The sequence below is a fragment of the Kitasatospora sp. NPDC058063 genome (assembly GCF_042885395.1).
Lineage (GTDB): Bacteria > Actinomycetota > Actinomycetes > Streptomycetales > Streptomycetaceae > Kitasatospora > Kitasatospora lactacystinica.
In genome coordinates, this window is the sequence record NZ_JBHVSD010000013.1 from 1 (window position 1) to 81,903 (window position 81,903).

An 81,903-nucleotide genomic window follows, 5' to 3' on the forward strand; every position below is an offset into this window, starting at 1 on the left:
GGGCGAGGTTGTGCATATGGGCGACGGCCTGCACCACGTGGTGCAGGCCGTCGCCCTTCTGTCGACAGTCGCGGAGAATCTTGTAGACCTTCATGCGGGCGAAGGTGTGCTCGACGCGGGCGCGCACCCGGCGGTGTTCGGCGTTGTCCTCCTTCTGGGCCCGCTGGAGGGGACGGTCGGAACGTCTGCGAGGAGGGACGACGAGGCCGGTGTTCGGGTCGGCGCCGTCGGCGAGCACGGTTGCGTCCGCACACGTGGCGGGCACCACAGCCGCGCACCACCGGGCCCATTGCCACCCCGGCTCGCGGCACCACCCGCTCCCCTCGAACTGCCGCACCCGCAGACCCGTGAACGTCTCCACCAACACCGGCTCAGCCCGCAGCACCCCACCCATACGGGAGAAATGACCAGTCTCGGACCTTCCGTAACAAGCTTCAGAGCGCGCCGCCGAGGAGGACGCGGTAGACGATCGTGGCGCCGTCGGTGCTCACCTCGGTGCAGAGTTCACGGCGGTCGATCAGCCAGCCGTTCGCCTCGCACCGCTGCCGGGGCCGGAGCCCGTCGGCGGCCTGCGCCGTCGGCACGTCGGGCGGGCCCGCCAGGTAGAACGTGCGCCAGCAAGTGGCGCTGTGGCCGTTGCCGCAGCCCTGGCCGGTGCCGATGGTGGTGTAGCCGGGCGGCGGCTGCGGCACGGCCTTCGCGGACGGGACGTCCGCCTCGTGGAAGAACACGAGCGCCAGCAACGGGGTCGCGGTGAGGACAAGGGCCAGCTGGCCGTGGAAGGCGATGCCCACCGCCCGGGACCAGCCGACCGGGCGCCCGGCACGCGAGCCGGCGATCCCGCGCTCCAGCCACAGGCCGACCAGTACGGCCAGTTCGGCGAGCGGCGTGTACAGCAGGTACAGCTCGGCCTCGCTCCGCACCTGCAGCAGGTCGGACGCCACCGCGAGCACCAGCGCCAGCCAGAGCAGCAGCACGGCGGCAACGGGCACCCGCAGGGGCGTCGACCGGGCGCGCAGCACCCAGTGGACGAGCGGCAGCAGCGCGAACAACACCCCGACAACGGCCCACACCACGATCCGAACCCCTCCCCGTAGCGGGCGACGGCGCCCTGGAAAACCGGACGCCTGGCTACCGGCCCTCGGTTCCGGCACGCAGAAGGCCGCCGGACAGGTGGCGGAGGCCAGGAGCGGCAGCGCCGGCACGTCGTGCGGCAGGGTCTGACGGGCGGGCAGGCCCGGCTGGGCGGGGCCGTGATGGGCCGTGGCACGACGGGGGACGGGTGTGCATGGGTTGTGGGCATCCTTCGGTCATCGCTGCAGGGGAGCGGTCACGCCCGGGCTGCCGAAGACATCACCGACACGGCCCGCAGCGAGGCCTCCCACGTGGGCCGGGTGACTGCCGAACGCTATATATCGATGCTCGATATATGCTCGCGGGTGTGACGAGACAAAAGCCGCTCTTGACGGAACCTCAGTACTTCATCCTTGCCGCGCTCGTGGACGGGCCCCTGTACGGCTACGGCGTCATCAAAGCCGTCGAGCAGACCTCAGGCGGCCGGCTCAGGCTCGCTGTCGGCACGCTCTACGGTGCGCTGGAGCGGATGGAGCGGTCCGGGCTGGTGGCCACCGACCGCGAGGAGATCGTGGACGGCCGGGCACGGCGGTACTACCGGCTCACCGAGGACGGTGCCGACACGCTCCGGCGGGAGGCGCTGCGCATGGAGCAGGCAGCGGCCGTCGTCATCGGGCGCTCGCGGACAGCAGGGATCACCAGGGCATGAACCGTCTGCTGCTTGCCGCCTACCCCAGGGCATACCGCTCCCGGCAGGGGGAGGAACTGCTGGCCACGCTGGCAGAGGCGCACCCCGGCCGTTCCTGGCCCCCGCTGCGGGAGGCGGCCGCGCTGGTGCGCGGAGGGGTGCAGACCCGTGCCCGTGCCGCCGCCGACGACCCGGCCCGTCCGTGGTGGCTGGACGGCGCCCATCTGGCCGCCCTCGCACTCGCCGCCCTGGCGCTTGTGCCGTACCTGCAGGATGTGTGGGACTGGGCACTGCGCATCGATCCCGGCGGGCACGCCATCGGCTTCCGCTTCGCCGGCTGGTATCCGTGGGCGCAAGGCCCCGGCACGCAGACACGGATGCTGCCCTACGGCCTGCTCCCGCTGGCCTGCGTGGTCGCCCTGCTGCGCGGCAACCCGTGGATCGCGCTGCCGGCGTCGGCGGCAATGATCTACGCCGGTGCCACGGTCGGCAGCTCAACGATCTTCGGTGACGAGGGCCGGGTGGGCCCGGGCTACTACGGGCTGGCCGCCCCGATCCGGGCCCACGACCTGGCGCTCTCTGGAGCCCTGCTCCTGACATGCGCAGTCCTGACGGTCTGCCGTCCCGGCCGGCTGCGCCGCCGCTCGTACGGCTGGCTCGTACCGGTGGCGCTCGCCATGGCCGTCGCCGGAGGCCTGCACATCACTTCAGGCGATCCGTGGTTCCAGCGCGGCCAGCTCGCCGTCGAAGTCGCTGCGCTGGCCGTCGCGTGGGTAGCCACAGCCGCCACGGGTGACTACCGGTGGCTGATCCCCGTCGCCGCGTTCGCCATCGTCCGCACGCAGGCGATCGTCGTCCACCCGGACTGGCTCATGGAGTCCACGCCGAGCCTGGTCGTCCTCCTCGGCCTGATCATGCCCCTCCCAGCCCTGGCAATCGCCGCACAGAGCCGGCACAGCGGCACGCCCCACGGATGACAACGGCTTCCGCAGCCGGACGGCCCCAGGCAGTCCGGGGAGAAGACACGCGGCCGGACCGTTGTCCCACGGAAAGAGAAAGCATTGACTCAGCAAGATCGCCCGAGTCTGTCGACAATCCGGCCGGACGCCCCTGGACGGGCCCCTGGCCCTTCCCGGACGATACGGCCGTTTCTGACCAGCCGGGCTCAAGCGCTGCTGTTCCTCCTCGGGTTCACGGCGGTCTACCTGATCGCTGTCGCCACCCAGTTCGGGCAACTGGCGGAGAACTCGCTGATCAAGGGATATGCCGATAGCGCGTGGGTCTTCCAGTGGACCGGTCCATCTGACGGATGGGGCCCGCCGCTGCTGGTGCACAACTCGGCCATGCCGACCCTAGCCGCGGGCACAGTCCTGATCGTGGCCGTCGCCCTGGTGCGGCGGTGCTGGTGGCACGGCTGCGCGGCGATCAGCGTTGTGGTGGCCACGGTCGGAGGCACAGAGGCGTTCCGGGCCGTCCTGCCCCGTCCAGACCTGACAGGAGCTACGGAAGGACTCACCGGGACGAGCTTCCCCAGTGGTCACGTGGCCATCGCTGCCGGCCTGACCCTCGGCGCCGTACTCGTCGCCTCTCCGCGTGTGCGTCCCTACGTCGCCGCTGCCGGAATGCTGTGGCTCGCCTTCACCGCTGCCGCCGTCCAAGCCCTCTACTGGCACCGGCCCAGCGACGCGCTGGGAGCCACGCTCCTGGCCTGCGCCTGCTACAGCCTCGCGGCCCGACTGCTGCCAACCACCGCCGCGGCGGGCCCCAAGCGACGCCCTCGTGCACTGCCGGCCACCGCCCTCACCCTGTCAGCGGCCGGCGCGCTCGCCGCCAGCGCGCGGGAGGACTCCACCACACGCCCGCTGGCCTTCGCCACAGCGGCACTCCTGTGCTCGGCCCTGGTCTGGATCGCCGTAGCGGACCGCGGTCAACGGCGCGCAGCGTGACCGGCGCCCTCGGGCGGCGCTGCGGCCTGGTTGCGCCCGGCCCGCGCCGGCCGACCGGCGGTCAGGTGCCCACTGGCGGGGCGCGTTCGCGCTGGGCTCCGGTTCACACAGAGCGCTGTCGCGCTTGAACGCGCAGATCAGCAGGGCGTCGGGGTTGTCGAACAGGACGATGCCGTCGCGGGTGAGGTAGGCGCGGGCCTTGTTGACGAAGGTGCGGGGGCCGATGCGGCCTTCGAAGCGGGGCACGTGGGCGGCTGCAGTCAGAGCCCGCTGAGTGGCGGGCCGGAGATGTGCTCGCCTGCGGCGAGCCGGTCGCGCAGACGGGCGGCGGTGTCGGGGGCGGCGAGCGCGGTTTCGACGTCGAGGACGGTGTGGAAGCCACCGCGGCTTCGGGTGCCGTAGCGGCTGGAGGTGCGGACGTCCAGGACGGTGCGCATGTGGCCGTACCGGATGGCGAGGGCGACCAGGCCGACCTCGCCGTCGTCGAGGCAGCAGCACAGCCGCAGGCCAACGGCGTCCGTACCCGCTGTCCGACTGAGCACGTCGGCAGGGCCGGCGAGCGGGTCGCCGACGTGCCCGGCGGCGGGCGAGGGCTGTGCCCGGCTCAGCGCGACCAGTAGGTGTCCTCGATGTCCGGTCGCAGGGGCGACAGCGGACGGGCCCGGTCCGGGGCGTACGCGACGTCGCCGCCGCTGACGGACATGGTGAGGGTGACCGTCCGGTCCGGTTCCGGCGAGAGCGCGACCCAGACGGCGATTCCCTCCGAGGTTTCGGCGCTGAGGTAGTCCGGGCCCTCGTCCGGGGCGCTCGGGGTCCAGGCCGACGGTTTCTGCCGGAGGCCGCGCAGCCGCCACTCGGCCTCGATGCCGTCCCGCAGCTCCTGCCGATGGGACGCGTTGATCCTGGTACGGGCGGTGAACCGACGGTCGACGGTGGACAGCTTGCTCGGTGTGCCGTCCGGACGCGGCTCGTACTGGTTGACGGTACAGCCCCTGTCGCTCAGCACGAGGCCAGGGCTCAGGCCCCCCAACGTGTCACGGACGGTTCGCTCGCTGAGCGCCTGGAACTGCTCCGGGGTGTGGCGGACGATCTCGGGTCCGGGCTTGGACGCGTAGTCGTCGGCGCCGATGAACCACCATGCGGCGATCTGGAACGCGAACGTCACCCCGATCACGGCGACAATGATCGCCGCCACCACCAGAGCCGCCTTCACCAACGACTTGCCGAACAACCCCAACCCCCTGCCGTGCGTCGTACGGCCACCGTATGCGCGCGACCCGGTGCGGCTCCTGAGCATCCGTACTCAGAAAGGCCACCCGGTGCTGCCCGCCCTCAGCCGTAGTGGTGGAGCGGCCGGTGGCCGGCGGCCGGCGGCCGCTCCGAGCGGGACCGATGGGGGGAGTGGGCAGCGCGCGCTGGTGTACTCCTGGAGGTGTGGCGCTTCCGTTCCCTCTTCGTCTTCGTCTCCGTCTCCGTTGCCGCTCGCCGCGGCCCGCCGGTGTCGGGCGGCGATGTCCGGGTCGACTTCGACGCCGGTGATGTTGCCCTCGCCGAGGCGGTCGGTGCGGGCACGATCCTCACCGTGCATGTGCCCGCGCGGAAGCCAGGCTGCGAGGTGGCGGCCCGTCAGGACCTCGGGCCGGCAACCCGGTCGGGCGCCGCGTCAGGCCAAGGTATGGTCACCGCGAGGGGGTGATACCCCTGTGTGCGAAACAATGCATTCAGCTACGAACCCACGGGGGTCCTTGTGTCCATGGTTCGATCCACCGTCAGGATTCCGCTCGCGGTGGGCGCGGTCGCGATGGCCGCGGCCGTCGTCACGGGGTGCTCCTCCGGAACGTTGACCGCATCCGGCAAGCCGGCGGCCGTCACCGCCACCTCTGCCACGTCCCCGGGCACCGCCCCGGTGGATGTGCCGACGCTCCCTGCGTCCGGCGCCCCGGCGTTCGGCACTCCCAGCAGCACGCCGACCGGCCCTCCGCTCCTCACCGGGGTGGACCTGCGCGCGTCCCTGCCGACCGCCGCGGTGCTGCCCGCCGGGTGGACGATCAAGGGCAACGGCAACCAGGTCGACACCGGCACCACCATCAACGAGTACCGGGCCGACCCGCCGCAGATCGCGGAACCGTGCAACCAGATGCGTCTCGCCGGGACCATCTTCTCCCAGGGCTACAAGGTCTCGGGCGCGATGAACGAGGTCTACGACGGGGAGCACATGGTCCAGGTCTACCTGGCCGCCTACCGCCCCGGCGACGCCGCCAAACTGCTCAGCGACCTGAGGGCGTACGCGGAGCGCTGCAAGACCTTCACCGGGAAGAGCGTGGACGGTGCCCCGATCCCGATGACCGTGACGTTGCAGCCCGTGCCGGGGCTCGGTGCCGAGGCCTTCGACATGAAGCGGGTCCCCACCGGCCCGTACAGCACTTCGGAGATCGTGATGACCCGGATCGGCGACCGGGTGCTGTTCCTCAGCGGCGACGACATCCTGGGCCGACTGCCGAACATCATGCAGCTGGCGGTGCCGCTGGTGAAGACCATCAAGTAGGAGTCCCGGCCCCGCCCGCGCCACGGTGGCGGGGCGGGGACCCGCCACCACCCGGTGTTCGACCGGCCGCCCGCCGACCACCTCGATGACGGCCGTGAACCGTCTTCCAGCTGCCGAAGCGGGATGGCGGGGCCCGCCAGGGGAGGCCGGTCCACTGCCGGAACAGCATCCCGTTGGCCGGGCAAGAGCGACGCTCGACCTCGCCGTCCGGGGTTGCGAGGCCTTCACGGCAGCTGACGCGGCCGGTGATGATTCTTGGCACATGGGGCCACATGGATTCAGCCGCCGTCACATGGCGGATGTGGTGCCTGGTACTCAGGGATGGTGCGGTCGGACCGGTCGCCGGGCTTGAGGCCGCCGGCCGGCAGCGGCTGCGGCCCCCGGCGCCTGGTCCGGTACGCCGAAGAATCTTCACTCATCTGTCCGCTTTCGTCGCGGTCCACCCCGGGAACGATCGCATGCGCACTCAGCGGCGTGCCGAGTCGCACTGATGTGTCGCACTCGACCCCGGAGCTTCGTCGTGGACCTCCTCCACGTGGACCGGACCTGCCCGCCGCTTCCGCCGAACGAACGGGAACCGCCATGACCACCTTCGCCACCAAACCGATGTTGATCGCCGAACTGATGGAGATCCCAGCGGCCGATCACGACCTGAAGTGGATCAAGGACAGTCTGCAGTCCGCCATCGCTCTGGAGTTGTCGACCCTGCCGCCCTACCTGTGCGGTATGTGGTCCGTCAAGACCAAGGGCTCCGAGGCCGAGGCGCTGATCAAGGGCGTCGTCCACGACGAGATGTACCACATGGGGATGGCGTGCAACATGCTGTCGGCGATCGGTGGGACGCCGCACATCCTCGCTGCGGCCCCAACGTATCCGGGCAAGCTGCCGGGCAATGTGCGGCCGACGATCGATGTGTACCTCCAAGGGCTGACCCAGACGTACGTCCGGGAGGTCTTCATGGAGATCGAGATGCCCGAGAACCCGCTCGCACCCCTGCACGAGGAGTGGATCACGATCGGCAAGTTCTACGACGCGCTGCGGGACGCGTTCGACAACGTCGAACCATCCATCGGGCCGGGCCATCAGATGGAGACACAGATCGGCAGGAACAAGCTGGAGAAGTTCACCTCGGTCGACCGGATCACGAAGGCGATCGACGTGATCAAGGAGCAGGGAGAGGGCACCAGCCACCTCCCCGACGACCCCACCACCGACGGACGGCTGGCCCACTACTACGGCTTCGGCCAGATCTGGAAGGGGCACAGGCTGGTACCCACGCCCACCGGCCCCACACCGTACGACTGGGTCGGGGACCCGGTCCCCTTCCCCGAGACGTACCCCATGGGCAGGCTCACGGCGGAGTGCTGGCCCAACCCCCCGGAGAAGGTGCAGGGACTCCTCACCGCCTTCAACGGCAAGTACACCGAGATGCTCAGCCTCCTGGAGAAGGCATGGCGGGACGGAGACAACGCCGCGCTGGGCCAGTCGATCGTCGCGATGTTCGCGCTGAAACCGGCCGCGCAGGAGTTGATGGCCGAACCCCTGCGGGATGACAGCACGCATGTGTACGGGCCCGAGTTCCTCGTCCACCCCACCGACCCCGGCCACCCCAAGCACGGCTGACGGACGGGGGCGCCGGCTGGGCAACCCGATCGCCGCCCGGCCGACGGCCGCGGTCGCGGCCGTGGCGGAACCGGCGGAGGCGCCGCGCCGGGCCGCGGGGGAAGCGGAGTACGTCAAGGTGCGGTAGTCGTCACGGACGGCACACTGCGCCGGGTGTCGGCCGCCGTACGCGTTCCCCGCGTACGGCGGCCGACGGCGTTCCGGAGCGGTCGCGGGTGGCTGGACCTCGGGCGGGGCGTGGGGCGGGGCTGTCAGGGCGCCGGGCTCTCCGCGCCCTCGACGTCGGCGAGCAGTTTGCGCAGGAGCCCGTCCAGGGTGGCCCGTTCCTCGCCCGAGAGGGCGGAGAGCAGCGCGGTCTCGTTGGCCGCGTGGTCGGTGAAGGCGGCGTCCACGAGGGCGCGTCCGGCCGCGGTGAGGGCGATGCGGACGCTGCGCCGGTCCGCCGGGTCGGTACTGCGTTCCACCAGGCCCGCCGATTCCAGCCGGTCGATCCGGCTGGTCATGCCGGCCCGCGACATCAGCAGCAGCGCGGCGAGTTCGGAGGGCATCAGTTCGTACGGCGCGCCGGAGCGGCGCAGGGTGGCGAGGACGTCGAACTCGCCGCGCTGGAGGCCGTGTTGCTTGAACACCTCTTCGACGACCCGGCCCGCGAGCAGCGCGAGGCGGCCGAGGCGGCCGACGGTGCCGACCGCCGCCAGGTCGAGGTCCGGGCGCTCCCGGCTCCACTGGTCGAGCATGACGTCCACGTGATCCATGGGGGCATATTATTCGATGGGAGATAGTTAGACGTAGTACTATCAGCCATGGAACTATCGGAACGCTCGCTGTGGGGAGAGGCCAATGACGTTGATCGGACCGGAAGCCGTGGTGGTGCGGGGCGACGAAGCCGAGACCGTCGGAATGCTCGGCGGCAAGGGGCGGCTGCTGGCGGACTCCAGCGCCACCGGCGGCGCCCTGAGCACCCTGCGCGTCACGCTGGGGCGCGGCAAGGACGGCGCCACTCCGCACTACCACGGGGGCTCCTCGGAGCTGTTCTTCGTCGTCGACGGCTCGGCCCAGGTGCTGGTCGGGAACGAGGTGGTCACCGCCCGCAGCGGCGACCTCGTGGTGGTGCCGCCCCATCTGCCGCACGCCTTCGCGGCGGCGCCGGACTCCGGGGCCGACCTGCTGATCGTGATAACCCCCGGGGTGGAGCGCTTCGACTACTTCCGCCTGCTGGAGCGCATCCGCGCGGGCGAGGCGACGGTCGAGGAACTGCTCGCCAAGCAGGACCTCTTCGACAACCACTTCCTGGAGTCGCCGAGTTGGCGCGACGCCCGGGAGGAAGCCGCCCGGTCCGAGCCGTAGACCGCCCGGCACCGAGCCCGGCCCGACACCAGGGAAGGAACCCCATGACCGACACCCGCACCATCACCAACCCGCCCGGCCTGCACGACCCGACGCCGTTCGGCTACAGCCACGCCGCCTCCGCACCCGGCGAACCGGTGTTCATCGGCGGCCAGTACGCCTCCGACGCCACCGGCCAGGTCGTGCCCGGTGACTTCGCCGCCCAGGTGGAGCTCGCCCTCGCCAACCTGCGCATCGCGCTCGCCGGGGTCGGCCTCGGCTTCGAGCACGTCGTCCGGCTCGGCTCGTACATCGTCGACCACGACCCGGAGAAGCTGGCCGTCCTCGGCAAGGCCCTGGCCGGGGCCTGGGGCGACCGGCTGCCCGCGCAGACGCTCAGCGGGGTCGCCTCGCTCGCCCTGCCGGGGATGCTCTTCGAGATCGACGCGGTCGCCGTCCGGCCGACGGCGGGGGCGGCGGGCTGACCCACCCACGCGCAGGGGTCCCACCGGCCGGTGGGACCCCTCGCCGTACCGCGGCCCTTCGAGCCGGCGCGGACCGCTCGCACGGCCCGGGTCGCCGCGCACAGCCGTCGCTCCACGGTGTCGGGCCGTCGCCGAGGAACAGCACCCGCAGGAACGGGCCCTCGTCGGTGGCGGCCGTGTCGAGGATCTGGAGCAGGGCCGTCAGCCCGCGGACCGGCTCGTCGACGAGCACGGCCTCGGCCCCGCCCACCAGAATCGGCAGCCCGGCCGGATCCGGCCGCCGGGGCGGGTGGCGGGCGTCGGTGAAGCATCCCTCGAAGGCGTCCCGGTTGTGCCCGCCCACCTAGCGCAGGGCGCGCTCCGCTTCCGCCGCCACCGCCGCGGCGACAGCTGCCAGTGCGGGCGAGTCGAGGCGCCACTGCTGCCAGTAGAGCGGAAGCTCGACGGTGCGGCCCGGAAGGAACTGGACCAGCGCGCCTCCGTGCAGCCGGGGCTCGGCCTGACCGTGCGGGACCAGGCCCCAGCCGAGGCCGGCGGCCACGGCATCGGCGAAGCCCTCACTGGACGGGACGTAGTGCCGCCGGCAGCTCGCTCCCCGACCACCCGTCAGTTCGCGGGCGAAAACGTCCTGCAGCTCGTCACGGCGGTCAAAGCAGACCACCGGGGCGTCCGGAAGCAGCAGGGCCGCGTCGCCGTCGAGCCAGCGGGCGGCGAACTGCGGCGTGGCCACCGGGAGGTAGACCATCGCGCCGAGCCGCCGCACCGAGCAGCCGGCCACCGGCTGCGGTGAGGAGGTGACCGCCGCCATCACCTCGCCCGCGCGCAGCAGGGTGGTCGTGTGCGCCTCGTCCTCGCGGCGCAGGTCGACGTGGATCCGAGCGTCCTGCGCGAGGGAGGTCAGCGCGGGAACGAACCAGGTCGCCAGCGAGTCCGCGTTGACCGCGATCGGAAGCCAGGAGGGGCCCGACGGCCCGGCACCCTCTTCGCCCCCGGGCATCCCGAGCGCCTCGCGCGCGTCCCCCTCCAGGCGGGCGAGCTGACGGGCGTAGCGCACCACGACCTGCCCGGACTCGGTCGGCCTCACCGGCCGGGAACGGGTCAGCAGTACCCGCCCGGTGCGCTGCTCCAGCGCCTTGATCCGCTGGCTCACCGCCGAAGGCGTCACGTGCAGGGCCGCCGCGGCGGCGTCGAAGGTGCCCTCGTCGACCACCGCGAGCAGGGTCCGGACCAGGTCGTGGGGCAGCTCAGCCTTCATGGCTGCTAAGGATACGTAAAAATCTTTAGCTGGTCTTGTGTCGCGCCGCCTGCCTACCGTTGCGGCCATGGGAAGCACGCTCACCGCCACCGCCACCGCCGCCGGCTTCGGGGCCGGCCTGTCACTCATCGTCGCGATCGGGGCGCAGAACGCCTTCGTCCTACGCCAGGGCGTCCGCCGAGAAGCCGTCGTGCCGGTGGTCGCGATCTGCGCGGCCTCCGACGCGGCACTCATCGCCTGCGGCGTGGGCGGGCTCGGCGCACTGATCACGGCATGGCCGACGGCACTGACGGCGGTGCGCGCGATCGGCGCGGCCTTCCTCCTCTGCTACGCCGTGATCGCCGCGCGCCGCGTCTTCCGAGCCTCCAGCCTGGAAGGCGGCGGACCAACGGTCCACTCCGGCCGCCGCGCGGTACTCAGCTGCCTCGCGATGACCTGGCTCAACCCCCACGTCTACCTCGACACGGTGCTCCTGCTCGGCGCCATCGCGGCCACCCACGGCACGCTGCGCTGGCAGTTCGCGCTCGGCGCCGCGCTGGCCAGCCTGTGCTGGTTCGCCGCACTGGGGTTCGGCGCCCGCCTGCTCACCGGATTCTTCCGCCGCCCCTCGTCCTGGCGCGTCCTGGACGCCCTGGTCGCAACGACGATGCTGTTCACCGGCCTGTCCCTGGCCGCGGGTGCCTGACCGGTTCGAATCCGGAGCCCTGCGCGCGCGGGGCGATGTACCCGGCCCTGGCCGGTTGCCGAAGCAGCCGGTCGGAGTCGCTGGCGTGGCGCTGGGCAATGGCGGGGAGCGCGGCGATGACCAGCCTTTTGATCACGACCTGGCGGTCCTCTTCGGTGGCGGCCCACCTCACGACTCCCACACGTCGGGATCCGCGCCGTAGCTCACGAGGTGTCTGTTGGCGGCGCGGGTGCACGCGCTGGTGTGCGGCGAGCTCGTGCACAGCGTGCCGGAGGGTCGGGAAGTCCTCTGCCCGTCGCTCCGGGGTCGGGGCCGTGGTGCGGGACTGGAGCCATGCGGTCCACCGATCGCTTCAACGGCGCGGATCCGCGCCGTCTGCCGCCGAGGCGTCGGCCCGGCCGGCCAGCAGCTCCACCCTGTCGAGTGCGGCCTGCGTGGACTCGATCAGCTCGCGGTCCCCCTTGGTGATCCGCAGCCGCATGGCTTCTTGCAGATGCCTCCGGGCGTCCGCGAGGTCGCCGCGCTCCATCAGGTGCTTGCCGGTGTGCTGGAGCGCGAAGTCCAGGAGTTCCGGGTGCCGGCTTCGTGCGCTGGTCAGCGCGCTGCGGTAGAGCGCGTCCGCGGTCTGCACGTCGCCGGCGTAGCGGTGCGCGTCGGCGAGGTTGAGTGCGGTGGCGACGACGGCCCGGGTGTTGCCCATCACTGCGGCAAGGTCGAGCGACTGCCGGAGGCTCGTCCGGGCTTCCTCGTGGTCGCCCAGGCACATCCGGCCGATGCCGATCCACCTGGTCAGGAGGCGGACACGAGCGGGGTCGGTCTCCTCGGGCAGGGCCCGCAGTTCCTCGTGGAGCCGGCCGACCGCGCTGGTCAGCTCGTCGCGGTCGGTGGGGACCATCCGCAGGTCGGCGTCGTGGGTGATGAGGTGATCCAGCATTGGCCCTCCGTCGTTCGGTTCTGCGCGTCTTGGCTACAGCTGGTCGGTCTGATGGTGCACAGGCCGGCCAGCAACTCCACGCCGTGGGGGGGAGAAGTGCTCACGCAGGAGTTCGAGTTCGCGCATGAGGCGGCACACGGCGGGCAGGCCCTCGTCGTAGGCGCTTCGGACGCTCGCGCGCACGTCGGGCGATCAGCGGTGCGACCGGGTGTGGCACCCCCCGACGAAGGGTCAGGGCCTCAGCGCCACCGAGGCCGAGAAGACTGCGCTGAACGAGATGCTCGACACCTGGGCGTAGCCGTCGAGCGGGCCTGCCGGGAGCCTAGGCCCTCTCTTTCGGATCACGCCAGGCGGTCGCCGCCGGAGCACGCACCTCGCCGGCTTGTCGTCGGTCGCCGATGCTCCGCATGGACTCCCTCCTCCGCACCGCCGATGCACGCACTCCAACGACGCCCACCGGTCCGACGTGATCCGAAAGAGAGGGCCTAGGGGCAGGCGGCAGGCCCGGTTGAGTTCCGGCGTCGTCAGGGGCGGGGCGCCTTCACGCCGTGGACGGCGGCGTACTCGGCGGCGAGCCAGGGGCCGAAGTCGTCGACGAGCACGGTGAGGGCGGCCCGGTCGGCGGTGGTGGCGGCGGCGCGGGCGACGGTGACGGCCAGGCGCGCCTGGGCGGCCCGCTCGGGGTAGTAGCCGGCGAAGACCTCGGCGGAGGCGGCGAGGTCGCTGGTCCAGCCGCCCCAGCGGGGCATGACCAGGGTGAGGCAGGTGCGGACGAGATGGCGGGAGACGGCGCGGGCGAGGCGGCGCAGTTCGGCCTCGGGGTCGGCGGCGGTGTCGGCGGCGGCCAGGCGTTCGCGCCAGCGCGGCAGGAACAGGGCGAGGTCGCCGTTGGTCTCCCGGGCGAGAAGCGGGGTGGGGCGGTAGCGGGGGAGCCGGGCGGCGAGGTCCTCGCCGAGCAGCGGGGTGCAGAGGCAGGCGACGAACCAGCCGAGGTCGTGGCGTTCGAGCTCGCTCAGCAGGGTGTCCGTGCCGGCGAGCACCACGCCGACCCCGTTCACCTGCGCGAACTCGCCGTCGAGCGCGGCTTCGAGGGCGTCCGCCCCGGCCCGGTCCGCGGCGGTGGGCTCGTGGTGCAGGGCGAGCAGCAGGTCGAGGTCGGAGACGCCGGGGGTCGCGGTGCCGCGCGGGACACTGCCGTAGAGGTAGGCGCTGTGCAGCCGGTCGGGGCCGAAGGCCGCGGCGATCCGCTCGCGGGCGGCGGAGACCACCGGCGCGAACGCGGGCGGCACGCGGTCCAGCGAGCCCTCCCGTGCGATGCAGCCGTCCCGGTCCAGTCCCTGAGTGGTGGTCATGGGGGTACCCTGCCCCACTCCCACCCGTGGTGACCAGCGATTATTCGGCGGCCCGGCGGATTGTCAGTGGGGCGTGCAAGCATGCGACGCACACGAACACGAGAGGTGTGAGGGGATCGGCATGGGCACCTGGGACATCGGGCACTTCGACAACGACTCGGCGGCGGACTTCGGCGGCGGTCTGGACGACGCGGCGCCGGGCGAGCGCGAGGCGCTGCTCCGGTCCGCGCTGCTGTGCGCCGTCGGGGCGGAGGAGTTCCTGGATTCCGACGAGGCGGTGGAGGCGGTCGCCGCCGCCGCGCTGGTGGCGGCGCAGTGCCCGGGCGGGGCGGCGGTGACCACGGCCTACTGGCCGAAGGAGCCGATACCGCCGCTCGCCGCCGAGCTGCGCCCGCTCGCGGTGGCGGCGCTCGACCGGGCGGTGGCGGAGGAGTCGGAGCTCGCGGAGCTGTGGGACGAGACGGAGAGCAGTCCGGCCTGGCGCGAGGGCATCCGGGAGCTGCGGGCGGTCCTGGCCGCGGCGTCGTCGGAGGACGCGCCGGTGGCCGGGAGCTGAGCGGGCCCGGGGCGATCGGCCGTCACGTGCGGGCCGCCGTCCACCAGTAGCCGAGCGCGGCGAGGCTGGTGGCGGCGCCGAGCAGGCAGACGGCCGTCCAGCCGCCGTGGTCGTAGACGACGGTGGACAGGATCGCGCCCGCGCCGCACCCGGCGGAGTAGAGCAGCATGTAGCCGGCGGTCAGGCGGCTCCGCGCCTCGGGGCGGAGCTGGTAGAGCAGGTGCTGGTTGGCGACGTGGAGGGACTGCAGGCCGTAGTCGATCACCACCATGGCGAGCACCAGCCACCAGACCGAGTGCGGCAGCAGTGCGGCCGGGAGCCAGCCGACCAGCATGGCCACCAGGCCGATTCCGGCGGTGCGTTCGGCCCGGCCGCGGTCGGCCTGACGGCCGGCGTACCCGGCTCCGAGTGCTCCGGCGGCGCCGGCGAGGCCGAAGAGCCCGATCTGGGTGTGGCTGAGGTTGAACGGCGGTGCGGCGAGCGGGAGCACCATCGGGGTGAGCAGCACGGTGACGGAGGTGAAGCCGAGCAGGGCGAGGACGGCCCGGGTGCGGAGCACGCGCTCCTGGGCGAAGAGCGCGAACACCGAGCCGACCAGGCGCGGGTAGCCGATCCGCTCGGTCGTGCGGTGCCGTTCGGAGGGGACGGCGGCCGCGACGGCGAGGGCCATGGCGGCGGTCGCGACGGCGGAGACGAGGTAGACGGCCCGCCAGCCGGCCAGGTCGCCGATGGTTCCGGCGACGGTTCGGGCGAGCAGGATGCCGATCACGATGCCGCTGGTCACGGTGCCGACCACCCGGCCCTGGTCGGCCGGAGCGGCGAGTTGGGCGGAGTGGGCGACGACCACCTGGGCGACGACCGCGAGGACGCCGACGGCGGCCATCGCGGCGAGCAGCAGCGGAGCGGAGGGGGCGAGTGCGACGGCGAGGAGGGCGAGGACGGACAGGCCGAGCTGGGAGGTGATCAGGGTGCGGCGGTTGACGAGGTCGCCGAGCGGAACGAGCAGCAGCAGGCCCAGGGCGTAGCCCGTCTGGGTGAGGGTGCCGACCAGGCCGATGGTCGCCGGGTCGATGCCGTAGTCCCGGGCGATCAGGTCGAGCAGTGGCTGCGAGTAGTAGACGTTGGCCACGGCGAGGCCGCAGGCGACGGAGAGCAGCCAGGCGACGGCGGGTGACAGGCCGCGCGACGGGGCTCCGCCGGGGATGCCTGGCGTGGCGGCAGTGTCGGCCGCGGCAGCCATGTCGGCCGGGGTGGAGGCGGTTGTGCGGGCGGGCGAGGTCATGGGCGGGGCTCCCTCGGACGGCACGGTGGTTTCAAAGTGCTACCGCGACACCATGGCATAGCCTGGTTTTAATAAGCAACCACGTCCTGGTCGGTAGGCTGGGCGCCGACCGGTGAGGGCTGAGAGGTGGGAGAAGTGCCGAAACGCACCACGCACGAGGAATCGGCCTGTCCGGTCGCTCGTCCGCTCGACGTCGTCGGCGACGGCTGGACGCTGCTGATCGTCCGTGACGCCTTCGACGGGCTGAGCCGCTTCGGGCAGTTCCAGCGGAACCTCGGCCTGGCCAAGAACATCCTGTCGACCCGCCTGGCCAACCTGGTCGCCAACGGCGTGTTCGACCTCGCGCCGGCCGCCGACGGCAGCCCGTACCAGGAGTACGTGCTCACGGAAAAGGGCCGCGCGCTGTTCCCGGTGATCACGGCGCTGCGCCAGTGGGGCGACCAGTGGTTCTTCGAGCAGGGCGAGCCCCGGGCGCGACTGGTGGACCGTGATTCCGGCGCGCCCGTCGCGCCGGTCGAGGTGCACGCGGCGGACGGTCGGGTGCTGGGCCCCGAGGACACAAGGGTGCTGCTGCCCTGACGTGCGCGGCCGTCATCGGACGGGCGGCGGCCAGAGGAGGGGATTGGGCGGGCGCCGGGTCGGCTCGCCGTTTCGCGGGCGGCCGGGCCGGGCGCGTTCGGCTCGGCGGGCCCTGTCGTTGGCCTCCGGCCGCTCCCGCTGCCCCGTTCGCCGCTCCCGCTGTCCCGTGCGCCACGCCCGCCGCCCCGTCCGTCGCAACAGCAGGTGTGCGGAGCGTCGCCGAGCGTGCCCACCGGTCGTCGGTCACCCTGGAAACCTCACCGGGCGTCGGCCGGGCGCCGGCCGGGAGTTCGATCGGGCCGATCGAGCCCAGGCCCGCCCCGGGCCCCGGAGCGGCCCGCGAGCGACGAGGAGGCGACATGCAGCAGCCCACCACCCGGGTCGCGGGCCCGCCCGGCGCCGTACGCGGCTGGCTGGAGGCGCTCGCCGTAGTGCTGGCCGGACTCGCCGCGATGGCCGCGGTGGCCGCGCTCGGCCTCTGGCTGGCCGGCGCCGACGACCTCCCGGACGGCGGCTTCCCCGCCGTGCTGGCCGCGACGCTCGCGCTCGCGGTCGGGGGAACCGTCCGACTCGACGGCGGCGCGGGAGACTTCGCGGCCGTCGGGGCCGGGATCAGCGCGATGCCGCTGAGTGTTTCGGTGGCCGGAGCGGTCGCGATGGCCGAGGTGTTCCTGCGCGGGCTGCGCTTCCGTGCGGTCGCGAGCGGCGGTGAACTGCTCGGGCGGATCGGCCGGACGGCGCTGCTCTGGGCGCTCGCCCTGGTGCTGCTGACCCTCGGCGCCCGGCACAGCTTCGTCGTCCCGCTCGGCGGTGACCTGGCGGAGTCGATCGGCGGAGCGCTCGGGCTGACCCCGGAGGTCGGCTTCCACGCGGACGGCCCGACCACCGTCGGCATCGGGCTGGCCTGGCTGCTGCTGGTGCTCGCGCTCACCTTCGCGGTGTCCCGGCGGGCCCCGCTGCCGCCCGCGCTGGTGCGCCACCAACTCGCCGTCCGCCCGGCCGCCTCGGCGCTCTGGCTGGTCCTGCTGGCGTACCTGGCGATCGGTGCGGTGGCCGGGGTGCTGACCGCGATCGTGCACGGCGACGCCCGGCAGACCCTGGCCGTGGTGCTGCTCGCGCTGCCGAACCTGGCCTGGCCGGCCTTCGGTCTGGGGCTCGGGGCCGAGTGGCACGGTCGGCTGGTCGGCACGCTCGGCCTGCCCGTCCCCAAGGCGCTCAGCGCCGTGCTGCGCGCCCCCGAAGGCGGGCAGGCGACCGTCGACCTCGGCACCCTCGCCGAGCAGGGTGCCGCCAGCTGGTGGCTGCTGCCGCTGGCCGCCGTCCTGCTGCTCGCGGCCGCCTTCCTGGCGGCCCGCCGTGCGCCGCGCACCGTCCGGCTCCGACAGCACGCCGTCCGGTTCGCGCTCGCCACCGCCGTCACCATGCTGCTGGTGGGTCTGTGGAGCCGGGTGGACGCCGCCTACGGGCTCTCCGTGCTCGGCGTCGGCCTCGGCCAGGGTGGTCTGGGCGACCTGCTGGGCGCCGTGCTCGGCGCCGACAACCCGCTGGCCGCGTTGGGTGGCGGCAGCCTCACCCTGCGCCCGGTGCTGTGGACGGCGGTGCCGCTCGCGGCGGGCTGGGGTCTGCTGACCGGTGCGCTCGGCGCCCTGCTCGCCACCAGGGTGCGACACCGCGGCGAGCTGCCGGCGGATCCGCGGTGAGAGGCGCCGGGCGAGGAGCGCGGAAGCGAGGGACGGCGATCTCGGCGGCGAGGGGGCGCAGGGTGAGGTGAGGAGGCGCGGGGTGAGGGGTGAGGGGCTGCGCGGACCGGCTCAGAACAGCCGGTGGCCCTGCACCCACATGGTCTTCCGCCCGTCGGTCCGGATCAGCCGCAGCTTCTTGATGCCGTCGTGCACGCTCGCGCTGAACAGCAGCGAGGGGCCGACGATCACGCCCGCGGCGGCCAGGGCGAAGAGCATGCCGATGTTGTCGACCGCCTGGTCGTCGCCCTCCTCGACGGTTTGGCCGCCCAGCTGGATCAGCAGGGGGACGGTGACCAGCAGCGAGAGCACCAGCAGCCAGCCCAGCGCCTGGTGGACCCGCCGCTTGACCCGCGCCCTGGTGGCGGTCTCCACCCGGACGGAGAAGGAGCGCCGGCAGCGCGGGCAGATGACGCCGATCTCCCGGCCGCCGCCGGTGGGCCGGGGCGAGCCGCCCTCCGGCAGGTGGGCGATGCTCCAGTTGACCCTCGTCACGGCGGACTGGTGCTCGACGCTCACCCGGCAGCCGAGGCTGACGACGTACCGGTCGCTGATCGGGATCCTGACCACTGCTGCCACCCCCAGCCTCCGCGACCGTCGCGGGGTAGGCGGATCGTAGCCCTTCCGGAGGGCCTCGAAACCACTGATGAGGCGTCAGAAAGCCTCGGCCAGAAGGATGATGGCCGCCGGGACGGCCTGACCGAGTGCGCCGCGCCACAGCTTCGGTTCCGAGGCGAACAGGGTGATCCCGCCCGCGACCATGAACGCGGCGACGTAGAGCACCACCGGTCGCCCGGCCCCCGGGTGCCCGGCGTGCAGCAGGACCAGTCCGGCGACCAGGCCGAGTGCCAGGAACAGGTTGTAGAAGCCCACGTTGACGCGCCAGAGCCGGACCTCCGGGGCGTCCGCCGTGCTGCCGGTCAGTACGCGGCGCACCCGTGGGTGCCCGTACAGGAAGCTCTCCAGCGGCCACACGATCAGGTGGATCGCCGCGGCGACCACGGCGAAGACCTGGCTCACGGCGTTCATGGCGGGCGGCTCCCTCCTGGCGGGGCGGCGGAGGCGGGTGGGCGGTGACGGTGGCTGGACGGTGACGCCGGGCAGCCGGAATGGCCGGAGCGGCCGGATCGGCCCGGACGGGCGGCCGCGGCACCGTGGGCGGGCCGTTGCTCGCGCAGCGCCGGCGGCGGGTCGTCGAGGTGGGCCCGGGCCGGTCCGATCGGGGGCGATCCGGTGCCGGTGACCCGTGCGAGGGGCGGTGCGGCGGGTGCGCCGGGTGCGCCGGGTGCGCCGGGTGCGCCGGGGCGCTTTCCCATGGTGCGCATTCTATCGCCGGTGCGGTCGCCGCGGCGGTCGAAGAGCCGTTCCGGAGTGCGGGATTGGACTGGACCACTGCCTCCGCGCACCACTATCGTTCGGCGTGCCCGCGGATCGCGCGCCGCCGGAACGCATCGCGCGTCGCCGGAAGTCGTCGAGTGCTTCGGAATGGAACCCATGAGCATCTGGCCCCAGTTGCGAAGATCCAGGACCGTCCGGGCCGGGCAGGCCACCGGCCGGGTGCTGCGCTGCGGCCTGATGGACACCATGCTCGCCGACCTCGCCGTCTCGGTCGCGCTCTGCTTCGAGCACCCGCTGGACGACGACCGGCTCGCCGCCGGGCTGGCCCGTGCGCTGGAGCGGGTGCCGGTCTTCGCCGGACGCCTGCGCACCGTCGAGGGCGTCCTGGAGGCGGTCTGCGACGACACCGGCGTGCCGTTCGAGGTCTACACCGTGGAGGGCACGCTCGCCGAGGCGATGGGCCGGGTGACGGCGCCCGGCTCCGAACTGGTCGCCCCGCTGGACGCCCGCGCCGCGCGCGACGGCGGCGTCCCGCTGCTCACCGTACGGGTGACCCGCACGGCCGACGGCGGCACGGTGCTCGGCTGCTCCTGGCACCACGCGATCGGCGACCTGCACAGCTTCATGCTGCTGCTGCGGGCCTGGTCCGCTGCGGTCGAGGGGGAGCCGCTGCCCGAGGCCGAACTCGTCGACGACCAGGACGAGTTGCTGGCCGAGGTGCTCCCCGTCGAGGACTGCGGCCGGCCCGGCTTCCGACTGCCCTCGGCGGAGGAGGCGGAGCTGCTGGCCCGCGAGGTGGCGGCCGGGCCGCGCGCCAACCGGCTCGTCCAGATCGCCTTCACCGATGCCGAACTGGCGCGGATGTGCGAGGAGTTCGGTGCGGCGGCCGGGCGCCGGCTCTCCTCCGGGGACGTGCTCTGCGCCCACCTGCTGAGCACCCTGCGGGAGCTGGACGGGGACGAGGCCGAACGGATGCTGACGGTGCCGGTCAACGTGCGCCGCTGGCTGGGTCTGTCGCCCGCGCTGATGGGCAACCTGCTGAGCGAGGTCCATCTGCCGCACCGTCCCGAGGACGGGCCTGCGGTGCTGGCGGGCGCGCTGCGCACGGCGCTGGAGGAGTTCCCCGCCGCGCACCTCAACCTCCGCGCCAACCTGTGGTTCCTGGCGACCCTCGGCCGCGCGCGGCTGCGCGACTGCGTGCCGCTGGGCTTCGACCCGGCGGCACGCCGCTTCAGCTTCTCCAACTGGAGCGGCTTCGGCGCCTATGCGGTGGGCTTCCAGGGGAGGCGCCCGGTGCTCTTCAGTCCGGCCGCCAACTATCCGATTCCCTGGGTCTGCTGGACGGTGGAGGGGTTCCGCGGCGAGGGCCGGCTGGCCACCGTGGTGCTGCCGGCCCGGCTCGCCGCCCGGGTACGCGGGGCGGAGGGCCGGGCGGCGTTGCACCGCTACCGGCGGGCGGAGGATCGGCCGCCCGCGTCGGCGGCCGTCCTGCCCAAGGTGATCTAGGTGACCCAGGTGATCCGGGGTCTGTCCTGAAGGACTACTGGAAGGACTGCTCGATCGCCGTCCACAGGCCGAGCCGGGCGCGCAGCGCGGTGCGGACCGTCTCGGCGCAGGAGTCCCACTTGTCCTGGTCGTCGCCGCACAGGTCGATCAGCATCTGCATCGCCATCGGGGTGTGCTGCTCGCCGTCGACCTCGATGTGACGGGCCAGGTAGTCCTTGAAGACGGTGAGCGCGCCCTCGGGGTCGTCGATCCGGATGACCTGGGCGAACATGTCCGGGATCAGGTCCTCGCGGCCGAAGGCGAAGGCGGCGGCCCGGCAGTGCACCGGCGCGTTCTCCACGATCGACCAGGTGGTGGAGGTGAAGTCGAGGGCGGCCTGCGGAACTTCGGCCTTCTTCAGGGCCTCCGGAACGGTGCTGCCGGCGCCCAGCAGGGCCAGGAACTCCTCGATCGGGCGCGGGTCGGCACCGGCCAGCCGCATGCCCTCCACGTACAGCTCGAAGTGGCTGGTGTAGCCCTCGCCGAGCTCGTCGCTCTCCTCGACCAGGACGATCTCGTTGATCAGCCGGCGGCTGGCGGTCGGCCCGTTCGGGACCCACGGCACGTCCACACAGGTGAGGTCGCGCTGGAGGCTCTTGAGCAGCGACATGAAGTCCCAGACGGCGAAGACGTGGCTGCCGAGGAAGGTGCGGACGCGCTCGATGCCGGTGAGCGAGCGGTACACCGTGTGCTCGACGACCTCGCGGCGCAGCGGGTCGATGGCCTGCTGAAGGCTGCTCAGGCCGGGGTGCGAACGGTCCCAGTGGTAGCGGTTCGTGGACAATGCGACTCCTTGGTGGGCTCGTTGGGCAGTCAACGGGTCTACGGGGGTCTTGCGCGATCATCGTACGGTTTCTGGCGCGTACTCGTCAGTGATCTTTGTGAATCGATGCCGAACAGTTCGTGGGCGGGTGCGGTCAGCGGTGCTTCAGCACGAGGCCGAGCGCGTGCCGCAGCTGCTCGCGACCGGGCTGGACGGCGCGGTCCAGGGCCGGGGCGAAGGGCAGCACGGCGCCGTCCGGGCGGGTGATCCGGCGGGGCGGGGCGATCAGGCGCATCTCCTCGGCGGCGGTGGCCAGCACCTCGGCGCCGAAGCCGCAGCTGCGGTTGGAGTCGTCCAGGACGACCAGACGCCCGGTGCGCTCCAGCGAGTCGGCGAGCGCCTGCCAGTCGAAGGGGTACACCGTGCGCGGGTCGAGGACCTCCACCGAGACGTCCGGCGCCAGCTCCTCGGCGACCGCGAGGGCGTCGTACACCAGGTGCCCGAGGGCGACCACGGTGACGTCGGTGCCCGGCCGGTGGATCCGGGCCCGGCCGAGCGGGACGGGCACGAGGTCCCAGGTGACGGTCTCGCGCACCGGCATCGCGGCGGCGGGCGCGAACACCACGACCGGGTCCGGGTCGCGGATCGCCGAGCGCAGCAGCCCGTAGGCGTCGGTCGGGGTGGCGGGCACCACGGTCTTCACCCCGGCGTGCGCGAACAGGCTGTACGGATGGTCGGAGTGCTGCCCGGCCCAGCCGTCCCGGGAGCCCGAGCCGGGCACCAGGCAGGTCAGCGGGACGGCCGCCTGACCACCCGTCATCAGCGAGAACTTGTGGGCCTGGTTCACGAGTTGCTCGAAGACCAGGAACAGCAGGGACGGGATCTGGAACTCCAGCACCGGACGCCGGCCGGCCAGCGCGGCGCCGACCGCCATCGAGGTGAAGGCCTGTTCGGACAGCGGGGTGTCGACGATCCGCCCCGGCCCGAAGCGGTCCAGCAGGCCGAGGGTCGGCCCGGCCAGACCGGCGCCGATGTCCTCGCCGAAGACGCAGACCGCCGGATCGGCGGCGAGTTCGTCGGCCAGTGCCCGGTTGAGCGCCTTGGTGTACGAGAGCCTGGTCACGCGGTCACCCCCGCCCGGGGCCGCAGCCCGTCGGCGTACAGGTGGTCCAGCGCCCCCGCCGGGTCCGGGTGCGCCGAGGCGAGCGCGAACTCCTCGGCGGCGGAGAGCTGTTCGGCCACCGCGCGGTCCAGGTCGGCGACCGTCGCGGGGTCGAGCAGGGCGGCGGCCCGGGGGAGCGGGTCGCGCTCGCGCCAGGCCCCGACCTCCTCCGGGGAGCGGTAGCGCAGTTTCATCCGGCGTTCCATGGTGTGGTGGCCCTCGTAGCGGTAGGTGCGGCAGGCCAGGAAGCCGGGGCCGCGGCCGGTGCGGGCCCGTTCGACGGCGCGCAGCGCGGCGGTGCGAACGGCCTCGGTGTCCATGCCGTCCACCTCCTCGGCGGGGATGCCGAAGGCGGCCGCCCGGCCGGTGGCGCTGCCCGCGACGGCGGTGGCGGCGGGCAGGGTGGTGGCGTAGCCGTTGTCCTCGCAGACGAACAGCACCGGCAGGCGCCACATCGCGGCGAGGTTGAGCGACTCCAGCAGGACGCCCTGGTTGAGCGCGCCGTCGCCGAAGAAGGCCACCGCGACCGGGGTCCGGCCCGAATCGGGCCGCCCGGCGACGGGACCGTCGGCTGTCACCCGTTCGGCCGCCGACCGTTCGGGGGAGGAAGCGGCCAGGGCAGCCCAGGCGGCGCCGACGGCGATCGGGGCGCCGGCGCCCACCATGCCGTTGGCGCCGAGGATGCCCAGCGAGAAGTCGGCGGCGTGCATGGAGCCGCCCCGGCCGCCGTTCGATCCGTCGACCCGCCCGAGGAGCTCGGCGAGCAGCCGGTGCGGGGCGGTGCCCCTGGCGAGCACGTGGCCGTGGCCGCGATGGGTGCTGGCGAGCCGGTCGTCGGGGCCGAGCGCCGAACAGACGCCCACCGCGACGGCCTCCTGCCCGATGTACGGGTGGATGCCGCCGGGGATCGCGCCGGATTTCACCAGGCCGAGCGCCAGCTCCTCGAAGCCGCGGATCAGCCGCAGCATCCGGTAGCGCTCGGCGGGGGTGTCCAGCGGGGCGGGGCCGGCCTGCGCACCGGGGCCGGCCTGCACATCGGAGCCGGCGTGCGCACCGGGGCGGGCCTGTGCGCCGAGGCCTTCCGGCGGCCCGGCGCCCTCGTCGGTCGTGCGTGCGGGAGCGGTCACGGCCGTCCCCGCCAGACCGCCGGGCAGAACCGCGGGTCCGCGTAGTCCGGCCGGTCGTCGTCCGTGCGGCGCACCAGCACGTCGTGGTTGTACACCACCGGCTCGCCGTCCGGCCGGTCGTGCCGGCGGTACTCGTTGGCGCTGTCCTGGAGGTGCAGCGAGATCGCCCGGCGCGGGTGGGAGGCCAGGTTGGGGCCGCTGCCGTGGTAGGTGCGGCAGTGGTGGAAGGACATGTGGCCACGCGGGATCAGCATCGGCACCTTCCGCACCCGCTGCCCGTTGTGGGCGGCGTTGGCGGCCAGGATGTCCTCCAGCTCGGAGCCGTCGCGGTCGGCGAAGTGCCGGGTGGAGTCCTCGCCGGAGGGCAGCTCCTGCCAGCGGTGGCTGCCGTCGATCATGGTGATGGTGCCGTTCTCCTCGCGGCAGTCGTGGAACGGGATGAAGGCGGTGAGCATCTCGTCCGAGGTGCAGGTCTGCCAGTAGTGCTTGTCGAAGTGCCACGGCACCCTGTTGCTGGGCTCCTCGGGCACCGGGGGCTTGTAGATGAGCGTCGACTGGAAGATCCGGATCTCCTCGGTTCCGGCGAGCAGCGCGGCCACCGCGCCGATCAGCGGCTTGCGCAGGATCGCGCCGATCGCGTCGCTCTCGTAGTGCACGTAGTCGTTGTGCCGCTGGACCGGCCCGTCCTCGGGTCGCCAGGAGGCCAGCCGGGGCGGCCGGGCGGGCAGCTCGCGGTCGCGGTGGCCGGCGTAGTACAGCTCGGTGGCGGCCTGGAGGGTGTCCAGTTCCTCGTCACTGAACAGCCTGCGGGAGAGGTACCAGCCGTGCTCGCGGTAGTGCGCCACCTCGTCGGGGGTGGGCAGCAGGGCGAGCTCGGCCTCGGTGAGCCGGAACTCGGAGGCTGCGGCCATCGGGAGGGCCTCCTTCGGATGTGCGGGGGAGGGCCGGTCGTCGGCGATGGGCCGGGCGACGGCTGCGGGCCGGTCGTCGGCGGTGGGACTGTGCCGTTCGACGGCCTCGTAGAGGGCCTTGATGTTCGCGGTGCCGAAGGTACCCGCTCCCTGCCGCTCGATCAGTTCGAGGAAAAAGGTGCGCCGGGGGTGTGTCGAACGGGCGAAGATCTGGAACAGCTGGCCGCCGTGGTCCTGGTCGACCAGGACGTGCAGGTCGCGCAGGGTCGCCACCGGGATGGCCGTCCCGCCGAAGCGCTCGGTCAGGGCGTCGAAGTAGGCGTCCGGGGTGCTCAGGAACTCCACGCCGCGCTCCCGGGCGGTCCGGACGGCGCCGGTGATGTCGCGGGTGCTGAAGGCGAGGTGCTGGACGCCGGCCCCGCCGTGGGCAACGAGGAACTCGTCGATCTGGCCGGGGCGGCGGGTGGTGTCGGGCTCGATCAGGGTGAAGGTGACGCCGCCGGAGGCGCTCTGCACCACCTTGGAGTCCATCGCCTGCTCGCCGACCTCGATGTACTCCTCGAAGATCGTGCGGAAGCCCAGGGCCGTCTCGCAGAACCGTACGGCGTCCGCGAGCGTGCCGGCCGGCAGGCAGATCGCGACGTGGTCGAGGTCCTCCAGCAGGCGGGGCTCCGGGGTGGGCCCGGCGTCCGGCAGCGCCACCAGGCGCAGTGCGGTGTCGCCGAAGCCCTCGATCAGGGCGCCGGCCCGGTCGAGCACCCGGGCGCCGTGCCGCTCGGCCCGTTCCAGCGCGGCCGCCGGGTCGGCGCAGCCGAGCGCGAGGACGGCGACGCCGTCCCCGTGCCGGGCGACGTACTCGGCCACCGGGTGCTCCGGGTCGGGGGCGGAGGTCAGCCGCAGCCGGATGGTGCCCTGGTGCAGCCCGATGGTGCGGGCGCCGTCGGGCGCGGTGGCCGGGGCGTCGACGGTGAAGCCGTGGTCGGCGCGGAGTCCGGCCGCGGTCTTGTCGGCGTCCGCGCAGTGGAACTCGACGTGGGTGATGGTCTGGATGGACAACGGGATCTCCCCCCGGAGGGAACGGTGGATCGGGGATCGGCGCGCGGGCCGCCGCGCGGCGGTGGGCGGCGGGAGGGCGCCGACGGGCGGCGGCATCCGGCCGGCGGCGCTCGGGCCACCGCCGGCGGGCGGCCACTGTCGGGCGGCCACTGTCGGGCGACCGTTACTGGGCGACCGCTATCGGGCTGCCCGAGTGGAGGCCGGGCCGAGGATCAGGCTGAGGTTGTGGCCGCCGAAGGCGAAGGCGTTGCTCAGCGCGGCGCGCACCGGGGCGGATCGGGCGGCGCCCCGGACGTGGTCCAGGTCGCAGGCCGGGTCGGGGTCGGTCAGGTTGAGCGTCGGCGGCAGCGTCCCCCGCGCCACCGCCAGGGCGGTCACCGCCGCCTCCAGCGCGCCCGCGGCGCCGAGGAGGTGGCCGGTGGCGCCCTTGGTGGAGCTGACCGCGGGCGGCTGCGCGCCGAAGACGGCGCGCAGCGCGGCGGTCTCGGCCACGTCACCGAGCTTGGTGCCGGTGCCGTGGGCGTTCACGTAGTCGATGTCGCCCGGGGCCAGGCCCGCGTTGGCGAGCGCGGCGCGCATCGCGTCGGCGGCGCCGGTGCCGTCGGGGCGGGGCATGGTCGGGTGGTGGGCGTCGGTGGAGGCGCCCCAGCCGAGGACGTCCGCGTACCCGGCGGCACCTCGGGCCTCGGCGTGCTCGGCCCGCTCCAGGACCAGGACGGCGCTGCCCTCGCCCAGTACGAAGCCGTTGCGGCGGGTGTCGAAGGGCCGGCTGGCCTGCTCCGGCTCGTCCCAACCCTGCGCCAGGGCACGGGCGTTGGTGAAGGCGGCGGCGATGGTCGGGTGCAGCGAGGACTCGGTGCCGCCGCACACCACCACGTCGGCGTCCCCGGCCCGGATCAGCCGCAGCCCCTCGGCGATCGCCTGGGCGCCGGCCGCGCAGGCCGTCACCACGGCGGAGCTGTAGCCCCGGATGCCGTGCTTGATGGCGATCCGGGCGGCGGCCATGTTGGAGAGCATCCCGGGCAGCAGGTACGGGCTGACGCCGGGCCGGCCGCGTTCCAGCCGGCGGTGCGACTGCTGCTCGAAGGTCTCCAGTCCGCCGCCGCCGGTGGCCAGGACCACGGCGGTGCGGTGCGGGTCGGAGTCCCGGCCGACGGTCAGGCCGGCGTCGGCGAGCGCGTCGTCGGCGGCGGCCAGGGCGAGCAGCACGAAGCGGTCCACACAGCGGGTCTCGGTGGGCGGCAGCACCTCCCGGCCGTCGACGGCGGGAGCGATCCCGGCGGCGGGCAGCCAGCCGTGCGCGGGGTGGTCCTCGGGGACGGCCCGCAGGCCGGAGCGGCCGGTGACCAGCGCCTCGAACACCTCGGCGGGTCGGCGGCCGAGCGGGGAGACCAGGCCGATGCCGGTGACGACGGCACCGGGACGCGGGCTCATGCGCGGACCTCGTTCCGCTCGGCGGTCGCCCCGTGCGACGCGCACCCCTCGACGACGCGTTCGCTCTGCTCGCTCATGCGCCCACCGCCGCGAGGTGGATCTCCCGCAGCAGGACCTTGCGGACCTTGCCGGTCGGGCCGAGCGGGATGTCGTCGGGGGAGACCACCAGCACCTTGCGGACGGTCGTGGCGGCGGCCTCGTCCAGGGCGCCGACGACCGCGGAGGTGCGGTCGGCGGCCGGGTCGGCGTCAGCGGCGAGGAGCAGCAGCACGTCGGTGACCACGCGCTCGCCGTCCCGTACCGCGACCACCGTGCAGTCCAGCACGTCCGGGCAGGCGGCCAGCACCCGCTCCTCCGACATGGCGGTGAACAGCCGCTTGCCGCCGCCGAGTTCGACCGAGTCGACGGCCCGGTCCACGTGGTAGTAGTAGCCCTCCTCGTCCCGGTACATCAGGTCCCCGGTGAGGAAGCGGCCGCGCAGCCGGGTGCGGAAGGTGGTGGCCGAGTCGTTCCAGTAGCCGAGCGCCAAGGTGGGTGAGGCGGTGGCGAGTTCACCGACCTCGCCGGGGCCGAGCGGCTCGCCGTCCGGGCCGACCACCTCGCAGTCGACGAAGGCGTGCGGGCGGCCGACGCAGCGGCCGTAGCGATCGGTGCCGGGGCCGTGGGTGATGAAGAAGTGCGAGTGGCCCATCTCGGTGGAGCCGAGGCCGTCCACGAACAGCGAGCCGGGTAGCCGGGTGCGGCCGGCCCGGGTGACGGTCTCCCGGCTGCCGGTGGCGATCAGGCGGCGGATGTGCACCTCGTGGGCGCAGTCGCCGGTGTTCCACCAGAGCGCGACGGAGCTCAGGTCGCGGGCGGCGAGGTCGTGCCGGGCGAGGTCGGCCCAGGTGGCGGCGAAGCCGATCACTCCGGTGGGCCGCCACCGCTCGACGGCCTCCAGCACGCCGTCGCCGGACTGTTGGGAGAGCACGGCGAGTTCGGTGTGCGAGCTGAGCGCGAGGTTGAGGGCGATCAGGGTGGCGGCGTGCGGGGCGGGCAGTGCGCTGAGCATCCGGTCCTGGCCCTGGGGGCGGGGCAGCCGCAGCCGGTGGCGGATCGCGGCGTACAGGCTCGCGTGCGAGTGGACGACGGCCTTGGGCATTCCGGTGGTGCCGGAGGAGTGGGTGATCGCCACCGGGTCGCCGGACCAGTGCCGGTACGGCTCGGGGGCGGCGTCCGGGTCGCCGGCGCCGAGGGTGGAGATCTCCGGCAGCAGCGGCGCGCCGGGGTCGTGGCCGGCCAGTGCGGCCAGGTGGGCGGGGTCGGCGAGGACGCCGGCCGCGCCGAGGCGGGCGATGTAGCGGGCGGCGCGCTCGCCGTCCAGGTTGGGGTTGAGCAGGGCCGGGACGGCGCCGAGCCGGGCCAGGGCGAGGAAGGAGAGCACGTGGTCGGCGGCGTCGCTGGCGTACACCACGACGGGGTCGCGCCGGGTGATGCCCAGCGCGTGCAGCGCGGCGGCGCGGGCCCGGACCGCGCGGTCCAGCTCACGCAGGGTGAAGGGCTGCCAGGCGGGGTGGTCGTCCACCGGGGTGTCGAAGCTGAGCAACGGCACGTCCAGGTCGAGCCCGAGGGCGATCCGGGCGGTCAGGACGTTGCCGGCGCCCACGTCGGGGTCGTCCGCGAGCTGGGTGCGGAGGCTGCGGATGGTCACGGGGGTGGATCCCTCCCTCGGGGCCGGTGGACGGCCCGGGCGGCTGATCGGGTGACAGTGGTCGGCCGCACGGGCGGCGGGTGCGGTCGGCCGCGCGTCGTCGGGCGGCGGATGTCGGGAGTGAGGCGGGGGCGGGCGGGGGCGCTGGTGTGCCGGGTGCGGCTGCGTCAGGCGCCGGGCCTCGATGATTGCTACGGCCGGGGGCGGGCGGCGGGTTCAGTTCGTTCGGGTTCAGTTCATTCGGGTTCAGTTCGTTCGGTTTCGGCGGGTTCGGTTTCGGCCGGTCCGGATTCCGTGGCCGGACCGGCGAGCAGGACGGCCGCCGCCAGGTCCCCGTCGGGCGTTTGCTCGGCGGCCACGGCCAGTACTCGGTCGGCGTCGCCGTCCTGGAGCAGCAGTGCGGCGAGTTCGAACGCCTCGGCGGGGACACGGCCGGGTTCGGCCTCGGCCGGGCAGATTGCCACGACAGGGCCGGTCAGGCCCCAGCGCGCGGCGATGTGTCCGAGGACGGCGTTGGGGTTGGACTGGAAGAACAGCAGCGGGCCGGTCCGCTGCCCGGGTTCGGCGCTGCGCTCGATGGCCCGCGCGGTTTCGAGGTCGCCGCTCGCGCTGGCGAGCAGCAGGGCGGTCCGCCCGGGTGCGGGCGGCTCGCCGTGATGGGCGCGCAGGCAGCGTTCGGCGGTGTCGGCGACCAGCGGATTGAAGCCGGAGGCGGAGAAGCCGGGCAGTGGTGGCGGTGGCGGTGGCCCGTCCGGGCCCGGTGCGGGGTGGCGGGCCTCGGCGAGGATCCGCAGTCCGTGGGTGTGGTCGGCAGGGGTGGTCATGGCGGTGGCTGTCATCCCGGGGCCAGCAGCAGCGCGGTGTTGGCGCCGCCGAAGGCGGAGTTGAGGCTGAGGGCGTACGGGGGGCGGGCGGCGTGCGGGCCGTCCAGGACGAGGTCCAGTGCGACGTCCGGGTCCGGGCCGAGCCAGCCGGCGTTGACCGGGAGCAGTCCGGTGCCCAACGCGCCGATGGTGGCAGCGAGTTCGAGCAGTGCGGAGGCCTCCAGGGCGTGCCCGTGCACGGATTTGCTGGAGCTGACCGGCAGGCGGTCGGTGTGCGGGCCGAACACCCGCCGCAGGGCGTGGGCCTCGGCCCGGTCGGCGAGGGCGGACCCGGTGCCGTTGGCGTTGACGTAGCCGACCTCCGCCGGGTCGGCGCCCGCGCGGGTGAGCGCGGCCCCGATCGCCCGGACCGCCCCGCCGCCCTCCGGTTCCGGGCGGCAGACGTGGTGGGCGTCCCCGGCCCGGCCCCAGCCGGCCAGCCGGGCGAGGGCGGGCGCGCCGCGGCGTTCGGCGGCCGGGGCGGACTCGACCAGGACGGCCGCGGCCGCGTCGGCGAGCAGGGTGCCGGTGCGGCCGGCGCTGAACGGGCGCGCCTCGCCGTCCCGGGCCAGCGCCCGTCCGGCGTCGAAGACCGCGAAGACGCCCGGTTCGACCAGGTGTCCGGCGGCGACCAGGATCCGCTCGTGCCGTCCGGCGGCCACCAGGGCGCCCGCGTCGGCGACGGCGGTCGCGGCGGCCACGCAGGCGCCGTTGTACACCCGGGTGACGCCCGGCGCGCCCCAGTCGGCGCGGACCCCGGCGGCCACCGCGGCGGCGGTCGCGCGGGTGCGCTCGTCGCTGTGCAGCGCGAGCAGCACGGGCAGTCCGGCGCCCTCGGCGGCGGTCAGTCCGGCCTGCCGGCAGGCCTGGCCGATCGCGTCGAGCACGGCCCTGGCCAGCGGAAAGGTGCAGGCCAGCGGCACGGTGGCGGGGAACAGCGCGGCCCGGGTGGTGCGGCGGGCGCTCACATCGAAGCGGGTGACCGGGCCGAACAGGGACTTGCCGTGGGTGGCGGCCTCGGTGAGCGGGGCGAGTCCGCGCCCGGCGGCGCTGAGCACCCCGACACCGGTGACCACCGGGTGGCCGGCCGTCCGGCCCGGTGGTCCGGTGCCCGTCCCGGCGGCGATCACGGCTGTGCGCCCGCGCGGTCGGCGAGGACGGCCTCGCGCAGCAGTCCGGCCGCGTCGTCGACGGTGCGCACCGCGCCGAAGCGGTCGTCGTCCAGGTCCAGTTGGAGCCCGTACCGCTGCTCGAACTCGGCGACGAGCCAGGTGAGTTCGAGCGACCCGAGGTCCTCCGGCACGGCGTCGACGGCGCGCTGCCCGAACGCCGCCAGCATGGTGAGGACCTCGGTCCGGTCCGGCAGGGTGTCGGGGAGCGGGGAGTCGGTCATGCGGCGCTGCCGGAGGTGGTGGCGAGGGCGTCGACCCGGCGGGTGACGTCGGCGGTGAACTCGTCGAGCGTCATCAGCGCGGTGGTCTCCATCTCGTCCAGGTCGAACTTGATCCCGAACTCGTCCTCGACCTGCACCGACAGGTCGGCGAGGGCGAGCGATTCGAGGTCCAGTCCGGCCGGGCCGAGGTCGGTGTCCCCGGTGACCTCGGAGACGTCGTACTGCATCTCGGCGAGTGCCGCCAGGACGAAGGCGCGGATGCGGTCCTGCATGGTGGTGGGCTCCTTGTCGGGGTGGTGGTGCGAAGGGATCGGGGTGCGGCCGGGTGCGGCCGGCCCGGTGGCGGGCGGGGTCAGCCTGCGGCGGGCCGGCCGGCGGCCGCGCTCTCGCGCAGGGCGGCCGGGTCGCGCAGCAGCTTTCCGGTGGCGGTGCGGGGGAGCCGGTCCAGCCGGGCGAGCCGGCGCGGCCGCTTGTAGGCGGCCAGGCGGCGGGCCAGCCCGTCCTGGACGGAGGCGAGGTCGGTCCCGGGTTCGGTGGCCAGGTAGGCCTCGATCGCGCCGCCGTCGAAGACCACCACGGCCTCGCGGACCTCGGGCAGCGCGGCGAGCGTCTGCTCGACCTCGGTGAGGTCGACCTTCAGGCCGCCGATCGAGACCTGGGAGTCCAGTCGGCCGAGCACGGTGACCAGGCCGTCGGCGGTCAGCTCGGCGGCGTCCCGGGTGTGCAGCCAGCCGTCCGACCAGGGGGTCGGATCGTCCAGCCCGGGGTACGGGGAGGCCGCCGCGCCGATCTGCAACTCGCCCTTCACCAGGCGCAGTTCCATGCCGTGCACGGGCCGCTTGGCGGGGTGGAGCGTGCCGGAGAGGTCGGTGGCGATCACCCCGGTCTCGGTCATGCCGTACATGGTGCCGAGCGGGACGCCGTAGCGTTCGGTGAACAGCGCGGGCAGTCCCGGGCGGACGAGCTCGCCCGCCACGACCATCCGCCGCAGCCGGGGCAGCGGCGGGGGAGCGACCGTCCCCGCCAGCAGCTCGGCGTGGAAGGGTACCCCGATCACGGTGGTCGGCCGGTCGCTCGCGGCGACCTCGGCGAGGATGCCCGCCGCCGTCATCCGCTCCGGCACGGTGAGCGCGACCCGGGCGTGCAGGCTGTTGAGCAGCCCGCCGACCAGGCCGAGCACGTGCACCACCGAGGAGAGCAGGACGACCCGCTCGCCCTCACCGGGGAACTCCACCAGCCTTCGGTAACAGTCGAGTTCGCGTAGTAGATCGGCCGCCGTGCGGGCGATGACCTTGGCCGGACCGGTGGATCCGGAGCTGAGCTGGATCAACGCGTGCCCGGTGCGGGCCGGGTGTCCGTCCGTCAACGGGACGGCCACCGGCTCGACTTCGGAGAAGCCGCGCAGGGCCGCCGCGGACCGATGGGCGGAGCCTACCAGCACCTGCGGGGCCAGCCGCGCCACCGCCGCGTCGATCTCGTGGTCGGTCAACCGGTGGTCGAGCAGTGCGACTTGGGCGCCCAGACGCCAGCATGCCAGCAGCACCGCGACGAAGGCCACCGAGGGCGGCAGCCGCAGCGCCGCCGTCCCGCCGGGGCCGAGCCCGGCGGCCGCCAGTCGGTCGGTCTGCTCCTCGACCAGGCCGCGCAGGGTGTCCCGGTCGAGCGGTGCGCCGAGGCGCAGGCACTCCTCGGTGCCGGGGCCGGCCAGCAGCAGCCGGTCGACCCAGGAGTCCGGGGCGTCGGAGTGCGGCAGGAAGGCAGCCGGAAGTACGGAGGGGAAAAAGCCGGTCAACGCGGCTCCACACAAGTGAGGGGATTTGACATGAACGCCGTTAACAAGTCAGAACGGCCAATTCCGTGGCCAGACCATGGCACAGACGTTTGGTCAAATCAAGGTCTATACCAATGTGGTCGTTGCTCCTACGCTGCCCAACCAGGACCGGCCCGCGCGTGGCCGTCCTGGAACGAGGAATGCCCGTGAGAGTTCTCACGTCGGCCGGGATCGAGCGTGCGGCGCGCGACCGACTCCCAACGGAAATCTGGGATTTCATCGAAGGCGGCAGCGATGCGGAACGCACCCTGGCGGCCAACCGGGAGATGTTCGGACGCCATGCGCTGCGTCCGCGCACACTGGTCGACGTCTCCGCCTGCGACCCGGCCCTGACCCTGCTCGGCGCACCGCTGCGCCTCCCGCTCGGGATCGCCCCGATGGCCTACCACCGGCTGGTCGACCCGGAGGGCGAGACCGCCACCGCGCGCGCCGCCGGCCGGGCCGGAGCCCTGCTGGTCGCCGCGATGTTCGCCAGCCGCACCCTGGAGGAGATCGCCGCGGCCGCCACCGGCCCGCTCTGGCTCCAGCTGTACTGGCTGCGCGAACGCGCCGCCCTCGCAGCCCTGGTGGAGCGCGCCGAGGCGGCCGGCTACCGCGCACTGGTGCTGACCGTGGACGCCCCCAGGATCGGCCGCCGACTGCGCGACCTGCGCAACGGCTTCGCCGTCCCGCCCACCGTCCGGGCAGTCAACCTGGACCGGTCCCTGATGTCCGCCAGCCACCGCGCCGCCGACGGCGGTTCGGGCATCGCCGAGCACGCCCGTGAGCAGTTCGACCCCACCCTGAGCTGGACCGATCTGGCCTGGCTGCGCGAACGCACCCGGCTGCCGCTGGTCCTCAAGGGCGTCCTCACCGCCGAGGACGCCCGGCTGGCCGTCGAGCACGGCGTCGACGCCCTCCTGGTCTCCAACCACGGCGGACGCCAACTCGACGGGGCGATACCGGCCCTGGCGGCGCTCCCGGAAGTGGTCGAGGCGGTGCCCGCCGACCTGCCGGTGCTGTTCGACGGCGGCGTGCGCAGCGGCACCGACCTCGCGATCGCCCTCGCCCTCGGCGCCCGCGCCGTGCTGATCGGCCGCCCCGCGCTCTGGGGCCTGGCCGTCGGCGGCGAGGCCGGGGTGCACCGGGTGCTCGACCTGCTGCGCGAGGAACTGGAGCACACCATGGCCCTGTTGGGCCGCCCCCGGCTCGCCGACCTGGACCGCACGGTCCTCGCCCCCTGGCCCTGCCCGGCCCGCTGACGCCGCACCCGCGCGGTCGTTCATCCGCTTCGCACCCGCGCGGCCCTTGAACCGCGCCGCCCCCGAACCGCGTTCTTCCCACCAGGAGGTCCGACACATGACCGAGCAGAGCGAGCGATTCCCGGGCTGGGACTGGGACGACCCGGACGGGCTGGCCCCCCGGCTGGACGCCTTCAGCGAACAGGTCGCCACCTGCGAGAAGCTCGAAGCACATCCGGGCGGGCTGCCGCGCGACCACGCGGGCCTGCGCGAACTCGGCATCACCGGCATCGAGTTCGCCGCTTTCCGGACCGCCCACCCGCAGGGGCTCGGCACCGACCTCGCCACCCTGCGCAGCCCCGACATCGCCACCGAGCCCGGCACCCTCTACCGGGTCGACGGCGACCGCTGGTTCACCCGGCTCGACATCGCCGAACCGCTGCCCTTCGCCGACGCCAGCGTCGACTGGGTGTACGCCGAGCACCTGATCGAGCACGTCACCATGCCCGTCGCCGTCGGCTGGCTGCGCGAGGTCCGCCGGGTGCTGCGCCCCGGCGGCGTCCTGCGCCTGACCACCCCCGACCTCGCCCGCTACCTGGTCGGCTACGCCACCGGCGACGGCTTCCTCGCCAAGCACCGGCGCCGGCTGACCACCCTCGGCTTCGGCCCGCCGATGCCCGCGCGTCCGGCCTTCCTGGTGAACCAGATCTTCCGGCACTTCGGGCACCAGTGGATCTACGATCTGGACGAACTGCGGCATGTCCTCACCCAGGCGGGCTTCGACCCCGGGAGGATTCGCCCGTGCGCCTACCGGCAGGGCACCCGGCCGGACGTCGCCGACCTCGACACGGCCTTCCGCACCGACGAGACCGTGTACGTCGAGGCAGACCGCTGAGCCCTCCGCACCGAATGGATCCGCCCATGCCCCTGCACCCCCAGGCCGAAGCGCTGCGCACCAGGCGCGCCGGCAGCGGTGCCCCGCCGCTCTACACCCTCAGCCTCGCCGAGGCCCGTGCCGCCGACCTCGCGGACATCCGCGCGGCGGCCGGAACGCCCGAACCGGTCGCCGCCGTCGAGGAGTTCCGCATCCCCGGTCCCGGCGGCGAACTCGCGCTGCGGCTCTACCGTCCCGAGCCGCCCGGCGGCCGGCTGCCCGCCCTGCTCTACCTGTTCGGCGGCGGCTGGACGCTCGGCTCGCCCGACACCAGCGACGCGATCTGCCGCCGGCTCACCAACGCCGTCGGCTGCGTCACCGCCTCCGTCGGCTACCGGCTCGCCCCCGAACACCCCTTCCCCGCGGCGCTGCACGACTGCCGCGCCGCACTGCTGCAACTCGTCGGACGGGCGGCGGAGTTCGGCATCGACCCGGACCGGATCGCGGTCGGCGGCGACAGCGCCGGCGGCAACCTCACCGCCGCGCTCACCCTGCTGCTGCGCGCCGAGGGCGGCCCCGCCCTGCGCCACCAGCTGCTGGTCTACCCCAACACCGACCACGGCGCCGACACCCCCTCGCTGCGCGCCCACGACGACCCGGCACTGTTCAACCGCCGCTCGGTGGCCTGGTACTGGGGCCACTACCTGGCCGACGAGGGCGACGGCGCCAGCCCGTACGCCTCCCCGCTGCGCGCCGCCACCCTGGCCGGCCTGCCGCCCGCGACCGTCCTGACGGCCGAGTACGACCCGCTGCGGGACGAGGGCGAGCAGTACGCCGAGGCGCTGCGCGCCGCCGGGGTCCCGGTGGACCTGCGCCGCTACCAGGGCATGCCGCACGGCTTCTTCGCCATGACCGGCACCCTGGACGCCGCCGCCGAGGCCCAGGACTTCGCGGCCGGGCGCCTCCGGGAGGCGCTGCGATGACGATCCCGTTGAGCGACCTGCACGCCTCCCTGGCCGATCCGCTGCTGGACGCGATGACCTTCCTCAACGAGGTCACCACCCGCTACCCGGAGGCGGTCTCCTTCGCCCCCGGCCGCCCCTACGAGGGCTTCTTCGAGCCCCAGGACGTCCCGGCGTACCTGGAGACCTACCTCGCCCACCTGGCCGACCGCGGCCTGGACCGGGACGCGGTGCGCACCGCGCTGTTCCAGTACGGTCCGACCAAGGGCATCATCAACGAGCTGATCGCCCGCACGCTCGCCCACGACGAGGGACTGACCGTCGACCCCGCGGCCGTGGTGGTCACGGTCGGCGCCCAGGAGGGCATGCTGCTGACGCTGCGCGCCCTGTGCGCCGGCCCGGACGACGTCCTGCTGGTCAGTTCGCCCTGCTACGTCGGCGTCACCGGCGCCGCCCGGCTGCTCGACCTGACCGTCCGCCCCGTCCCCGAGGGCCCGGACGGCGGCCCCGACCCGGCGGCGCTCCGGGAGGCCGCCCGCGCGGTGCGGGCCGAGGGGCGCCGTCCGCGCGCCTTCTACGTCGTCCCGGACTTCGCCAACCCCTCCGGCACCAGCATGCCGGTCGCGGCCCGCGCCGGGCTGCTGGAGGCGGCGGCCGAGGAGGGCGTGCTCGTCGTCGAGGACAACCCGTACGGCTTCTTCTCCCGCACCCCGGGGCTGCGGCCCACCCTCAAGGCGCTGGACCGCCGCCGCCAGGTCGTCCACCTGGGCTCCTTCGCCAAGACCTGCTTCCCCGGGGCCCGCCTCGGCTACGTGGTCGCCGACCAGGAGGTGACCGGCCCCGACGGCCGGCGCAGCCTCCTCGCGGACGAGCTGGCCAAGCTGAAGAGCATGACGACGGTCAACACCCCGGCGCTCAGCCAAGCCGTCATCGGCGGCATGCTGCTGACCCACGACTGCCGCCTGCGGGCCGCCAACGCCCGTGCCACGGCCCACTACGCGGCCGGCCTGGACACCCTGCTGCGGGAGCTGGACCGGCACTTCCCGGCCTCCGTGCGGAACCGGCTGGGCATCTCCTGGACCCGGCCGGACGGCGGCTTCTTCGCGGTGCTGACGGTGCCGTTCGTCGCCGACGAGGCAGCCATGGAGCGCTGCGCCCGCGAGCGCGGGGTGCTCTGGACACCGATGGCGCCGTTCTACCCGGCGGGCGGTGGCGAGCAGCGGCTGCGGCTGTCCGTCAGCTCGCTGACGCAGGCGCAGATCATCGACGGCGTGGCGAGGCTGGCGGCCTTCGTGACGGCCTTCATGACGGACTGAGAGCCCGCGCGGACCGGCGGGGGCCGGAACGACGAACGAGGGAGGGGCCCGGCTCGTGGTGAGCCGGGCCCCTCCCTCGTTCGTCGGTCAGCGCACCCGGGTGGAGAACAGCCGGGCCGACCAGTACACCGCCAGGACGGTCATCACGACGACCACCAGCAGTCCCTGCCACACCACGCTGTCCCCGGCGTGCCCGGAGAACAGCGCGCGCATACCCTCCACGGCCCAGTAGAAGGGGTTCCACCTGGCCGCCTGCTGCAGCCACCCGGGCGCCAGGGTGAGCGGCAGCAGCACCCCCGACAGCAGCGCGATCGGCTGCGCGATGGTGTTGACCACCGGCGACATCGCCGCGTCGGTCGGCACCATCAGCGCGATGCCGTAGGAGATCGCCGAGGTCATCAGCGCCAGCAGGCCCAGCAGCAGGTAGGCGAGCAGCAGGTTCAGCGGATTCACCCGCAGCCCGAACGGCAGCGCGATCAGGGTGATCAGGACGGCCTGCACCAGCAGCGCCACCATCTCCCGCAGCGCCCGTCCCAGCAGCAGCGCCAGCCGGCTCACCGGGGTCACCCGGGAGCGTTCGATGATGCCGGCCCTGAGTTCGCCGAGCAGGCTGAAGCCGGTGAACAGCCCGCCGAAGATGCACAGCACCGCCAACAGGCCCGGCACGTACACCTGGTAGGCGTCGGCGTAGCTGCCGGCGCCCTCCGGGGTGAGCACCTTCTTCAGCAGCGGGGCGAACAGCAGGAGGTAGAACACGGGCTGGATGATGCCGACGGCGATCCAGATCGGGGTGCGGATCATGAGCAGCAGCTGGCGCTGGAAGACCAGCCAGGTGTCGCGGGCGAGCTTCACGGTCTCCCCAGGGGGTTGTGCGGGTCCGGGCGGTACGGGGTCAGGACTGCTGCAGCGAGCGGCCGGTGCGGGCCAGGAACACGTCGTCCAGGCTGGGCCGTTGGAGCTGCACGGTGCCGGGCGTCACGCCCGCCGCGTCCAGGGCGCGCAGCAGCCGGGGAATGGCGGCGGCGCCGTCCTCCAGGTACAGCCGCAGCCCCTCGTCGCCGTTCTGCTCCAGCCGGTGCAGGTACGGCTGCGCGCGCAGCACCTCGGCGGCCCGCTCGAAGGCGGCCTCCGCGGCGTCCGCGGCGTCCAGCCCGACCAGGACGACGTCGCCGGAGATCTCGCGCTTGAGCGCCTCGGGGGTGCCCTCGGCCACGACCTGGCCGTGGTCGACGATGGCGACCCGGTCGCAGAGCGCGTCGGCCTCGTCCAGGTAGTGGGTGGTGACGACCACCGTCATGCCCTCGGTGCGCAGCCGGCGGATCTCCTCCCAGACGTGTGCCCGGCTGGCCGGGTCCAGCCCGACCGTGGGCTCGTCCAGGAACAGCACCCGGGGCTGGTGGATCACCCCGAGCGCGATGTCCACCCGGCGGCGCTGGCCGCCGGAGTAGGTGGCGCACGGGCGGTCGCCGAACTCGGCCAGGTCGAAGGCCTTGAGCGCGTCCGCGGCGGCCTGGACGGCCTGCGCCTTGGCCGCGCCGTACATCCGGGCCTGGAGGACCAGTTCCTCGCGGCCGCTGACGTGGTCGGTGGTGCCGCCGCCCTGGGCGACGTAGCCGATCCGGCGGCGGACCCCGGCGGGGTCGCTGAACAGGTCGGCCCCGGCGATGGTGGCCCGTCCGCCGTCCGGGCGGATCAGGGTGGCCAGCATGCGCAGGGTGGTGGTCTTCCCCGCGCCGTTGGGGCCGAGGAAGCCGTAGATCTCGCCGGCGGCGACCGACAGGTCGATGCCGCGGACGGCGTCGACGACGGGGTTCTCGCCGCTGCGGCGCGAGGTCTTCTTGCGGTAGGACTTGCGCAGTCCCGCGGTCTCGATCAACCGGAACTCCCGTGCGGGGATGGGCTGCCACGGCACCTGGAAAGGCGGGGCCCGGCACCTGCGGAGGGCGGTGCCGCTGCGACACCCTAGGGCGAACCCCACCCCGGAAACAATGGCCTAGACCAATGGACGTACCCTCCGCCGGTCTGCTAAGGGGCGGCGGTTCCGGGCAGGGCGGGGCGGTTCCCGGGGGCGTGAGACTGGCCCGGCCCGCTCAGCCGAGCGCCTCCAACCGGTCCGCCGCGGCCACCGCACCGCCCCCGGCGAGCAGCCGGCTCCCGACCTGAACCGCCCGCTCCCGGTGGGCCGTGGAGTCGAGGACGGTCCGCAGCGCGTCCGCCAGCCGCACCGAGGTGACGCGCGCGAACGGCACCCGCAGCCCCGCGCCCGCCGCCGCCACCTGGCCGGCCACGATCGGCTGGTCGTGCCGGATCGGTGCGGTGACCAGCGGCAGTCCGTGCGCCAGGGCCTCGCCCACGGTGTTCATCCCGCCGTGGCAGAGCACCGCGTCCAGTTCGCCGCGCGCCATCAGCTCCAGCACCGGCGCCCGGCCCACCGCGACGGCCCGGGAGGGGAGTTCGGGCAGCAGCTCGCTCGGCGCGGCGAACACCGGCTGCACCTCGTCACCGCACAGCTCCAGCGCCCGGACGGACCGGGCGAGGAAGTCCGCGCCCAGCTCGCCGGCCAGGGTGCCCATGGTGACCAGCACCCGGCGCCGGCCGGGCAGCAGCCGCTCCCACGGGAAGTCCGGATCGTGCGGCCGCGCCGGGATCACCGGCCCGACGAGCGCGTGCTCCGGCGGCGGGGTCGAGCCGGTCAGGGCCGGACCGGTGGTCGCCAGGACCAGGGCGGGGGAGAAGCGCGGGTCCAGGTACTCCTCCGCGGGCAGCCCGGCGCGTTCCCACAGCCCCCGCAGCAGCCCGGTCATCCAGGCCTCGACCTGCGGCAACGCCCGGTAGGGACGCCCCAGTTCCATCGCCCCGGGCGCGAAGGACGCCCACGGCAGACCGTGCCGGTGCGCGACCAGCGCGCCCGCCGGAGTGTGCTGGTCGACCAGCAGCACGTCCGGCCGCCACTCCCGCACGACGGCGTCCAGCGGCTTCAGCGTGAACCTGGTGTACGGGACGATGAAGCCCTCCCAGAGCGAGCGCAACGCGGCCAGCCCGTGTCCGCCCTGGGCCCGGAACGCCCGGGTACCGGTGCCGAGCACCCGGGCCTGCGGGCCGAGCAGCGGGCGCAGCACCGATTCGGTGCCGGTCCAGGCGACCTGGTGGCCGCGTGCGGTCAACTCGGCGGCGATGCCGGCGGCCGGGTTGACGTGGCCGGTCAACGGCGGCATCACCAGGAGGAACCGGGTCATCGTGCGCCCTCCTCGGGGAGCAGTCGCTGGACGTCGGCGACGGTCAGGTCCTCCAGGGCGGCCAGGTCGAGCCCGGCGCGCAGCGCGGCCAGGTCGGCCTGCGGACCGAAGCGCCCGCGCAGCCGATCGGCCAGTTCGGCGAGTTCGTCCTCGTCCAGCAGCAGGTCCCCGTCCAGCCGGGCGTCCGGGGTGACGTGACGCGCCCAGCCGGGCGGCGCGCCGGCCACCTCGACCAGCAGGGCCACCAGATCCTGGTTCAACGGGGCTCCGGGGTAGGGGGGTTCAGGGTTCGACATGAGAGATCTCCCACCTGCTCGACGGCACGGGGGTGAACGCGGCCGCGCCGGGGGGAAGTTGACGGGCTTCCGGGGAGCGGCGGCGACGGAGGGGGCCCGAGATCACTTGTGCGACCCGGCGGGCGTCGGAATACTAGCCCGGGTGACCGCACTGGAGGCAGTGGCCGTCCACCTCCCCCCGCACGCCGTTCCCATCGAGGCTGTGGGCGAGCTCATCGGCCTGACCCCACGTCAACTCCGTCTCTTCCGCCGCTTCCACGGCCTGGACCAGCTGCGTCTGGACCCGACCGGGACGCTGCCCGACCTGCTCGACGCCGCCCTGGACAACCTGCCGGAGCTGCGTGGACGCGAACACGACATCCGCTTCGTGATCCACGCCCGCAGCATGCCGGTGGCGGTGCCCCATCCGCTCAACCCGCTGCACGACCTGCTCGACGCCCGTGGACTGGCGCACGCCAACGCCTTCACGGTGACCCACCACGCCTGCGCGGTGGGCCTGCTGGCCATCGACCTGGCCGGCAGGCTGCTCGCGGAGGAACCCGACCCGGCGGCGCTCGCCCTGGTGCTGACCGGCGAGAAGACCTTCACCAGGGACGCCCAGGTGGTGCCCGAGACCGGCATCTTCGCCGAGGGTGCGGCCGCCTGCCTGGTCAGCGCCGGTGGCGAGCGCCACCGGATGCTCTCCTTCGTGGTGCGCCAGCGCCCGGAGTTCGACGGCCGGCTGGCCGAGGACCCGGACCTGCTCGCCCGCTACCAGCGCGAGTACCCGAACGTGATGGTGGAGGCGATCGAGGCCGCCCTGGACCAGGCCGGTCTGGACCTCTCCGACCTGGCCGCGATCCTGCCGCACAACGTCAACCAGGCGTCCTGGCGGATGATCGCGCGCCGGATCGGCTATCCGGTCGAGAAAGTCGTGCTGGACAACGTGCGGTCGGTCGGGCACAGTTTCGCCTCGGACAGCCTCATCAATCTCCACACCGCCACCATGCGGGGGCTGCTCCGTCGCGGCGACCACTACCTGATCGCCGCCGCCGGTGTCGGAGCGACCTTCTCCGCGATGGCGATGCGGTACTGACGGTCCGCCGGCCGCCGATGCCGCCGACTCCGCCGGCCGCCGTCCGCACGGTGACGCCGGATTCCCACACCACCCAGAGCCCCGGGGCGCCTGCAAGCCCCGGAGCACACATCCCACGTACGACGGGACGGGACACCCATGTCAGAAGCCGCGGTCCAGACCACCGACCCCGAACTGCGCGAGCGCATCCTGCACGGCATCGGCGAGCTCCTGCCGCGCGTCCTCAAGCGCGAACTGCCCGAGATCCCGCAGGACGCCTGCCTCTTCGACGACCTCGGCCTCACCTCGGCCGGCACCATCGAGCTCATCCTGGAGCTGGAGGAGTCGCTCGACATCCAGGTGGACGTCGAGCAGATCACCGAGGACGACCTGCGGTCGGTCACCAGGCTGGCCGACTACGTCGCCGGGCACGTCATCCCCGAGGACTGACCGGATGGCCCCCGGTCCCACCGGCCTGCGGATCACCCGGGCGCTGGCCCGCCGGTTCGACGGTCGCTCGGAGACCTCGCTCGACCCGGACCTGCGGGTCTTCGTCTCCGACCTCGTCCGCCCCTACGGCCTGCCGCTGCGCGAGGACCTGCTGGGCGAGGGCGTCGGCCACTCCTACGAGGAACTGGCCGCCGGAGTGCTCCGCGAGGCGCTCGCCGAGGACGAGCCGGCCGACCTGCTGATCCTGGCCTTCGACACCCCGGACGTCCGGCCCGGCGCGCCGTCCTCGCTGGCGCTCAGCCGGTCCGTCCCGGGCGGTCCGCTCGCCTTCGCGGTCTGCGACCAGGGCGGCGCGGCGGCCTTCACCGCACTGCGGCTGGCCGCCGGCCACCAGCGCACCGGCGGCTGCCGCCGGGCCGTGGTGGTGCTGGCCGAACAGACCGCGCTGCACTACGAGCCGCCCGGACCGGTGCCGCTGCCGGAGCGGCACGCGGTGGTGGTGCTGGTCTGCGAGGAGGCCCCCGGCGAGGGCCTGGCCGTCCGGCAGACCAGGGGCGCGGCCTCCCCGGCCGAGTCGGTCCGGGCCGCGGCCGGGGAACTCGGGCCCGAGACGGCACTGCTGCTCGGCCCCGGCTTCGGCCCGCCGGAGCCCCCGCCGGCCCAGCCGTTCACCGGGCTCTGGGCGGAGCTGGCCGAACACCTCCCGCAGTGGCGGGCGGCCGGCCGGCCCGCGCTGCTGGCCGGGTTCGACCGCCGGCTCGGGGTGCTGAGCACGCTGACCCTGCCGTGACGGCGATCGACCTCTGGCTGATCGACACGCGTCAACCGGCCGTTCCGGCCGGGGAGCTGTGGCAGTCGCTCGACCGGGGCGAGCGCGCCCGGGCCTCCGGGATGGACCCCGGGGCGCGCGAGCGTTTCACCGTGGTGCGCGGCGCCGTCCGGCAGCTGGTCGCAGCCCGGCTCGGGGTGCACCCGGCCGACGTGGTCTGGCGGTACGGGCCGAACGGCAAGCCCGAGCCGGCGGGGGACGGCGCGCTGCGGGTCAGCTGGTCGGCCTCGGACGCCGTCGCGGTGCTGGCCCTCGCCGAGGGGCGGGCGGTCGGTGTCGACGTCGAACGGCTCCACGACCCGCGGACGGCCGAGCGGATGGCCGCCCGCTGGTTCCCGGTCGAGGAGGCGTGGTTCGTCGCCGAGCCCGCGGAACCGGCCGAGCGGGCGGCGCGGTTCACCGCGCTGTGGTGCCGCCGGGAGGCCTGCGTCAAGGCGTACGGCGGGCGCGTCGTGCAGTCCTTCGGCGTGCCCGTCGCCGGTCCGTCGCCGGTGCTGGTGGCCGACCCGGGCGCGCTCGGCGCCGGCCCGGCCCGGCTCTGCGACGTCCCCGTCGCGGAGCCGTTCCGGGCTGCCGTCGCCGCCCTCGGGGGATTGCCAATACATGTCAACTCGCATGATTGGCAGGGGAATTGACGGAACGCTCGATCAGGTTCGGCTTGGTCTGGACCAGCTGACGAGGGCGCTGGTAGCGTCCCGATCACACCCCCTGCCGAGCCCTCCCCGGCCCTCCCCGGCAAGCCGAAAGGCGTGTACGACGTGGCACCACACGACGCTCCACCGCAGGACCCGGCGTCACTCGGCGCTCCACCGCAGGGCCCGACGCTACTCGGCGCTCCACCGCACGACCCGGCGTCACTCGGCGCGACACCGTGCGGCACGAATCCGGCCACCAGGCGGGTCACCGTGCGGTACGCCGCCGAGAGCAGCGGCTCCGGACCGCTCACCCGCGGCCAGGACAACATGATCCGCTGCATCCGGGCCAGTGCCCCCGAGGCGATCAACAAGGAGTCCGTCTGGCCGGTGCCCGACGGCATCTCGGTCCCCTCCGGGCTGGTCGCCCTCCGCCGGCTGGTCGAGCGGCACGAGTCGTTGCGGACCTCCTTTCCCGCGGGTCCCGGTCCGGACGGATTCCCGGACCGCCAGGTGGTGCACCGGCAGGGCCGGTTCGCCGTCTCCGTGGTCGAGGCCGGCTGCCACTCGGATGCCGAACTGAACGCGATGGCCGAGGAGTTGGGCCGGGTCGATGTCGCCGTTCCGGTCGGCCTCGACCTGCCGCCGAGGATCCGGTTCACGCTGATCGCCGCGGGCGAGCGGCTGCTGCGGCTGGTCGCCGTGGTCTGCCACGCGGGCGCCGACGGCGCCGCCACCGCGGTGCTGATCGAGGACTGGTGCGCCCTCGCCGCGGGGAAGGAGCTGCCGCCGGTCACCGCGCCGACCCCGCTGGGGATCGCCGTGGCGGAGCAGAGCGCCCAGGGCCGCCGCAGGTCGGCGGCCGCCCTGCGGCACTGGGCCCGGATCCTGACCGCCGGTCCGGTGGGCGTCTTCTCCGACGCGCGGATCAGCGGCCCGCCCCGCGACCACAGCGCCCTGCTGGTCCGCTCGCGCACCGCCGCCGACGACCTCGCCGCGGTCTGCCGGCGCACCGGTGCCAGCCCCTCGGTCGTCCTGCTCGCCGCCTTCGCCGCGCTGGTCGCCCACCGCGCGGCCCGCTCCGAGCTGGTGTTCTCGGCGCTGTCCGCCAACCGTCAGCGCGCCGCCCTGATCGACCACGTCGGGACCCTCGCGCAGGACGCCCTGATCCTGCTCGACGCCGGCGCGGCCGACCTCGACCAGCTGATCGGCCGCGCCAAGTCGGCCTCGCTGAGCGCCTACTGGCACAGCACCCTGGACGCCGAGAAGGTCTGGCAGCTGGTGGACGACGCGGCCCATGTGCGCGGCGCCCGGTTCGCCCGCCAGGTGGTCGTCAACGACCTGAGCCTCACCATCCCGGCCTCCGTCGCCGCCGTCCAGCCGCCCTCGGCCGCCGACCCCGAACTCACCGTGCTGCCCGCCCCGCCGCTGCCGGTCCGGCTGATGCTCACCGTCCTGCGGATCACCGGCAGCCTGGACTTCGCCCTGATCGCCTGTCCCCAGGTGCTCGACCCCGAGGAGGCCGAGAGCTTCGCCCGGGCGCTGCCGGCCGTGCTCGCGGCCGCCGCCGAGGGCCCGGTGCTGCTGGCCGACCTGCCCGCGGCGCTCGGTCCGCCGGGGGCCGGCCGGGGCGGTGAATGGAGGCTGGTCGACGGCTCCTGGATCGATCTCGCGGCCGTCCGCGAACTCCTGCACGCCGCGCTCGGGGACCACCGGCTCTCGGTGAGCGAAGGAAGGCTGGTGGCCGAGGTGGCCGCCGTCGACCCCTCGTTCGGCCCCGCCGAGGCCCACCGCGCCGTGGTCGCCGCCCTGGCCGGACGCGACACCGCGATGGCACCGCACCGGTACGTCGTCCGGCACACCACGCCGACGGGGGAGCGGACCGAGACCGGGAGCGGGCGCGACCGGGCCGTCGTCGCCCGGCTGTCGGCGCTCACCTGAACGGATGATCACGGCAGCCCGCGGGACACTCACTCCCACGGGGCGCCCTGATCGTCTCCGGCTCCCAACGGAAGGTCCGTCCAGGAGCAGCCGGAGGTCGCCCCCGAGGTGAGCCCCCACGGGCTCGGCACCTCCTCCTCGTCCCTGTCCTGCACCGGCAGCCGGTCGATCACCGCGACCAGCGCCGGCGGCAGCTGCGGGGCGAGTCCCCGGTGCACCCGGGACAGGATGTCCCGCCGTACGTCGTCCGGCAGCAGCGGCCGGTTCATCCGCAACACCCGTGGTCCGGGCGGTCGTTCGACCGTCGCCAGCTGGTCCGACCAGGCCCGCCAGTAGTCGGCGTCGTCCGTCTCGCCGAGCATCAGGTGGTGCAGGTGCAGGCAGTAGGCGGCCGTCCCGCTGCCCGAGCCCGCCGCGAAGCGCCACCAGAACTCGGCGCCCTCCTCCTTGCCGGTGGCGTACAGCAGCGCGCCGAACACCTCGGCCCCCTCCGGCTCGATCCGGCGCGCGTTCACCAGCAGGTCGAGTCCGCGCGAGGCGTCCGGCGCACCCAGCACCAGGGCCACCACCAGGCCGAGTTCGAACGCCGCCTGCTCGTGCTCCGACGGCAGGTGGGCGGGCGCGGCGGTGATCCTGGCCCGGCGCAGCGCAGCGATCCGCTCCGCATGGGCGCGTTCGGGCCGGGGAACGCGGAACACCGTCCGGCCGCTGTTCGCCGGTTCCGCGCCGACCGGGGCGCCCTCCTCCGGTCTCCCCGTCACAGCTCGCCCTCGTCGTCCGGGAGTTCGCCCACCCCGAGCCGGCGGGCCAGCCGTTCCCGGGCGTGCCGGAGGTTGGAGTGCACCGTCGCCACCGGCCGCCCCAGGTACGCCGCGATCACCTTGACGTGCAGGCCGAGCAGGTACCGCAGGATCACCACGTCCCGCTGCCGGTCCGGCAGTTCGAGGATCGCCGCGTACAGCCGCACCTCGTCGGCCTCGCTGTGCAGCAGCCCCTTCGCCACCTGCTTGAAGGCCCCGATCACCGCCGCGAAGGTGACCGCCTCCACCTCCACCGGCTCCTCGGCGGCCACCCAGTCGGAGACGTGCCGGTTGGCCAACCGCCAGGCGTAGGCGGCCGGTTCCTCGAACCGCAGGACCTGCGGCCAGCAGCGGGCCAGGTCGGACTTCACCGCCCCGACGACCAGCTCCGCGTCGGACCGGTTGCCTATCCGGGTCAACGCGAGCGCGTGCCAGGCGGGTTCGTGCGTCTCGCAGAAGGCGGCGTAGGCGAGGCCCAGGCGGAGTTCGGGGTCGGACCGGGGAGCGCGGTCGGAGCCGGCCGCCGGCGCCGTCTCCGCTCCGTGAAGGTGCGCCACGGCCGTTCCGCCCCGGAACCTGCGCGCCGGGGCACCCCTGTCGATCGTCATCGAGCCTGCTTTCCGTGGCCGTCGGCTGCTCACCCGGCCACCCGAGGGTCGGGCTGTCGGTGCCCATCCTCATTCCATCAGGCCCGTCACTCCAGGATGCAATCCGAATACAGATGGTCATCTCATGGGCGCCGTCGGTTGGTTGGAATGCTCCGAAGCTGTTCGGAACGCGACCGGTCCCGCCTATCGTGGTCAGGGGCGATCGGTCGGGAATGATCGGTCGGGAGCGGAACCGGGGGAGAGCGCGATGGGTCTCTACGACGGGGTGGACCTGCGGCTGAACGTGCCGCACTCGGCCCGGATGTACGACTACTTCCTCGGTGGCTTCACCAACTTCGCCGCCGACCGCGAGGCCGCCGGACAGGCCCTCGCCGTCGCGCCGTGGCTGCGCGCCGCCGCCCGGGTCAACCGCGCCTTCATGCAGCGCTCGACCCGGGCGCTCGCCGAGGCCGGCTTCGACCAGTTCATCGACATCGGCACCGGCATCCCCACCTCGCCCAACCTGCACGAGGTCGCCCAGGGCGTCCGGCCGAACGCCCGCGTGGTCTACGCCGACAACGATCCGATCGTGCTCTCGCACGCCCAGGCCCTGCTCACCGGCACCCCCGAGGGCCGCACCGCGTACGTCGAGGCGGACGTCACCGACCCGCTCGGACTGCTCGCCGCCCCGGGCCTGCGGGAGACCCTCGATCTGGCCCGCCCGGTCGCGCTCTCCCTCAACGCCCTGCTCCACTTCGTCCCCGACACCCACGGCGCGTACGAGCTGGTCGAGCGCCTCAAATCCGCCCTCGTCCCCGGCAGCGCCCTGGTGCTGACCCACGTCAGCCCCGAGTTCGCGCCCGAGGACATCGCCCGGCTGACCCGGATCTACGAGGCCGCCGGCACCGCCGCCCAGGCCCGCACCCGGTCGGAGATCGTCCGCTTCTTCGACGGCTGGACGCTCCTCGACCCGGGGCTCGTCCCCATCGCGCAGTGGCGGCCCGCGCCGGACGAGAAGCCCGGGGCCGCCGAGGAGGTCTCGCTGTACGCCGCGGTGGCCGTCCGGCCTTGAACCACCGGCCTGCGCCCGGCCCGGCCCCTGGTGGCCCGCGTCCGTCGGTGCGGGCCACCAGGTCCGTGGAGTCCTCCCGGCGCTGCCGCTCGCTCCCCTCGTCCCACCCGTGCGCCCCCGTTCCCCCGGGCACAGACTGGTGGGGGACCGAATGCTGCCCCGCGAGGCAGGGAGAGGCATGCTGCTGGGACTCACCACCGCGTTGGCCGCGACCGTCTGCTTCGGCTTCGGGGCGGTCTTCCAGGCGCGCGGCGCGCGGTCGGCCCCGCGCGCCGACCGGGTGCGGGCGGGCCTGCTGGCCGCGCTGGTGCGGTCCTGGCAGTTCGTCCTCGGCACGCTGCTGGACATCGTCGGCTTCGTGCTGAGCATCGTGGCCCTGCGCACCCTCCCGCTCTTCCTCGTCCAGGCCGTCACCAACGCCAGCCTGGCCGTCACCGCCCTGGCGGCCGTCTGGCTGCTGGGCGCCCGGCTGCGCCGGGGCGATCTCGCGGGCATCCTCGCGGTGGTCCTCGGCCTGACCCTGCTGGCGCTCGGCTCCGGACAGGAGGGCCGCGACCACGCCGCGACCGTCTTCCACTGGGCGCTGCTCGCCACCACCGCCGCCATGGTGCTCGCCACCGTGGTCCTGGTGCGCCGGGAGGGCAATGCGGCCGCGGCCGGCCTGGGCATGCTGGCCGGGGTCGGCTTCGGCGTGACCAGCCTGGCCGTGCGGGTCCTGGACGTCTCCGGCCCGGTCGCCGTGCTCACCGATCCGGCCGCCTACGCCCTCGCCGTCGGTGGCCTCGGCGGCTACCTCGCCTACGCCCTGGCGCTGCAGCGCGGGACGGTGACGGCCGCGACCGCCGCCGGGACGGTGACCGAGACCTTCGGTCCGGCGCTGATCGGCGTGACGGTGCTCGGGGACGCCGCCCGGCCCGGGTTCGAGTGGTGCGCGCTGACCGGCTTCGTGGTCGCGGTGGGCGGCACCTTCGTGCTCTCCCGCTTCGGTGAGCTGGAGGGCGAGTCCGCCGAACTGGTCGCTCCGCACCGGGACACCGAGGCGGAGCCCGCCGCCCCGCCCCGGTAGCCCGGACGGCTCCGCCGTGCGAAGGTGACTTGCCGGACAAATCGGACGGCGACACGGCCACAGAGCGGCAGGTGCCCGATGGCGGAGGAGTCCCACTCCCGACCCCGGCGGTCAGGCCCGAAGGCCCGCACGGACCCCTCGGACTCCTCGGACCCCAAGGAGCCCTCGGCCCCGGAGGCCCCGGAGACCCCGGAGGACCGGACCGCCCCGGCCGCCCCGGCCGACCGCCCGGTCGCGCTGATCACCGGCGCCTCCTCCGGGATCGGCCTCGCCACCGCCATCCGCCTGGCCGACGCCGGCTGGCACACCCTGCTCTCCGGCACCGACCGTGCCCGCCTCGACGAACTCGCCGACCGCACCGGCGGCCGCGCCCTGCCCGAGGACCTGAGCAAGCCGGACGGCCCGGCCCGCCTCGCGGACGCCGCCCTGGCCGCGGCCGGCCGGGTGGACGCCCTGATCGCGAGCGCCGGCCTGGGCTGGCGCGGCCCGTACGCGCAGACGCCCTCCGACACCCTGGACCGGATGATCGAGGTCAATCTCGCCGCCCCGCTGCGCCTCGTCCGCCTGCTGCTGCCCGGCATGCTGGAACGCCGCCGCGGCCGGATCGTGCTGCTCGGCTCGATGGCCGGCCAGGTCGGCGTGCGGGACGAGTCGGGGTACGCCGCCACCAAGGGCGGGCTGACGATGTTCGCGGAGAGCCTCTGGTACGAGCTGCGCGGCACCGGGGTGGGGGTACGCCTGGTGCTGCCGGGGGCCGTGGACACCCCGTTCTTCGACCGGCGCGGCACGCCGTACCAGCGCGAGCGCCCGCGCCCGGTCCCGGCGGAGCGGGTCGCGGACGTCGTGGTCGCGACCATCACCACCGAGCGCGACCGGCTCTACGTCCCGCACTGGCTCGGCTTCCCGGCCCGCGTCCACGGGGTGGCCCCGGGCGTGTTCCGCCGGATGGCCTCCCGCTTCGGGTGAGCGCCGCCGCCCGGCGCCCGGGGGCGCTCACCGCCGGGGCCCTCGCCGTCGCCGCCGGGGCCGAGTTCCTGCACCTGGCCCCGGCCGCCGTCCGGCTGCCGCCGCTGCGCCGCACCCTGGCACGCCGCACCGCCGGCCACGGCACCGCGCCCGGCCACGTCGCCCTGACCTTCGACGACGGCCCCGATCCGCGCAGCACCCCGTACGTCCTCGACGCGCTGGACGAACTCGGTGCGCGCGCCACCTTCTTCCTGCTCGGCGCGATGCTGGAGCGGGCCCCCGCGCTCGGCCGGGAGCTGGTGCTGCGCGGCCACGAGGTGGCCGTCCACGGCTGGCACCACCGGCGGCAGTGGTACCCGGCCCCCGTCCGCGACCTGCGCGAACTGCGCCGCGCCGCCGAGGCGGTGACCGGACTCTGCGGCGCCCGTCCGCTCTGGTACCGCCCGCCGTACGGCGTCCTGACCGCGGGCCCGGCCCTGGCCGCCCGCCGCCTCGGCCTGCGCAGCGTGCTGTGGACCGCCTGGGGCCGCGACTGGACGGCCGAGGCCACCGGCGCGTCCGTCTACGCGACCGCCTGCCCGGGCCTCACCGGCGGTGCCACCCTCCTGCTGCACGATTCCGACTGCACCTCCGCCCCCGGCTCCTGGCGCGCCACCCTCGCCGCGCTCCCCCTGATCGCCGCGCACTGCCGCACCCGCCGCCTCACCCTCGGCCCCCTCCGCGACCACCGGGTGCCGCCGCCCGCCGGCCGGAACCGCCCGGTGTGACCGGCGCGCCGGCCGACCCCCGTTCCCGCCCCCGCAGCTACCCCAGCCCCATCCGCCGCAGCGCCGCCCCGAACCCCGCCTGCCACGCCTCCGGTGCGGCGCCGGCGGACGGCGCGGGCTCGGGGCGGTGGAGCGCGGCCAGGGCGTTGCGGACCACCTCGGCCGGGTGGGCGGTGGCGACGTCGGCGTGGCCGAGTTCCAGCTCGTGCTGGAGGTTGTCGCGCCCGTGCCCCTGCACCACGTCGAGGAGCAGCAGCCGCCGGCCCAGTGCCCGGGCCTCGCTGCAGGTGTCGCCCGAGCTGGTGACCACCAGGTCGGCGGCGGCCATCAGCGCGGGGACGCGGTCGGTGTAGCCGAAGGGGTGCAGCCGGGGCTCCCGGCGCGCGGCGGCCCGCAGCCGGCGCTCCAGTTCCCGGTTGCGCCCGGCCACCGCGAGGACGTGCGGCCCGGCGGCGGCCAGCGAGGCGGCGGTGCGGGCGAGCGGACCGAGCCCCCAGGAGCCGGACATCAGCAGGACGCACGCGACGTCCGCCGGCACGCCCAGCTCCGCCCGCGCCGCGGACCGTCGCGGCGGCCGGTAGAACGGCCGGCGCAACAGCGCCGGCACGACGGCGATGTCGGCATCAGGCCGGTACCGCCGGACCGCGCACGCGGCGACCTCGGAGGTGACCAGGAACAGGTCCGTCCCCTCCTGCACCCAGAGCCGGTGCGGCGTCACGTCGGTGCAGAACACGAAGTGCCGGAACTCCCGCTCCGGCGCCTGCCGCAGCAGCCGGTTGACGGCCGAGGTCGCGGTGGCGAACACCGAGACCACCAGCTGGGGCCGCTGCGCCTCGATCAGCTCCCGCAGCGCCGGGACCAGCCGGCCGCGGGCCGCCGCGTCGGCGAGCAGGGCGATCCGGGCACCGGGCCGCAGCGCCGAGAAGTGGAAGGCGTCGTACACCCCGGGCAGGTCGAGCAGCCGGCGGAACACCGCCTCCCCGGCCGCGCCCGAGCGCGGCCCGAGCAGGGCCATGGCGTCGACGGTGCTGGTGGTCCAGCCGCGTTCCCGCAGGGTGTCGGCGCAGGCCTGGGCCATCACGTCGTGGCCCTGTCCGAGCGAGCCGGAGACCAGCAGGGCGTGCGGCATCGGGCGGCCCCGTCAGGCGCCGGCGGCGGTGCCGACGGTGGCCCGGTACCAGTCCGCGTACCGCCGCACGCCGTCGGTGAAGTTGGTGCTCGGCGACCAGCCCAGCAGTCGTTTGGCCTGCGCCGAGGAGATCCGCCGCCCCGCGTAGTCGGCCTTCCGCCCGTCGATGTGCTCGATGGTGACGGGTCCCAGCAGGCCGTCCACCGTGTCGGCGATGTCCCGCACCGAGACGGCCGTCGAGCCCTCCAGCGCGAAGGTCTGGTCCTCGGCGGCGGGGGACAGGGCCCGGACGTGGGCGTCGGCGAGGTCCTCGACGTAGACGAAGTTGCGGCTCTGCCGGCCGTCCCCGGCGATGGTGATCGGCCGGCCGGCCAGCGCGGCCTGGACGAACCGGGCGACGACCAGCTCGTCCCGCATCCGGGGGCCGTACGGGATGCCGTAGCGCAGGATGGTGAAGTGCTGCCCGTAGAGCTCGCGGTAGCTGTGCACCAGCATTTCGGCGGCGAGCTTGGTGGCCACGTACAGATGGCCGCTGTGCTCCAGCTCGATCGGTACGTGCTCGTCCAACTCCTGCTCACTGCTGTCGAGTTGCTCGTCGGTGAGGGCGGCGCCGTAGACCCAGACGGTGCTTGCCAGCACCGTGCGGCTCAGGCCGCTGCGCCGGGCGGCCTCCAGGACGGCCTCGGTGCCGTCGATGTTGGTCCGCACCGCGCGGACCGGGTCGGCGGTGACCTGCTCGACGTCGGCCATGGCGGCCAGGTGGTAGACCACCTCGCTGCCGGCCAGCGCCGCGGTGAGGGCCTTGAGGTCGAGGACGTCGAGCCGCGCGTGCTCGGCGTCCGGGTTGAGGTACTTGTCGGTGGTGTCCACCGCGAGGACGTCGTGGCCGGCCGCGATCAGGTGGTCCACGACGTGTGAGCCGATGAACCCGCAGCCCCCGGTGACGGCTATCCGCACGATCTTGCTCCCTTCGCTCCGGCTACCCGGCCAGTCGCCGGTACACCGCGGAGACGGCGTCGACCACCTGCTCCGTCTCGTCCTCGGTCATGTCGGAGTGCACCGGCAGGCAGACCTGCCGGGCGCAGACGTCCTCGGCCACCGGCAGCGGCCCGCGCCGGTAGGGGGCGAACACCGGCTGGAGGTGCAGCGGCAGGTCGTAGACCTCGCCGGACAGCCGCACCGCGTGCTCCTCGGCCACCGCCCGCTTGAACTCGGCGCGGTCGACCCCGGCCGGCAGCAGCGCCACGTACTTGTAGTAGTTGCCGCGGCAGCCGGGCGGTTCGGGCACCGGGTCGAGCCCGTCCAGCCCGGCGAGCGCCGTGTCGTAGCGGCGGGCGACGGCCCGGCGGGTCTCGATGAACTCCTTCAGCCGGCGCAGGTGCACCGCGCCGATCGCGGCGTGCGGCTCGCTCATCCGCCAGGAGTAGCCGGGCTTCACATGGTGGTTGGTGGTGAAGGAGCCCTTGCCCTGGTCGCGGTAGATCCGGGCCCCGTCGCGCAGCTCGGGCGACTCGGTCAGGATCATCCCGCCCTCGCCGCTGGTGGTGACCTTGGTCGGGTAGAAGGAGAAGGCCCCGGCCAGGCCGAAGGTGCCGGCGGCGCGCCCGTCGAAGCTGCTGCCGTGGGCGTGGGCGGCGTCCTCGACCAGCGGGACGCCGCGCCGGTCGCACAGCGCCCGCAGGGCGTCGACCTGCGGGCCGACCAGCCCGCCGATGTGCACCAGGACGACGGCGGCGGTGTCCGGGGTGAGCGCCGCCTCCAGGGTCTCGGGGGAGAGCGCGAGGGTGGCCGGATCGACGTCGGCGAAGACCGGCCGCCCGCCCGCGTGCACCACCGCCCCGGCGGTCGCGTAGAACGTGACGGCGGGGACGACCACGTCGCGGCCCCGGACGCCGACGCTGCGCAGGATCACCTCCAGCGCCGCCGTGCCGCTGCTCACCGCGACGGCGTGCGAGGCGCCGTGCTCGGCGGCGAAGGCCTGCTCGAAGCGCTCGGTCCACGGGCCGAGGGTCAGCGCGCCGGTGGTGAGCATCTCGGTCACCGCTTCGGCGACGGCCGCGCGGTCGCTCTCGTCGAACACGATGCGGGCGGCTGGAACGCCCATGGGCACCTCCGGCGGCGGGCTGCCGGAGCAGCACCGATCGGGTCGAATCCTCCCGAACCGCACGTCAGCGGACGGGTCAGGCACATCACGCTACTTCGCCCACCGGCCCCCGGCCCGCCGTCGCCGACCGCACGGGTGACCGGATCTACTGCCGTCGCAGGTCCGGGGGCTGCTTCCGGCGCAGGGCGTGCGCTCCTCCGTGCGGGGGACGGCACTACTGCGTCCGCAGTACGCAAACGGCCTGCACAGGGACGACGACGGAGCAGGGGTCGGCGATCAAGGATGGGTCATGCTGCGGGGGACCGCGTCCACCAGGACGTCCGGTCGGCCGCGGCGCTTCCTGTTCCCGAGAACCGCATCCGAAGGAGTCCGCTCTCCCGTGGCCACGTTCCTGTACCGCCTGGGCCGATGGACCTTCGTCCGGCGCCGGCTGGTGACCTTCCTCTGGGTCGCCGTGCTGGCAGCCGTCGGAGTCCTGGCGGCCAAGGCGCCCGCCGCACCCGACGACGGCTTCGCGATGCCCGGCACGGAAGCGCAGAAGGCGTTCGACCTGATGAACGAGCGCTTCCCCGGCGGCCACGCCGACGGGGCCTCGGCGCGCCTGGTGTTCGTCGCCCCCTCCGGCCAGAAGATCACCGCCGCGCCCAACCAGCAGGCGGTCGAGCGGACGGTCGGCGAGCTCGCCGGCTCCGAGCAGGTCACCGGCGCGGTGAGCCCGTTCAAGATGCCGGGCGCCGTCTCCTCGGACGGCACCACCGCCTACGCGACGGTGAGCTACTCCGCCAAGGCCGGCGAGGTGTCCAAGACCGCCACCGACACCCTGGAGCGGGCCGCCCAGCACGGCCGGGACGCCGGGCTCAAGGTCGAGATCGGCGGCACCGCGCTGATGGCCAAGGCCGACGCCGGGGGCAGCAGCGAGGCGATCGGCATGGCGCTGTCCGCCGTCGTGCTGGTGATCACCTTCGGCTCGCTGGTCGCGGCCGGCCTGCCGCTGCTCACCGCGGTCGTCGGCGTGGGCCTCGGCATGGCGCTGATCACCGCGCTCGGCAGCACGCTCGGGCTCTCCACCACCACCGGCACCCTCGCCATGATGCTCGGCCTCGCGGTCGGCATCGACTACGCGGTGTTCATCGTCTCCCGCTACCGCGCCGAGCTCGCCGAGGGCCGCGCGCCCCAGGAGGCGGCGGGCCGGGCGGTCGGCACCGCCGGGTCCGCGGTGGTCTTCGCGGGCCTCACCGTGGTGATCGCGCTCGCCGGCCTCTCCGTGGTCGGCATCCCGATCCTGGCCAAGATGGGCATGGCCGCCGCCGGGACGGTCGTCATCGCCGTGCTGGTCGCCCTCACCCTGGTGCCCGCCCTGCTCGGCTTCCTCGGCCGCAAGGTGCTGCCGCGCAAGGCCCGCAAGGCCCGCGGCGGGGCGGCCCCGGCCGCGAAGGAGAACGGCGGAGCCCGCTGGGCCCGCTTCATCCTGCGCCGCCCGCTCGCGGTGCTGCTCGGCGGTGTGATCGGCCTCGGCGTGCTCGCCGCCCCCGCGCTCGACCTGCGGCTCGGCCTGCCGGGTGACGAGTCGAAGCCCACCTCCACCACCCAGCGACGCGCCTACGACCTGCTCTCCGAGGGCTTCGGCCCCGGCTTCAACGGCCCGCTGACAGTCATGGTGGACGTCAAGGGCGTCGCCGACCCGAAGGCCGCCGCGAACGAGGTCGCCAAGAAGGTCTCCGGGCTGCCGGGGGTCGTCGCGGTGACGCCGCCGATGTTCAACCAGGCGGGCGACACGGCGCTGCTCAACGCCGTCCCGGCGACCGGTCCGAGCGAGGCCGAGACCAAGGACATCGTGCACGCCATCCGCCACGACGCGGCCGGCCTGAAGACGGCCACCGGGGCGACGGTCCTGGTCAGCGGCACCACGGCGATGAACATCGACGTCTCGCAGAAGATGTCCGACGCGCTGCTGCCCTACCTCGCCGTGGTCGTCGGCCTCGCCGTCATCCTGCTGATGGTGGTCTTCCGCTCGATCCTCGTGCCGCTGAAGGCGGCCCTCGGCTTCCTGCTGTCGGTGGTCGCCGCGCTCGGCGCCGTGGTCGCGGTCTTCCAGTGGGGCTGGCTGGCCGAGCTGATCGGCGTGGAGCAGACCGGCCCGGTGATGAGCATGATGCCGATCTTCATGATCGGTGTGGTCTTCGGCCTCGCCATGGACTACGAGGTGTTCCTGGTCACCCGCATCCGCGAGGGCTACGTCCACGGTGAGGAGCCCGGTGAGGCGATCGTCACCGGCTTCCGGCACAACGCCCGGGTGGTCACCGCCGCCGCGTTCATCATGATCGCCGTCTTCGCCGGCTTCATCGGGATGAGCGAGCCGATGATCAAGATGATGGGTCTGGGCCTCGCCACCGCCGTCGCCTTCGACGCCTTCATCGTCCGGATGACCATCGTCCCGGCCGTCCTCGCCCTGCTCGGCCGCCGCGCCTGGTGGCTGCCGCGCTGGCTCGACCGCCTGATACCCGACGTGGACGTCGAGGGCAGCAAGCTGGAGACCCCCGCCCCCGAGCAGGCCCCGGTCCGGGAGTCGGTCACCGTCTAGGACACTGCCGCCCGGCCACGGCCCCGGCCCCGCCCCGACACCGTGCGGGGCCGGGCCGGCGCCAAACCGCTCGGACACCGGTTCGAGCCCAACCGTTACCGTTGCTGTCGGGGGCCACCGCGCGTGCGGAGGTCCCCGCCGCGGCCCGCCGCGCCCCCGATCGGGATCGGCGCGGCTCGAACCCAGGCTGCCCGGTTGCGGGCGTGGCCAGTGTCCCCCGACCGGAGAGCACGAGCATGAGCGACTTCTGGCAGCGCCTGCGCCGCGACCATCCGCGGCTGCTCGACGTCGCCGGCGGCACGGCCATGGTCACGATCACCGCCCTCGGCGCCACCATCGACCAGAACGGCGGCCGCTTCACCCCGTTCGCCGCCCCCACCTTCGTCATCGCGCTGGTCTCCGCCGTCACTCTGTTCGCCCACCGCCGCCACCCGCGTGCGGTGGTCGCCGTCACCCTGCTCTGCACGATGGCGCTCGCCATGGTCAGCCCCCGGCTCACCCCGACCCTGGCCACCCCGCTGCTGCTCGCGCTCTACTTCCTCGCCATCCGCACCGACCGCGCCACCGCGCTGCGCGCCTCGGTCGTCACCGCCGTCCTGCTCACCGGGATCGCCCTGCTGTTCGGCCCCGGCGGGCCGGTCAGCGAACGGCTCGGCGTGCTGGCCTGGGCCCTGCTGCCCGGCGCCCTCGGCGACTCGATCCGCAACCGCCGCGCCCACCTCGCCGCCATCGAGGAGCGTGCCGAACGCGCCGAGCGCACCCGCGAGGAGGAGGCCCGTCGGCGGGTCGCGGACGAGCGGATCAGGATCGCCCGCGACCTCCACGACGTCGTCGCCCACCACATCGCCCTCGCCAACGCCCAGGCCGCCATCGCCGTCCACCTCATGGACAACCACCCCGTCCAGGCCCGGGAGGTGCTCAGCCACATCACCGACGCCACCGGCTCGGCCCTCCAGGAACTGCGCGCCACCGTCGGCCTGCTGCGCCGCGCCGAGGACCGCGCCCCGCTCGAACCCGCCCCCGGCCTCGACCGGCTGCCCGAACTGATCACCACCTTCGAGCGGGCCGGCCTGCCGATCCGGCTCTCCGTCGAGGGCGAGGCCCGCCCGCTGTCGCCCGGCGTGGACCTCACCGCCTTCCGGATCGTCCAGGAGTCGCTGACCAATGTGGCCAAGCACGCCCACGGCGCCGACGCCGAGATCACCCTCGCCTACAGCGGCAGCCGGGTCGCGGTCAGCGTCGCCAACGGCCGGCCGACCGCGACCGGCCGCCGCCGCGCGGTGTCGCTGCCCCAGCACCCGCCCAGCGAAGGAGGCTTCGGCCTGATCGGCATGCGCGAGCGGGCCGGGGCGGTCGGAGGCCGGCTCAGTGCCGACCGGCGGCCCGACGGGGGCTTCCTGGTCACCGCCGAACTGCCGCTGCGCACCGGCGCCCGCGACGACGGCCCCGAGTCCGCGGGCGCCTTCACCGCCGCCGACGTCGCCCGGGCCGCCCGGGCCGCGCGCACCACCCGTACCGATCGCCCGACACCGGCCGAACGACAGGAGCACGCCGCCCGAGCGGACGGCGCGCTCCGAGAGGACAGGGACAACGCATGACCATCCGGGTACTGCTCGCCGACGACCAGGCCCTGCTGCGCGGTGCCTTCCGCCTGCTGATCGAGGCGGAGGAGGACATGGAGGTGGTCGGCGAGGCCGCCGACGGCCGGGAGGCCGTCGCGCTCGCCCGGGCCACCAAGCCCGACATCGTGCTGATGGACATCCGGATGCCAGGCGTCGACGGTCTCGGTGCCACCGCCGAGATCTGCGGCGACGAGGAGCTGTCCGGCACCCGGGTGCTCATCCTCACCACCTTCGAGATCGACGAGTACGTGGCCCAGGCGCTGCGCGCGGGCGCCGGTGGATTCCTCGGCAAGGGCGCCGACCCCAAGGAACTGCTCGCCGCCGTGCGCACCGTCGCGGCGGGCGAGGCGCTGCTCTCGCCCGCCGCCACCCGGGCCGTGATCGACCAGTTCCTGGCCCAGCCCGAGCCGGCGTCCGCCACCCCCGCGAGCGAGCGGCTGGCCGTCCTCACCGCCCGTGAGCGGGAGGTGATGTCGATGGCCGCCACCGGCCTCACCAACGAGGAGATCGCCGAGCGGATGTTCGTCAGCCCGTTCACCGTCCGCACCCACGTCCACCGGGCGATGTCCAAGCTCGACGCCCGGGACCGGGCCCAGCTCGTCGCCATCGCCTACCAGACCGGCCTGGTCCCGCCCGGCCGTCCGGTCTGAGCGTGCGGCGGGCGCGGCGGGGCCGGGGTCAGGCCGTGGGCCGCCCCGCACCCGCCCGCGGGGCGCGGACACGGGGGAGCCCGAAGGCGGACATCTCCTTCTCCTCGTAGGAGAGGAAGCCCAGCGAGCGGTAGAAGGCGTGGTTCCGCACGCCCTCCGGGGTGGACTCGTGGTCGGTGGAGAGCAGGAAGAAGCGGCAGTGCGCGTAGCGGTCCATCAGGTGCTCCATCAGCGCACGGCCCACGCCCTCGCGGTGGTGGCGCGGGTGCACCAGGACGTCCTGGACATAGCAGACCGCCTCGTCGTCCGAGATGGTGCGGGCCAGCCCGAGCAGTTCCCCCGACTCGTCGCGCGCGGTCACGACCAGATGGGAGTTGGCCAGGCCGCGCATCAGTTTGTCGACGTCGCTGGTGTAGCCCTCCCACTTCACTGCGTCGTACAGCTCGAACATCTCGTCGCGGTCGAACTCCACCTCGCGGGCGATGATCACACGGCCTCCCCGATCGCGCGGCTCTCCCCGAGTCGCGGTACCTGACGTATCCGAACTGCCCATCGTTCCAGGCCGGCCCGCTCCGCTCAAGGCGGTACGGGCCGCCTGCCCCGGGGCAGGTCAGCCCGTTCGCGCGCGATCGCACGGGGCCGACAGCCGGATCTTCCCGCGCACCGGCCGACCGGCCCGGGCCTCAGGGCTTGCGGGCCACCGCGCCGTACATGCTGACGCGGTCGGCGCCGGGCTCGGGGGTGGTGTCGGGGCGCCAGAGGGGGACGGTGGTGACGCCGGGTTCGAGGAGGTCGAGGCCGTCGAAGAAGGCCCGGACCTCCTCGCGGGAGCGGCCAACGAGGGGAGCGGTGGCCCTGTCGTAGACGCCGGTGACCCGGTCGCGCGTCGTGGACGGGATGAAGTCGGCGGTGCCGTGCGACAGGACCAGGTGGCTGCCGGAGGGCAGGGTGTCCAGCAGCGCTGCGAGCACCCGGTGGGGCTGGTCCTCGTCCCGCAGGAAGTGGAGGACCGCGGCGAGGACGAGCCCGACCGGGCGGGAGAAGTCGAGCAGCTCCACCGCCCGGACGGCGTCCAGCAGATCGCCGGGCTCGCGCAGGTCGGCCTGGATGACGCTGGTGCGGCCGGCGCCCGAGCCGGCCATCAGGGCCCGGGCGTGGCTGAGCACGATCGGGTCGTTGTCCACGTAGACGACCCGGGCGCCGGGCCTGGCCGTCCGGGCGATCTCGTGGGTGTTGCCGGCCGTGGGGATGCCGGTGCCGATGTCGAGGAACTGGTCGATGCCGAGGTCGGCGACGCACCGCACCGCGCGGGTGAGGAAGGCGCGGTTGGCGCGGGCGGTGGAGCGGAACTCCGGGTTGGCGGCGAGCGCCTTCTCGGCGGCGGCGCGGTCGGCGGGGAAGTTGTCCTTGCCGCCGAGGTAGTAGTCGTACATCCGGGCCGGATGCGGCACGTCGGGCCGCAGGTCGGCCGCGATCCCGGCCCCGCCGGACTCCCACATGTTCTCGTACCCCACGGCTGCCGCCCCTTCGCCCGGACACCACTGACACCACTGACGATCCACTCGCGATCCTGCTGCCGGACAGCCTAAAGCCCAGGTCACGGCCCCCGTGGGGGTTGGCCGGGTCACCCCCGTATGTCCCTTTCGTCGGGCCGGGGGCCGGTGGCCCCGCCGCGCGTCCCGGCCGCTCCCGGCGCAGGATGGGAGACCGGGGCGGGGGAACAGCCGGGGACGGGAGGTCGGACCGTGGGCATCGCGATGGCGGACATCCGCGAGTGGCGCGGCCACGCCGTGGTCGACGAGAAGAGCCACCGCATCGGTTCGCTGGAGTCGGTCTACGTGGAGACGGCCAGCGACGAGCCGTTCTTCGCCACCGTCACGGTCGGGTTCGCCGGTCGGCGCCGCCTGGTGTTCGTCCCGCTGGAGGGCGCGGTGGCCGGCCCGGACTACCTCCGGGTGGCGTACCCGCGCACCCTCGTCAAGCAGGCGCCGGCGATCGGCACCGACGACGTGCTGCCCGCCGAGGACGAGCCCGCCGTGTTCGCGCACTACGAGCTTCCGTACGCGACCGGCGCGGGCGGGGAACGCCGCCTGGCCCGCCGCTGAGCCGCGCCCTGGCCCGCCGCCGGGCCCGCGCCCGCCCCGCAGCCGGCCCGTGCACGCCCGTGCACGCCCGTGCACGCCCGTGCCGCAGGCCCGCCGCCGGCCCGCGCCCGCCCCCGCCGCCGACCCGCGTTCGGCGCGGGCGGGTCGGGTACGACGTTCGCCACCCGGGAATGAATACCCCGCCGGGTACACTTGTCCATCGACAGTCGATGTGAAAGGCGGCCCGACATGCAGGTGGACGAGGAGGCGGTCGGCGCGGTTCTGAACCGGCTGCGTCGCGCGCAGGGCCAGTTGGCCGGGGTGATCGCGATGATCGAGGCGGGCCGGGACTGCAAGGACGTGGTCACCCAGCTCGCCGCCGTCTCGCGCGCGCTCGACCGGGCCGGGTTCAAGATCGTCGCGAGCGGCATGCGCCAGTGCATGGCCGCCGCGGACGAGGACGCCGCGCCGATGAGCGAGGCCGAGCTGGAGAAGCTCTTCCTCGCCCTGGCCTGACCGGCGCTCCGCGCCTCGGGAGCACGGCCCGACGGGGGCCGCGGTGGACCGGTCCACCGCGGCCCCCGTCGCATGTCCGCAGGTGCGCCCACCGAAGTTCCCGCACCGCCCGACGCCCCGTCATGCTTCGTTCATGAGCCGGTCGCCGGCCTTCGGGTGAATGAGGCCGCCCGCAGTTGTACAGCCAACTGCGCGAGCTCCCTTCTCCCAGCCTCCGTGACCAGCCGTACCCGGCCCCGGCGAACCGTCCCCCGGCGGCCCGGTCCCGGACGGCGGACAGGACAACCGTGGCCGCAGGCAGCGCCCTGACGCTCAGTTCCTCCACCAACCCCACCGAAGGCGACCGGCTCACCTTCCACTGGACCACCGACGCCCCCGACGCCAAGAACTGGGTCGGCATCTACGACGGCGGCCGCCAGCCCGGCAACGGCAGCTCGCTGCTGTGGAAGTACATCCCGGGCACTTCGGGCGACGTCCAGCTCGACACCTCCGCGCTGACCGGCGGCCCGTACACCGCCTACCTGCTCGCCAAGGACGGCTACGGCACCCTCGCCAGGACCGAGCCGTTCTCCTTCCGCCCCAAGCCCGCCGTCGTCCGCCCGCACGCCGCCGTGGACGCGTTCACCGCCACGCCCGTCGCCCCGGGCGCCGCCGTGACGGTCCGGCTCGGCGGCCTCTGGTCCCGCCCGGCCGGCAACCCGGCCGGCTCCGCCACCTACCGCAAGGTCGGCGGCCCGGCCTGGGCCGCCGTCAGCGCCGACGGCACGCTCACCGGCACCGCCCCCGCGGCCGCCGGCAAGAACCCCGAGCCGGTGGTCGTCGGCGTCAAGGACAGCACGGGTGCCACCGACACCGTCACCGTCCTCGTCCCGGTGGTGGACCCGGCCGCACCGCTGCGCCTCAAGGCCGCCAGCTGGAACCTGCACGACGCGGGCTCGGCCCACACCGACGCGCTGGAGAAGCAGTTGCGCGTGGTCCTCGCCCAGGGCCTGGACGTGCTCGCCCTGCAGGAGACCGCGGGGGAGCGGGCCAGGACCCTGGCCGACGCCCTCGGCTGGTACGCCTACCAGAGCCCGGGCAGCGTCGGCATCCTCAGCCGCCACCCGCTCACCGACGTCACCGCCCCGACCGCCGAACTGCCCGCCGCCGCGGCCACCCTGCGACTGCCCGGCGGCCGCAGCGTCCGCTTCTGGGCCGCCCACCTGGACGAGGCGGGCTACGGCCCGTACGCCGTCCAGGACGGGCGGAGCGCCGCCGAGGTGGAGGCCGCCGAGAACGGCTCGCTGCGGCTGCGGCAGGCCCGGGCGCTGGCCGCCGCTGTCCGCACGGACATCGCCCGGCGCACCCCGGTGGTGCTGGCCGGCGCGCTCTCCTCGCCCTCGCACCGCGACTGGACGGCCGCCACTGCCGCCGCCCACCAGGGCGTCGGCGCGCTCGCCTGGCCGGTCACCGTGGCCCTCCAGGGGGCCGGACTGACCGACACCTTCCGCGAGGAGTGCCCCGATCCGGTCAAGGCCCCCGGCAACACCTGGTCGCCCACCCGCAAGCGGCGCGGCGACCGTCCGGAGCCGCAGGACCGCGTCGACTACGTCCAGTACGCGGGCCCGTTGAAGCTGGTCGAGGCGCACACCCTGGTCGCCGACTGGCCGCAGCCCGAGCCCGGCACCGCCGCCAACGAGTGGCCCTCCGACACCGCCGCCGCGGTCGCCACCTTCCGGCTCTGAGCTCCCCGGCTCCCCATCCCCCAGCTCCGAGAGGCCAGTTCGTCATGCCCGAGCTCTCCCGCCGCACCTTCGTCGGCGCCACCGCGGCCGCCGGCGCCACCGCCCTGACCGGTCTGGCGGCCGCCCAGGCCGTCGCCGCCCCGGCCCCGGCCCCGGCCCCCGCCGCCGGTGCCAAGCCCGCCGCCCCGCTCACCGGGACCATCAAGGACGTCAGGCACGTCGTCGTCCTGATGCAGGAGAACCGTTCCTTCGACCACTACTTCGGCACCCTGGCCGGTGTCCGCGGCTTCGGCGACAAGCAGGCGCTCCAGTTCCCGGACGGCACCGACGTCTTCCGCCAGCCCGACAGCCGGCGCAGCGACGGCGGCGCGATGCTGCCCTACCGGATGGACACCGCCAAGTACAACGCCCAGAACGCCGGCGGCCTCCCGCACGACTGGGCCACCGGCCACCAGGCCATCAACAACGGTGCGATGAACAAGTGGATCGCCGCCAAGGGCGAGCGCACCATGGGCTACTTCACCCGCGACGACATCCCCTACCAGTACGCCCTGGCCGACGCGTTCACCGTCTGCGACGCCTACTTCACCTCGCTGGCCGGCCCCACCGACCCCAACCGCCTCTACCTGTGGACCGGTACCGCCGGCCCCGGCCGGGACGGCACCACCGGCCCGTGGATCGACAACACCCCGGTCACCGACAACCCCGTCGCCGACTGGACCACCTACGCCGAGCGCCTGGAGGCGGCCGGCGTCAGCTGGCGCGTCTACCACAACCCCAGCAAGGACGACCGCACCGGCGACTACGACGACAACGCGCTCTCCTACTTCAAGCAGTTCCACGAGTTCCCGCACGACGACCCGCGGTACGTCAACGCGATGACGAAGTTCGACCCCGCCGACTTCGACCGCCACTGCAAGGACGGCACCCTGCCGACCGTCTCCTGGCTGGTCGCGCCCTACCTGTTCTCCGAGCACCCGGAGGCCGGTCCGGCCTACGGCGCGCACTGGGTCGACCAGGCCCTGCAGTCGCTGATGTCCAACCCGGAGGTCTGGCAGCACACCGTCTTCCTGGTGATGTACGACGAGAACGACGGCTACTTCGACCACATGGTCCCGCCCACCCCCGAGCCGGGCACCCCCGAGGAGTTCACCCAGGGACGGGCCATCGGCCTCGGCAACCGGGTGCCGCTCTGGGTGATCTCGCCCTGGTCGCGCGGCGGCTGGGTCAACTCCCAGGTCTTCGACCACACGTCGGTGCTGCGCTTCATGGAGCTGGTCACCGGGGTTGCCGAGCCCAACATCTCGGCCTGGCGCCGGGCCGTCTGCGGCGACCTCACCAGCTGCTTCGACTTCGCCGCCCCCGAGCACTCGATCCCGGCGCTGCCCGACACCAAGGCCCTGATGGCCAGGGCCGACGCGGGCACCAAGCTGCCCGGCGTCGCGCTGCCGGCGGTCGGCGCCCAGGCGATGCCGGTCCAGGAGCGCGGCGAACGCCCGCACCGGCCGCTTCCGTACCAGCCGTGGGCCGACGTCGAGGTGGACCGGAAGACCGGCAGGGTCACCTGCACGATGAGCAACGACGGCTCGGTGGCCTTCCCGTACACCGTCTACCCGAACATCCTGCTCCCCTTCGCCGGCACCCCGTACACCGTCGCCCCCGGCGCCACCGCCCGGTACGTCTGGGACGCCGCCGCCACCGGCGGCCGCTACGACTTCACCGTGCACGGCCCGGACGGCTTCGTCCGACGCTTCGCCGGCACCGTGGTGCGCGACGGCCAGGACGGCCAGAACGACATCGGCGTGCCGATCGTCACCGCCGACCTGCGCGGCAACCGCAGGCTCACCCTCCAGGTGGCCAACGACGGGATGACCGACGTGGCCTTCACCGCCGCGCCCAACGACTTCGCGGGCACCGCGCAGACCGTCCAGGTCAAGCCCGGCAAGCAGGCCGACCTGGCCTGGCCGCTGGACAAGCAGGGCCGCTACGACGTCGTCGTGACCGCCCACACCGGTCAGCGCTTCGTCCAGCGCTACGCGGGCTGGGTGCACTGAGCCCCGGCCGGCCCGGCCGGGGGCGCCGATCCGGTGACCCCCGGCCGTGGCTCGGCCGCCGTACCGGAGCCCGCCGTTACCGTCGGGCGCATGCAGAAGATCACCACCTTCCTCTGGTTCGACGACCGGGCCGAAGAGGCCGCCGCCTTCTACACCACCCTGTTCCCGAACTCCCGGGTCACCAGGACCACCCGGTACGGCGAGACCGGCCCCGGCCCGGCGGGCTCGGTGATGACCGTCGAGTTCGAGCTCGCCGGCCGCGAGTACACGGCCCTCAACGGCGGTCCGGCGTTCCACTTCACCGAGGCGATCTCGCTCCAGGTGGAGTGCGAGGACCAGCAGGAGATCGACCGGCTCTGGGCGGAGCTCAGCGCGGACGGCGGTGAGGAGGGACCGTGCGGCTGGCTCAAGGACCGCTACGGCCTCTCCTGGCAGATCACCCCCCGGGTGCTGCTCGACCTGGTCGCGGGCGAGGACCGGGCCACCGCGGACCGCGTCTTCGCGGCCATGCTGCGGATGCGGAAGATCGAGATCCAGCCGCTGCTCGACGCGGCGAAGGGGTGAGGCCGTGACCGCCTTCGGCCACCGCGGCATCACCTACCTGCGGGCCACCCCCGAGCGGGTCTGGCACGCGCTCACCAACGCCGACGAGTCCGGCCTCTACTGGGGCCACCGCAACGTCTCCACCTGGCTGCTCGGCGCGCCCTGGGAGCACCAGCGGACCGACGGCTCCGGGACCGCCGACGTCATCGGCACCGTCGAGGCGGTGGACCGCCCGCACCTGCTGGTCGCCACCTGGGCCGGCCTACGGGAGCAGCACGCCGCCTTCCCCTCCCGGGTCACCTTCGAGCTCCAGGGCTGGCAGGACCTCACCCGGCTCACCGTCACCCACGTGGACCTCGCCGACGAGGCCGCCCGGGCGGACGCCGAACAGGGCTGGTCGGCGGTGCTCGCCAACCTCAAGACCTACCTGGAGACCGGCCACCCGCTGCCGCAGCAGCCCTGGCTGATGCCCTGACCCCTGCCCCGTGACCCCGGACCGCGGCCACTGGCCCCTGGCCCCCGGACACGCCCTGCCCGCGGCCCGTGGCGAACGGCGCCCGGCGCCCGGCCAGGGCGTGTCCGCCACGGCGGAGCGCCCTACGCCGCCGGGCGCTCCGCCGTGGCGGACCGGCCGCCGCGGGCCCGCTCGCCGCGCAGCAGGCGGCGCAGCGCGGCGTAGCGGGAGAACCGCTCCCGGTTCGCCACCGAGGCCCGGTCCAGCTCCTCCATCAGCCGCCGGCTGCGGTGCTCCAGGTCCATCTCGTCCAGGATGCGGTCCACCTCGGCCAGCATCGAACCGTGCAACTGCCAGGCCTCCGGGTGCTCCTGGACCTTGCGCAGCAGCACTTGGGCGACGTTCTCCCGGCAGGCCCAGGCCGCCGCCAGCTCGGTGGTCAGCCTGTCCTCGGCCTCCTCGGCGTTGCGGCTCACCTGCGTGGTCACCAGCACCGCGTAGCTGACCATCGCATCGCCCACGTGCGCCAGCAGCTCCTCCAGCCCCGACGCGACGTCCGGCGGGAAGAGCCGTTCGCCGGGCGCGCGCCGCTTGGCCAGGTCGGTCAGCGAGCGGGCCAGCACCCGGATCACCACGACGCAGATCTCCAGGGTGTCCAGCCCGGTGCGCAGCACCAGCCGGGACAGCAGCCCCTCGCTGATCCGCGGGTTGAAGCGCAGGCTGTCCTCCGCCTGGCGCAGCGCCGCGTCCACGTCGGCGATCGCCTGGTCCAGCCGCCGGGCCTCGTGCAGCCGTTCGGCGGCCCGGGCCACCGGGGTGGGGCGGCCCAGTTCCTCGGAGATGTCCAGGAGCAGCTGGCGGGCCCGCCGGGCGAGGTCCTCGATCGACTCCCCGGCGGTGTCCACCCAGACCGGCGGCGCGAACAGCAGGTTGAACAGCAGGCCGACGGCGGCGCCGATGAGCGTCTCCAGCACCCGGTCCCAGGCCTGCGAGGCCAGCTTGGTCACGCCCAGGATCAGCATCGCGCTGATCGCGACCTCCTGGACGAACTCCTCGACCCGGACGAACCGGCCGACGACCAGCGAGGCCAGGATGATCAGCCCGAGGCTCCACCAGGAGAGCCCGACCACGGCGCTGAACCCGATCGCGATCAGCACCCCGACCACCACCGAGTTGACCCGGCGGATGCTGGTCTTCAGCGTCGAGTAGACGGTGACCTGGACGACCAGCAGCGCGGTCAGCGGCGCCGTCAGCGGGGCGGGCTCGCTGCTCAGCTGCGTCGCCACCGCGTAGGCGATGGTGGCCGCCACGGTGGCCCGGACGGTCTGGACCACGAAGGGTTCTCGGGCGCTGCGGCGGACCAGGTCCGCGAGGGACTCCGGGAGAAGGGCCATGTCGCCCTTCTTTCCCCGCATCCGCCGTTCACACCGCTCCCGGGGCGCTCCGGCACCCGTACGCCCGCATCGGCCCGGGCCGGCGAGCCGCCGTCGCCGGGGCCCGCCGGCTCAGTTGTCGCGGTTGAAGCGCAGCTTCCAGGGGGCCAGCGCGGACTCGACCTGCACACCCATGCTCATCTTCGAGGCGCCCTCGATCCGCTCCTCGAAACGGATCGGCACCTCGCGGATCGACAGGCCCTGCTTGACGGCCCGGTAGTTCATCTCGACCTGGAACGAGTAGCCGTTGCTCTGCACGGTCGGCAGGTCGATGGCGCGCAGGGCGCTCGCGCGCCAGGCCTTGAACCCGGCGGTGGCGTCCCTGACCCCGAGGCTCAGGATCGCGTTGACGTAGAAGTTCGCCCAGGCGGACAGCGCCTTGCGGTGCCAGGGCCACTCCTCGGCGGTCGAGCCGCCGGGGACGTAGCGCGAGCCCAGCACCACGGCGGTGTCGTCGGCGAGCAGCGTCTCGACCATCACGGGTATCACCGAGGCCGGGTGGGACAGGTCGGCGTCCATCTGCACCACCACGTCGGCGCCCTCGTCCAGGGCCTTGGCCATGCCGGCCAGGTAGGCGCGGCCGAGGCCGTCCTTCTCGGTGCGGTGCAGCACGCCCACGGTGCCGCCGGAGTCCGCGGCCAGCTTGTCGGCGATCTCGCCGGTGCCGTCGGGGGAGTTGTCGTCGACCACCAGCAGGTGCAGGTTGGGCACCGGAAGCTCCGCGAGCATGCCCGCGAGGACCGGGAGGTTCTCCCGCTCGTTGTACGTGGGGACGACCACAACGACCTTGGGGGAGGCCTCGACCATGTTCTGTTTCCCTCGTGCCTGCTCCGGATGGGACCGTGCGAGTCTATCCGGCGTGTCGGCCGGCTCCTGCCCCGGCCGGGGGCGGAAACCCGTTCGACCGCGATGGGCCGATGTGGGAGGCTGCCGCCGCCGTTTCCGAACGCCGACCCGGAGCCCTCCTTGACGATCCGTCGCAGCACCGTCCTGCCCGTCACCGCCCTGGTCCTCGCACTGGCCACGCTGACCGGCTGCGGCGCCGACAGCGCCGCTCCGCCGAAGGCCGCCCCCACGACCGGAGCGTCCACCGGCGCCACCGGCGCACCGGCCGACGCGACCGGAGCACCCGCCGACGCGACCGGAGCCTTCGACCCCGCGGTCGCGATCGCCCACCGCTCCCGGGAGCCGTACGCCGCGACGTTCGAGATGACCGTCGAGAGGGGCGAGGGCGGCGAGAAGGAGCTGACCACCGTCACCGCCCGGTCGAACCACAACACTCCGGCCGAGGGATCCCGTACGGAGGCGAAGATGGTCCGCGGGTCCTCCGTGCTGGCCTGGGAGGAGACGGTGATCATCGACCAGGCCGTCTACCGGCGGAACAAGGAGAGCGGTGAGACCCGGTGGACGACCGATCAGAAGCCCCCGGCGAGCGTCGGGGTCGGCGCATACGACGACGACGGCTACGCCAAGGTCCTGCTGGACGCCGGGCCCGCCGCCCGCAAGGGCATGGAGACCGAGGCGGGCGTGCCGGTGTTCCACCTGAGCGCCCGGCTCTCACCGGCCGAGCTGCGCCGCGCGGACCCGAGCTACGGGGTCGGGCGCCAGAACGAGGGCACGGACGCGGCCGACTGCCAGCTGTGGATCGACCGGCTCGGCCGGACCGTCCGCAGTGAACGGTCGACGGTGGTCGCCGGCAAGCCGGTCGTGACGAAGGAACGCGTCTCGGACTTCGGCCCTGCGGAGACTTTCACCCCGCCGGCCACCGGCTGAGCCGCGCCCCGCTACGCCGTGCCGTAGACGGCGGCGAGGTTGTCCTGGGCCGGGCGGGCCCGGCCGGCCGGGCCGGCGGCGAAGGCGCGCAGGACGTTCTCGGTGACCTGGCGGACCAGGTCCCCGGCGTGCGCGTCGATGCCGTGGTCGGCCCTGCCGCCGCCGGGGCCGCGGGCGTCCAGCGCCTCGACCCAGCGCATCGTCCCGGTGGCGAACACCCCGGCGCCGCCCGCCAGGGTGCAGTAGGCGGTGTCGGAGTGGGAGCGGCGGCCGTCGCAGACCACGGGGGAGTGGGCGATCACCTCGATCGGGCGGGGGGTGGGGAAGCCGGTGTCCACCCGGTCGTACTCGACCCCGACCAGGTGCGGGAACGAGGCCCCGGCCGCGACGCCCGTCCCCTCGAAGGCCCAGTGCCCGGGCGAGGTGACCACGTACGGGGCGTCCACCGGGTAGCCGTCGTAGATGACGCCGAGCATCGAACTCTCCGGGTCGGCGCCCGGGCCGGCCCGGAAGTCGGTGGTCGCCGGGCCGCCCGACAGGTGGCCCGGGTCCTGCGCCCAGGCGTCCTTGTAGCAGACCACCGTGCGGTCCGGCCCGAGGTCGGTCGGCTCGAACCTGACCCGGCGGAAGCAGCAGTTGGCGCCCAGGATCGCCAGGTTGGTCCCGGCGTCGCGGGCGGCGACCACGTTGGCCCGCTGCTCGGGGGACCAGTACTCGTCGTGGCCGAGCGACAGGACGGCGGCGGCCCCGGTCAGCAGGCCGGGCTCGCGGGCCACGTCGATGCCGGTGGTGTAGGCGAGCGGCAGGCCGAGCCGCTCGGCGAGGGCGACCAGGGGCGCCTCGTAGACCAGGAACAGCCCGGCGCCGTGGTCGTAGTCGTACGGTCGGTCGAAGACGGCCTTCAGCGAGCGGGTGGCCAGGCCGCCGGTCGGGCCGTTGTAGAGGCTGTAGCCGCCCCACTCGTTGTAGGCCTGCCAGGTCGCCGGGGCGCTCATGATCACGGTCCTGCCGGCGGTGCTCGCCGAGCGGACGGTGAGCGGGACGTAGCGCCGGCCGGAACCGTCCTCGGCGTCCAGGCGCAGCAGGTAGGCGCCCTCGGGCCAGTCGGCGGTGTCCACCGCGAGGGTGCGCTGCCAGCCGGTCAGCACGGTGCGGGTCACCGGGTCCACGTGCGGCGCGGCCTGCCGGCCGCCCGGGACGTGCTCGCGGCGCCAGACCAGCCGGGCGCGGGCGCCGTCGTACCAGCCCATCCGGTAGGCGGAGACGGTGAAGGCCGCGGCCGGGGTGGAGACGTGCAGGCCGAAGGGCTCGCCGGGCAGGACGCTGACCCGGTCGGCGAACCCCGCGATGGCGTCGTCCGGGCCGGGGTCGGTGATCTCCCAGTCGGGGTTGCCGGGGCGGGAGCGCTCGCTCGTCGGCCCGGTGTGCCCGTCGGCGGCCGGGCCGCCGGGGGCGCTCGGGGCGGAGGAGGCCGCCGTGGCCGCCGCGGCGGACGGCTGCGCGGCGGCGGCCGGGGCCGGGCGGGGGTGGCCGCAGGAGGTGACGGCGGCCGCCATCAGGCCCAGGCCCAGAATCCTGCGCCGGCTCGGCTCCGCCACCGCGACCTCCGTGTTTCCTCGTGTGTACCCGTGCCCGTGCCCGTACCCGGGGGCCGTGCCCGGGGCCGTGGGCGCGTCGACCCGGTCGGTGGCGGCGCGCTGGGGGCGCCGGCCCGGTGTGTCGGTCGCGCGGACATCCTCGCGTGTTTCGTGAGCCCCGCGCAGGCCGCCGCGCCGGGCCGCGGCCGTCGCCGGGCTCCGTGGGGGCGCCACGGGGGCGCTTCAGGGGCGCCGCAGAGCGTCGGCGAAGGCGGCCGGGGGCGGCCGGGGGCGGCCCGCGACCGGGCAGGGCCGTACGGGCGCACCCGGGCGTGTCGACCGGCGCGGTGGCCCGGCCCCGGCGGGCCGGTCCCCTAGCCTGACCAGGCGCGCCGCCCGGCGGCCGCAGGGGATCCGGAGCCGTCCGCGCCCGGCCGAGTCGTGGACAGGGGTGCACGTGGTTTCGTCGGGGTCGGCCGAAGCGGGGGCGGGGCCGGTCTCCCGGCGCGAGCGGTTCCGGGCCTGGATGCTGGAGGGTCTGGCCGACATGGCCAAGCAGCACCCCGGTCCGCACGCCGAGGTCCCGCACGAGGAGGGCCGGCGCTGGTGGCGGGTCATGTGCCTGACCGGCCTGGACTACTTCTCCACGCTCGGCTACCAGCCCGGCATCGCCGCGCTCGCGGCCGGGCTGGTCTCGCCGCTGGCGACCATCGTGCTGGTGGCCGTCACCCTGCTGGGCGCGCTGCCGGTCTACCGGAGGGTGGCCCAGGAGAGCCCGCACGGCCAGGGTTCGATCGCGATGCTGGAACGGCTGCTGTCCTTCTGGCAGGGCAAGCTCTTCGTGCTCACCCTGCTGGGTTTCGCGGCCACCGACTTCATGATCACCATCACCCTGTCCGCCGCCGACGCCAGCGCGCATCTGGTGGAGAACCCGCACCTGCACAGCGCGCTGACCGGCAAGCAGATCATGCTGACCATGATCATGATCGCGCTGCTCGGCGCGGTCTTCCTCAAGGGCTTCAGCGAGGCGATCGGCCTGGCCGTGGTGCTGGTCGCGGTGTACCTCTCGCTCAACGTCGTGGTGGTGGCCAACGGGCTGTGGCACGTGTTCAGCGAGCCGCAGCTGTTCACCGAGTGGACGGACGCGCTGACCGTGGAGCACGGCAACGCGATCGCGATGATCGGAGTCGCGCTGATCGTCTTCCCGAAGCTGGCGCTCGGCCTGTCCGGCTTCGAGACCGGCGTCGCCGTGATGCCGCACATCGAGGGCGACCCGGACGACACCGAGGAGAAGCCCACCGGCCGGATCCGCGGCGCCCGCAAGCTGCTGACCACCGCCGCCGCGATCATGAGCGTCTTCCTGATCACCACCAGCTTCATCACCACGCTGCTCATCCCGCCGGACCAGTTCGAGCCCGGCGGCCAGGCCAACGGGCGGGCGCTCGCCTACCTCGCCCACGAGTACCTGGGCAGCACCTTCGGCAGCGTCTACGACCTCTCCACGATCGCCATCCTCTGGTTCGCCGGGGCCTCCGCGATGGCCGGGCTGCTCAACCTGATGCCGCGCTACCTGCCCCGCTACGGCATGGCCCCGCACTGGGCCCGCGCGGTGCGGCCGACCGTCGTCGTGCTCACCCTGATCGCCTTCCTGGTGACCTGGATCTTCGACGCCAACGTGGATGCCCAGGGCGGCGCCTACGCGACCGGCGTGCTGGTGCTGATCAGCTCCGCCGCCATCGCCGTCACCATCGCCGCCCACAAGGCCGGGCAGCGCCGCTGGCGGGCCGGCTTCGCGGTGATCGCCGCAGTGTTCCTCTACACCACGGCGGTGAACATCGCCGAGCGGCCGGACGGGGTCAAGATCGGCGCCTGCTTCATCGCGGGCATCATGCTGGTCTCGTTCCTCTCCCGGCTCAAGCGCGCGTTCGAACTGCGCGTCACCGACGTGGTGCTGGACGACGTCGCTGAGCGGTTCGTCCGGGACTACATCCACCGCCCGCTGCGGCTGATCGCCAACGAACCGAACAGCCGGGACCTCGCCGAGTACCGCGACAAGATCCACCAGATCCGGCGGGACAACGACATCCCGGCCGAGGACGACCTGGTCTTCGTCGAGGTCACCGTGCTCGACCCGTCCGACTTCGAGGCCGAACTGACCGTGCGCGGCGAGGTGCTGCACGACCGCTACCGGGTGCTCACCCTGGAGAGCTCCAGCGTGCCCAACGCCCTGGCGGCCCTGCTGCTCCGGGTGCGCGACCTCACCGGGCAACAGCCGCACATCTACTTCGAGTGGACCGAGGGCAACCCGTTCGCCCAGTTCCTGCGGTTCTTCCTGTTCGGACAGGGCGAGATCGCCCCGGTCACCCGCGAGGTGCTGCGCGAGGCCGAGCCGGACCGCTCACGCCGGCCGGCCGTCCACGTGGGCTGAGCGGGCCCGGCCGACGGCGCGGCCGAGGGTCCGGTGGCCGGTGACCGGTGACCGGTGATCGGGTCCTCCCGGCTTCGGGACGGAACGGCGCGTCGGCCGGTCAGCGGTTCTGGTGGGATCTGCTCCACGCGGGGGCGACGAAGGCCACCAGGGCGACGGCGAAGACGATCTGCAGGATGTGGCGGATCCAGTCGATCCCCGAGGTGTGGCGGACACCGATCCAGCCGGAGACGGCGTTGCCGAGCCAGGCCCCGGCGGCGCCGAGCAGCATGGTCAGCCACCAGGGGATCGACTGCGGTCCGCGCAGGATGAGTTTGGCGATCACGCCCAGCACGAAGCCGATGAGCAGGATCCACAGGAGCTGGAACATCGCAGTCCACCTTCCGGGCGCACCCGGGCCGACGGCCCGGTGCGCCGAATCGCCGATGACGCGGTTCGTCCCATGATCACCCGGATCGGGCGAACGGGCACGTCGACCGGAGACCGCGCAGGTCGGCGGCGCGCCGATGGGCCGCACGGATAGGAATGGGCGGGACGCGGACGGTCCGGCGCCCGTGAACAACTTGGCACCCGTGAACGACCCGGCGCCGGCGTACGACCCGACGGCGGCCGGGACCTCAGAGGTCCCGGACCGCCGTGACGGCCTCGCGGACCCGCGGGTGCGGATCCTCCGCCAGGCCGTCCAGCAGTTCGGCGACGCCCGGGGTGGACCAGCGGCCGACGGCCCACACCAGGTCCCCGCGCACCTCCGGTGCCGGATGGGAGGCCAGCCGGGCGAGCCGGTCCACCGGGCCGCGCCGGCGCATTCCGAACCAGTGCAGCGCCGAGCGCAGTTCGGCCGGGTCGCCCGGTTCGCCGGCCGCCGCGATCCGCGCGAGCAGCACGGGCACGGGCGGCGGCGGGCCGTCCAGCGGGTGCGGGTGGCGTTCGCGCAGCCGGCGGCCGCCGTACTCGCCGTAGATCCGGCAGCCCTGACAGGTGCAGGGCCGGGTGCCGTGGGCGCCCGGCAGGTAGCGCCAGCCGGTGACCTGCGGCACGGCGCGGACCCGGTGCACCTCGCGGGCACCCACCGCTCGCGGCAGGAACACCTCCCAGCCCCGCGGGTCGGCCAGTCCGCCGATCCGCCGGACCGCCTCGGCCGCGCGCAGCGGCTGCTGGACGCCCCGGGCCCGGTCGCGGTAGTGGCCGGCCAGGACCTCCTGCTCGTCGTCCAGCCGAAGGTGCACCGCGACCAGCGCGCCCTTGGGGCCGAACCGGGCCAGCTCGCGCAGCCACTGGTGGGTCAGCGTGTACGAGGGCAGCACGGGGAAGCAGTACACCCCGCGCACGCCGCCCTGGCCCCGGCTGTCGGCGCGGATCCCGGCGCGGCGGATGCGCGGCGCGTTCGCCGCGGCCGTCAGGTGTACGAACATCGCCATGGGGCGCGATCCTAGGGCGTGTCTGACCATTCCCGCCGGGTGCGCGACGCCGGGGCACGCACCTCGCCGCGTTGTCGTCGGTCGCCAATGCTCCGCAGTGGCTCCCTCCTCCGCCTTGCGATGCACGCACTCCAACGCCGCGCCCTGATCCGACGCGAATGGTCAGACACGCCCTAGCGAGCGACCGTCGGCGCTCCGAGCGATTTTCCGGGTGCCACCGCCGGGCGGGGAGGCGGCTCGGCGGTCCGGGGAGGCCCCGCGGGTCAGGCGGTGTCCGCGCGGCGCTCGATCAGGGCGGCCAGTCCGTCCAGGATGCGCTCCAGGCCGAACTCCAGCGCCTGGTCGCGGCCGCCCGGGTCGGCCATGGCGGCGGCGACCGCGGGGAAGCGGTCGGCGTGCTCCTGGACCACGGCGCCGAGGGCGGCGAGGAGTTCGGCCTCGGGGGTGGCGGCCGGCCCGGCGGCGCGGGACTGCGCGGCGATCCCGCGCACGTGCCCGGTGAGCAGGACGGCGGCGTCCATCCGTTCGGGGCCGGTCAGCCCGTGGCCGTCGAGTACCGTCACCACCCTTTCCAGCCAGCCGAGTTCCTTCGGGCCGATGACCCGCGCGCCGACGGTGGCGTCCAGCAGCCACGGGTGGCGGGCGAAGGACTCGGCCAAGTGGTGGGCCCAGGCGGTGAGTTGATCCCGCCAGTCGGTGCCCTCCGAAATGTCCGGGGGTGCGTCGACGGCCGACTCGACCATCAGGGCGATCAGTTCGGCCTTGCCGGGGACGTAGCGGTAGAGCGACATCTTGGTGAAGTCGAGCAGCCCGGCCACCTTCTGCATGGAGACCGCGGCGAGCCCCTCCGCGTCGGCGACCTCGACCCCGGCCGCGGCGATCCGCTCCAGGCTCAGGGCCGGCTTCGGCCCCCGGGTGGGTCTGGCCGGCGGCCCCCAGAGCAGTCGCACCGTGTCGTTCGCCGCCTCGGCCATCATCCGCTCCGTCCTGGGCCGCGGCCTGGGGGGTTGTCCTTCCAGGCCAACTGTGTCTACCGTACACAGCAACGAACAGTGTCCGCGAGACACAGTTTTCTGATCCCCGGACGGAGTGGTTTCCATGAGCACCAAGGTCCTGATCTCGGGCGCGAGCATCGCCGGCCCCGCGCTGGCCCACTGGCTGGGCCGGTACGGCTTCGAGGTGACCGTGGTCGAGCTGGCCCCCGCACTGCGCGACGGCGGCCAGGACGTCGACTTCCGCGGCCGCACCCACCTGACCGTGCTGGAGCGGATGGGAGTCCTGGAGGAACTGCGCACGCTCGGCACCGGCGGCAGCCCGATGACCTTCGTGGGCCGCGACGGGCGCCGGCTGCTGCACCTGCCCGCCGAATTCGCCGGCGGGGACCTGGAGGTGCCGCGCGGGGAGCTCGCCCAACTGCTCCACCGGCACAGCAGCGCCCGCGCCGAGTACGTCTTCGGCGACTCGGTCACCGCACTGGAGGAGACCCCGAGCGGAGTCCGGGTCACCTTCCGGCACGCGGCACCACGCGAGTTCGACCTGGTGATCGGCGCCGACGGGCTGCACTCCACCGTCCGCCGGCTCGCCTTCGGCCCCGAGCGGCGCTACGTCCGCCACCTCGGGTACTACGCGGCCACCTGGCAGCTGCCCAACGACCTCGGGCTGCCGACGGGCGCGGTCGGCCTCAACGTCCCCGGTCGGCTGATGTCCGTCGGTGCCGCCCACCGCGACCCGGGCCGGGCCGGCGCGTTCTGCCTCTTCGCCTCGCCCGAGCTGCGCCACGACCGCCACGACCCGGCGCGGCAGAAGGCGCTGGTCCGGGCCGCCTTCACGGGCCTCGGCTGGCGGGTGCCGCAGCTGCTGGAGAGCCTGGACGCCGCCCCCGAGCTGTACTTCGACTCGATCAGCCGCGCCGACGTGCCCGCCTGGTCGACCGGCCGGATCGCCCTGATCGGCGACGCCGCCTGCGGGGCGACCATCGGCGGCATGGGCACCGGCACGGCGGTGGTGGCCGCGTACGTCCTGGCGGGCGAGCTGGCCCGGGCGCGCGGCGACCACCGGGCCGCGTTCGGGCGGTACGAGCAGCTGCTGCGCGGCTACGCGCAGGGCTGCCAGAAGGGCGGGGACCGGACCGGGCCGTTCCTCGCCCCGCGCACGGCCGCGGGCCTGCGGTTCCGCAACGCGCTGCTCAACCGGCGCTGGGCGCTGCAGCGGATGCTGGAGCTGGGAAAGCAGGTCAGCAGCGTCGAACTGCCGGACTATGAGCGCGACTCGCGGCGTCCGCGGCAGCTCGCCGGCTGACCGGGGACACCCGGTGCGGCGCCAGGGGGCCCCGGACGGTCCCGCGAGTCGATCGTGCGACGGCCGCGCCCCCCGGGTGGCCGGCGGACATCCGACGGACATCCGGCGGGCCACCGCTGGAAGAACGTTCCACGAGCGGCGGCCGCCCTCCCGCCGCCGACCAGGGGGTCTGCCTGCCCGCCCGGTTCGGCGGGGCTGTCGTGGAAGGCCCGGACCCCGGAGGATCCCGATACCGCCCCGCCGACCTTCCAGGGACCCCGCATGCCTCGCCTCGCCACCCGGGCCGGCGCCGCCGCCGCACTGGCCGCCGCGTTCGCCCTCGCCACGGCCGCCCCCGCCCCCGCCGACCCTCCGGCGCCCGTCGGCGCCGACCTGGTCGGCATGGGCGCCCCCGCCGCCGACGCCCTCCTCAACAAGCTCGCGGCCGACTACAACGCCTCGCTCTCGGCGGCCGGGGACACCACCTCGCCCCGGCTGTACAGCTGGGACGCCCGGGGATCCGGCACGATCACCTCCAAGGCGGGGGCCACCACCGTCTTCCGGCCGACCAACACCAAGCAGGCCCTGAGCACTCTGGTGGCCAACACCGGCGCCACGGTCGACTTCGTCCGGCTGAGCCGGCCGCCGCAGCAGACCGACCCGATCTCGGTCGACTTCATCCCGTTCGTGAAGGACGCGGTGACCTGGGCGGCCCCGGCGGGTGGCAACGCGCCGAACAACCTGACGAGCTTCCAGCTGCGGTCGATCTACGCCTGCGACATCACCAACTGGCGGCAGATCGACTCCCGGCTGCCGGACGCGACGATCAGGCCGGTGGTGCCCGGCTACTTCTCCTCGGACTCCACCTACCGCCGTTCGACCTACACCTCCGACGAGATGAGCGCCTTCGCGTCCGGCGCTGTGAACGGCGGCGATCCCGGTGCCTTCTACGCGGGCCCGTGCGTGACCTCCGGTGTCGCGGACGACCAGGGCGAGGACGCGGTCCTGCACGATCCGAACGCGATCGTCCCGTACTCGGTCGGCCGCTGGCTCGGCCAGGTGACCGGCGGGCACCGGAAGCCGGGCGACGACCCCGGGGTGCTGGTGCCGAAGAACCTGGACGGAGCGGCCCCGACGGACGGCGGCGAGATCAGCGAGTACCTCCTCCAGGGCTGGTACGGCCGGGTCCTCTACCTCGGGGTGCGGGACGGCGACTGGAGGGGCGTCGGCACGCAGGGCCGGGCGCTGCGGAACGTGTTCGGCCCGGAGGGCTGGTTCTGCACCTCCCCGGTCGCCGAGGCGGACGTCCGGAGCTACGGCTTCCTGCCGATGGTCTCCTTCGCCTGCGGGACGACCGTGCACGCGTGATCCCGTCGGGGGCGTGGTGCCGGGGGAGGTGCGGCCGGGGTGCGGTCCGGCGGACCCGGTGTCGGGAACGTGTTCGCGGGCCGGGGCCCAAGGTCCCACCCGTTCGGCCCCTTGGCCCCTGGCGATCGGCGCCGTCGCGAGCGATGCTGCCGGTACCGGCCGGGACGATCCGCGTCCGGTCGGAGCAGGATCGTTGGACGAGGTGAACCGGCGTGCGGCATGCCACCGTCGAATCCGTGATGACCAGCCCCGTCGTCCTGGTCTCTCCCGAGACCGGATTCCGGGAGATCGTGACGCTGCTGAGCGAGTACGACATCACCGGCGTGCCGGTGGTGGACCCGGAGGCGCGCCCGCTCGGCGTGGTCTCGGAGGCCGACCTGCTGCGGACCCTGGCCGCGCAGGAGGACCCGGCCAGCCTGCTGCCCGCGCCCGAGTCGGCGCAGGCCGGCCCGAACGGCGAGGTGACCGCGGCCGATCTGATGACGGCGCAACCGGTCTGCACCACACCGGACACCAGTGTCGTCGCGGCGGCGCGGCTGATGAGCCGGCACGGCCTGAAGCGGCTGCCGGTGCTGGACGAGGAGGGGCGGGTCATCGGCATGGTCAGCCGCGGCGACCTGCTGCGGGTGTTCCTGCGCGAGGACGTGGTGATCCGGCGCGAGATCGTCGAGGAGGTGCTCGGCCGGATCGACGGGGTCAGCCCGGCGCAGGTCGGGGTGGAGGTCAACCAGGGGCGGGTGGTGCTCAGCGGCACCGTGCCCGAGCAGCATCTGGTGCCGATCGTGCTCAACCTGTGCCGCTCGGTGGACGGGGTGGTCTCGGTGACCGACCGGCTCGGGGCCGAAGGGGCGGCGCCGGTCGGCTGACCGGCCGCGCCGTCCCCGATTCGCACGTTCGTCCCGACCCGAACGATCCGCCTCGCATACTGCGGAGGGTATCGGGTAACTCACCCTGTGTGCCCGTCAGTGCGGACTGCCGGGACGGCGGAGCTTCGGGGAGGCGGCCGTGGCAGTCGTGTTCGACGCGGACTTCACTTCGACCAGTCAGTGGATCGCCGGGCGCAGCAGCGCCTATCCCCGGATGGGGCCGACCAACCGGAGCGATCACAAACTCGACTACCTCAACCGCGACTACTGCCCCGACGGGGTGTTCGCGGCGGTCCGGCGGCACAGCGGCGGGCTGTGGAGCTGCAACCTGCTGACCACCGAGGGCAGTCCGGACGGTTTCCAGCTCCGTGCCGGGGACGTGCTGTCGGCCAGCGTGACACTGCCCGTCGAGCTCGGCGCCTGGCCGGCGATCTGGACCTGGCGGGACGGCGGCAACGAGGTGGACGTCTTCGAGTACCACCCGGACAACCCCGACCTGCTGGAGATCTCCAATCACGTTCGGGGCGGCTACCGGTACTGGCACGGCGCGGGCTCCGGGATCGGGCTGGGGGCGACCTTCGATCTGCGGGTGGTGCTCGGCGCGAACTCGGTGGACTGGTACGTGGAGGACGAGCTGGTCTACGCGGACCTGCACGGCGTCGGGTCCGGGTGGCACGCGTACCTGATCGTCAACATGTCGGTGGCGGACGGGACGTACCACGACCGGCCGCCCTACGGCGGGCCGGACCGGCTCAGCTGGGTCTGCCACGGCCTCCGGGTCGAGCGCTGAGCGGGCGGGCGGACGGGCTCACGGGTGCCCGAGGTGACGGCGGTCCGTGGGGCTCCTGCGGCTCGCGGGGTGCCTACGGCGCGTGGGGTGCCTACGGTTCGCGGGGAGCGAAGGCGGCGGTGATCGGGCCGCGCGGGGCGTACCCGCCGCGCGGGTCGAGCGGGGTGAGCAGGGTGTGCGGATCGCGTGGGCCGTACAGGCCGTTCGCGCCCGGTGGGTCGGGCCGGCCGGAACGCTGGAACCAGACCGCCCGGCGGTGCGGGCCGATGTGGGCGGGGTCGGTCACGTACAGGTCGTCGCGCGGGGCGCGCTCGTTGCCGGGGGCGAGCGCCGCGTCCACGGCGCGGTCGGCGAGCGCGCGCAGCAGCGCGGCGGCGGTGGTCTCGGCGGCGGCCGGCGCGATGGCGAGGGCGGTGAGCTCGGCCCAGAGCGCGGTGGTGACGTAGCCGATCGGGGAGTGGCCGAGCGCCGGGACGGGGCGTGCGTCCGGGTGGTGCCGCAGTACCCCGGCGGCGACGAGCTGCTCGGGGGAGCGGTCGTCGTCCGGCGGTCGGAAGGCCGTGGGTGGCTGGTGAGCCGTGGGCCACTGGGGGTGGGACACGGGCGGCGGATGGTGGGTCACGAGCGGCACGCTACCCCGGTGGGCGCCGTGCCGGGCGCCGGACCGTTTTCTCAGGCTTCCCTCATGCCGCTTTCGCCGGTGGCGGGCGCACGATGGTGGTAGGCGCTGCTCACCTCGGCGGGCCCCGACGGGGCCGGAGGAGGAGGTCCTGATGAGGTACTGGCACGGACACGGCCACGTCGTGGGTGGCTGGGGCATGGGGCTGATGGCGTTCGGGACGCTGCTGCTCCTGGTGATCGTCGTGCTCCTGGCCGTGGCCCTGTTCCGCTATTTCTCGCGCTCGCGGCAGCCGATCCCGCCCGGTCGGGCGGCTCCGGGCACGGGCGGATCCGGGGCGGGAGGCCCGCAGGGCTGGGGCCAGGCGGGGCAGGGGAGCCAAGGGGGTGGGTGGACGCCACCGGAGCAGGTGCTCGCGGAGCGGTTCGCGCGGGGTGAGATCGACGCGGAGGAGTACCGGCACCGACTGGAGACGCTGCGTTCGGCGAACGGGCCGGGCGGCGATTGACCCCGGGTGCCGATCGGTCCGGCGGCGATCGGTCCGGTGGCGATCGGTCCGGTGGCGATCGACCCCGGGACGACACGGAGCGGGCCCGCCGCCCGGCGGGGGGGGGGGGGCCCCGCCCGCGGCGGGGGGGGGGGC

The 81,903-nt window shown here is 74.1% G+C and carries 81 protein-coding genes and 2 pseudogenes; 42 read left to right on the top strand and 41 right to left on the bottom strand.

The genetic code is table 11. The features are described 5' to 3' along the window. A pseudogene (locus tag ACFVUY_RS22875) lies at window positions 1-253 on the bottom strand (transposase family protein); the annotation flags it as partial. 181 nt (window positions 254-434) lie between these two features. Next, entirely contained in the window at window positions 435-1,076 is a 642-nt protein-coding gene (locus ACFVUY_RS22880) for a hypothetical protein (protein WP_387732594.1), read from the bottom strand. A 365-nt stretch (window positions 1,077-1,441) separates the two neighbouring features. Between ACFVUY_RS22880 and ACFVUY_RS22885 the strand changes: the two genes are divergently transcribed. From ACFVUY_RS22885 to ACFVUY_RS22895, 3 genes are all read left to right on the top strand, one after another. Further along, window positions 1,442-1,783 carry a PadR family transcriptional regulator gene (locus ACFVUY_RS22885; RefSeq protein WP_387732596.1) on the top strand — a complete coding sequence of 114 codons (342 nt, stop codon included), beginning with the start codon at window positions 1,442-1,444 and terminating at the stop codon, window positions 1,781-1,783. Next, entirely contained in the window at window positions 1,780-2,739 is a 960-nt protein-coding gene (locus ACFVUY_RS22890; RefSeq protein ID WP_387732599.1) for a hypothetical protein, read from the top strand. Before ACFVUY_RS22885 ends, ACFVUY_RS22890 begins: the two co-directional genes overlap by 4 nt. A gap of 84 nt (window positions 2,740-2,823) precedes the next feature. Beyond that, window positions 2,824-3,708 carry a phosphatase PAP2 family protein gene (locus ACFVUY_RS22895; protein WP_387732601.1) on the top strand — a complete coding sequence of 295 codons (885 nt, stop codon included), beginning with the start codon at window positions 2,824-2,826 and terminating at the stop codon, window positions 3,706-3,708. 260 nt (window positions 3,709-3,968) lie between these two features. Here ACFVUY_RS22895 and ACFVUY_RS22900 read toward each other — a convergent pair whose 3' ends face one another. Together ACFVUY_RS22900 and ACFVUY_RS22905 are read right to left on the bottom strand one after the other, a co-directional pair. Further along, entirely contained in the window at window positions 3,969-4,250 is a 282-nt protein-coding gene (locus ACFVUY_RS22900) for a hypothetical protein (RefSeq protein WP_387732604.1), read from the bottom strand. A 62-nt stretch (window positions 4,251-4,312) separates the two neighbouring features. Continuing rightward, complete coding sequence (locus ACFVUY_RS22905) at window positions 4,313-4,882, bottom strand: hypothetical protein (protein ID WP_387687446.1); 570 nt, start codon at window positions 4,880-4,882, stop codon at window positions 4,313-4,315. Window positions 4,883-5,140: 258 nt separating this feature from the next. On the opposite strand from ACFVUY_RS22905, the gene ACFVUY_RS22910 reads away from it, so the two are divergent. Both ACFVUY_RS22910 and ACFVUY_RS22915 read left to right on the top strand, forming a co-directional pair. Next, window positions 5,141-5,404 (top strand): hypothetical protein, encoded by a 264-nt coding sequence (locus ACFVUY_RS22910; protein ID WP_387732607.1) that lies wholly within the window; start codon window positions 5,141-5,143, stop codon window positions 5,402-5,404. 57 nt (window positions 5,405-5,461) lie between these two features. After that, window positions 5,462-6,253 carry a hypothetical protein gene (locus ACFVUY_RS22915; RefSeq protein ID WP_387733002.1) on the top strand — a complete coding sequence of 264 codons (792 nt, stop codon included), beginning with the start codon at window positions 5,462-5,464 and terminating at the stop codon, window positions 6,251-6,253. Between the two features lie 65 nt (window positions 6,254-6,318). Here ACFVUY_RS22915 and ACFVUY_RS22920 read toward each other — a convergent pair. After that, a pseudogene (locus ACFVUY_RS22920) lies at window positions 6,319-6,428 on the bottom strand (transposase); the annotation flags it as partial. A gap of 407 nt (window positions 6,429-6,835) precedes the next feature. Here ACFVUY_RS22920 and ACFVUY_RS22925 point away from each other — a divergent pair. Beyond that, the gene (locus ACFVUY_RS22925) at window positions 6,836-7,876 is read left to right on the top strand and encodes a ferritin-like protein (RefSeq protein ID WP_387732610.1); all 1,041 of its coding nucleotides are present in this window, start codon (window positions 6,836-6,838) and stop codon (window positions 7,874-7,876) included. A 251-nt stretch (window positions 7,877-8,127) separates the two neighbouring features. Here ACFVUY_RS22925 and ACFVUY_RS22930 read toward each other — a convergent pair whose 3' ends face one another. Next, the gene (locus ACFVUY_RS22930) at window positions 8,128-8,631 is read right to left on the bottom strand and encodes a MarR family winged helix-turn-helix transcriptional regulator (protein WP_387732612.1); all 504 of its coding nucleotides are present in this window, start codon (window positions 8,629-8,631) and stop codon (window positions 8,128-8,130) included. 85 nt (window positions 8,632-8,716) lie between these two features. Here ACFVUY_RS22930 and ACFVUY_RS22935 point away from each other — a divergent pair, with 85 nt between their 5' ends. Both ACFVUY_RS22935 and ACFVUY_RS22940 read left to right on the top strand, forming a co-directional pair. Further along, a complete protein-coding gene (locus ACFVUY_RS22935) occupies window positions 8,717-9,223 on the top strand; it encodes a cupin domain-containing protein (protein ID WP_063352400.1) in 507 nt (168 codons plus the stop codon). Between the two features lie 44 nt (window positions 9,224-9,267). Then, on the top strand, window positions 9,268-9,687 hold the full coding sequence (locus ACFVUY_RS22940) for a RidA family protein (RefSeq protein WP_387732614.1): 420 nt from the start codon (window positions 9,268-9,270) through the stop codon (window positions 9,685-9,687). Window positions 9,688-10,030: 343 nt separating this feature from the next. Here the strand turns inward: ACFVUY_RS22940 and ACFVUY_RS22945 are convergent, their stop codons facing one another. Beyond that, on the bottom strand, window positions 10,031-10,942 hold the full coding sequence (locus ACFVUY_RS22945) for a LysR family transcriptional regulator ArgP (RefSeq protein ID WP_387732617.1): 912 nt from the start codon (window positions 10,940-10,942) through the stop codon (window positions 10,031-10,033). 67 nt (window positions 10,943-11,009) lie between these two features. Here ACFVUY_RS22945 and ACFVUY_RS22950 point away from each other — a divergent pair, with 67 nt between their 5' ends. After that, window positions 11,010-11,627, top strand: coding sequence for a LysE/ArgO family amino acid transporter (locus tag ACFVUY_RS22950; protein WP_387732619.1), 618 nt, complete (start codon window positions 11,010-11,012; stop codon window positions 11,625-11,627). Window positions 11,628-11,979: 352 nt separating this feature from the next. Here the strand turns inward: ACFVUY_RS22950 and ACFVUY_RS22955 are convergent, their stop codons facing one another. Together ACFVUY_RS22955 and ACFVUY_RS22960 are read right to left on the bottom strand one after the other, a co-directional pair. Further along, window positions 11,980-12,561: a tetratricopeptide repeat protein gene (locus tag ACFVUY_RS22955; RefSeq protein WP_387687464.1), complete on the bottom strand. Its 582-nt coding sequence runs from the start codon at window positions 12,559-12,561 to the stop codon at window positions 11,980-11,982. Window positions 12,562-13,085: 524 nt separating this feature from the next. After that, a complete protein-coding gene (locus ACFVUY_RS22960; RefSeq protein ID WP_387732622.1) occupies window positions 13,086-13,913 on the bottom strand; it encodes a nucleotidyltransferase domain-containing protein in 828 nt (275 codons plus the stop codon). 121 nt (window positions 13,914-14,034) lie between these two features. Between ACFVUY_RS22960 and ACFVUY_RS22965 the strand changes: the two genes are divergently transcribed. Further along, window positions 14,035-14,469, top strand: a complete 435-nt coding sequence (locus ACFVUY_RS22965) for a DUF4259 domain-containing protein (RefSeq protein WP_387732625.1) — start codon at window positions 14,035-14,037, stop codon at window positions 14,467-14,469. 22 nt (window positions 14,470-14,491) lie between these two features. On the opposite strand, the gene ACFVUY_RS22970 is transcribed toward ACFVUY_RS22965, so the two are convergent. Then, complete coding sequence (locus tag ACFVUY_RS22970; protein ID WP_387732628.1) at window positions 14,492-15,751, bottom strand: MFS transporter; 1,260 nt, start codon at window positions 15,749-15,751, stop codon at window positions 14,492-14,494. 135 nt (window positions 15,752-15,886) lie between these two features. Here ACFVUY_RS22970 and ACFVUY_RS22975 point away from each other — a divergent pair, with 135 nt between their 5' ends. Together ACFVUY_RS22975 and ACFVUY_RS22980 are read left to right on the top strand one after the other, a co-directional pair. After that, window positions 15,887-16,330: a winged helix-turn-helix transcriptional regulator gene (locus tag ACFVUY_RS22975; RefSeq protein ID WP_387687474.1), complete on the top strand. Its 444-nt coding sequence runs from the start codon at window positions 15,887-15,889 to the stop codon at window positions 16,328-16,330. Between the two features lie 359 nt (window positions 16,331-16,689). Further along, complete coding sequence (locus ACFVUY_RS22980; protein ID WP_387687477.1) at window positions 16,690-18,030, top strand: streptophobe family protein; 1,341 nt, start codon at window positions 16,690-16,692, stop codon at window positions 18,028-18,030. Window positions 18,031-18,141: 111 nt separating this feature from the next. Here the strand turns inward: ACFVUY_RS22980 and ACFVUY_RS22985 are convergent, their stop codons facing one another. Both ACFVUY_RS22985 and ACFVUY_RS22990 read right to left on the bottom strand, forming a co-directional pair. Beyond that, window positions 18,142-18,648: a hypothetical protein gene (locus ACFVUY_RS22985; RefSeq protein ID WP_387687480.1), complete on the bottom strand. Its 507-nt coding sequence runs from the start codon at window positions 18,646-18,648 to the stop codon at window positions 18,142-18,144. A 75-nt stretch (window positions 18,649-18,723) separates the two neighbouring features. Further along, window positions 18,724-19,098 (bottom strand): DUF1304 domain-containing protein, encoded by a 375-nt coding sequence (locus ACFVUY_RS22990; RefSeq protein WP_387687483.1) that lies wholly within the window; start codon window positions 19,096-19,098, stop codon window positions 18,724-18,726. A 465-nt stretch (window positions 19,099-19,563) separates the two neighbouring features. Between ACFVUY_RS22990 and ACFVUY_RS22995 the strand changes: the two genes are divergently transcribed. After that, window positions 19,564-20,913, top strand: a complete 1,350-nt coding sequence (locus tag ACFVUY_RS22995; RefSeq protein ID WP_387732631.1) for an acyltransferase — start codon at window positions 19,564-19,566, stop codon at window positions 20,911-20,913. A 34-nt stretch (window positions 20,914-20,947) separates the two neighbouring features. On the opposite strand, the gene ACFVUY_RS23000 is transcribed toward ACFVUY_RS22995, so the two are convergent. The 11 genes from ACFVUY_RS23000 to ACFVUY_RS23050 form a co-directional block, all read right to left on the bottom strand. Further along, on the bottom strand, window positions 20,948-21,736 hold the full coding sequence (locus ACFVUY_RS23000; protein ID WP_387732634.1) for a DUF3050 domain-containing protein: 789 nt from the start codon (window positions 21,734-21,736) through the stop codon (window positions 20,948-20,950). A 133-nt stretch (window positions 21,737-21,869) separates the two neighbouring features. Then, the gene (locus ACFVUY_RS23005) at window positions 21,870-22,838 is read right to left on the bottom strand and encodes an alpha-ketoacid dehydrogenase subunit beta (RefSeq protein ID WP_387732637.1); all 969 of its coding nucleotides are present in this window, start codon (window positions 22,836-22,838) and stop codon (window positions 21,870-21,872) included. Then, entirely contained in the window at window positions 22,835-24,004 is a 1,170-nt protein-coding gene (locus ACFVUY_RS23010) for a thiamine pyrophosphate-dependent dehydrogenase E1 component subunit alpha (RefSeq protein ID WP_387732639.1), read from the bottom strand. The genes ACFVUY_RS23005 and ACFVUY_RS23010 overlap by 4 nt, the downstream gene beginning before the upstream one ends. After that, window positions 24,001-25,971: a 4-hydroxyphenylpyruvate dioxygenase gene (gene hppD / locus ACFVUY_RS23015; RefSeq protein WP_387732642.1), complete on the bottom strand. Its 1,971-nt coding sequence runs from the start codon at window positions 25,969-25,971 to the stop codon at window positions 24,001-24,003. Before hppD ends, ACFVUY_RS23010 begins: the two co-directional genes overlap by 4 nt. Before the next feature lie 177 nt (window positions 25,972-26,148). Next, window positions 26,149-27,405: a beta-ketoacyl-[acyl-carrier-protein] synthase family protein gene (locus ACFVUY_RS23020; RefSeq protein ID WP_387732645.1), complete on the bottom strand. Its 1,257-nt coding sequence runs from the start codon at window positions 27,403-27,405 to the stop codon at window positions 26,149-26,151. A 73-nt stretch (window positions 27,406-27,478) separates the two neighbouring features. Further along, a complete protein-coding gene (locus tag ACFVUY_RS23025; RefSeq protein ID WP_387732648.1) occupies window positions 27,479-29,095 on the bottom strand; it encodes a class I adenylate-forming enzyme family protein in 1,617 nt (538 codons plus the stop codon). A 236-nt stretch (window positions 29,096-29,331) separates the two neighbouring features. Beyond that, the gene (locus tag ACFVUY_RS23030; RefSeq protein WP_387732650.1) at window positions 29,332-29,919 is read right to left on the bottom strand and encodes a hypothetical protein; all 588 of its coding nucleotides are present in this window, start codon (window positions 29,917-29,919) and stop codon (window positions 29,332-29,334) included. 11 nt (window positions 29,920-29,930) lie between these two features. Continuing rightward, on the bottom strand, window positions 29,931-31,088 hold the full coding sequence (locus tag ACFVUY_RS23035; protein ID WP_387732653.1) for a beta-ketoacyl synthase N-terminal-like domain-containing protein: 1,158 nt from the start codon (window positions 31,086-31,088) through the stop codon (window positions 29,931-29,933). Next, window positions 31,085-31,351: an acyl carrier protein gene (locus ACFVUY_RS23040; RefSeq protein ID WP_387732656.1), complete on the bottom strand. Its 267-nt coding sequence runs from the start codon at window positions 31,349-31,351 to the stop codon at window positions 31,085-31,087. The genes ACFVUY_RS23035 and ACFVUY_RS23040 overlap by 4 nt, the downstream gene beginning before the upstream one ends. Further along, a complete protein-coding gene (locus tag ACFVUY_RS23045; protein ID WP_387732658.1) occupies window positions 31,348-31,623 on the bottom strand; it encodes a phosphopantetheine-binding protein in 276 nt (91 codons plus the stop codon). The genes ACFVUY_RS23040 and ACFVUY_RS23045 overlap by 4 nt, the downstream gene beginning before the upstream one ends. 80 nt (window positions 31,624-31,703) lie before the next feature. Continuing rightward, a complete protein-coding gene (locus ACFVUY_RS23050; protein ID WP_387732661.1) occupies window positions 31,704-33,143 on the bottom strand; it encodes a class I adenylate-forming enzyme family protein in 1,440 nt (479 codons plus the stop codon). Window positions 33,144-33,322: 179 nt separating this feature from the next. Between ACFVUY_RS23050 and ACFVUY_RS23055 the strand changes: the two genes are divergently transcribed. The 4 genes from ACFVUY_RS23055 to ACFVUY_RS23070 all read left to right on the top strand — a co-directional run bounded on the left by ACFVUY_RS23055 (window position 33,323) and on the right by ACFVUY_RS23070 (window position 37,554). Next, a complete protein-coding gene (locus ACFVUY_RS23055) occupies window positions 33,323-34,423 on the top strand; it encodes an alpha-hydroxy acid oxidase (RefSeq protein ID WP_387732663.1) in 1,101 nt (366 codons plus the stop codon). A gap of 97 nt (window positions 34,424-34,520) precedes the next feature. Beyond that, window positions 34,521-35,297 carry a class I SAM-dependent methyltransferase gene (locus tag ACFVUY_RS23060; RefSeq protein WP_387732666.1) on the top strand — a complete coding sequence of 259 codons (777 nt, stop codon included), beginning with the start codon at window positions 34,521-34,523 and terminating at the stop codon, window positions 35,295-35,297. Between the two features lie 26 nt (window positions 35,298-35,323). Then, window positions 35,324-36,259: an alpha/beta hydrolase gene (locus tag ACFVUY_RS23065; RefSeq protein ID WP_387732669.1), complete on the top strand. Its 936-nt coding sequence runs from the start codon at window positions 35,324-35,326 to the stop codon at window positions 36,257-36,259. Then, the gene (locus ACFVUY_RS23070) at window positions 36,256-37,554 is read left to right on the top strand and encodes a PLP-dependent aminotransferase family protein (RefSeq protein ID WP_387732671.1); all 1,299 of its coding nucleotides are present in this window, start codon (window positions 36,256-36,258) and stop codon (window positions 37,552-37,554) included. Before ACFVUY_RS23065 ends, ACFVUY_RS23070 begins: the two co-directional genes overlap by 4 nt. An 87-nt stretch (window positions 37,555-37,641) precedes the next feature. Here ACFVUY_RS23070 and ACFVUY_RS23075 read toward each other — a convergent pair whose 3' ends face one another. From ACFVUY_RS23075 to ACFVUY_RS23090, 4 genes are all read right to left on the bottom strand, one after another. Beyond that, window positions 37,642-38,406, bottom strand: a complete 765-nt coding sequence (locus ACFVUY_RS23075) for an ABC transporter permease (protein WP_387732674.1) — start codon at window positions 38,404-38,406, stop codon at window positions 37,642-37,644. Window positions 38,407-38,446: 40 nt separating this feature from the next. Then, window positions 38,447-39,430, bottom strand: coding sequence for an ATP-binding cassette domain-containing protein (locus ACFVUY_RS23080; protein WP_387732677.1), 984 nt, complete (start codon window positions 39,428-39,430; stop codon window positions 38,447-38,449). Between the two features lie 214 nt (window positions 39,431-39,644). Further along, a complete protein-coding gene (locus ACFVUY_RS23085; RefSeq protein ID WP_387732680.1) occupies window positions 39,645-40,790 on the bottom strand; it encodes a glycosyltransferase in 1,146 nt (381 codons plus the stop codon). Further along, on the bottom strand, window positions 40,787-41,050 hold the full coding sequence (locus ACFVUY_RS23090; protein ID WP_387687523.1) for a hypothetical protein: 264 nt from the start codon (window positions 41,048-41,050) through the stop codon (window positions 40,787-40,789). Before ACFVUY_RS23090 ends, ACFVUY_RS23085 begins: the two co-directional genes overlap by 4 nt. Window positions 41,051-41,228: 178 nt before the next feature. On the opposite strand from ACFVUY_RS23090, the gene ACFVUY_RS23095 reads away from it, so the two are divergent. From ACFVUY_RS23095 to ACFVUY_RS23115, 5 genes are all read left to right on the top strand, one after another. Beyond that, on the top strand, window positions 41,229-42,161 hold the full coding sequence (locus ACFVUY_RS23095; RefSeq protein ID WP_387732683.1) for a 3-oxoacyl-[acyl-carrier-protein] synthase III C-terminal domain-containing protein: 933 nt from the start codon (window positions 41,229-41,231) through the stop codon (window positions 42,159-42,161). 138 nt (window positions 42,162-42,299) lie between these two features. After that, window positions 42,300-42,590 (top strand): phosphopantetheine-binding protein, encoded by a 291-nt coding sequence (locus ACFVUY_RS23100; RefSeq protein WP_049653836.1) that lies wholly within the window; start codon window positions 42,300-42,302, stop codon window positions 42,588-42,590. 4 nt (window positions 42,591-42,594) lie between these two features. Continuing rightward, entirely contained in the window at window positions 42,595-43,380 is a 786-nt protein-coding gene (locus tag ACFVUY_RS23105) for a hypothetical protein (protein WP_387732686.1), read from the top strand. Beyond that, the gene (locus ACFVUY_RS23110; protein ID WP_387732689.1) at window positions 43,377-44,054 is read left to right on the top strand and encodes a 4'-phosphopantetheinyl transferase family protein; all 678 of its coding nucleotides are present in this window, start codon (window positions 43,377-43,379) and stop codon (window positions 44,052-44,054) included. The genes ACFVUY_RS23105 and ACFVUY_RS23110 overlap by 4 nt, the downstream gene beginning before the upstream one ends. A 270-nt stretch (window positions 44,055-44,324) precedes the next feature. Next, window positions 44,325-45,992 (top strand): condensation domain-containing protein, encoded by a 1,668-nt coding sequence (locus tag ACFVUY_RS23115; protein WP_387732691.1) that lies wholly within the window; start codon window positions 44,325-44,327, stop codon window positions 45,990-45,992. A 29-nt stretch (window positions 45,993-46,021) separates the two neighbouring features. Here ACFVUY_RS23115 and ACFVUY_RS23120 read toward each other — a convergent pair whose 3' ends face one another. Continuing rightward, window positions 46,022-46,753 carry a hypothetical protein gene (locus ACFVUY_RS23120; protein WP_387732694.1) on the bottom strand — a complete coding sequence of 244 codons (732 nt, stop codon included), beginning with the start codon at window positions 46,751-46,753 and terminating at the stop codon, window positions 46,022-46,024. Beyond that, entirely contained in the window at window positions 46,750-47,349 is a 600-nt protein-coding gene (locus tag ACFVUY_RS23125; RefSeq protein WP_387687536.1) for an RNA polymerase sigma factor, read from the bottom strand. Before ACFVUY_RS23125 ends, ACFVUY_RS23120 begins: the two co-directional genes overlap by 4 nt. 298 nt (window positions 47,350-47,647) lie before the next feature. Between ACFVUY_RS23125 and ACFVUY_RS23130 the strand changes: the two genes are divergently transcribed. The 4 genes from ACFVUY_RS23130 (at window position 47,648) to ACFVUY_RS23145 (ending at window position 51,250) form a co-directional block, all read left to right on the top strand. Then, entirely contained in the window at window positions 47,648-48,451 is an 804-nt protein-coding gene (locus tag ACFVUY_RS23130) for an SAM-dependent methyltransferase (RefSeq protein WP_387687538.1), read from the top strand. A gap of 178 nt (window positions 48,452-48,629) precedes the next feature. Beyond that, window positions 48,630-49,517: a DMT family transporter gene (locus ACFVUY_RS23135; protein WP_387687540.1), complete on the top strand. Its 888-nt coding sequence runs from the start codon at window positions 48,630-48,632 to the stop codon at window positions 49,515-49,517. Window positions 49,518-49,595: 78 nt separating this feature from the next. Continuing rightward, a complete protein-coding gene (locus ACFVUY_RS23140) occupies window positions 49,596-50,483 on the top strand; it encodes an SDR family NAD(P)-dependent oxidoreductase (protein ID WP_387687542.1) in 888 nt (295 codons plus the stop codon). Further along, window positions 50,480-51,250 (top strand): polysaccharide deacetylase family protein, encoded by a 771-nt coding sequence (locus ACFVUY_RS23145; RefSeq protein WP_387687544.1) that lies wholly within the window; start codon window positions 50,480-50,482, stop codon window positions 51,248-51,250. The genes ACFVUY_RS23140 and ACFVUY_RS23145 overlap by 4 nt, the downstream gene beginning before the upstream one ends. Before the next feature lie 37 nt (window positions 51,251-51,287). Here the strand turns inward: ACFVUY_RS23145 and ACFVUY_RS23150 are convergent, their stop codons facing one another. From ACFVUY_RS23150 to ACFVUY_RS23160, 3 genes are read right to left on the bottom strand one after another with little or no spacing between them, the layout of a single operon-like run. After that, the gene (locus tag ACFVUY_RS23150) at window positions 51,288-52,379 is read right to left on the bottom strand and encodes a hypothetical protein (protein WP_387732696.1); all 1,092 of its coding nucleotides are present in this window, start codon (window positions 52,377-52,379) and stop codon (window positions 51,288-51,290) included. 12 nt (window positions 52,380-52,391) lie between these two features. Continuing rightward, entirely contained in the window at window positions 52,392-53,336 is a 945-nt protein-coding gene (locus ACFVUY_RS23155; protein ID WP_387687548.1) for an NAD-dependent epimerase/dehydratase family protein, read from the bottom strand. Between the two features lie 22 nt (window positions 53,337-53,358). Beyond that, window positions 53,359-54,483 (bottom strand): DegT/DnrJ/EryC1/StrS family aminotransferase, encoded by a 1,125-nt coding sequence (locus ACFVUY_RS23160; RefSeq protein WP_387732699.1) that lies wholly within the window; start codon window positions 54,481-54,483, stop codon window positions 53,359-53,361. Window positions 54,484-54,862: 379 nt separating this feature from the next. On the opposite strand from ACFVUY_RS23160, the gene ACFVUY_RS23165 reads away from it, so the two are divergent. From ACFVUY_RS23165 to ACFVUY_RS23175, 3 genes are all read left to right on the top strand, one after another. Next, on the top strand, window positions 54,863-57,064 hold the full coding sequence (locus tag ACFVUY_RS23165; RefSeq protein ID WP_387732701.1) for an MMPL family transporter: 2,202 nt from the start codon (window positions 54,863-54,865) through the stop codon (window positions 57,062-57,064). A gap of 236 nt (window positions 57,065-57,300) precedes the next feature. Next, entirely contained in the window at window positions 57,301-58,662 is a 1,362-nt protein-coding gene (locus ACFVUY_RS23170) for a sensor histidine kinase (RefSeq protein WP_387687554.1), read from the top strand. Further along, window positions 58,659-59,336 (top strand): response regulator transcription factor, encoded by a 678-nt coding sequence (locus ACFVUY_RS23175; protein ID WP_359914739.1) that lies wholly within the window; start codon window positions 58,659-58,661, stop codon window positions 59,334-59,336. Before ACFVUY_RS23170 ends, ACFVUY_RS23175 begins: the two co-directional genes overlap by 4 nt. 28 nt (window positions 59,337-59,364) lie before the next feature. Here ACFVUY_RS23175 and ACFVUY_RS23180 read toward each other — a convergent pair whose 3' ends face one another. Further along, window positions 59,365-59,826 carry a GNAT family N-acetyltransferase gene (locus ACFVUY_RS23180; RefSeq protein WP_387732704.1) on the bottom strand — a complete coding sequence of 154 codons (462 nt, stop codon included), beginning with the start codon at window positions 59,824-59,826 and terminating at the stop codon, window positions 59,365-59,367. Window positions 59,827-60,019: 193 nt separating this feature from the next. After that, window positions 60,020-60,835 (bottom strand): SAM-dependent methyltransferase, encoded by an 816-nt coding sequence (locus ACFVUY_RS23185; protein ID WP_387732981.1) that lies wholly within the window; start codon window positions 60,833-60,835, stop codon window positions 60,020-60,022. Window positions 60,836-61,093: 258 nt separating this feature from the next. Here ACFVUY_RS23185 and ACFVUY_RS23190 point away from each other — a divergent pair, with 258 nt between their 5' ends. The 6 genes from ACFVUY_RS23190 (at window position 61,094) to ACFVUY_RS23215 (ending at window position 66,732) form a co-directional block, all read left to right on the top strand. Further along, the gene (locus ACFVUY_RS23190; protein WP_387732984.1) at window positions 61,094-61,441 is read left to right on the top strand and encodes a PRC-barrel domain-containing protein; all 348 of its coding nucleotides are present in this window, start codon (window positions 61,094-61,096) and stop codon (window positions 61,439-61,441) included. 228 nt (window positions 61,442-61,669) lie between these two features. Beyond that, complete coding sequence (locus ACFVUY_RS23195; RefSeq protein WP_188303232.1) at window positions 61,670-61,936, top strand: metal-sensitive transcriptional regulator; 267 nt, start codon at window positions 61,670-61,672, stop codon at window positions 61,934-61,936. 287 nt (window positions 61,937-62,223) lie between these two features. Continuing rightward, entirely contained in the window at window positions 62,224-63,660 is a 1,437-nt protein-coding gene (locus tag ACFVUY_RS23200) for an endonuclease/exonuclease/phosphatase family protein (RefSeq protein WP_387732707.1), read from the top strand. Window positions 63,661-63,704: 44 nt separating this feature from the next. Then, complete coding sequence (locus ACFVUY_RS23205) at window positions 63,705-65,714, top strand: phosphocholine-specific phospholipase C (RefSeq protein WP_387732710.1); 2,010 nt, start codon at window positions 63,705-63,707, stop codon at window positions 65,712-65,714. A gap of 90 nt (window positions 65,715-65,804) precedes the next feature. Continuing rightward, window positions 65,805-66,278 (top strand): VOC family protein, encoded by a 474-nt coding sequence (locus tag ACFVUY_RS23210; protein WP_387687563.1) that lies wholly within the window; start codon window positions 65,805-65,807, stop codon window positions 66,276-66,278. Between the two features lie 4 nt (window positions 66,279-66,282). Continuing rightward, a complete protein-coding gene (locus ACFVUY_RS23215) occupies window positions 66,283-66,732 on the top strand; it encodes an SRPBCC domain-containing protein (protein ID WP_387732713.1) in 450 nt (149 codons plus the stop codon). 122 nt (window positions 66,733-66,854) lie between these two features. On the opposite strand, the gene ACFVUY_RS23220 is transcribed toward ACFVUY_RS23215, so the two are convergent. Continuing rightward, complete coding sequence (locus ACFVUY_RS23220) at window positions 66,855-68,105, bottom strand: aromatic acid exporter family protein (protein ID WP_387732716.1); 1,251 nt, start codon at window positions 68,103-68,105, stop codon at window positions 66,855-66,857. 111 nt (window positions 68,106-68,216) lie between these two features. After that, window positions 68,217-68,951, bottom strand: a complete 735-nt coding sequence (locus tag ACFVUY_RS23225; RefSeq protein ID WP_387732718.1) for a polyprenol monophosphomannose synthase — start codon at window positions 68,949-68,951, stop codon at window positions 68,217-68,219. A gap of 159 nt (window positions 68,952-69,110) precedes the next feature. On the opposite strand from ACFVUY_RS23225, the gene ACFVUY_RS23230 reads away from it, so the two are divergent. Further along, on the top strand, window positions 69,111-69,917 hold the full coding sequence (locus ACFVUY_RS23230; protein ID WP_387687569.1) for a hypothetical protein: 807 nt from the start codon (window positions 69,111-69,113) through the stop codon (window positions 69,915-69,917). 11 nt (window positions 69,918-69,928) lie between these two features. Here ACFVUY_RS23230 and ACFVUY_RS23235 read toward each other — a convergent pair whose 3' ends face one another. Next, window positions 69,929-71,515: a N,N-dimethylformamidase beta subunit family domain-containing protein gene (locus ACFVUY_RS23235; protein WP_387732720.1), complete on the bottom strand. Its 1,587-nt coding sequence runs from the start codon at window positions 71,513-71,515 to the stop codon at window positions 69,929-69,931. Window positions 71,516-72,020: 505 nt separating this feature from the next. On the opposite strand from ACFVUY_RS23235, the gene ACFVUY_RS23240 reads away from it, so the two are divergent. Next, complete coding sequence (locus ACFVUY_RS23240) at window positions 72,021-73,922, top strand: amino acid transporter (RefSeq protein ID WP_387732987.1); 1,902 nt, start codon at window positions 72,021-72,023, stop codon at window positions 73,920-73,922. A gap of 100 nt (window positions 73,923-74,022) precedes the next feature. On the opposite strand, the gene ACFVUY_RS23245 is transcribed toward ACFVUY_RS23240, so the two are convergent. The 3 genes from ACFVUY_RS23245 to ACFVUY_RS23255 form a co-directional block, all read right to left on the bottom strand. Then, window positions 74,023-74,292: a GlsB/YeaQ/YmgE family stress response membrane protein gene (locus tag ACFVUY_RS23245; RefSeq protein ID WP_359903939.1), complete on the bottom strand. Its 270-nt coding sequence runs from the start codon at window positions 74,290-74,292 to the stop codon at window positions 74,023-74,025. Window positions 74,293-74,539: 247 nt separating this feature from the next. Beyond that, window positions 74,540-75,340 (bottom strand): HEAT repeat domain-containing protein, encoded by an 801-nt coding sequence (locus ACFVUY_RS23250; protein WP_387732723.1) that lies wholly within the window; start codon window positions 75,338-75,340, stop codon window positions 74,540-74,542. A gap of 263 nt (window positions 75,341-75,603) precedes the next feature. Beyond that, a complete protein-coding gene (locus ACFVUY_RS23255; RefSeq protein ID WP_387687576.1) occupies window positions 75,604-76,317 on the bottom strand; it encodes a TetR/AcrR family transcriptional regulator in 714 nt (237 codons plus the stop codon). Window positions 76,318-76,438: 121 nt separating this feature from the next. Between ACFVUY_RS23255 and ACFVUY_RS23260 the strand changes: the two genes are divergently transcribed. The 4 genes from ACFVUY_RS23260 to ACFVUY_RS23275 all read left to right on the top strand — a co-directional run bounded on the left by ACFVUY_RS23260 (window position 76,439) and on the right by ACFVUY_RS23275 (window position 80,641). Then, complete coding sequence (locus ACFVUY_RS23260) at window positions 76,439-77,638, top strand: FAD-dependent monooxygenase (protein ID WP_387732726.1); 1,200 nt, start codon at window positions 76,439-76,441, stop codon at window positions 77,636-77,638. 261 nt (window positions 77,639-77,899) lie between these two features. Further along, window positions 77,900-78,985: a substrate-binding domain-containing protein gene (locus ACFVUY_RS23265; RefSeq protein WP_387732729.1), complete on the top strand. Its 1,086-nt coding sequence runs from the start codon at window positions 77,900-77,902 to the stop codon at window positions 78,983-78,985. A gap of 239 nt (window positions 78,986-79,224) precedes the next feature. After that, window positions 79,225-79,851 carry a CBS domain-containing protein gene (locus tag ACFVUY_RS23270; protein ID WP_387732990.1) on the top strand — a complete coding sequence of 209 codons (627 nt, stop codon included), beginning with the start codon at window positions 79,225-79,227 and terminating at the stop codon, window positions 79,849-79,851. A 139-nt stretch (window positions 79,852-79,990) separates the two neighbouring features. Continuing rightward, window positions 79,991-80,641 carry a beta-glucanase gene (locus ACFVUY_RS23275; RefSeq protein ID WP_387732731.1) on the top strand — a complete coding sequence of 217 codons (651 nt, stop codon included), beginning with the start codon at window positions 79,991-79,993 and terminating at the stop codon, window positions 80,639-80,641. Window positions 80,642-80,732: 91 nt separating this feature from the next. Here ACFVUY_RS23275 and ACFVUY_RS23280 read toward each other — a convergent pair whose 3' ends face one another. Further along, complete coding sequence (locus ACFVUY_RS23280; protein WP_387732734.1) at window positions 80,733-81,263, bottom strand: hypothetical protein; 531 nt, start codon at window positions 81,261-81,263, stop codon at window positions 80,733-80,735. Window positions 81,264-81,414: 151 nt separating this feature from the next. On the opposite strand from ACFVUY_RS23280, the gene ACFVUY_RS23285 reads away from it, so the two are divergent. After that, the gene (locus ACFVUY_RS23285; protein WP_387687588.1) at window positions 81,415-81,768 is read left to right on the top strand and encodes an SHOCT domain-containing protein; all 354 of its coding nucleotides are present in this window, start codon (window positions 81,415-81,417) and stop codon (window positions 81,766-81,768) included. The last annotated feature ends 135 nt before the right edge of the window (window positions 81,769-81,903 follow it).

What these genes read in the sequence shown, in the direction of transcription:
- ACFVUY_RS22890 (WP_387732599.1), top strand. Translation starts at nt 1,780, where the DNA reads ATGAACCGTCTGCTGCTTGCCGCCTACCCCAGGGCATACCGCTCCCGG.
- ACFVUY_RS22915 (WP_387733002.1), top strand. Translation starts at nt 5,462, where the DNA reads ATGGTTCGATCCACCGTCAGGATTCCGCTCGCGGTGGGCGCGGTCGCG.
- ACFVUY_RS22925 (WP_387732610.1), top strand. Translation starts at nt 6,836, where the DNA reads ATGACCACCTTCGCCACCAAACCGATGTTGATCGCCGAACTGATGGAG.
- ACFVUY_RS22930 (WP_387732612.1), bottom strand. Translation starts at nt 8,631, where the DNA reads ATGGATCACGTGGACGTCATGCTCGACCAGTGGAGCCGGGAGCGCCCG.
- ACFVUY_RS22935 (WP_063352400.1), top strand. Translation starts at nt 8,717, where the DNA reads ATGACGTTGATCGGACCGGAAGCCGTGGTGGTGCGGGGCGACGAAGCC.
- ACFVUY_RS22940 (WP_387732614.1), top strand. Translation starts at nt 9,268, where the DNA reads ATGACCGACACCCGCACCATCACCAACCCGCCCGGCCTGCACGACCCG.
- ACFVUY_RS22945 (WP_387732617.1), bottom strand. Translation starts at nt 10,942, where the DNA reads ATGAAGGCTGAGCTGCCCCACGACCTGGTCCGGACCCTGCTCGCGGTG.
- ACFVUY_RS22950 (WP_387732619.1), top strand. Translation starts at nt 11,010, where the DNA reads ATGGGAAGCACGCTCACCGCCACCGCCACCGCCGCCGGCTTCGGGGCC.
- ACFVUY_RS22955 (WP_387687464.1), bottom strand. Translation starts at nt 12,561, where the DNA reads ATGCTGGATCACCTCATCACCCACGACGCCGACCTGCGGATGGTCCCC.
- ACFVUY_RS22960 (WP_387732622.1), bottom strand. Translation starts at nt 13,913, where the DNA reads ATGACCACCACTCAGGGACTGGACCGGGACGGCTGCATCGCACGGGAG.
- ACFVUY_RS22965 (WP_387732625.1), top strand. Translation starts at nt 14,035, where the DNA reads ATGGGCACCTGGGACATCGGGCACTTCGACAACGACTCGGCGGCGGAC.
- ACFVUY_RS22970 (WP_387732628.1), bottom strand. Translation starts at nt 15,751, where the DNA reads ATGACCTCGCCCGCCCGCACAACCGCCTCCACCCCGGCCGACATGGCT.
- ACFVUY_RS22980 (WP_387687477.1), top strand. Translation starts at nt 16,690, where the DNA reads ATGCAGCAGCCCACCACCCGGGTCGCGGGCCCGCCCGGCGCCGTACGC.
- ACFVUY_RS22990 (WP_387687483.1), bottom strand. Translation starts at nt 19,098, where the DNA reads ATGAACGCCGTGAGCCAGGTCTTCGCCGTGGTCGCCGCGGCGATCCAC.
- ACFVUY_RS22995 (WP_387732631.1), top strand. Translation starts at nt 19,564, where the DNA reads ATGAGCATCTGGCCCCAGTTGCGAAGATCCAGGACCGTCCGGGCCGGG.
- ACFVUY_RS23020 (WP_387732645.1), bottom strand. Translation starts at nt 27,405, where the DNA reads ATGAGCCCGCGTCCCGGTGCCGTCGTCACCGGCATCGGCCTGGTCTCC.
- ACFVUY_RS23030 (WP_387732650.1), bottom strand. Translation starts at nt 29,919, where the DNA reads ATGACCACCCCTGCCGACCACACCCACGGACTGCGGATCCTCGCCGAG.
- ACFVUY_RS23040 (WP_387732656.1), bottom strand. Translation starts at nt 31,351, where the DNA reads ATGACCGACTCCCCGCTCCCCGACACCCTGCCGGACCGGACCGAGGTC.
- ACFVUY_RS23045 (WP_387732658.1), bottom strand. Translation starts at nt 31,623, where the DNA reads ATGCAGGACCGCATCCGCGCCTTCGTCCTGGCGGCACTCGCCGAGATG.
- ACFVUY_RS23055 (WP_387732663.1), top strand. Translation starts at nt 33,323, where the DNA reads ATGCCCGTGAGAGTTCTCACGTCGGCCGGGATCGAGCGTGCGGCGCGC.
- ACFVUY_RS23060 (WP_387732666.1), top strand. Translation starts at nt 34,521, where the DNA reads ATGACCGAGCAGAGCGAGCGATTCCCGGGCTGGGACTGGGACGACCCG.
- ACFVUY_RS23065 (WP_387732669.1), top strand. Translation starts at nt 35,324, where the DNA reads ATGCCCCTGCACCCCCAGGCCGAAGCGCTGCGCACCAGGCGCGCCGGC.
- ACFVUY_RS23070 (WP_387732671.1), top strand. Translation starts at nt 36,256, where the DNA reads ATGACGATCCCGTTGAGCGACCTGCACGCCTCCCTGGCCGATCCGCTG.
- ACFVUY_RS23085 (WP_387732680.1), bottom strand. Translation starts at nt 40,790, where the DNA reads ATGACCCGGTTCCTCCTGGTGATGCCGCCGTTGACCGGCCACGTCAAC.
- ACFVUY_RS23100 (WP_049653836.1), top strand. Translation starts at nt 42,300, where the DNA reads ATGTCAGAAGCCGCGGTCCAGACCACCGACCCCGAACTGCGCGAGCGC.
- ACFVUY_RS23105 (WP_387732686.1), top strand. Translation starts at nt 42,595, where the DNA reads ATGGCCCCCGGTCCCACCGGCCTGCGGATCACCCGGGCGCTGGCCCGC.
- ACFVUY_RS23130 (WP_387687538.1), top strand. Translation starts at nt 47,648, where the DNA reads ATGGGTCTCTACGACGGGGTGGACCTGCGGCTGAACGTGCCGCACTCG.
- ACFVUY_RS23135 (WP_387687540.1), top strand. Translation starts at nt 48,630, where the DNA reads ATGCTGCTGGGACTCACCACCGCGTTGGCCGCGACCGTCTGCTTCGGC.
- ACFVUY_RS23140 (WP_387687542.1), top strand. Translation starts at nt 49,596, where the DNA reads ATGGCGGAGGAGTCCCACTCCCGACCCCGGCGGTCAGGCCCGAAGGCC.
- ACFVUY_RS23150 (WP_387732696.1), bottom strand. Translation starts at nt 52,379, where the DNA reads ATGCCGCACGCCCTGCTGGTCTCCGGCTCGCTCGGACAGGGCCACGAC.
- ACFVUY_RS23160 (WP_387732699.1), bottom strand. Translation starts at nt 54,483, where the DNA reads ATGGGCGTTCCAGCCGCCCGCATCGTGTTCGACGAGAGCGACCGCGCG.
- ACFVUY_RS23170 (WP_387687554.1), top strand. Translation starts at nt 57,301, where the DNA reads ATGAGCGACTTCTGGCAGCGCCTGCGCCGCGACCATCCGCGGCTGCTC.
- ACFVUY_RS23175 (WP_359914739.1), top strand. Translation starts at nt 58,659, where the DNA reads ATGACCATCCGGGTACTGCTCGCCGACGACCAGGCCCTGCTGCGCGGT.
- ACFVUY_RS23185 (WP_387732981.1), bottom strand. Translation starts at nt 60,835, where the DNA reads ATGTGGGAGTCCGGCGGGGCCGGGATCGCGGCCGACCTGCGGCCCGAC.
- ACFVUY_RS23190 (WP_387732984.1), top strand. Translation starts at nt 61,094, where the DNA reads ATGGCGGACATCCGCGAGTGGCGCGGCCACGCCGTGGTCGACGAGAAG.
- ACFVUY_RS23195 (WP_188303232.1), top strand. Translation starts at nt 61,670, where the DNA reads ATGCAGGTGGACGAGGAGGCGGTCGGCGCGGTTCTGAACCGGCTGCGT.
- ACFVUY_RS23205 (WP_387732710.1), top strand. Translation starts at nt 63,705, where the DNA reads ATGCCCGAGCTCTCCCGCCGCACCTTCGTCGGCGCCACCGCGGCCGCC.
- ACFVUY_RS23210 (WP_387687563.1), top strand. Translation starts at nt 65,805, where the DNA reads ATGCAGAAGATCACCACCTTCCTCTGGTTCGACGACCGGGCCGAAGAG.
- ACFVUY_RS23220 (WP_387732716.1), bottom strand. Translation starts at nt 68,105, where the DNA reads ATGGCCCTTCTCCCGGAGTCCCTCGCGGACCTGGTCCGCCGCAGCGCC.
- ACFVUY_RS23225 (WP_387732718.1), bottom strand. Translation starts at nt 68,951, where the DNA reads ATGGTCGAGGCCTCCCCCAAGGTCGTTGTGGTCGTCCCCACGTACAAC.
- ACFVUY_RS23240 (WP_387732987.1), top strand. Translation starts at nt 72,021, where the DNA reads ATGCTGGAGGGTCTGGCCGACATGGCCAAGCAGCACCCCGGTCCGCAC.
- ACFVUY_RS23245 (WP_359903939.1), bottom strand. Translation starts at nt 74,292, where the DNA reads ATGTTCCAGCTCCTGTGGATCCTGCTCATCGGCTTCGTGCTGGGCGTG.
- ACFVUY_RS23250 (WP_387732723.1), bottom strand. Translation starts at nt 75,340, where the DNA reads ATGGCGATGTTCGTACACCTGACGGCCGCGGCGAACGCGCCGCGCATC.
- ACFVUY_RS23255 (WP_387687576.1), bottom strand. Translation starts at nt 76,317, where the DNA reads ATGATGGCCGAGGCGGCGAACGACACGGTGCGACTGCTCTGGGGGCCG.
- ACFVUY_RS23260 (WP_387732726.1), top strand. Translation starts at nt 76,439, where the DNA reads ATGAGCACCAAGGTCCTGATCTCGGGCGCGAGCATCGCCGGCCCCGCG.
- ACFVUY_RS23265 (WP_387732729.1), top strand. Translation starts at nt 77,900, where the DNA reads ATGCCTCGCCTCGCCACCCGGGCCGGCGCCGCCGCCGCACTGGCCGCC.
- ACFVUY_RS23270 (WP_387732990.1), top strand. Translation starts at nt 79,225, where the DNA reads ATGACCAGCCCCGTCGTCCTGGTCTCTCCCGAGACCGGATTCCGGGAG.
- ACFVUY_RS23285 (WP_387687588.1), top strand. Translation starts at nt 81,415, where the DNA reads ATGAGGTACTGGCACGGACACGGCCACGTCGTGGGTGGCTGGGGCATG.